This window comes from Archangium lipolyticum (assembly GCF_024623785.1).
Taxonomy (GTDB): Bacteria; Myxococcota; Myxococcia; order Myxococcales; family Myxococcaceae; genus Archangium; species Archangium lipolyticum.
In genome coordinates, this window is record NZ_JANKBZ010000001.1 from 288,357 (window position 1) to 403,699 (window position 115,343).

At 70.0% G+C, this 115,343-nt stretch carries 67 protein-coding genes (1 of these 67 only partly in view); 35 read left to right on the forward strand and 32 right to left on the reverse strand.

Annotated features, from left to right (window positions below):
* The 7 genes in view from NR810_RS01020 to NR810_RS52555 are tightly spaced (at most 35 nt apart) and all read left to right on the forward strand, a layout consistent with a single transcriptional unit that may run on beyond the window.
* Positions 1–1,847 carry the 3' end of a hypothetical protein gene (locus tag NR810_RS01020; protein ID WP_257446368.1) on the forward strand. 2,848 nt of this gene lie to the left of the window's left edge, so the window shows 1,847 of its 4,695 coding nt (coding positions 2,849–4,695); the start codon falls outside the window, past its left edge; it ends in the stop codon at positions 1,845–1,847.
* An 8-nt stretch (positions 1,848–1,855) separates the two neighbouring features.
* Positions 1,856–3,751 (forward strand): hypothetical protein, encoded by a 1,896-nt coding sequence (locus NR810_RS01025; RefSeq protein WP_257446371.1) that lies wholly within the window; start codon positions 1,856–1,858, stop codon positions 3,749–3,751.
* Between the two features lie 35 nt (positions 3,752–3,786).
* Positions 3,787–5,739, forward strand: a complete 1,953-nt coding sequence (locus NR810_RS01030) for an ATP-binding protein (protein ID WP_257446373.1) — start codon at positions 3,787–3,789, stop codon at positions 5,737–5,739.
* 18 nt (positions 5,740–5,757) lie between these two features.
* Positions 5,758–7,536 (forward strand): Kelch repeat-containing protein, encoded by a 1,779-nt coding sequence (locus NR810_RS01035; protein ID WP_257446378.1) that lies wholly within the window; start codon positions 5,758–5,760, stop codon positions 7,534–7,536.
* A 30-nt stretch (positions 7,537–7,566) separates the two neighbouring features.
* Positions 7,567–14,655: a hypothetical protein gene (locus NR810_RS01040; RefSeq protein ID WP_257446380.1), complete on the forward strand. Its 7,089-nt coding sequence runs from the start codon at positions 7,567–7,569 to the stop codon at positions 14,653–14,655.
* Positions 14,652–15,635: a hypothetical protein gene (locus NR810_RS01045; protein WP_257446381.1), complete on the forward strand. Its 984-nt coding sequence runs from the start codon at positions 14,652–14,654 to the stop codon at positions 15,633–15,635. Before NR810_RS01040 ends, NR810_RS01045 begins: the two co-directional genes overlap by 4 nt.
* Positions 15,632–17,170: an SUMF1/EgtB/PvdO family nonheme iron enzyme gene (locus tag NR810_RS52555; protein WP_257446400.1), complete on the forward strand. Its 1,539-nt coding sequence runs from the start codon at positions 15,632–15,634 to the stop codon at positions 17,168–17,170. The genes NR810_RS01045 and NR810_RS52555 overlap by 4 nt, the downstream gene beginning before the upstream one ends.
* Here NR810_RS52555 and NR810_RS01055 read toward each other — a convergent pair.
* The gene (locus tag NR810_RS01055) at positions 17,160–18,080 is read right to left on the reverse strand and encodes a LysR family transcriptional regulator (protein WP_257446403.1); all 921 of its coding nucleotides are present in this window, start codon (positions 18,078–18,080) and stop codon (positions 17,160–17,162) included. The two genes, NR810_RS52555 and NR810_RS01055, sit on opposite strands and share 11 nt — an antisense overlap.
* Before the next feature lie 78 nt (positions 18,081–18,158).
* Between NR810_RS01055 and NR810_RS01060 the strand changes: the two genes are divergently transcribed.
* The 6 genes from NR810_RS01060 to grxC all read left to right on the forward strand — a co-directional run bounded on the left by NR810_RS01060 (position 18,159) and on the right by grxC (position 23,706).
* Positions 18,159–19,403 (forward strand): acyl-CoA dehydrogenase family protein, encoded by a 1,245-nt coding sequence (locus NR810_RS01060; RefSeq protein WP_257446405.1) that lies wholly within the window; start codon positions 18,159–18,161, stop codon positions 19,401–19,403.
* Positions 19,400–20,224: an SDR family oxidoreductase gene (locus tag NR810_RS01065; RefSeq protein ID WP_257446408.1), complete on the forward strand. Its 825-nt coding sequence runs from the start codon at positions 19,400–19,402 to the stop codon at positions 20,222–20,224. Before NR810_RS01060 ends, NR810_RS01065 begins: the two co-directional genes overlap by 4 nt.
* Positions 20,225–20,237: 13 nt before the next feature.
* Positions 20,238–21,311 (forward strand): phosphotransferase family protein, encoded by a 1,074-nt coding sequence (locus NR810_RS01070; protein WP_257446411.1) that lies wholly within the window; start codon positions 20,238–20,240, stop codon positions 21,309–21,311.
* On the forward strand, positions 21,311–22,003 hold the full coding sequence (locus NR810_RS01075) for a histidine phosphatase family protein (RefSeq protein ID WP_257446414.1): 693 nt from the start codon (positions 21,311–21,313) through the stop codon (positions 22,001–22,003). Before NR810_RS01070 ends, NR810_RS01075 begins: the two co-directional genes overlap by 1 nt.
* A gap of 293 nt (positions 22,004–22,296) precedes the next feature.
* On the forward strand, positions 22,297–23,307 hold the full coding sequence (locus NR810_RS01080) for a DUF481 domain-containing protein (protein ID WP_257446416.1): 1,011 nt from the start codon (positions 22,297–22,299) through the stop codon (positions 23,305–23,307).
* A 117-nt stretch (positions 23,308–23,424) separates the two neighbouring features.
* Positions 23,425–23,706, forward strand: coding sequence for a glutaredoxin 3 (gene grxC / locus NR810_RS01085; RefSeq protein ID WP_257446418.1), 282 nt, complete (start codon positions 23,425–23,427; stop codon positions 23,704–23,706).
* Positions 23,707–23,708: 2 nt separating this feature from the next.
* Here the strand turns inward: grxC and NR810_RS01090 are convergent, their stop codons facing one another.
* The 9 genes from NR810_RS01090 to NR810_RS01130 form a co-directional block, all read right to left on the reverse strand.
* A complete protein-coding gene (locus NR810_RS01090; protein WP_257446421.1) occupies positions 23,709–24,671 on the reverse strand; it encodes an SDR family NAD(P)-dependent oxidoreductase in 963 nt (320 codons plus the stop codon).
* 94 nt (positions 24,672–24,765) lie between these two features.
* Positions 24,766–26,127, reverse strand: coding sequence for a protoporphyrinogen/coproporphyrinogen oxidase (locus tag NR810_RS01095; protein WP_257446424.1), 1,362 nt, complete (start codon positions 26,125–26,127; stop codon positions 24,766–24,768).
* Positions 26,124–26,849, reverse strand: a complete 726-nt coding sequence (locus NR810_RS01100; RefSeq protein WP_257446427.1) for a glycosyltransferase family 2 protein — start codon at positions 26,847–26,849, stop codon at positions 26,124–26,126. Before NR810_RS01100 ends, NR810_RS01095 begins: the two co-directional genes overlap by 4 nt.
* Entirely contained in the window at positions 26,846–27,436 is a 591-nt protein-coding gene (locus tag NR810_RS51960) for a hypothetical protein (RefSeq protein WP_306817759.1), read from the reverse strand. The genes NR810_RS01100 and NR810_RS51960 overlap by 4 nt, the downstream gene beginning before the upstream one ends.
* 7 nt (positions 27,437–27,443) lie before the next feature.
* Positions 27,444–28,034 carry an FMN-binding protein gene (locus tag NR810_RS01110; RefSeq protein ID WP_257446430.1) on the reverse strand — a complete coding sequence of 197 codons (591 nt, stop codon included), beginning with the start codon at positions 28,032–28,034 and terminating at the stop codon, positions 27,444–27,446.
* Positions 28,031–28,552, reverse strand: a complete 522-nt coding sequence (locus NR810_RS01115; protein ID WP_257446432.1) for a hypothetical protein — start codon at positions 28,550–28,552, stop codon at positions 28,031–28,033. The genes NR810_RS01110 and NR810_RS01115 overlap by 4 nt, the downstream gene beginning before the upstream one ends.
* A 14-nt stretch (positions 28,553–28,566) precedes the next feature.
* The gene (locus NR810_RS01120; RefSeq protein WP_257446434.1) at positions 28,567–29,958 is read right to left on the reverse strand and encodes a hypothetical protein; all 1,392 of its coding nucleotides are present in this window, start codon (positions 29,956–29,958) and stop codon (positions 28,567–28,569) included.
* An 86-nt stretch (positions 29,959–30,044) separates the two neighbouring features.
* Positions 30,045–30,743 carry a cupredoxin domain-containing protein gene (locus tag NR810_RS01125; RefSeq protein WP_257446437.1) on the reverse strand — a complete coding sequence of 233 codons (699 nt, stop codon included), beginning with the start codon at positions 30,741–30,743 and terminating at the stop codon, positions 30,045–30,047.
* Positions 30,743–32,230, reverse strand: a complete 1,488-nt coding sequence (locus tag NR810_RS01130) for a hypothetical protein (protein WP_257446439.1) — start codon at positions 32,228–32,230, stop codon at positions 30,743–30,745. The genes NR810_RS01125 and NR810_RS01130 overlap by 1 nt, the downstream gene beginning before the upstream one ends.
* 158 nt (positions 32,231–32,388) lie before the next feature.
* Between NR810_RS01130 and NR810_RS01135 the strand changes: the two genes are divergently transcribed.
* From NR810_RS01135 to NR810_RS01145, 3 genes are all read left to right on the forward strand, one after another.
* Positions 32,389–33,402 carry an FAD:protein FMN transferase gene (locus tag NR810_RS01135; RefSeq protein ID WP_257446441.1) on the forward strand — a complete coding sequence of 338 codons (1,014 nt, stop codon included), beginning with the start codon at positions 32,389–32,391 and terminating at the stop codon, positions 33,400–33,402.
* Between the two features lie 147 nt (positions 33,403–33,549).
* Positions 33,550–35,094, forward strand: coding sequence for a hypothetical protein (locus tag NR810_RS01140; protein ID WP_257446444.1), 1,545 nt, complete (start codon positions 33,550–33,552; stop codon positions 35,092–35,094).
* A gap of 15 nt (positions 35,095–35,109) precedes the next feature.
* Positions 35,110–36,081: a HEAT repeat domain-containing protein gene (locus NR810_RS01145; RefSeq protein WP_257446447.1), complete on the forward strand. Its 972-nt coding sequence runs from the start codon at positions 35,110–35,112 to the stop codon at positions 36,079–36,081.
* A gap of 17 nt (positions 36,082–36,098) precedes the next feature.
* Here NR810_RS01145 and NR810_RS01150 read toward each other — a convergent pair whose 3' ends face one another.
* The 3 genes from NR810_RS01150 to NR810_RS01160 form a co-directional block, all read right to left on the reverse strand.
* On the reverse strand, positions 36,099–37,610 hold the full coding sequence (locus tag NR810_RS01150) for a Y-family DNA polymerase (protein WP_257446449.1): 1,512 nt from the start codon (positions 37,608–37,610) through the stop codon (positions 36,099–36,101).
* 21 nt (positions 37,611–37,631) lie between these two features.
* Positions 37,632–38,486, reverse strand: coding sequence for an ImuA family protein (locus NR810_RS01155; RefSeq protein WP_257446452.1), 855 nt, complete (start codon positions 38,484–38,486; stop codon positions 37,632–37,634).
* Between the two features lie 204 nt (positions 38,487–38,690).
* Positions 38,691–39,875, reverse strand: a complete 1,185-nt coding sequence (locus tag NR810_RS01160) for a vWA domain-containing protein (RefSeq protein ID WP_407653753.1) — start codon at positions 39,873–39,875, stop codon at positions 38,691–38,693.
* 288 nt (positions 39,876–40,163) lie between these two features.
* Between NR810_RS01160 and lon the strand changes: the two genes are divergently transcribed.
* Together lon and NR810_RS01170 are read left to right on the forward strand one after the other, a co-directional pair.
* The gene (lon, locus tag NR810_RS01165; protein WP_257446458.1) at positions 40,164–42,641 is read left to right on the forward strand and encodes an endopeptidase La; all 2,478 of its coding nucleotides are present in this window, start codon (positions 40,164–40,166) and stop codon (positions 42,639–42,641) included.
* A gap of 107 nt (positions 42,642–42,748) precedes the next feature.
* On the forward strand, positions 42,749–43,702 hold the full coding sequence (locus NR810_RS01170; protein WP_257446459.1) for an N-acetylmuramoyl-L-alanine amidase family protein: 954 nt from the start codon (positions 42,749–42,751) through the stop codon (positions 43,700–43,702).
* Here the strand turns inward: NR810_RS01170 and NR810_RS01175 are convergent.
* Both NR810_RS01175 and NR810_RS01180 read right to left on the reverse strand, forming a co-directional pair.
* Positions 43,658–65,446, reverse strand: a complete 21,789-nt coding sequence (locus tag NR810_RS01175; protein WP_257446460.1) for a non-ribosomal peptide synthase/polyketide synthase — start codon at positions 65,444–65,446, stop codon at positions 43,658–43,660. The genes NR810_RS01170 and NR810_RS01175 overlap by 45 nt on opposite strands.
* Complete coding sequence (locus tag NR810_RS01180; RefSeq protein ID WP_257446461.1) at positions 65,439–70,784, reverse strand: non-ribosomal peptide synthetase; 5,346 nt, start codon at positions 70,782–70,784, stop codon at positions 65,439–65,441. The genes NR810_RS01175 and NR810_RS01180 overlap by 8 nt, the downstream gene beginning before the upstream one ends.
* A 234-nt stretch (positions 70,785–71,018) precedes the next feature.
* On the opposite strand from NR810_RS01180, the gene NR810_RS01185 reads away from it, so the two are divergent.
* Positions 71,019–71,999 (forward strand): aldo/keto reductase, encoded by a 981-nt coding sequence (locus tag NR810_RS01185; RefSeq protein WP_257446463.1) that lies wholly within the window; start codon positions 71,019–71,021, stop codon positions 71,997–71,999.
* 9 nt (positions 72,000–72,008) lie between these two features.
* On the opposite strand, the gene NR810_RS01190 is transcribed toward NR810_RS01185, so the two are convergent.
* Both NR810_RS01190 and NR810_RS01195 read right to left on the reverse strand, forming a co-directional pair.
* Complete coding sequence (locus NR810_RS01190; protein WP_257446465.1) at positions 72,009–72,980, reverse strand: FHA domain-containing protein; 972 nt, start codon at positions 72,978–72,980, stop codon at positions 72,009–72,011.
* Positions 72,968–74,299, reverse strand: coding sequence for a S1C family serine protease (locus NR810_RS01195; RefSeq protein WP_257446466.1), 1,332 nt, complete (start codon positions 74,297–74,299; stop codon positions 72,968–72,970). Before NR810_RS01195 ends, NR810_RS01190 begins: the two co-directional genes overlap by 13 nt.
* 245 nt (positions 74,300–74,544) lie before the next feature.
* Between NR810_RS01195 and NR810_RS01200 the strand changes: the two genes are divergently transcribed.
* The 6 genes from NR810_RS01200 (at position 74,545) to NR810_RS01225 (ending at position 82,165) form a co-directional block, all read left to right on the forward strand.
* Positions 74,545–75,042: a tetratricopeptide repeat protein gene (locus NR810_RS01200; protein WP_257446467.1), complete on the forward strand. Its 498-nt coding sequence runs from the start codon at positions 74,545–74,547 to the stop codon at positions 75,040–75,042.
* 98 nt (positions 75,043–75,140) lie between these two features.
* Entirely contained in the window at positions 75,141–76,979 is a 1,839-nt protein-coding gene (locus NR810_RS01205; protein WP_257446468.1) for a serine/threonine-protein kinase, read from the forward strand.
* 35 nt (positions 76,980–77,014) lie between these two features.
* A complete protein-coding gene (locus tag NR810_RS01210) occupies positions 77,015–77,944 on the forward strand; it encodes a hypothetical protein (RefSeq protein ID WP_306817760.1) in 930 nt (309 codons plus the stop codon).
* Positions 77,945–77,956: 12 nt separating this feature from the next.
* Positions 77,957–79,864, forward strand: a complete 1,908-nt coding sequence (locus NR810_RS01215; RefSeq protein WP_257446470.1) for a sigma 54-interacting transcriptional regulator — start codon at positions 77,957–77,959, stop codon at positions 79,862–79,864.
* A 100-nt stretch (positions 79,865–79,964) separates the two neighbouring features.
* Positions 79,965–80,555 (forward strand): hypothetical protein, encoded by a 591-nt coding sequence (locus tag NR810_RS01220; RefSeq protein ID WP_257446471.1) that lies wholly within the window; start codon positions 79,965–79,967, stop codon positions 80,553–80,555.
* Complete coding sequence (locus NR810_RS01225; protein WP_257446472.1) at positions 80,552–82,165, forward strand: carboxypeptidase-like regulatory domain-containing protein; 1,614 nt, start codon at positions 80,552–80,554, stop codon at positions 82,163–82,165. Before NR810_RS01220 ends, NR810_RS01225 begins: the two co-directional genes overlap by 4 nt.
* A 2-nt stretch (positions 82,166–82,167) precedes the next feature.
* Here the strand turns inward: NR810_RS01225 and map are convergent, their stop codons facing one another.
* Positions 82,168–82,944 (reverse strand): type I methionyl aminopeptidase, encoded by a 777-nt coding sequence (gene map, locus NR810_RS01230; protein ID WP_326522481.1) that lies wholly within the window; start codon positions 82,942–82,944, stop codon positions 82,168–82,170.
* Between the two features lie 144 nt (positions 82,945–83,088).
* Between map and argC the strand changes: the two genes are divergently transcribed.
* Genes argC through argF form a run of 5 tightly spaced genes read left to right on the forward strand, consistent with a single transcriptional unit; the run spans position 83,089 to position 89,076 of the window.
* A complete protein-coding gene (gene argC, locus NR810_RS01235; RefSeq protein WP_257446474.1) occupies positions 83,089–84,150 on the forward strand; it encodes an N-acetyl-gamma-glutamyl-phosphate reductase in 1,062 nt (353 codons plus the stop codon).
* Positions 84,147–86,222 (forward strand): bifunctional glutamate N-acetyltransferase/amino-acid acetyltransferase ArgJ, encoded by a 2,076-nt coding sequence (gene argJ / locus NR810_RS52560; RefSeq protein ID WP_257446475.1) that lies wholly within the window; start codon positions 84,147–84,149, stop codon positions 86,220–86,222. The genes argC and argJ overlap by 4 nt, the downstream gene beginning before the upstream one ends.
* A gap of 24 nt (positions 86,223–86,246) precedes the next feature.
* A complete protein-coding gene (locus NR810_RS52565) occupies positions 86,247–86,732 on the forward strand; it encodes an arginine repressor (RefSeq protein WP_257446477.1) in 486 nt (161 codons plus the stop codon).
* Positions 86,729–88,174 carry an argininosuccinate lyase gene (gene argH, locus NR810_RS01250; RefSeq protein ID WP_257446479.1) on the forward strand — a complete coding sequence of 482 codons (1,446 nt, stop codon included), beginning with the start codon at positions 86,729–86,731 and terminating at the stop codon, positions 88,172–88,174. Before NR810_RS52565 ends, argH begins: the two co-directional genes overlap by 4 nt.
* Positions 88,171–89,076 (forward strand): ornithine carbamoyltransferase, encoded by a 906-nt coding sequence (gene argF / locus NR810_RS01255; RefSeq protein ID WP_257446481.1) that lies wholly within the window; start codon positions 88,171–88,173, stop codon positions 89,074–89,076. Before argH ends, argF begins: the two co-directional genes overlap by 4 nt.
* Positions 89,077–89,189: 113 nt before the next feature.
* Here argF and dacB read toward each other — a convergent pair whose 3' ends face one another.
* Complete coding sequence (gene dacB, locus NR810_RS01260) at positions 89,190–90,698, reverse strand: D-alanyl-D-alanine carboxypeptidase/D-alanyl-D-alanine endopeptidase (protein WP_257446482.1); 1,509 nt, start codon at positions 90,696–90,698, stop codon at positions 89,190–89,192.
* A gap of 106 nt (positions 90,699–90,804) precedes the next feature.
* Between dacB and NR810_RS01265 the strand changes: the two genes are divergently transcribed.
* Positions 90,805–91,473 carry a hypothetical protein gene (locus NR810_RS01265; RefSeq protein WP_257446485.1) on the forward strand — a complete coding sequence of 223 codons (669 nt, stop codon included), beginning with the start codon at positions 90,805–90,807 and terminating at the stop codon, positions 91,471–91,473.
* A gap of 75 nt (positions 91,474–91,548) precedes the next feature.
* Here NR810_RS01265 and carB read toward each other — a convergent pair whose 3' ends face one another.
* Positions 91,549–94,779, reverse strand: a complete 3,231-nt coding sequence (carB, locus tag NR810_RS01270) for a carbamoyl-phosphate synthase large subunit (RefSeq protein WP_257446496.1) — start codon at positions 94,777–94,779, stop codon at positions 91,549–91,551.
* A gap of 154 nt (positions 94,780–94,933) precedes the next feature.
* Here carB and NR810_RS01275 point away from each other — a divergent pair, with 154 nt between their 5' ends.
* Positions 94,934–95,659, forward strand: coding sequence for a hypothetical protein (locus tag NR810_RS01275; RefSeq protein WP_257446499.1), 726 nt, complete (start codon positions 94,934–94,936; stop codon positions 95,657–95,659).
* Between the two features lie 69 nt (positions 95,660–95,728).
* Here the strand turns inward: NR810_RS01275 and NR810_RS01280 are convergent, their stop codons facing one another.
* From NR810_RS01280 to ileS, 8 genes are all read right to left on the reverse strand, one after another.
* Entirely contained in the window at positions 95,729–96,919 is a 1,191-nt protein-coding gene (locus NR810_RS01280; RefSeq protein ID WP_257446502.1) for a pyridoxal phosphate-dependent aminotransferase, read from the reverse strand.
* 73 nt (positions 96,920–96,992) lie between these two features.
* Positions 96,993–97,475, reverse strand: a complete 483-nt coding sequence (gene coaD / locus NR810_RS01285; RefSeq protein ID WP_257446505.1) for a pantetheine-phosphate adenylyltransferase — start codon at positions 97,473–97,475, stop codon at positions 96,993–96,995.
* Between the two features lie 33 nt (positions 97,476–97,508).
* A complete protein-coding gene (rsmD, locus tag NR810_RS01290; protein WP_257446507.1) occupies positions 97,509–98,066 on the reverse strand; it encodes a 16S rRNA (guanine(966)-N(2))-methyltransferase RsmD in 558 nt (185 codons plus the stop codon).
* Positions 98,067–99,104: a hypothetical protein gene (locus tag NR810_RS01295; RefSeq protein ID WP_257446510.1), complete on the reverse strand. Its 1,038-nt coding sequence runs from the start codon at positions 99,102–99,104 to the stop codon at positions 98,067–98,069.
* Between the two features lie 82 nt (positions 99,105–99,186).
* Positions 99,187–100,518, reverse strand: a complete 1,332-nt coding sequence (locus tag NR810_RS01300; RefSeq protein WP_257446513.1) for an ammonium transporter — start codon at positions 100,516–100,518, stop codon at positions 99,187–99,189.
* Between the two features lie 353 nt (positions 100,519–100,871).
* Positions 100,872–102,137, reverse strand: coding sequence for a right-handed parallel beta-helix repeat-containing protein (locus NR810_RS01305; protein WP_257446516.1), 1,266 nt, complete (start codon positions 102,135–102,137; stop codon positions 100,872–100,874).
* A gap of 431 nt (positions 102,138–102,568) precedes the next feature.
* Positions 102,569–103,348, reverse strand: coding sequence for a ceramidase (locus NR810_RS01310; protein WP_257446518.1), 780 nt, complete (start codon positions 103,346–103,348; stop codon positions 102,569–102,571).
* Between the two features lie 14 nt (positions 103,349–103,362).
* A complete protein-coding gene (gene ileS, locus NR810_RS01315) occupies positions 103,363–107,103 on the reverse strand; it encodes an isoleucine--tRNA ligase (RefSeq protein ID WP_257446520.1) in 3,741 nt (1,246 codons plus the stop codon).
* Positions 107,104–107,492: 389 nt separating this feature from the next.
* On the opposite strand from ileS, the gene NR810_RS01320 reads away from it, so the two are divergent.
* Both NR810_RS01320 and NR810_RS01325 read left to right on the forward strand, forming a co-directional pair.
* Complete coding sequence (locus tag NR810_RS01320; RefSeq protein WP_257446523.1) at positions 107,493–107,834, forward strand: hypothetical protein; 342 nt, start codon at positions 107,493–107,495, stop codon at positions 107,832–107,834.
* A gap of 49 nt (positions 107,835–107,883) precedes the next feature.
* Positions 107,884–108,279, forward strand: a complete 396-nt coding sequence (locus NR810_RS01325) for a hypothetical protein (protein WP_257446526.1) — start codon at positions 107,884–107,886, stop codon at positions 108,277–108,279.
* Positions 108,280–108,367: 88 nt separating this feature from the next.
* Here NR810_RS01325 and NR810_RS01330 read toward each other — a convergent pair whose 3' ends face one another.
* The 4 genes from NR810_RS01330 to NR810_RS01345 all read right to left on the reverse strand — a co-directional run bounded on the left by NR810_RS01330 (position 108,368) and on the right by NR810_RS01345 (position 113,341).
* Entirely contained in the window at positions 108,368–108,595 is a 228-nt protein-coding gene (locus NR810_RS01330) for a phospholipase D-like domain-containing protein (protein WP_257446527.1), read from the reverse strand.
* Positions 108,596–108,646: 51 nt separating this feature from the next.
* Positions 108,647–111,982 carry a CHAT domain-containing protein gene (locus tag NR810_RS01335; protein WP_257446529.1) on the reverse strand — a complete coding sequence of 1,112 codons (3,336 nt, stop codon included), beginning with the start codon at positions 111,980–111,982 and terminating at the stop codon, positions 108,647–108,649.
* 111 nt (positions 111,983–112,093) lie between these two features.
* Positions 112,094–112,228: a hypothetical protein gene (locus NR810_RS01340; protein WP_257446532.1), complete on the reverse strand. Its 135-nt coding sequence runs from the start codon at positions 112,226–112,228 to the stop codon at positions 112,094–112,096.
* Between the two features lie 126 nt (positions 112,229–112,354).
* A complete protein-coding gene (locus NR810_RS01345) occupies positions 112,355–113,341 on the reverse strand; it encodes an aldo/keto reductase (protein ID WP_257446535.1) in 987 nt (328 codons plus the stop codon).
* 172 nt (positions 113,342–113,513) lie between these two features.
* On the opposite strand from NR810_RS01345, the gene NR810_RS01350 reads away from it, so the two are divergent.
* Positions 113,514–115,238: an N-acetylmuramidase domain-containing protein gene (locus tag NR810_RS01350; protein WP_257446537.1), complete on the forward strand. Its 1,725-nt coding sequence runs from the start codon at positions 113,514–113,516 to the stop codon at positions 115,236–115,238.
* The last annotated feature ends 105 nt before the right edge of the window (positions 115,239–115,343 follow it).

Below are 115,343 nucleotides of genomic sequence, written 5' to 3' on the forward strand. Positions count from 1 at the left end.
TGGTGGACAGCCCGCTGGTGGCTCGGACCACCCTCGACAGCTACCTCACGCAGTTCCACCCGCGCTCGAACCTGGCGCTCATCCGCTTGTCGGACGCCATGGAGGCGTTGGAACAGGCCACCACCCTCCGGCGGGAGCTGATCGCGGGGCTCATCCAACTGGTGCGGAGGACCGTGAAGGAGAAGGAGTTCGGGCTCGACGTGACAGGCCTGCTCGTGACGGGGATCACGAAGATCAACTTCAACAAATACCCGAGGATGGCCAAGCTCCTCATCGGCTGGCGCTGGTGGCCCAACTCGAGATTCACCGACACGAAGGTGGTCGAGCGCGAGAACATCCGCATCAGCGATCTGGTGTACAGCCAGTCCTCGCTCACGGATCTCCTGCGCCGGCTCGACGAGGAGCCGGAGAACATCCGGCGTGCGCTCACCTCCTCGCGGTTGAGGTGGACGGAGTTCGACTACTTCTCCACCTCGGTCCGGCACATGGAGGACACGCTCACCCTGCTCAGGGCCGTGAGGCGCCGCATCGACCAGCGCATGGGCTCCGTGAACAACTACAAGACGACGCTCGGCCAGATCGAGCGCGTGTGGTCCGAGCTCGACACGCGCCTCAAGGCCGTGGACAGCGAGGTGGCCGAGGGCCGCCAGGACGTCACCGTCGCGCGCGCCCTGCGCGACGAGGAAGAGGTGCGCGTCAACACCATCAACCAGCGCCGCCAGCAGGTGTACGAGCAGCACGTCCCCTTCCTCGTCTTCCAGCGCCCGCGCGAGCGCGAGCTCACCCGCGAGGCTCCCTCCCGCCTGCTCGACACGGGCATCGTCGAGAACATCCTCCCCGAGGTGCTCGCCAGCACCGCGGCCGCGCCTCCGGAGCTGCTCGCCTACGTCGAGCTCGTCCGCGACTCGCCCCTCAAGTGGTTCGCCCTCTCCGCCCAGCTGCTGCGCGGACTCGACCGCATCGAGCTCATCCACCGCACCTTCGTCCGGGCGCAGGTGCGCGCCGTCCAGCGGCTCCCCATCTCGCTGCCCCTCGTCTCCGTCCGCACCTCCACGAGCCTCGTCCAGGGGCTCTCCCGGCTGCTGTCGGCCCGCGAGGACCTCATCGCCCGCCAGCGGAGCACTTTCGTCTACTACCAGCCTCCCGTCGTCGAGACCCGGACCTGGCTCGAGCTGCAGCAGACGGCCCGCGCACAGCTGTCCCTGGGTGACCTCATGGACACGGCGCACGGCCGCTCGGACGTGAGCCGCAACGCGGCGACGGAGCTGGAGCACATCTCCAAGGTGGCCACCGGCCTCTACCAGCGCTTCGGCGAGGTGCTGCCCGTCATCCGCCTGGAGTGGGCCGAGCAGATGAGCCAGTACGACACCCCCGTCAACCTCCGCGACCTCTCGCGGCTGCCGCTCTGGGAGAAGCTCGAGGTCACCGACCGGAGGGAGATGCAGATGCTGGTGGACTGGCTCTTCCAGCGCGTGGTGCCCACCGAGTCCGAGGCCGTGGCGCTCATGAACGACCTGGTGCGCGTGTGCCTGCTGCTGGCCAGCCATGCGCCCGTGAACGAGCTGCTCTCCGGCCACGTGACCAAACCCACCGTGGCCAGGGTGGGTGGCACCATCGAGCTGGCCGTGGACCCGGCGCGCGTGCGCATCGGCATGCAGGTGGTGATCCGCTCCGGAGACCACACGGTGCAGGCGGTGGTGGAGGACCTGGCGTCCAACGTGGTGCGCGCGCGCGTGCTGTCGGCCTCGTCGGAGACGGTGCACCTTCAGGAGAAGGCCTCGGCGCGCTTCGCCGATCCCGCCCGCGGTGCCAGCGCCCTCATTCCCCTCATGGGCTACAACGGGTAGGGGGAACGATGAGGCGCGTGGGCACCGTCCGTCTGGCGGCCAGGAGCGACGCCCTCGTGCGCCGTGGCGCCCTGCTGCTCGAGGATGCCCTGCGCACCGCCTCGTTCCCCGACGCCGGACCCGGCCGGGTGCTCCTCATCCGCTCTCTCCGGGTCGGTGTCATCCACGGCCACCTGCCACCGGCGAGCCTCGCGCTCAGCCTGGAGCAGCGGGTGCGCGAGCTGGCCATATCCGCCGTGTATGCCGGAGAGGACTCGGCCGTGCACCGTGACGCCGTCTTCTTCCGGGATGACGCGGAGCCCCCCGTCGCGCTCGCGCGGCGCCTGGTGCGCGGAGCGCCCGTGACGGGTTGGTTCTGGCCCCTCGCCGTGCCGGGCTTCCACCCCGCCCAGCCCCGGGACGAGGCCCTGCGCCTGGTGCTCGCCACCGCGCTCCGGACGAGCGCCGGACCCGCTGCCGTGGTGCGGCTCGTCGAGGCCCTGCACGCGGAAGGTGGCCTCGACATGCTGCTCGGTGCCCTGCGGTGGGACGAGGGCCCCGTGCTCCTCCAGTCCCTCGGAGGCTCACCGCCGGGCCCGGCTCTTCCGCCCGAGATGCCGGCGCCTGGAGAAACGGCGGAGGTGCTTCCCTCCGCTCCGCTGCGTGCCTCGGTCGCCCGGTGGGTGGAGACGTGGGGTGTCGGGGACGCGCGCTCGGTCTGGCTCACGGCCGTGGTGCTCGTGATCGATCGATGGGGGCGCCTCGCGGATGTCCGGCTGGTCGAACGGGCGGCACGCCTCGCCACCGGGCTCGTGTCCGGACCGGCCAGGACGGCACGGGGGCGGGACGGACACGAAGCACCGCCCTCCCCACCCGTGGCGCGCAGTGGATCCACCGAGGCGCGCCCTTCCGAGGGGAACGGGCACGAGGGCGGCGTCCCCTCCCCGGCCGGCAGCGGGAAACCTCCCAGGGCCGATGCTCCTGGATCGGACTCCGGGTCCGCTCCCACCACCCCACGACACGGGCCGGAGTCCGCTCCCATCCCCTCGGAGCCTCCGGCCAGCTCCGCGCTCGTGGCTCACGAACGCCCCGTCCCGGAGGCGCCGGGAATGGACGCGGGCTCGCCGGAAAACACCCGCTCCGCCCTTCCGGCCATCGCCGCGGAACCGCCCTCCACCGGGCGCGGCTCGCACGAGACGGAGGCTCCCTCCAGGCCCGAGACGGAACCGTACGCACCGTGGCCGGAGTTCCCTCGTCCCACGGCGGCCGGTGGGCTGCTCTTCCTGGTGCCCGTTCTCGAACGGCTCGGGATCTCCACGCTTCTCGAGGAGCACCCGTCCCTGATCGATCTCGACCTGCCGGACCGGCTCCTCTCGTTCATCGCCGAGCGGCTCGGCGTCCCCGCGACGGACCCCTCGCGCGTGATTCTCGAGACCCGCCTCCGAGGTCCGAGACCCGCGCACTGCCCCTTCGCCCTTCCCGAGCGCCTGCGCGCACAGGTGGCCAGGAGCGGAGATGCCCCCCTGGCCTTCCACGAGGGAGAACCCACGAAGCGCGCCGTGCTCACCGACGCAACGGGGAGACTCCCGCTCGCCGTCACCTACGGTGTGGAACCCGGAGGAACGCCCCCTCCGCCGGGGCGCACGCTCGCGCCCGCGCTGCGCGGGGAGGACGACCTCGGGCTGCTGCTCCAGGGCCTGCGGACAGCGGCACGGCGGTGGTGCCGCCGCTACGCACGGCTCGGGCTCCACGAGCTCGTGTGCCGCCCCGGGCGCATCACGGCGACGCGCACCCATGTCGATGTCCTGTTCGACATCCAGCAGGCCGACATCCGCGTGCGAAGCGCGGGGCTCGACATCGATCCTGGCTGGGTCCCATGGCTCGGCCGGGTGGTGAGATTCCATTACCTGCATGGGGAGTCGTGAGGGCACGGATGACTTTCGAAGGCCGGAGAACTCCCATGGGCACCCTTTTCCCGACGCCCCTCACCCTCGGCCACCTGGCCCTGGCGGCACTGGCGCGGCAGATCGCCGCCGCCGATGACACCCACCTCGAGACCCAGGTCCTGCGCCAGACCAAGGCCCTGGTGGAGGCCCAGCACTCCGACTGGCTCGCGGGCGCACGGGCCCGCATGGAGGAGCCCGCCCCCGTGGACGTGCCCCTCGTGCGGCTCGGCCGGGAGCTGGGCCTCACCCTCCTGGAGCAGCTCGCCGTGGCGCTCGCCGCGGCCGTGGAGGAGGAGCAGCTGGTGGGCCGCGTCCTCGCCTACATCCAGTCCCCCACCGGCACCTCCCGTCCCATGTTGGGCCTCATCGCCTCGGCCCTCGCCGAGGCGGCTCCCCCGGGCATCACCCCCCTGCACGCCCTCTCCAATGGCGCCGCCTTCCAGAGCCGGCTCCTCTCCCGGCTCGGCACGGAGGAACCCCTCGCCGAGCAGTCCTTCGCGCTCCCCCTGCCCCTCTACCTCGCCCTCCGGGGCCAGGATGGTGCGTGGCCCGGGACGACGCTCGGGCTCGGCGCCTACCCCGAGGTCCCCCTGCCGGCCTCCGTCCTCGAGCAGGTGCGCCGCCACGCGGACACCCTCGCCACCCAGCCGCGGAGCGCGCTGCTGCTGCGCGGCGCCTCGCCGGCCGAGACCCGCACCGTGGCGTCCGCGCTGGCCGCCGCCCTGGGCCGCCGCCCTCTCTTCATCGAGACCGACCGGCTCGACGCGCTCGGCCCCTATCTCCAACTGCGCTCGCTGCTGCCCGTGTTCTGCTTCGACCTGGCCCCTGGCGAGCGCAAGCTGGTGCCGCTGCTGCCCTTCTACGACGGCCCCGTCCTGCTCACCTGCGGACCGGAGGGTAACCTCGAATGGCCCACGGGCAGCATGCTCCCCTGGTCCCTGCCCATGCCCGGACGGGACGAGCGCCGTGCGCTCTGGGAGACGTCGCTGGGTGATGCCGCGCTGGCCGAGCACCTCGCCAGCGCCCACCGCCACCGTGCCGGGAGGATCGCCCACCTGGGCCGCATGGCGCGGCGCCACGCCGCCGTGCGGGGCCTGTCCAGACCCGAGGAGCGGGATCTGCTGGACGCGGCGTGGTCGGACGAGGGAGGCGGGCTGGGCGCGCTGGCCCAGGCCCTGCCCGAGCGCATCAGCGACCAGGCCCTGGTGGCCCCTCCCGCCATCTCCGCCGAGCTCGAGGCGCTGCTGCTGCGCTGCCGCTCGCGGGACGGGCTGGCCGAGGGGCTCGGCGCCTCCGCCACGACGCGCTACCGCACCGGGGTGACGGCGCTGCTGGTGGGCCCCTCCGGCACGGGCAAGACGCTGGCGGCGGGCTGGCTCGCCACGCGGCTGGGCATGCCGCTGTACCGGGTGGACCTGGCCAGCGTGACGAGCAAGTACATCGGCGAGACGGAGAAGAACCTCGCCCAGCTCTTCGCACGCGCCGAGCACGCCGAGGTAATGCTCCTGTTCGACGAGGCGGACTCGCTCTTCGGCCGGCGCACGGACATCCGGGACTCCAACGACCGCTTCGCCAACGCGCAGACCAACTACCTGCTCCAGCGCATCGAGTCCTTCGATGGGGTGGCGCTCCTGACGAGCAACAGCAAGGGCCGGTTCGATCCGGCCTTCATGCGCCGGCTGGACGCGATCATCGAGTTCCCCATGCCGGGGCCGGAGGAGCGGCGCGCGCTCTGGCTGTCACACCTGGGCGAGGGGCACCAGGTGGCACCCAAGGACCTGAACCGGCTGGCCGCCATGGCGGAGCTGAGCGGCGGGCACATCCGCAACGCCGTGCTGCTCGCGGCGGTGCTGGCACGCGGGGAGGGACGGCCCATCGAATACGCCGATCTCTTGAGGGGCTTCGCGAGCGAATACAGGAAGCTGGGGCGGCACGTTCCAACGGAGCTGCGCCCGGGCGGCAACTGAAGACGAGAGGGACGACGGATGTCAGAGATCCTGCAGGATGCCGGCGGTACCACCACGAGGCCGCCCGCCATCATCGAGGGCGAGCGCGCCCATGCCCATGTGATTCCCGCCACGGATGACGGCTCGAGCGGCCCGATCGAGGTGGGCTTCCCCGTCAACTTCTTCGGGAAGTTCTACACGCACCTCTTCATCAACACGAACGGCAACGTCACCTTCGGGGAGCCCCTGTACAAGTACATGCCCGCCGGGCTGGAGGTGAAGTCCGGGCTGCCACCCATCATCGCTCCCTTCCTGGCGGACGTGGATACGCGAGCCAAGGATTCGGGGCGCATCGGGTACGGCACCGTGATGTTCGAGGGCCGCGTGGCCCTCTGCGTGAACTGGCTCTCCGTCGGCTACCACCGGGAGCGTACCGACAAGCTCAACAGCTTCCAGCTCCTGTTGGTGGACCGGGGTGACGCGGGGCTGGGCGATTTCGACATCGTCATGAACTACGACCGCCTGGAGTGGGAGTCCGGAAGCTCCACCCGAGGGACGGGAGGCCTGGGAGGGCGGACCGCGGCGGCGGGCCTCTCGGCGGGAACGGGCGATGAGCATACCTTCTTCGAGTTCCCCGGCTCCCACACCCCCGGCGCGCTGCTCGACACCCATGCGGATGGACTGTCCAACACGAGCACGAACAGCGCCGTCGAGGGACGCCACATCTTCCGGATGCGCAGGGGGAAACTCAACGTCCCGACGAAGCTGCGCGATGGCGCCCATCTCATGCCCCGCGCCGTGCGGCTGACGGATGGCCGGGTACTCGCCCTGGGCGAGTTCAATCGGGTAGCGGACGTGTTCGACCCTCGCAGTGACACCTGGACGTCCACGAAGCCCACCAACGCCAATCGCCGCCGGCATACGGCCACGTTGTTGCCGGATGGCCGTGTCCTGGTGACGGGCGGCGAGGACCAACCCAAGACCGCGGAGCTGTACAACCCGAAAGACAACGACTGGACGGCCATCGCCGACATGAGCGTGGGCCGCGTCGGGCACACGGCCACGTTGCTGGAGAGTGGAAAGGTCCTGGTGATCGGTGGCCAGGAGACCCAGAGCGACTCCTCCAAGAGGCACGCCTCCGCCGAGCTGTTCGATCCGAAGTCCGGGACCTGGACGGTCATCGCGAATGCCATGAACAGCCCCAGGAGCTGGCATACGGCCACCCTGCTGCCAGATGGGAACGTGCTGGTCACCGGTGGCGAGAACATCGACACCACCACCCATCAGACCTTCAACCTGGCCTCGGTCGAGCTGTACGACGCGAAGCTCGGGACCTGGACGCTCGTCGGCGACATGAGCACCGCCCGGCGCGCGCACACCGCCACGCTGCTGAAGTCGGGACAGGTGCTGGTCGTCGGCGGCAAGAACGCCACCTCCACCGCCTCGTACGGCTCGGCCGAGCTGTACGACCGCGAGAACAAGGTCTGGACGGCCACGGGCGGCATGGAGCTCCAGCGCTGCAACCACACCGCCACCCTGCTGGATTCCGGCCACGTGCTCGTCACCGGCGGCTACCACGCGGGCGGCGACCTGGGAGGCATCCGCAACGCGGTCGAGCTGTACGACCCCGTCACCCGGAAATGGAGCACCACCGTCCCCATGGGCGCGGATCGCGAGTTCCACGACGTGGCCCTGCTGACGGATGGCCGGTTGTTGATCGTGGGTGGTTCGAGCAACATCGGAAAGGGAACGTACGAGCTCTACTACCACCCGCTCATCAGGAGGCAGGAACCGCATCGTGGGGGATGCTGTTCGTAGAGCCACCGCACACCAGAAGGCGTACGAGCCATGTCACGGACGTTCGAACCGAGGAAGCGGAAGGCCGAGCCCGAGGAGCTCCAGGAGCGCCTCCAGCATCGTGCCGAAGCCGCCCAGCAGGAGGTGGCTTCGACGTCCGAGACCGGAACGGTGGGACCCACCAGCTCGCTGCCGCTCTTCCTGGGTGGCCAGCCGCGGGAGTCCTCCGTCCCGCTCTTCCTCGGCGGTGGGCCCCGGGAGTCCTCCGTCCCGCTCTTCCTGCGTGGCTCCGTTTCCACGCCCACCCCACCGGCTCCCGTTCCGCTCGAGGAACAAGCACCCTCGGAGGAACAGGAACCCTCGGAGGAACAGGCACCTTCGGAGGAATTGGAGCTCGAATCGGACGAGGCGCTCACCCCAGCCCCCGAGGCGCTCCCGCCACAGGCGGCAACGGGAGCGGACCTCGCCGCGCCGGAGGTCTCCACGGGCGAATCCCTCGAACCGGGCCCCGTGGTCTCCGGGACGGAGGGCCTCGCACAGGAGGGTGCGCCTTCCGGTGCCGTGGCCGGGGTGGAGAGCGAGCCCGCCGCCGAACCCGAAGCGGTGACGGACGAAGGCATGGGGACCGGGCTCACGATGGCCCAGGACTCGCCGCCACCCGAGCCGGAACGGGCCCTCGCACAGTTCCGGACCCAGGTGAGCCGGCGCGTGGAGGCCATTCCCAACCCCCACGTCAGCGGTGGACCGGGCATGGCGCGGGTCCAGCGCGAGGGAGAGCAGAGCGTCGATCGGGTGCACGTGGTGCGTGTGCGCGTGCCCGCGTCGGCCCAGCAGCAGGTGCCGCAACTCCCCACGGGCGTGCCCGCCATTCCGGCGGCGACCCCGGAGGAGCCCGTCCCCCACGCCACCTTCCTGGTCGAGCAGGCCTCGAACCGGACCCTGTCGAACCAGACACTCCCCGCGCTCCAGCTCAGCCCGCGCGGGAACATGCCCCGCCTCGGCCAGCGCCCTCTCTCCGCCGAGAGGCTCGAGCAGGTCCGGGGTGCCCTCGACGCGGGGCCTCCGGTGAGCGACCCGCGGGACGAGGCGCGCATGCAACTGCTCTCGATCCGCGAGGGGCTCCTGCAGCGGCAGGAAGTGGCGCCACAAGCCGGCCCTCCCATCATCCTCCAGCAACCGGCGCCGCCCCAGCCGGAGCCCCTGGCCGGACAGGCGCGCACCCAGGCCATCGAGGTGTTCGCCAGCCTGATGGCGGACGTGCCCACGACGGCGCGCGACATGCTCCGCGACGTCCGGTTGGCGCTCATGGGGGGAGAGCCGCCCCAGGGGCAGGAGTCGCTCGGCGAGGCCGAGATGCTTCCCGAGCTCGAGCAGAGCCTCGGCGCGCAGCTTGGCACGATCGCCACCGAGGCGGGCGTGGCGGGCCGGCAGCTCGACGAGGCCGTCCTCCTGCGGCGTGAGCAGCTCGCGGCGCAGGCCCAGCAAGCGTCATCGGACGTGAACCAGTGCGTGGCCGATCAGACCCAGTCCCTCTCTTCCGCGGGTCAGGAGCTGTCCAGCACCGTCGCCACCGAGCGGCAACGCCTCGACGCACAGGCCGACGCGGTCCAGGCGAGCCTCGCGGGTGGCACCCCCGAGGATCTCGTCCGGGTGAAGCGCGATCGCCTCCTGTCCAACGTCAACCGCATGGCCGCCCGGCAGAGCGCTCGCTACCGCCAGGCCCGGGAGACGCGCGAGGCGGAGCTCGCCCCCCGGGAGTCCGAATACACCGGCGCGTACGAGGCCGTCACCCAGCGTGACGTCTTCCAACTGCGGGAGGCGCCTCCCGCCGACCAGACCCCCGAGCAGCTCCAGGCCCTCATCCAGACCAGCGAGGACTGGGGCCGCGAGCGCCGTGACGAGGTGGTGCGCACCTTCGGTGACTTCCGCACGGCCATCCAGCGCGAGTCCCAGTCGTTCACCGAGGGCCTCGACCAGGCCGCCGAACAGGCCCGGGAGGAGATCCGCGATTGGGCCGCCACCCAGACGGGGGAGACCCGCGGCTTCTTCACGCGCCTGTTCGAGCGCTGGACGGACTGGTCCGAGCAGGCTCGCGCCAACGCCCAGGCCTGGGAGGAGCTGCGCAACCAGGAGACCGCCGCGCTCGTCGGCGAGCAGCTCGACCTGCTCACGCGGCTGCAGGATGCCGAGGCGCACGGGATTTCAGAGCAGCAGGTACTCGAGGCCAACCGCCTGACGCGGGAGCAGGAGGCCGTCGTCCGGGCCTTCTTCCACCGGGACCGGAGCCGTCCCGTCGATCCCATCGCCATCGTCGCGGCCGCGGTCCGCGCGCGGCTGCTCGCCAGCCGCCGCAGTGAGCTGGAGCAGCGGCTCCGGGCCCTCGTCCTCGAGAGGTGCTCGGTCGACCAGCTCGAGACGATCGGCAACCAGCGCGGGCCGCTCAACCCGAGCCGCGTTCGCGAGCGTGGCAACGCCATCAACCGGGCGCTCCACGGCGGCATCTTCGGCATGAACGAGACCGAGGCGGCCATGGAGCAGCTCGGCGGTCTCAACGAGTTCCAGGCGCTCGCGCTGCGCAAGTACTACAAGGATACATTCGGCGACGAGCTCGACGACGATCTGCGCTCGGAGCTCCACGAGGGGGAGTTCGACCGGGCACAGGCGCTGCTGTCCGGCCGGCAGGAGGAGGCGCTCGCGGCGCAGCTCTTCTCCGCCACACAGGAGCAGTTCCTGGGCACGAGCCTCGGCACGGACGAGGCCGCCATCTTCCGGGCCCTGCGCGGGCTCACGCGCGAGCAGCGGGACGCGGTGGAGCGCATCTATCGTGAGCGCTACCACCAGGATCTGCGCACGGACGTGCTCGAGGATCTGGGCGACTGGACCACCTCGACGACCCACGACACGGAACGGGCCACGGCGCTCTTCGAGCTCAACGTCGCCCGCGCCGACGCCATCGCGCTCGACCAGGCGCTGTACTTCGGCGGCTCGAGCCGGCGCCAGGACGCGGAGGCCGTCTACCAGCAGATCTCCCAGGACGTGCAGCAGCAGGCCCAGCGCGAGGGGTGGACCACCGCGCGGATGCAGGAGGAGATGTCGCGCCGGACCCGGGAGGTCACGCGGGAGTACGACGCCCGCTACGCGAACGAGCCCGTGCTCGTCCCGCAGCCCGACGGCAGCTACCAGCAGGTGCCGCGCGGCTCCCTCCAGCAGAGCATCGAGCGCACCACCTTCGGCGGCGAGCGCGATCTGCTCGTGGCCCTCTCGGAGGCCAACCAGTCCGCGGCCGACGCCGCTCGCATCCGCATCGAGCGCGAGTCGCTGTTCCAATCCAGCGATACGCAGATCAACAGCACGATCGAGTCCCAGTACACCCGGGCACTCGAGGACACCCGCCGGGATCTCGAGGCGGAGAGACGGGCCCTGCAGGATCCCTCGGCGGCTTCGCGGGACCGCGGCGCGGTGTCGCCCGAGGTGGCGGCGCTGGCCCGGCGGCGCGAGGATCTCCAGCGCGACCTGCGCGCACGCGCCGCCAGCGCACGGCCGCCCTGGGACGAGAACACCTACTTCCGCGAGCAGCAGCTCGTGGAACAGCAGATTGAAGGGGAGATCACCGAGCTCGCCCGCCGCCGCGCCAGCGGGTACATGACGGCGATGACCGCCGGGTACCAGCAACGGTACGGCGAGACGGTCGAACAGGTGGTTCGCGAGAACGTCCAGAACCAGATCCTCGGGTTCGGCGGCGACCGGCGCGACGAGGCCCTGACGCGGTTGCGGCAGGGCGGCTACCTGGACGCCTACCAGCAGTTCGACTTCGCCGAGCGCGCCGGAGAGGGCGATCGCATCCTGCAATCGCTCCAGAACCTGCCTCCGGACGAGCTGCAACGTGTGCGGGAGCGCTGGGAGGCGAACCATCGCGGGCGGAGCTTCGACGAGGCCGCGCTCTCGGCCGCCAGCGGCGAGCACTCGGTGGACGTGCAGGTGGCGCTGCGGGGACGGCCCCAGACCCTGGACGAGCTCGTTGCGCAGGAGTCCATGCGCGTCCAGCTGCAGCGCGACTCCGGCGTGCTCACCGGGTGGGTGGCCGATCCCGAGCGCGCGACGATGGAGCACCGCCTCCAGCAGCTGCGCGAGCAGCGCGAGCGGCTGAGGGATCCACGGTTGCGCGAGGATCCGGACCGGATGCTCGCCGCCATCGGCGAGACGCGTGTGCACGCGGAGGTCGTCCAGCAGGCGGCGCAGGATCATCGGGAGGCCGTGGCGTCCGTCACGGAGTCCATCGCGAACGCCGCGTCCATCGCCGTGGCGGTCGTCGTCGGGGCGGTGGGCGCCATCTTCACGGGAGGAGCGTCGGCGGCGGTGGCGCTGGCCATCATCGCCTCGCTGGCCTCCACGGCCACCTCCATGGGGACGCGGGCCCTCTTCATGGGGCGGGCCTACGGCCGCCAGCAGATGTACACGGACATGGCGGTCGGCGTCGTCGACGCGGTGGTGGCGGCGCTCACGGCCGGGATGGGCAACCGGTTGCTGGGCATCCGCCAGGTCGCCACCAGCGTGGCCGAGCGGCAGGTGGCGCAGCAGGCCCAGCGCCAGATCCTCGCCCGGATGCGCGACTTCACGGTCCGGCAGATGTCGCGGCTGGGGGATGTGGGGCGTCTCACCCGGTCGGTGCACGCCATCGAGTTCCTCGAGCGGATGGCCGCGCAGGAGGCGAGCTGGTACAGCCGCCTGGCCGCCCACGCCATCTCGCAGACCGTCGAGAACGTGGTACAGGCGGTTCCCAGCGCGGTGGTGGGCAGCGCGCTCGAGAGCCGCAACTGGGAGGGCGGCAACCCGCTCCTCAACATCCTGGGCTCCAGCGGAGAGCAGGTCCTCCACGGCGCGGTCATGGGGCTCGCCATGAGCGGGGCACACGCCTCGGCGGGCCACGTGTGGGGCTTCATCCGCGGGCCGAGGCTGGGCGTCGACACCCACCCGATGCCACCCGAGCGGCTCACCGGCGAACAGCGGCAGGCGCACCTGCGCGAATACCTGGAGATGCACCCGGGCCGCACCGAGGCGGACTTCGACGCCACCGTCGCGCGCGAGCACGCCCAGGCCCTGGCCGACTACGAGCAGGCGCGCACCTACCGCGAGAGCGTACAGGGCGAGGTATCCGACAGCCTGCGCGCCGGGGGGCACCCGGACGTCTCGGATGTCCCCGTCACGGTGCTCGGGCCCATCGAGTTCCAGCGGCTACGCGCCTCGGGTGACGCGACGATGTCGCCGGACGGGCACGCGGCCATCGTGGTGCGCGACGGGCAGGCGCACGTCGTCATGCGGGCGGGCGCCGACCCCGCCTCCGTCCGGGAGCTGGTCTCGCATCTGGCCGAGCGGGTGGAGCCCGGCACGCACGGAAGGACGAAGAACCCCGCCGAGGCGCTGCCGCGCGACCTGCGCAACCGCGTCCCCATCGAGGTGAACCCCAAGCTCACGGGAGAGACCGTCCAGGTCCACTACATCGAGCACGATGGGCTCATCGTCGGCACGTGGATCGAGATCGGACCGAACGCGCGCGCCATCGACATCGAGATGCACGCCGACACGGCCCGGGCGATGCGCCGGCTGCAGGGCGCGAGCGGGCGCGTCCTGCGGCTCAAGGACCGGCTCGGCACCTGGTTCGGCCTTCACGGAGAGAAAGCGGGCCCCGGCACGACGGCGTTCGAGGCCCGGCTCGAGGTGGAGAAGCTCCCGCGCATCATCCAGGAACGGGCGGCCGCGCTCCAACGGGCGGGCGGCATCGACACCCCCGAGGGCCAGCACATCGCCATCGAGATGGCCATGCTGCAGGACCAGCTCACCCATTTCGAGCAGGTGGTCCGGTCCATGGAGCTCGAGCCCGGCGTCGGCTACGTCGCGGCCAAGAAGCCCGTTCCCGCCGACTATCCGTCCGAGGAAGGCCAGCACTGGTTCTGGAGGCGCTCGAATGGCGAGTGGCATCCGGTCCAACGCGCTGACGCTCCGAAACCGGGTGAGCACCAGAGATGGACGCGGGTCGAGGTCGAAGTGGACGGACAGAAGCGGCATGAAGTCCGGTTGCTCGACGAGCGGCAACCCTTCGGCTACCCCCCGCTCGATTGGGACAAGTGGCGCTACAGCCGCCGTGCGGATGGCTCGGTCACCATCGAGCGGGCACCCGGATACAGCGGTGAACAAGGAGTCAAGCTCAGGCTGGATCCCTTGGAGAAACCGGAGGGGGACATCCGGTGGGGCTTGCGGCAGGAGACGGTCGAGCGCCGGACGTTGGCCGATCGCCAGAAAGCGGCGGCCCAGCGCGACGCGGCGAACCCGACCGTTCGCAAGGGCTTCCAGCCGCTGGAAGACGTCATCAACGAAGGCGTTCTCGGACCAGACGGCAAGCCACGTCAGTTCTCGGATGGCGAAGCGGGCCAGCTCCGGGACTGGGTCACGGTGATGAACCGGATGGGCCTCTCCAAGGAGCAGGTGAAGAGCATCCTCGACGACCTGGCCCCCGGTTATACCGATTCCGCCTACGGCAACTTCGTACGCCGGATGCGCCGCGAGATGCTCCAGTTCGTGCGCCAGCAGGACAACCCGATGGCTGTGCTGCGGGAGTTCGTGGTTCATGAGCGGGACGCGACCGGGAATGTCACCCGGGCGCGGCTGGTCCCCGACAGCTCGACGGCGGGAACACTCTTCCGCGAATACCGCGAGGCCCTGATGGGCCTGGGTGCCGACCCGGTCACGGGCGAGCCACGGCCTTCGACGATTCCCGGCCTCCAGGCCATCAAGGAGTCCGCGGTGCTCCCGGACGGCACGCAGGCCGACGGTGTCGTGCTCATCTCCAGAAACCAGCGAGGAGGTCCTTCCGGAGGCCCGGACTCGAAGTACCTGGTGGAGGACAAGGCGGGCCGCCATCCCTACGATCCCCAGCAGGCTCTTGCCTACTCGAATAAGGTGGTCAACGGCACCATCTCGACGAAGTCAGGCACCTACCAGGGTCTCATCTACGTCTTCGAGAACCATGAAGCCGCGCAGAGCGCCCTCAACCACATGACCGAAAACAAGATCAGCGACCGCATCTTCATCGCGTACTTCGATGGTGAAGGGAACTTCACCTGGCTGGATAGGAGCATGGAATGATTCCAGACGGCCTCATGTTGCACGCGTCGCTGGAACGGGAACGCATGGCGGACGTGGTCGAGACCTGCCTCGCGGCAATCGCCGACGCCGGCGCCGGTCCCATTGTCGCCTGGGCGAGCCCGCAGAGCGCCGCACGGCAGACAATGGAGGAGTGGCCAGCGGCCCTGACGCGGATGCGCTCGCAGCAGCCGCAGAGCGTGCGGGTCGTGCTCTCGGGGGAGAAGCGGGAGGCGATGATCTACAATAATGAGTCTCCCTGGGGCGTGAAGATCGACTTCAACGTGGGAAGTAGCAGGGCTTCCGAATTCGGGGGCCGTCTGGCCGCGCTCGCGGACATCGCCCACCAGCTCTTGCGCCGAGGCGGCATCAAGACGCTCTCGGTGCGCAGGCAGGGAGGTGGCGCGGAGTGTCTCCCTGAAGTCCCCATCGCCAAGACTGATCGCCACGTCGTGGTGACCACGGAGCGCGAGGTCGCCGCCGAGTATGAGGATCCCCAGGCGTTCTGGGCCGCCTGGGACAGACGCGAACAGGTGGGGGAGCAGGTGCTGCTGTTCAGGGCCATGAACGCCTCCGACAACGTCTCCTACCTGCGCGCTGTGCTGGAACACCAGGCCACGATGGCTCGCGCCGCCAGGCCCCAGCGCACGCGCTACTTCTCGCCGCGCATCCGGCCCGAGGAGCGCCCCCTCTACTCCGCGGGGGAGCCACGCCTGCTGCCCGTCGGCTACGAGGCCACGTCACGCACGGTGGAGTACTCGTGCCTGGTGGAGCCGGACGAGCACATCCACCTCTGGGAAATCAACGCGCTCAGCGATCAGATCCAGGACAAGAAGCTGGCCGACGGCCGGCAGATCGACACGGTGCGCGTCGTCTTCTTCGACAAGCAGATGGCGATGCGCGAGAAGAGACCGCTGCTGGACGTGGGAGCGCGAGTCTTCTTCCAGAAGGACGCCACCCAGACGGAAGAGGTCCTGGAGTGACGCTCCACTGGCCCGCGGAGCGAAGCCCTCGAGCGGCCGTGGTCGTCCTCGCTCCCGAGGCGCGGTTGGCGGCACTCGAGGCACTGCTCGCATCCGAGGGCTGGACGCGAGAGCCCGACCGCGCCGCGATGAACGCGGGACAGTCCGAGCCGGTGTTCGTGAGCTGGTCTCTGCCCGAGCGTGATGGCGAGATCGACTACACCTTCGAACCCGAGACGGGGGTCCGGTTCCTGGAGGTGCGTGGCCCCGACGCGCTGGCTCACGCCGATGCACTCGGGCGCAACCTGCCGGCCGTCACCCGCTCCGGCGTGGAGCGGTTGCTCCGGGCCACGGCGCCTGACGAGGTGCGCCAGGGCCTCAGGATGGCGGGCCTCCTACGCGACGGCAGCCTGGCGCGGGGAGTGCTCGCTCAGCTCGAACATGCCGACCCCTCGGTGCGCGAGCTCGCGCGGGAGATCCTCGAGCACGCGCTCACGGAGATGGCCCCCGCGCGCGGAGGAATGGACGACGCCCTGGCGCTCTTCCTCGCCACGCCGGACCCTCGCACCCGCAGACAGATACTGCGCTGGCTCGGGAAGGACCACCCGGCGTTGACGGCCAGGATCGAACAGGTACTCGAAGCCGCGCTCGAGGATCCAGACTGGGAGGTGCGCGCCACGGCGTTGCTCCTCACCGGCCGCTACGGTGCCCGCCGTCTTGCGGGCGGCGTGCGGAGCTGCAGGCTCTCCAACGAGGGAGGGCTCGGGCCCACGCGCCACGATGCTCCCCTGTTCGAGACGGCGCGCCGGGCGGTGCTGCACCTCCTCGCGGGCCAACCTCTGCCGTCCGAGTCCGCGGTGACGTTGCCCGCTCAACGCGAGCAGCTCCAGGTGGCCCGCTGCATCCTCGGGAACCCGGTCGCTCGAGACCATGTGTTCCTGCTCTTCCAGGCCCTCACCGAGCCTTTGCCACCAACGCCCGCCGGTCCGCCGCCGCCCCCCCTGCCCCGGACCCTCCTGGCCACGCCAGAGGGCTACCGGTTCGAGCCGCTGGCGCTGCCCCTGGCATGGGTTCCTCCCCTCCCCCACTGGCTGGGCGACGAACAGCCCGGCATGGCCGTCCCGAATCCCATCCGGCGCGTCACTCCCCCGGCGGGCTTCCTGATCACGGCGACATGGTTTTCGCCTCCGCAACAGGAGGGGCCGTTCCACCTCACCTTCGAGCAGGCGGAAACCTGGGCCGCCACGCTGAGCCAGAGGTTCGGCGTGCGCTTCCGGTTGCCGACCGCCGATGAGTGGGAGATGGCGGCGCGCGGTCCGGACGGGCGCCTGTTCCCCTGGGGAAACGGGATGGAGTCATCGCCCGGAGCCACGTCCCCCTGGGGATGCGGAGACCTCTTCCGTTTCGGGGGTGAATGGACCCGCGCGGTGACGGAAGCGGGTGGGCCCGTGGTCTGCGGGAGCTCCCGCCGGGGTTGTGCATGGCGCGCCCAGGTGGAACCGACCCGGACGGGCGTGGGCGTTCGCTTCGTCGTCGAGCGCTCCGTCAGCCTCTGAGCAGCCCTCTCGCAAGGGCCAGGAACTCCGAGCGCAGCCACTGGTTGCGTGGCTCACCATCCACCTGTCGGTGCCAGTAGAGGTGGATTTCCACCGGAGGGAGTATCACTGGCATCGGCAGGAGCCGGATGCCAAGGGTGGCGCTGAGCGCCTCCGCCTGGCGCCGTGGAATCGTGAGGAGCAGGTCCGAGTCAGCGACGACGCGGCACGCCGCCTCGTAGTGCTGGCAGCGCAAGGCGATCTCGCGCTGGTAACCCAGACGGCTGAGCACCAGATCCTCGAGGGTCAGGCCCGTGCGCCGTGAGGACACGGTGACGTGCCGGGCGGCCAGATAGGCCGATACATCCAGCTTCCTCCGCCGCGCGCTCACCACGCAGAAGGTGTCTCGCAGCAGCGGCGTGTGGTGCAGGTCGGCGCCGGTCGACTGCGCCACGTCGATGGCCAGGTCCAGTCTCCCCGACGCCAGATCCCTCTCCAGCCCGGCCCGGTCGAGCCGTACGCTCGCGATCCGGACCTGCGGGGCGCTCTCGCGCAGGCGCGTGACGAGCTGCGGCAGGAGCGACGGTTCGAGCACATCGTTCATCGCGACGGTGACCTGGACGACATCGCGCCGGGCGTCGAAGTGACGGGTGCGATGCACGGCCTGCTGGAGCAGGGCGAGCGCCTCCAGGATCCCAGGTGCCAGGCGCTCGGCGAGCGGGGTGGGCACCACACCGCGCCCCTGGCGGACGAAGAGCGGATCGTCCAGTTGCTCGCGCAGGCGCGCCAGGGCGTGGCTCACCGCCGACTGGCTGAGGAACAGGATCTCCGCGGCCCGCGTGAGGTTCCGCTCCCGGTAGATGACGTCGAACACCCGGAAGAGGTTGAGGTCGAGCTGGGCCAGCCACCCCGATTCATGAGCCTCGTTCATGGCAACACATGACCAACATTCACTGGCTTCATCAAGGCCCTCGACCGCAGGATCGCCGCCGTACCGAAGGGGCCCCTCATGAACTTCGAGCCGAGTGACCGTTCCAAGCAGTACCGCGAGCGCGTGCAGCGCTTCATCCGCGACCACATCCAGCCGGTGGAGGCGCAGTATTGGGCGCAGGTCCGCGCGGCGGACCATGGCGGCGACTGGCGGCGCTGGAAGGTGCCCTCCCTCATGGAGGAGCTCAAGGCGCGTGCCCGGGCGGAAGGCCTGTGGAACCTGTTCCTTCCCGACCCGAAGCTCGGCGCCGGCCTCAGCACCCTGGAGTACGCGCCCATCGCCGAGGAGATGGGGCGCAGCTTCATGGCGCCGGAGGTCTTCAACTGCAACGCCCCGGACACCGGCAACATGGAGGTGCTCTGGAAGTATGGCTCCGAGGAGCAGAAGGCCCGCTGGCTCACGCCGCTGCTCGCCGGGGAGATCCGCTCCGTCTTCTGCATGACCGAGCCCGATGTGGCCTCCTCGGACGCCACCAACATGCAGGCCACCGTCGTCGTCGAGGGCGATCAGGTGGTGCTCAACGGGAAGAAGTGGTGGTCGAGCGGCCTCGGCAACCCCCGGGCCCGGATCGCCATCTTCATGGCCCGTACACCCGATTCGGCGGCGGACCGCCACCACCAGCACTCGATGGTGCTGGTGCCTCTGGACGCTCCCGGTGTCGAGATCCAGCGCATGCTCCCGGTGTACGGCGACTACGACGCGCCCCACGGCCACGGCGAGGTGCACTTCCACGACGTGCGGGTACCTCTCGCCAACGTCATCGGGGGCCCCGGCATGGGCTTCGAGATCGCCCAGGGACGTCTCGGCCCCGGCCGCATCCACCACTGCATGCGCTGCATCGGCGCCGCGGAGCAGGCGCTCGATCTGATGATCGACCGCGGCATGAAGCGCACCGCCTTCGGCAAGCCCCTGCTCAACCTCGGCGGCAACCGCGAGCGCGTCGCCGAGGCCCGCATCGCGATCGACCAGGCCCGCCTGCTCACCCTCTACGCCGCCTGGAAGCTGGACGAGCTGGGCGCCCTGGGCGCGATGAACGAGATCTCCGCCATCAAGGTCGTCGCCCCCAACGTGCTCCAGAAAGTCGTGGATGACGCCATCCAGATCCACGGCGGGGCCGGAGTGTCCCAGGACACGCCGCTCTCGGGCTTCTTCGCCCAGGCGCGCAGTCTGCGGCTGGCGGACGGACCGGACGAGGTGCACAAGGGCGTCATCGCCCGCATCGAGCTCGCCCGGCGCGGGTTCTCCAGGAGCCGCGAGTCATGAGCACCCGGCGCATCTTCATCACCGGCGGCGCCAGCGGGCTCGGGCGCGCCATCGCCCTGCGCTTCGCCCGGGCGGGCTGGCGGGTCTGCGTCGCCGACGTCAACGACGCGCGCGGGGCGGAGACCGTGGCGGCCCTCACGGTCCTCACCTCCCACGCCCACTATCTCCGCTGTGATGTGACGCGCGAGGAGGATCTGCGCGCGGCCTCCGAGTGGCTCGCCGCGAACTGGGGCGGCGTCGACGTGGTGGTCAACAACGCGGGCGTCGCCCAGGCCGGCGCGATCGAGGATGTCGAGCTCTCCGACTGGCAATGGATCCTCGACATCAACCTCCTGGGTGTCGTGCGCGGCTGCAAGGTCTTCACGCCGATGTTCAAGCGTCAGGGCCACGGGCACTTCGTCAACGTGGCCTCCATGGCCGGCCTGCTCGATGTGCCGAAGATGAGCAGCTACAACGCGTCCAAGGCCGCCGTCGTCTCGCTGTCCGAGACGCTCCAGAACGAGCTCGCCGATGACCACATCGGTGTCAGCGTCGTCTGCCCCTCCTTCTTCAAGACCAACCTCGCCGAGTCCATGCGCACCTCCGACCCCGGGCTGCGCAAGGCCATGGGCAAGCTGCTCGATCGCTCGCCCATCACCGCGGACGACATCGCCGGCCAGGTCTTCCAGGCGGTCGAGAAGCGCGGTTTCTACGTCCTCCCCCACCGGGAGGGCCGTCAGGCCTGGCTGATGAAGCGGCTCCTGCCGCGCGGGCTCTATGCCTCGTTCATGCAGAAGCGCACCCGCAGGATGCGCGGCCACGTCGAGGCCCCGCGGACCTGAGCGACGAGGACCCATGTCATCCACCATTCCCCTCGACGAGGCCAGGGCCGTCCGCACGGGCGAGGAGCTCGATGTTCCCGCCGTGGACGCCTGGCTCAAGACCCAGGTGCCGGCGCTGGAAGGCACTCCCAAGGTCACCCAGTACGCGGGCGGCGCCTCCAACTGGACCTACCGCCTCGAGTACGCCAACCGCGACCTCATCCTGCGCCGCCCTCCCGCCGGCACCAAGGCGAAGTCGGCGCACGACATGGCTCGCGAGTTCACGGTGCAGAAGGCACTCAAGCCCTCCTACCCCACCGTGCCCACCATGGTCGGGCTCTGTCAGGACCCCGCCGTCATCGGCGCCGAGTTCTACGTGATGGAGCGCATCCCCGGCCTCATCCCCCGCTCGCGCCTGCCCCCCGGGTTGCGCCTGGACGCGGCCCAGACCCGGCGGCTGTGCCTCAACGTCATCGACAAGCTCATCGAGCTGCACCGGGTGGATTACAAGGCCGTGGGGCTCGAGTCGCTCGGCAAGGGAACCGGCTACCCCCGGCGGCAGATCGAGGGCTGGTCGGACCGTTATGAGAAGGCGCGCACCTGGAATGTCCCCAGCTTCCGGTACGTGCGCGACTGGCTCGAGGCCAACACCCCCGACGACATCGCCACCTGCGTCATCCACAACGACTGGCGCTTCGACAACGTGGTGCTCGACCCGGAGGGCCCCACCGAGGTCATCGGCGTGCTCGACTGGGAGATGGCCACCCTGGGCGACCCGCTGATGGACCTCGGCAACACCCTCGCCTACTGGGTGCACGCGGACGACAACTTCTTGATGCGCATGACCCGCCGTCAACCCACCCACCTGCCCGGCATGCTCCGGCGCGAGGAGGTCGTCGCCTACTACCTCGAGCGCACCGGGTTGAAGCCCGCGAGCTGGACCTTCTACGAGGTCTACGGCCTGTTCCGCCTCGCCGTCATCGCCCAGCAGATCTACTACCGCTACCACCACAAGCAGACGCGCAACCCCGCCTTCAAGAACTTCTGGATCCTCGTCAACTCCTTCGACTGGCGCTGCCGGAGCATCATCAAGAAGGGGGGCCGCTGATGGGTGCCGTGTACCTCGTCCGCCATGGACAGGCCTCCTTCGGCGCGGCGGACTACGACGCGCTCTCGGACGCAGGGCTCGAACAGGCACGGGTGCTCGGCGAGGCGCTGCGCACGCGCGTTCCCGAGGTCGACGCCGTCTTCACCGGCACGCTGAAGCGCCACGCGCAGACGGCGGAGGGGTGCCTCTCCTCGATGGGCCTCTCCCTCGTCCCCCAGCGGCTGGCCGGGTTCGATGAGTTCGACCACGAGGAGATCATCGCCCGCTTCGAGCCCCGCTTCGCCGACCACGCCCGGATGGTGGAGGCGATCAGCACGGCGCCGGATCCCCGCCGGGCCTTCCAGGAGATGTTCACGCAGGCCGTCGCGCGCTGGACCGCGGGAGGACACGACGCCGAGTACACGGAGCCCTGGTCCTCCTTCCAGGCGCGCTGCCTGGGGGCCCTCGAGGAGCTCACCCGGCGGCTCGGGTCCAGCAAGACCGCGATCGTCTTCACCTCCGGCGGGCCCATCACCGCCATCTGCCGGGAGTTGCTGCAGATCCCCGTGAGCCACGCGTTCCGCCTCAACTGGACGCTCGCCAACTGCGGCATCACCAAGGTCATCTACAGCGAGCGGGGCCGCTACCTCTCCACGCTCAACGAGCACGGCCACTTCGAGGGCTCGCGGCGCGCGCTCATCACCTACCGGTAGCCAGCTCCGGGCTCCCGGCACGCGCGCGGCGACATGTCGGAGCACCCGGCTGACACGTCGGCCCGAGTGTCAGCGGGGACCCCGCCTGTCAGCACCCGTCCGAACACCTCTCTTCTCGCGGGGTTCCGCATGGTACGGGGTTGGTCCGGCCCGTGCATGACGAGGCTTCAGTGATGGAAACAGGACATTGCGCCCGGGGCATCCCTGGTAGAAGACTCCGCGTCCTACCAGCGGCCTCGCGAGTGCCGTTCCTGCCTGGCCGCTGAAGTCAATCTCCACCTCATGAGTACGCCGTGATTCCCGTTCACACCCTCCTCTCCGCTTTCCTGACGTTCCAGGCCCCCGCCGCCGCGCAGCCTTCCACCCCGGCCCAGGCCCCCTCTTCCGAGCAGGCCGCCAGCGCCGCCGAGCGCGCCGCGTCCTCCGCCGAGCGCGCCGCCGCCGCCGCCGAGCGTTCCGCCGAGGCCAACGCCCGCATGGCGGAAGCCATCAAGCTGCTGGCCGAAGGCATCGCGCGGACGGCGCCCGACGCCGAGCAGTCCGCCGGCCCCGAGACGTCCGCCGACAAGAAGGAAGAGGCGAAGAAGGACGTCTGGGACGTCACCGTGGGCCTGGGCCTCATCTTCATCACCGGCAATGCCTCCACCGTCACCTTCAACGGCCTGGCCACGGCGGAGCGCAAGACGGAGCACTGGATCTACTCCGTCAAGGCCACGGGCGTTTACGGTGAGAGCCGTCCCCCCGGAGTGGCCGGAGAGGTGGCGCCGGAGTCGCTGGTGAATGCGCTCGGCGCGGCCCTGCAGCTCCGCGGAGACCGCCGCTTCACCCAGAAGGTCAGTGGCTACCTGCTGGCCAGCGGGGACACGGACCATGTGAAGAGCGTCGAGTTCCGCGGTGCCGGCGAGGCCGGTGTCGGCATCATCTGGTGGGACGAGAAGCGGAAGGATGGCGGCGAGGCCTTCCTGCGCACGGACCTGGCCTTCCGCTACGCCCGCGAAATGCGCTTCCAGTACTACCCCACGCGCATGGATGTGCCCGACGTGTCCCTCGGCGGCCCCCGCTTCGGCGCGGCCTTCCGCTACGGCATCACCAAGGACGTCGCCTTCATGGAGGAGCTCAGCGTGCTGCCCAGCCTCATCGAGGGCTCGCGCCTGCTGGTCAACAACCAGACGCAGCTCAACGTGAAGCTCACCAAGGCGCTGGCGATCAACACCACCTTCCTGCTCCAGTACGACAGCGAGCCGGCCGAGGGGAAGGTTCCCACCGACACCTCGCTCTCGGTGAGCCTCGCGGTGACCTTCTAGTCTTCACGGCTGGACGTGACGCCCGCCTGGCTCGTGAGCATGCGAGCGTCCCCGCTTCCCACGCGCCCCCCTCGCGCGTGACTAGCTTGGGCGGAGGTGCGAGGAGGCACCTCCCCCATGAGTCTCGTGACGCTCTATACGAAGACGTACTGCGCCCACTCCAAACGCGCCAAGGAGCTCCTGTCCGAGAAGGGAGTGAACTTCGAGGACATCGACGTGACCGAGGACGAGGCCCGCTTCTCCGAGATGGTGGAGCGCACGGGCGGCGGCACCTCGGTGCCGCAGATCTTCATCGCCGGGCGGCACATCGGCGGCTGCTCCGAGCTGATGGAGCTCGACGAGCGCGGCGAGCTGGATGCGCTCCTGGGCACCGGGGACGTCGTCTCCCATCCCTCCTGAGCTCAGCCCTCGCCACCCCGGTACCACGCCACCAGCTTCGTGAGCCCCTGCTCCAGCGTCACCGAGGGACGGAAGCCCGTCTCGCGCTCCAGGGCCGTCACGTCCGCGCACGTCACCTCCAGTTCCTCCGGCTGCGCGGGCCTCAACTCCACCCAGGCCTTCGTTCCCAGCCGCTCCTCCAGCAGGTCCACGAAGCGCGCCATCGTCACCGGCGCGCCCCGGCCCACGTTCAACATCCGGTACGGCGGCGCTCCCGAGGGCGGCTTGTCGAGCACCCGCACCAGCGCCTCCACCACGTCGCCCACGTACGTGAAGTCGCGCTGCATCTTCCCCTCGCCGTTCAGCACGATCGACCGGCCCTCCAGCATCGCCCGGAGGAACAGCATCGGCGCCATGTCCGGCCGGCCCCAGGGGCCATACACCGAGAACAGCCGCAGCCCCGTCACCGGCATCCCGTACTGGTGGCTGTAGACGTGCGCCATCAGCTCGTTGGCCCGCTTCGTCGCCGCGTAGAGGCTCAGCGGGCGATCCGCCAGCGCCTGCTCGGAGAAGGGCACCGGCGTTCCCATCCCGTACACCGAGCTCGACGAGGCGAACACCACGTGTCCCACCCTCGCCTGCCTGCACCGCTCCAGCACCTGCAGGAAGCCCGTGACGTTCGTCTCCGTGTAGTCGTGCGCCTCGGCCGCCGTCGCGCGCACCCCCACCCGCGCCGCCAGATGCACCACCCGCTCCGGCTTCGCTTCCTCGAACAGCTCCCGGCACGACTTCTCGTCGCGGATGTCCATCCGGTGGAAACCGAACCTCGGCGCCGCCCTCAGCCTCGACAGCCTCGTCGCCTTCAGCGTCACGTCACCCGACGCGTCCAGGTTGTCCAACCCGATGACCGTGTCGCCTCGCGCGAGCAGCCGCTCACATACGTGGTACCCGATGAAGCCCGCTGCGCCCGTGACGAGCACCTTCATGACATCCACTCCATTGCTTCCAGGGTGACGGGAGTGCTGAGGGGAGACCCTCACCCCGACCCTCTCCCAGAGGGAGAGGGGACATACCACCGAGTCAGTCCTCGATCCGCGTTTCGAGAAAGGGTTTCTGCCGGCTCCGCCAGACTCGGGAACTCGCACCTTCCACGAGCAATCTCCCTACCTCCAAACCCGCCGCGCACGCGTGGTGTACGTTGTCGTGGACGAACAGAGCACCGCGACCCAATGGGTAGAGCCCGTCCACCTCACTCAATGCATTCAACGCACGCGCCCGTGCTTCGGCGAAGCCCTTGCGGTACAGCGGATAGGCCGTCGCCATGCGCCGCACCTGGGCCCCGAGGATGTCCACCCCCGCCAGCCCTGTCCGCGCCAGCGCCGGACGCACCCGCTCCGTGAGCTCCTCCGGTGACGCACGCCAGATGGCGTCTCCCACCGCGCACGGCAGATCGAAGCCCACCACCGTCCGCCCCGCCGGACCCGCTCCACCCAGGAAGTTCCGCGCCTCGAAGAGCCGGTTCGCCGGCAGGTGCTCGTCCGCGAAGTAGTGCACGTCCTGCGTCGTGCCCCGCTCCCTCGCGAGCACCAGGTACAGCAGCGTCAGGGAACGGTAGTCGAGCCCCTCGGCCGCATCCGCCCTTCCCGTCCAACCGCACAGCAACGGCAGCGGCGCCGTCGCCACCACCGACTCCGCCGGCAGCTCCCTCCCCCCCACGAGCACGGCCCGCACCCGCCCTCGCTCCACCACCAGCCCCTCGGCCGCCACCCCACAGCGCACCTCGCCACCCGCACGGCGCACGCCCTCCGCCAGTCCCTCCGCCAGCGCGCCGAAGCCGCCCTCCGGGTAGAAGTAGCGCCGCCCCGCGAACGAGCCTCCCCGCCCGAGCGCCGCGCGCACCACTCCCAGCGGGCCTCCCTTCTGCACCCGCGCCTGGCCGAGCGAGGCGTCCAGCTCCTCCGGCCGCAGTCCCCACACCTTTCTCGCCGCGGGCTCGTACAGCACTCGCGCCGCGTGCCGGCCCAGCCGCCGCGCCGCCTCCGCCCCGAAGTGGTTCCCCTCCGGAGGACGCAGCCGCGCCACCACCGCCGACAGCCCGTGCCTCGCCACCTCGGCGAGTCCCAGTCCTCTCGCGATTCCCAGCAGCGACAGCGGATAGGGCAGCCTCCGCCCATCCACGTGCACCATGCCGCTGCGTGCCCTCACCTGGAGCGCGCCGCCCAGGGCCGCCCGGTAGAGCGCCAGCACCTCCGGCCCCGCCGCCTGGTGCAACCGGTGCGGGCCGTAGTCCACCTTGAAGCCCGCCACGTCGAACGAGCCCGAGAGTCCTCCCACCCGCTCGGACGCCTCGAGCACCACCACCCGCCTGCCAGCCTGGACGAGCGCGTGCGCCGCGGCCAGCCCCGAGGGCCCCGCGCCAATCACCACCGTCGCCGCGCTCACCCCGTGCCTCCCACGGCTGGCAGCTCCAACGCCGCGAGTGCTCCCGGCGCCCGGCCCTCGCGCAGCCAGCCGATGCCTCGCGCCACCGTACGGCCCATGAGCCAGGTGTCCCGCACCGGCCTCCACTTCGAGCGGCCCACGCGCGCGTGGTACGCGATCGGCAGGAAGACGATGGGATCTCCCGCCGCCGCCAGCGCCAACGTCAGCGTCGTGGTGAGCGAGAAGCGATCCGGCAACACCGGCGCGAGGGACAGCAGATCCGCCGTGCGCAGCACCCGCAGGCCCGAATTCAAATCCGGCGCCTCGAAGCCGCCCAGCCACCGCACCGCGCCCCGGAAGAGCGCCTTCACCGCCGAGCGCGCGAAGGGCTCGGCGGCCCCGAGCTTCGGCCGGGCGCCGATCGCCTGCCGCGCGCCACTCCGCACCGCCGCCACCAGCTCCGGCAACGCCGCCTCCGGGTACGTGCCGTCCGCGTCGAGCAGCGCCAGCAGCGGGCCCCGGGCCTGGGCGGCCCCGGCCTTGATCGCCGCGCCGTAGCCCACGCCCGTCAGGGTCAGCACCCGCGCCCCGGCCTCACGCGCCACCTCGCCCGTGCCGTCCCGCGAGCCATCGTCCACCACGAGGATCTCGTGCGCCTCCCCCGCCAGCGACTCGCCCACCCTTCGCACCACTCCAGCGATGGCGCGTACCTCGTCGCGAGCGGGGATGACGACGCTGATCATCCCGTCGCCGTCTCCGGAGTTTGCACTGGCCGCCACATCTCCCACAGCGGCCACACCAGCATCGGCAACCACCCCACCGCCGCCCCCACCACCGACACCGGCATCAGCCAGCCCCACTGGGGCCCCACGAAGCGCACCAGCAACGGCGCCAGCAGGTGCACGAACGTCGCCACCGAGGCCACCGTGATGGTGCCCACCTTCAGCCGCGTGGACAGCGCCGTCAGCATGAACAGGTGGCCCACGATGAGCAGCACCACCGGCACCGTGAACAGGTGGAAGTGGAACGTCTCCATCACCTGCCTCGCGGGCTTCTCCAGCCGCATGGGCGCGGCCGCCACCGTCTCCTCGGGCAGCTCCAGCGCCGGGCCTCCCTCCGCTTCCACCGCCGCGGGAGCGGGCGCGGCGGCCGTGGCTCCACCCCGGTAGTACTCGACCGTGCCCTGCCCGGACAGGTTTCCGAACGAGTCCGCGTACAGCCACGCCGAGGACACGAAGCCCAGCACCAGGAACAGCAGGAACCCGGTGTAGAGGACGCGGGCCTCCAGCGAGAGGCGGGTGATGGGAAACGGACGGGCGAACTGGCGCACGAGCGGGCTATCCCTTCGACACAGCGCCGGGCTTCTTGAGGATGAGCTCGTCCAACAGGATGAGCGCGCGGCGCACGCCCACCGCCATCGACCTCGACGAGATGGTCGCCCCCGTCACCACGTCGATGTCCTCCCCCGCCCGCACCGCGTCCTTCGCCGTCTTCCCCTGGAACTGGCGCCGGAAGCGCGCGTCGGTGATCTCCTCACCGTACTTCTCCCGGTACACCATCACCTCGTGCCGCTCGACCACGCCCTCGGGCGACAGCTTCACCGCGAAGGTGATCTGCTCGTGCTGCCCGAGCTCCTCGTCAATGATCGCGTAGCCGTCCACGTGCTCCCCCGTGGTGGCCACGAAGATGACGTACTCGGGCTTCGCCGGCTTGTACCCGAGCCGCCCCTGCAACGCGGCCAGCTCGGCCGGGCCCGGCTTCACCTTGCGGAAGGAGACCCGCTGGCTCTTGGGGAAGAACTCCTTGAGCACCTGCGGCGTGGTGAAGTACGTGGCCGCTGCCTCCGCGGGCAGCGATGCCCCCATCCACAACCACACCGCCAGCGCCAACGAGAAGTGCTTCACGGGCCATCCCCTTACCACGCTCATGGCAACTCCCGAACCGCTTGGACGACGGCCTGCCTGACATGCGAGCGCCAATCCGTCCGCGCGCGATAGAGATTCTCCGTGGTGGCACCCCGGCGCTCACCGTTCGACAGCACCTGGCCATCCGGTCCCACCATCATCGACTCCAGCTCCACCTCGGCCCGGCCGAGCGGCTGCAGCGCGGACAGGTCCAACCGGGTCAGCACCAGCACCACCGCCGCCTCCGCTTTGTACTGGCGCGCCAGCCCCGCGGCCTGCTCCACCGTGGGCGCGGGCCCCAGCAGCGACTCCGCCGCCACCACCTCGTAGCCGCGCGAGCGCAGGGCCTCGGCCCCCTCGCGCGCCACGACGTCGCGCGGCTCCTCTCCGCCAAACACGTCTCCGACGACCCCTCGTGGCGCTGGCTTCGACACCGCCGATGCGCCCACCACGACGACGCGCGATGGAGCCCCCGCGGGCCGTTTGGGCGTGGCACAGGCGGCGGTGAACAGCACGACGGTGGCGAGAAAGAAGGCGCGCATCGGTTCCCCGGCTTTCAAAAGAGGTAGGCCACGCTGGCCATGAAGTTCCAGTGGCCCTCGCTCCAGAAGTCGCGGGACCACGCATGCGGCATCTGTCCATCTCCGCCGCTCTTCTCCCAGAAGAAGCTCGTCTTGAGAACGTAGGGCGGCAGCGGCCGGAAGTTCAGGCCGAGCGTCAGCCGCGACACATCTCCCGCGGTGACGAACTCCGTGTCGGTGTCCTTCTCCTCGTAGCGGAGCGAGGCGGTGAAGTGGCCGTCGTGCCACTCGTCCGGGAGCAGCCGGAAGAAGGGCTCGATGCGGAAGCGGTAGTTGGCCTGCCCGTAGAAACCGAACATCCCCGTCGGCACCCGGTCCCGGGTGTTGGCCGTCGAGCCATCCGGGAAGCCCTGCACATAGCCGGGATCGATGAACGCGCGCACCACCTCGCCCGTGAGATCCCACGCGCCCAGACGCCAGAAGACATCCGCATTGACCATGTTCACCCGGCGGCCCTCGAGGTCATACGCCCCCGTGTAGCCGGACAGGCCCGCCTCCAGCCCCAGGAAGGGCGAGACGGAGACGCGGCCGGTGACGGCCTTGTCGTCGTTGTTGTCCTCCAGGTGGCTGCCGCGCGCCGCTCGGAAGCCCTGGCCATCGAGGATCTTCGCGTCGAGGCCGTTGACCGCGTACACCTCGTAGGACAGCCGCCAGTCCCGCCCCAGATCGAAGCCTCCGAGGAAGCCCGCGCCGGACTCGAACCAGGTGGTGGGCACCACCGTGGTGTATGCGATGGGCCGCTCGGGCAGTTCCTGCGCCGGCGCGTCGTGCCGCAGGTTGTACGCGCCTACGGGCATGAGGATGACGCCGGCCCGGAAGGTGAGCCAGTCCGTCAGCATCAGGTCCACCACGGAGAACTCGAGCAGCACCTCGCCCGCGCCCAGGACGCCATCGCGCTTGAGCGGACTGCCCGCGAACTCGAACTCGATCTCCGTCGCCGTGGAGATGCGCTCGGAGATGTGGCTGTAGACGAAGAGTACGTACCGGTGGTTGCGGAACGTGCTCTTGCCCTGCTCCGGCACGATGAAGTCGTGCTCGGCGTAGCCGCCCAGCGTCGTCCGGTCGAGGATGGCCGCCGCCCGCTGCGTCAGCGTGGTGGTCGGCTGGAGCCGCTGGTTGAAGGTCTCCTGGGCCGACTCGCCGGGTGTCTCGGCATTGGGCGCCGGGGGCGTCGTGCCCGTGGCGGCTGGATCCTCCAGGCCCTCCAGATCCAGGCGCGGGCCCTCCTCCTGCTTCGGTTGCTCCTCCTGGGGTACTCGGGGAGCGTCCGACGCTGGCTTCTCGGGCGTGGAGCCCTCGTCTTGCGCCAGACCGGTCAGGGGCGCGAGCAGCAGGGACAGGAGGATGAGGGGGAGGCGGCGCGGCACGGTGGCTCCGGAAGTCACGCGGAGGAAGAGAGCGAGGCCAGAGGCGCGTCGAGCCCTGGCCGGAGGATGGGTTTCTGGACGCGGGCTCACTGGCCGGTCTCGGAGCTCACGCAGCGGCCGCGCAGACACGTCCTGCCCGTGGCGCAGTGGATGTCCTTCTCGCAGCACACGCCCAGGCAGGTGCAGCACACGGTGCCCTCGGGCTGGGTGCCGGCCAGGCACTCGGCGGACGCGACACAGTTGGGTGGATCCACGCACACCACCGCCTTGGGCGCATTCGACTCGCCGACGTACGTGACCGTGCCGTAGTAGGAGTCCACCACCTTGCGGCCCGGCTCGCCCATGTTGGTGTCGAAGTACTCGTAGGCTCCCGGCGTGGGGAACGCGTAGCGCCAGTAGGAGTACGTCTCCTTGCCCTCGGTGCGGACGTTGTAGGGCTTCACCAGGTTGGGGCTGAAGAGCGCCGCGGGCGCCGACAGCGACGTGACGTTGGTGGGCACCTCGGGCTGGTAGTTGCGGAACTCGACGACCTGCCCCGGCAGGATGGACAGGCCTCCCGCCGGCTGGATGTCCATGGGCTCTCCCGTTGCCGTGCGCAGGGTGTACTGCTGCCCGATGCACGCGGGCGCGATGGCGCGGTAGAGGCCGGCGGTGATGCGGTTGAGGGACACGGAGACGCGAGGGTTTCCCTTCGCCGACTCCTGAACGGGCCGGAAGTCCTCGGGGACGGGGCCCTTGCAGGCGGCGAGGCAGAGCGCGAAGGCGAGGATGAGACGAGCGCGCATCAGAGGACTTTCTGCGGACGGACCGGCGGCGCGGGCCGGTAGTGGAAGAGGATGATGTCGTGAGCGTGCGAGCGCACGCGCCGGTCGCACGCGAAGCGCGAGACGGGCTCCAGGTGGGCCGCGAGCGCCTCGACTCCGGGAGCGGTGGAGGTGACGTAGACGTCCGCACCCGCCGCGGCCACGCGCTCCACCTCGCGGCGCAGCTGCTCGCCCGTGGCCGGACGGCCGGCGCGGTAGTGGGGCACGTAGTGCTCGAAGAGCCGCGCCTCCTCGCCGGTGAAGAGCAGCGTGCCGGATGGAGGCAGCGTGCGGGACACGTGCGACACCAGGCGCGCGGCGGGAGAGGGCTCGCGGCCCTGCTCGAGTGCCACCGGCAGCATCACCCCCAGGGTGGCCACGGTCAGCGCCCCGGCCAGGGGGAGGAGCACCCGGGGAGGACTCGTGCGCGCGAGCACCGCCACGCCCACCGCCACCAGCAATGCCAGCGACAGCACCACGGGCAGGGCGTGACGTGCCTTGAGCAGGTTCTGCCCGAGGAACATCCACGCGCCATAGGGGACGCCGAACGCCAGGGCCAGCAGCGTCACGCGTCGCTCGGTGACGGACAGGCTCCCCAGCAGCGCCGCGCGGGCGAGCGCCACGAGCGCCCCAGCCAGTCCCAGTGCCAGGAGGAAACGAGCGGTCAGCAGGATGGCGGAGTCACCACCCATGCCGGGCCAGGGCAGCCCGAGGCCCGCGGCCACGATGTCGAACCCGAAGTTCTCCAGGCGCCAGCCGAGCTCCGGGCGAACGGCCACGGTACCGCCCCACTCGCCCGTGTGGCCGCGCAGGAAACCCGAGCCGATGCGCAGGAGATCCGCCGGGCCGGTGAGAGCAACCATCGGGAGGAGCCAGGCTCCCACGCCGAGCCCGCTGCCCAGAAACGCCGCCAGCCGCCGTCCGCGAGGCACCACCAGGGCGAGTCCGAGCAACGCCGGGAGGAACGAGGGCCGGGCCCCGAGCGCCAGGCCAGTCATCACGCCCGCGAGCACTGCCGCCCGAGGCGAGGAGTCACCTACCAGCACGGCACAGGCCGCGAGCACCAGAAGCGCGAGCCCCACCCCATCCGAGCCGGGCGTAGCACCGAAAAGGACCGGGAGGGGAAGCAGCGCCAGCAGGGCCGAGGCCGCCAGGGCCCCGGTCACTCCGAGGTACGGCCGCAGGACGAGACCCAGGGCACCGATGGCCACCGCCCCGAGCACGACGCCAGGCAGGGCCAGTGCCACTACCTCTTGTGCACCGGCGGCCGAGGCCAGCCGGGCCATGGCCACGTACACGGGGTAGCCGGGAAAATGAGGGGCCTGCGCCGCCAGGTCGAAGCCGTGAAGAGAGCGAGCGAAGTTCACCGCGTCGAGGTCCGGCAGGAGCCGGGGCAACGCGAGCACTCGCGCCGCCACTCCGGCCCCTGTCAGCAATGCCAGGGCCACGGCGAAGACACGAGGTGTCATGGACCCCTGCACCACCGCATCCGGTGCACCCCTCGATAAATGAATGAAATTGAGATTCATTCTCAATAATCGCACATTTGAATACTATGGCCTGGGACAGGCGGTCAACGAGAGGACCCCTGGCACCAGTAGGCGCTCTCATGGGACAGAGGGAGGCCATGATGCTGAGTGCCCTGCTGGTGGTTCTGGCCGCCGCACCCGCGCCGAGGGTCCGCACCGAGACGCGCCCGATGATGGGGACGACGGTGACAGTGACGCTGGTGGGAGGCACGGCGGAGAAGGCGCGCGAGGGTTTCGACGCGGCGTTCTCGGCCTTCGAACGCGTCAACCAGGTGATGAACGAGTGGCGCCCGGACAGCGAGCTGTCGGCGGTGAACCGCAAGGCGGGAGACGGGGAGTTCGTGACGGTTCCCGAGGATCTGTGCGCGGCGCTGCGGCACGGAGTGCAGGGATCGGAGCAAACGGGCGGGCTGTTCGATCCCACGTGGGCAGCGCTGCGGGGGATGTGGCGCTTCGGGACGGACCTGACCCCCGCCCTACCGGACCCGGCCGAGCTGAAGAAGCGATGCGAGCTCATCTCGTACAAGGACCTGGAGTTCGCACCGGTGGGGGACGGAGGCGATACAGGGTGCGCGGTGCGGCTGAAGCGCGCGGGGATGCAGCTCGGGCTGGGAGGGCTGGCGAAGGGCTGGGGCGTGGACCAGGCGGTGAAGAAGCTACGAGGGCTCGGGTTCAACGACTTCTTCGTGCAGGCCGGGGGTGACTTCTACGCGGCGGGGAAGAAGGCGGGCCGGCCGTGGAAGGTGGGCATCCGGGATCCGCGTGGAGAGCGGGACAGCGTCTTCGCGGTGCTCGAGGTCTCCGACGCGGCGTTCTCGACGAGCGGCGACTACGAGAACTTCTTCGTCCTGGATGGGAAGCGCTACCACCACATCATCGATCCACGGACGTGCTACCCGGCGAACGCCTCGCGTTCAGCGACGATCCTCGCGCCGAACGCGGTGGATGCGGAGGTGCTGACGAAGTCCGTGTTCATCCTCGGAGGCCAGGAGGGACTGGCGCTCGCGGAGAAGTTCGGCGCCTCCGCCGTGGTGGTGACGGCGGAAAACCAGGTATTGGTGTCGCCCAGGCTGGAGAAGAAACTGAAACAACCAAGGCCCATGACACCGTGAGCCAATTATCAATCCATCCCAAAACTGAATCAAAGCCAGCTCATGCGCAACTACATCTTTATCGACGAAAATCGTCTCGGCGACCGAGTAGAACCAAAGACACGGCGAAACCCATTTGCCCGATAGTCCCTCGATTGAGGGTCGGGCATGCTACCGGACATGAGGAGCACCACTTCACTGCTGCGCATGGCCCTGGCCTTGAGCTTCGCCCTTGCCGCCGCGTGTGTCACCTCGCGAGCGCAGATTCCGGTAGACGGTGGTCAGCAACAAGCACAGGCTCCGTCACACATCTCCCATCGCTCGGAAGCTTCCCAGAGCGTGCCCCATTGGGCGAGCGCACTTCCCACCGCTGACCATCAGGCGCGGGCAACAACGGGTGGACTCATCTGGGCCGATCCCCTGCCCGTGCTCATCCACATTCTACCCGGTGGTCGATTACGGCTCGCATTGCCTGCGTTGGCGCCCCACCCCGATTCGGAGAAGCTGAGCCTGAACGAGGTACGTCCACTACGTGTGGCCTTCGATTCCTTCCAACCACGTATTGGTCCCCGACTGAGACTGATGATGGAGTCCTCAGGAGCGATCGGAGCGGGCCCAGTGCCCACCGCCCCTTGGGAACTACGGTTACGCGAGGACTTCCTCTCCCAGTTCGGCCCGTCGCTCCTCCCCATACCCGAGTCCCTGGAGACGAGCCGCCTCTATCTCGCGCTCAAGCTTTCTACCCGTTACATGGACGACGGCATCCGCGAGGCCGCCCAAGAACTCTTCAGCGCCCCGGCCTTCCTGGCCAGCGTCTCACTCTCGGTGCTGGTGTACTTCGCCGCCTGGCTGGCCCCGGAGCCCCTCTTCTCCAAAGCATTCGCCGCCGCTCTCACCGTGCGCCTGTCGTTGCTGGTTGGGGTGGTGGAGTTGAGCCGTCTGGCCATGGCGTGCTTGCGCCTGTACCAGGAGGCCGAAGCAGCCAATACGCCCCAGGAACTGGAGGCAGCATCCGAGCGCTTCGGCAAGTCGCTGGGCGGCACGCTCCTACGGGTGCTGGTGGTGGTGGCCAGTCTCGGAGTTCCCCAGGTGCTCCCCAAAGTGCCGGAGGGCGGCGTCTGGACCCTGCTGAGCCCCCTGCGCCATGCACCCGCAGGTGGTCCGGCCCTCCAGTCCGTTGCCACGACCCAGATCGTGGCTGACGGGACCCTGGTCGTCACCGGGGTGGCCGCGGGCACCTCCGCCACGGCGCTTTGCGGTGAGCTCGCCACCTGCGCGATCATGGATGGTGCAGGTGGCACCTCTGGCGGCGGCCCGAAGCTCTCCACCCGCTATGGCAAGCCCCACACCCGGCAGAACCCGCCACATAACGAAGCCATCGAGCAGGAATTGGCCAGACGCGAGGCTGCTGGACACACCGGTCTGAGGAAGAACAAGCCGCAGTTGAATGCCGAGGGCAAACCACTTGACGACCCGGCACTGGCAGGGGGTGTTCGCTTCCGCAAACCGGATGTCTCCTCGGTCCGGCCCGATGGGGTGCGGCACAACACCAACTACGTTTCGAATTCTCGGGACATGCAGCGTGAGTTGGATGCCTTCGAGGCCATGCTGCGGGCTGACAGGTCGGCCATCCACGAATTGTATCTGCTCGATGGAACCCTGGTTCGCCGCTACGTACCTCCAGGTGTCAGCTTCCCTTTGACGAACAGGTAGGAGATGACCCGCGCGATGGACATGAAGCAGTTGCGAGACGAACTGGTAGACGCATGCGCCTGGGGAGAGGAGGAGCGAGCGCGCGCACTGGTTTCAAGAATTGGTGAGCAGCCCCGTCGGGCAAGGACCTTGCTGGATTCCATGCTGAAGGACCCTGATGCTCGAGTACGTCAGGCAGCAGCCTTCGGTCTGGGTGTGCTTGGCGGAGCGGCCAGTGCCAGGCGCCTGGAGCAGCAACTCGCCATCGAGGAGGCCCGGAGTGATTACGACGGAGAGTCCGTGGTAGAGGCCATCGTCAGCGCACTGGGTCGTATCGAGGAGACGAGCGTACGAGCCCCCCTGGTGCGCAGGCTGGAGAGATTGGCCGAGGATACGCCAGAGCCTGGGGATGTGTTTCCGGTGGTGCACGCTCTTTGGAAGCGACGCCACCCGGAGCTGTTGCCTGTCGTTCGGCGGAGCCTGGAGAAGTTGATCCCGGCTCGCTACAAGAGCCTGCAGGGCCTGCTCGTGCTCCTGGAGAAGACGCCTGAAGAGCTTCGCACCTGGGCTATCGACCCTTCCATTCCCGTGGAGCACAAGACGGGCGTCATCAACGTGCTCGAAGAGGAACTGCCAGCAGAACAGCTCTCGACCCTCCCCTCGTTCATCTCCGCCGCCCGCACCTTGCTCGCAAACGCGGCAGGCCAGCGGGATGAACGAGATCCGGTCGCGTACTACTGCGAGTGCCTCGCGTCACTGCTGTTGCGGCACAAAGAGCAGGTCCTGCCCGCCCTCCCCGAGGAGACTCGTTCCGAGCTGCGCGATCTGGCTCGGAAGCTGATTGTCGTCACCGCTCCCAACAGTTCCCTCCGAGCCGCAGTGCTGCTCCAGCTCATCGGCCAGCCGGAGGATGCAGCCCTCATCGAGGCACACCGTCCGGCGGAGCCGACTCTGGCCAAGGTTTTCGATGATGCCGTACGAGCGCTGCGCCACCCTCGGAAGGAATGACGCCTCGTTCTCCAACCTCAGTCGAACAGGCCCTGTAGATAGAAGCGGCCGTCCCTCGCGTCCCTGAACACCCACGCCGGGCCCAGCCCCTCGAAGTGCACACGGTAGTAGTCCCGGCTGTACGGCCTCGCGTCCCACCAGTCCCCGCTCAGCCTCTCCGGTCCCACCAGCGCCATCACCCGGCGTCTCCGTCCTCCGAGCCTCGCCGCCAGCAGCTCCCCCGCCGCCGTCATCTCCACGTCGATCGTCGTTGGCTTCGTCAGCACCCGCGAGGGCCGCTCCCGCAGCACCTCCGGCACCGGCTCCGCTTCCTCCACCGACTGGAGCAGCTCGCCCTCCAGGCCTCGCCGCATGGGCGGCGGCCGGAACGTCTGGGTCCCATACGCGTCTTCGGGCCGGTGCGTGTCCTCCAGCGACGCCATGAAGAGCGAGTCCTCGCCCAGCGCCGTCGCCAGACGAGAGAGCACCACCTCCAGTGCCGCGTCACCCTCGGGCGCGTCCCCCAGTGACAGTTGCTGGCCCCGGTCCTCGCAGTCCTCCTCCACCCGGAGGATCAGCCCCGCCACCGGGCCCTCGAGCCTCACGTCCGACAGCCGGTGTCTCGTCAGATCCAACAGCATCTTCGACTGCGCCGTCGGCCTCGCCAGTGTGAGCGGCACCACCGCCTGCCCCGAGGGGTCCAGCTTCAACGTGAGGTTCAGCCGCACCGCCGCCCGCCTCCGGCCCCCCAACCGCCCGCACAGCCGATCCAGCACCGTCTTGAGCGCGAACTGCAGCGGCTCCAGCGACTCGGCCGGCCACTCCAGCGTCAGCCGCTCCTCCAGCACTTCCTCCAGCACCTCCGCGATGAACGGCGTCTCATCCCCGCCCCGGCATCGCGTGTGCGCCCTCATGCCCGCCGCGCCTCCTCGCGCCGTCACCGCTCCCACCGGCAACGCCGCCACCTCCCCCAACGTCGTCAGCCCGAGCGCCGCGAATGCCGTCTGCTCCGGTCCCTCCAGCGCTCCCAGCGGCAGCGGGGCCAGCGCCCGCGCTCCCTCCCCTTCCGCCACCACGTCCATCCGCTTCGCCCCGTGCCTCGCCAGCGTCCTCGCCGTGAACTTCTCCGAGGCCACCACCACCCTCCCCCTCCACCCGTGCTCCGAGCACTGCGCCAGTACCTTCGCGCACAGCCCCTCCTCCCCGTTCGTCAGGTTCGCCGCCCCCGCGTCGAACCACAGCCCGTCCGGCTCCGACACCTGGAAGCCCGGCGCCAGCCCCATCAGCATTTCGCCAATGCCCACCAGCGCCCGCCTCTCCTCCTCGGGCCGGTAGGGGAAGTGTTTCAGCGACGGCTCCAGCGCGTTCGCCGCCGTCAGCGTCATCCCCGCCTTCACCCCCGCCTTCAGCGCGCTCGTGGACGCGCACGCCACCCGCTGCTGCCCTCGCACCTCCTCCACCAGCACGAACGGCTTGCCCGAAAGCTCCGGCAGCTCGATCACCTTGCGCTGCACCGGAAAGCGCGGAAAGTGCAGATACCCCAGCCTCATGTCCGTTCCCCTCCCCTCGCCTCAGTGCATCGCCGAGCCCGCTTCCAGGCTCGACCGCAGCGACGGCATCGGCACGTCACGTCCCGGCCGCTGCCCCATGATTCCCCGGTGGCCCTCGCGCGGCGTCTCCTCCCTCGGGAGCTCCGGCACCGTCACGTCCTCCGCCGACAGCAGCTCCGCTCCCCACGGGGACTCGTCGTCCCTCAGCTCCGGATAGAGCGCCTTCCACGGCACCAGCGTCCTCGCCCCGATTCCCCCCTGCCGGCTCCGCACCACCTCCACCGACAGGCCCGCGTCACCTCGTGACTCCGTCCGCAGCCTCATCATCCCGTCCCCGGGCGCCTCCGGCGCCGTCAGCAGCACCAGCAGGCTCCCCCCTCGCACCGCCGCGTCCATCAGCCGCTTGCCCTCCGCTGGCGACAGCCGCACTCCTCCCTCGCCCCTCCCCGCCGGGCCCCGCGTCAGATCCAGCACCACGCACGCGAACGCCCCGCTCCTCACCAGCTGCACCGCCGACCACGCCAGTTGTTCCACCGTCTTCGGCCGCACGATCAGCAGCCGGGTGGGATCCACCCCCGCCGCCACCGCCGCCGGCGGGTAGAGCTCCCCCGGGCCATCCACGTACGCGCATAGGCGCCCTTCCCGGTGCGCCGATGCCACAGCCCTCAGCGCCAGGCTCGTCCTCCCCGACGCCGCCTCCCCCCATAGCTCCACCACCTGCCCCAACGGCAGCCCTCCCCCAGGTAGCAGCCCGTCGAAGGCCTCCACCCCCGTCCGCAGCGTCGCCAGGTACTGTCTCGGCGCCGCCTGCAACCGGCGGATCTGCTCCCTCAGGGCCTCCACCGTCACCGACACCTTCTCGGCCGTCGCACTCATCACGTCCCTCGTCCCACACTGAACCTGAAACTCGGTTCAGTATGACGAGCGGGCTGACATGCGCCAGGAAATGTCGCTCGGTGATCAGCCGGGCCGACAGTTTGGACAGGTGGGATTGTGGGTGCGCAGGGGGGATACATACCCTCACCCCGGCCCTCTCCCAGAGGGAGAGGGGGTTGACTCCAGTTCAACAGGGAGAGGGGGTTAGTTCGCGCAGAGGAGTTTGACCTCCAGCTTCTGGTCCGTCGGTGTTCTCGGGCACGAGGATTGGAAGTACAGGCGCGCTGCCCGCCCCTCCTCCGACGGCGTGTAGGTCAGGTCTCCCCCCGCCACGCTACACGTCTGGATCTCCCCGTTCTCCCTCGTCACCTGCACCTGCGCCAGTCTCCCGTCCGGCAGGTTTACGACCTCGATGCTCTGCGACGTCCTCGCCAGCGTCGCGATCGACACCAGCGTCTCCCGGAAGCTCGCACGGCAGATGGAATCCAGGTTCTTCAGCCCCGTGTCGAACAGCGACGCCATCTCCCTCTGCCGGTACCCAGGTCCATACGACGTCGGGCAATCCACGTTCCTCACGAACGTCCCCTGCGCCGTCCTGTCCAGCACCAGCTCCGCCCTCTTGTCCGTCAGCGCCACCGGGCCAATCGTCGCCCAGAGCACCTCACGCGTAGCGCCCTTCCCGTCCTCCAGGTTCCGGAAGATCCGGGCGTACTCCGCCACCGGCGTCAGCCGATCCGCCTGCTCGCTGCACAGGTCCCTCGACGTGTCCTCCGTCAACATCACCGGCGGCGGGCGCTCCGTCGAGCTGCAGTCCTCCTCGTCCGAGACCACCACCACCAGCAGCCGGGCCTCGTCCCTCAGGAAGCCCGCGTTGCCCCCCTCCCCGATCGCCAGCGTGCTCAGCGGCGGCGTCACCGCCAGCCTCACCGCTTCCAGGGGAGACTCCTGGCCGCTCCCTCGCGTCCCCTGCCGGATCAGCCGGCGGAACTTCGCCAGCAGCTCAGGGTCGTTCTGCTCGATGAACCGCTCGGCGGTCGGCCGGCCCTGATCGTCCGGCACGGGCTGCAACCGGCCAGATTGGTCGGGATAAAACGTGTTCTGCTCGCGGTTGGCGAAGAAGGTACGTTGGTACACCGACGTGGTGATGACCCCGACCCGGAAGTCCTGCTCCACCCCGTTGCCCTTCCTCAGCTCGTCCAGGAAGGCCGGTAGCTCGGTCGCGATGGCCGCCTGCTCCTCGGCCATGGACCCCGAGTTGTCGATGACGAAGAGGATGTCCGTCTTCTGGGCCGAAACCACGGGGGCCTCCGCCTGGCACCGGCCCGGCAACGTGGAACCGGGCTCGTCCACCGGAGAGGTGCATGCCGCTCCCCACAGGGCGACGGCCATCAGCGCGATCGAACGGAAGGGATGCTTCAAGGGTGTATCTCCTGGAAAACGCGGCCTGATGTAGCACGCACCGCGTCGCGACAAAGATGGACCGCCAACATGCCCCACCCCCAGGGCCTGTGCGAGCAACCGTCCGGCACCCGACGGCCTTCAGGAAAAACGAAGGCCGCGTTTGCCATGTCCTTTTTGGTTGCTACGTTGAGTCAACTCCCACAGAAGATCGACAACAGAGTTGTTTGACCGGCACGGAAGCCGTCCGGCCGAGCTGGAAACCGAGGCATCGACTACATGTCCGACGAGAAGAAGAAGGGTTCCGCCGCAACTGCAATGCCGGCGGCCATGGCCCCCCCGGGGATGATCAACAAGGAGGACATCCCCCAGGTCCTCCCCATTCTCCCCCTGCGCAATTCCGTTTTCTTTCCGGGCGGCGTCCTTCCGCTCGCGGTGGGGCGGCAGAAGACGATCGCCCTCATCAAGGACGCGGTGCGTGACGACCAGGTCATCGGCGTCGTCACCCAGCGCCGCGCCGAGGAGGAGGACCCCGGTGCCTCCGACCTGTACACCATGGGCACCGTCGCCCGGATCGTGAAGCTCCTGAAGATGGGCGAGGACAACTACTCGCTCGTCGTCCAGGGTCTGGCCCGCTTCCGCGTGCTCGACCTGGTCCAGGAGGCCCCCTACCTCAAGGCCCGCGTGGACGCCGTGGAGGACAAGACCTCCGCGGAGAACGTCGAGGTCGAGGCCCTGGGCATCAACCTCAAGAAGCTGGCGCGCGAGGTCATCGAGCTGATGCCCGAGCTGCCCGCCGCCGCCACCGAGCTGGTCGAGTCCATCACCCACCCGGGTCACCTGGCCGACCTCATCGCCGCCAACGTCGACGTGCCCATCGAGGAGAAGCAGGCCGTCCTCGAGACCGTGGACCTCAAGGCGCGCATGAAGCTCGTGCTCGAGCTGCTCAACCGCAAGCGCGAGATCCTCAAGCTCTCCAACAAGATCGACTCCGCCGTGAAGGGCGAGATGTCGAAGACCCAGCGCGAGTACTACCTGCGCCAGCAGCTCAAGGCGATCAAGGAAGAGCTCGGCGAGATGGGCGAGGAGGAGGAGGAGCTCGACGAGCTGCAGGAGCGCCTGAAGAAGGCCGGCCTGCCTCCCGACGTGGAGAAGGTCGCCAACAAGGAGCTCAACCGCCTCAAGACGATTCCGGCGGCCTCCAGCGAGTACACCGTCGCGCGCACCTACCTCGATTGGATCGCCGACCTGCCCTGGGCCAAGCTCAGCGAGGACAACCTCGACATCGAGAACGCCCGGCAGACGCTGGACAAGGACCACTACGGCATCAAGAAGGTCAAGAAGCGCATCCTCGAGTACCTGGCGGTGCGCAAGCTCAAGAACGACATGCGCGGGCCCATCCTCTGCCTGGTGGGGCCTCCGGGTGTCGGTAAGACCTCGCTCGGTCAGAGCATCGCCAAGGCCGTGGGCCGCAAGTTCGTGCGCCTGTCCCTCGGTGGTGTCCGTGACGAGGCGGAGATCCGTGGCCACCGGCGTACCTACGTCGGCGCGCTCCCGGGCCGGTTCATCCAGAGCATGAAGAAGGCCGGGACCAAGAACCCGGTCATGATGCTCGATGAGATCGACAAGCTCGGCGCGGACTTCCGCGGCGACCCGAGCGCCGCCCTGCTCGAGGTGCTGGACCCCGAGCAGAACAACACCTTCAGCGACCACTACCTGGACGTGCCGTTCGATCTGTCCAAGGTGCTCTTCATCGCCACGGCCAACCAGCTGGATCCCATCCCTGGCCCGCTCCGTGACCGCATGGAGATCATCGAGCTGTCGGGCTACACCTTCGAGGAGAAGCAGAGCATCGCCCGCATCCACCTGGTGCCCAAGCAGCTCAAGGAGCACGGGTTGAGCCCGGACCACATCACCATCACCGACGAGGCGCTGCTGACGCTGACCGTCTCGTACACGCGTGAGGCCGGTGTGCGTAACCTGGAGCGCCGCATCGCGGACATCTGCCGCGCGGTGGCGGTCGAGGTGGCCGGCGGGAAGACCGACAAGCAGAACATCGACGGAAACCGGGTCAAGGAGATCCTCGGGCCCGAGACGTTCTACTCCGAGGTCGCCGAGCGCACGGAGGTTCCGGGCGTGGCCACGGGTCTGGCCTGGACCGCGGCCGGTGGTGATCTGCTCTTCATCGAGGCCACCAAGATGGCGGGCAAGGGCGGCATGACGCTCACCGGCCAGCTCGGCGACGTGATGAAGGAGAGCGCCACGGCGGCCCTGAGCTACCTGCGCAGCAAGGCGGAGGCGCTGGGCATCAATCCGAACTTCCTCGAGAAGACGGACCTGCACCTGCACTTCCCCGCGGGCTCCATCCCCAAGGATGGTCCCTCGGCCGGCGTGACGATCCTCACGGCCCTCACCAGCCTGCTCACCGGCATCCGCGTGCGCGGCGATACGGCGATGACCGGCGAGGCCACCCTGCGTGGCCTGGTGCTGCCCGTGGGCGGCATCAAGGAGAAGGTGCTGGCGGCTCACCGCGCGGGCATCAAGCGCGTCATCCTGCCCGAGCGCTGCCGCAAGGACCTGCAGGACGTGCCGGACCAGGCGAAGAACGACATCGAGTTCATCTTCGCCACCCGCATGGACGAGGTGCTCGACGCGGCGATGGAGACCTCGCCGTTCAAGACCCCGGTGGTTCCGCCGGAGGGTGGGGAGAAGAGCGTTCCTCCCCAGACCGAGCCCGCCCCCGAGGTCCGCGCCTAGTCGCGGGCTGAGTCAGGGTTGAAGTCGAACGGGCAGGTTCCCACTCGGGAGCCTGCCCGTTGTCTTTTCCGGGGAACGTCCGCCCGCCGGCCGGGGTCCGAGGGGACATGTCGAAAGTCCCCGCGTGGCCGCTGCTGCTCGCCCTGGGCCTGTCCTCCGCTGGCTGCGGGGAGCAGGCCCGGGCCGCGTCCATCCCGCCCGAGCCCCTCCCCGCCCCCGCTGCCGTGTCCTCCCCCGTCACGCCCACCGTGGCGTCTCCGCCCTCGTGGCCCGCCGCGGACGCCCCGCTCACGGTGGCGCGGGTGGCGTTCCCCCCAGCCTTCGGACGCAAACGCATCTACCTGGACGCCGGGCACGGCGCGCCGGGGAACGAGGGGAACTCGTCCGTCACCTGCGAGCCCGAGGAGTCCTTCACGCTCCGGGTCGCGCAGGATCTGGCCCGGCGGCTCGAGGCCACCGGGCATTTCAAGGTGAAGCTCAGCCGGAAACCGGGACAGCGGCCCCGCTACCCGCACAGGCTCGCGGAGGCCGAGCGCTGGCGGGCGGACCTCTTCGTCAGCCTGCACTCGGATGCCCGGGGCGAGGCGAGCTGGTGGATGGGTGCTCCAGAACAGTGGTGCCTGCGGAACGACGCGGCGCCGGGGTACAGCGTGCTGTACGCGGACGATACCTCCGAGCCCCTGCTGTCCCAGCGGCTCACCCTCGCCCGGGCCCTCGCCCGGCGCATGGGGGAGGCCGGGTTCTTCCCCTACGGCGGAGAGGACTATGTCGGCCTGTACGATTCCGATCCCGTGCAGCCGGGAACCTTCGTGAGCCGGCACCAGCCGGGACAGCGCATCTTCGTGCTGCGCAAGCCACGCATGCCCTCGGTCATCATCGAGACGCACCACGCCCTGGACCTCCAGGAGGTGGCCCGCTGGAACGAGGAGCGCACGCTGGAGGCCTTCGCCGCGGCCGTGGCGCAGGGGCTGGTGGACTCGCTGGCGCCTCCCGCGAGTCCACCCAGGCCCCAGGTCTCAAGCCGTGCCGTTCTCCCCGCTCCCCGACGCTCCGTCCCCTGACTCCTCCACGCTCCTGAACCAGCGCTCGAACCGCTCCGCCAGTGCCCCGACATGGGGCGCTCGCAGCAGGCCGTGGTGATCGCCGGGCACCTCCTCGACAGTGAGCCCCGAGGACACGAGGCGCCCCCAGCCGTGAGTGGCGTCCACCCTCGCCTCCCTCCGCGCATCACCCGCCTTGAGCAGGACCACCCGTCCCTCGTAGGGCTCGGGTTGGTACCGCGTCACCGCGCCCAGGTTGGCCCGGGCGACCTCCAGCAGCACGCGCAGTTCCTCCAACCCCGTCCCCGGAGGCAACAGGCCCGCCTCGCGCACTCGCGTCCAGAGGGTCTGGAGCTGCTGCTCGGACGTCAGGCCCTCCAGGGCGTCGGGCGTGAGGAACGGCTCGCGCCCGGCACTCCGGGCCAGGTCCGCGGCGAAGCCGGCCAGGAGCTCGGCGGGCTCCGGCTCCCGAGCGGGCGCCCCGCTCGGAGCGAAGCTGTCGAGCAGGACCAGCAGGGCCACCTCCTGCCCCTGGCGCCGCAGCTCCCGCGCCATCTCGAAGGCCACCGCTCCGCCCAGCGACCAGCCTCCGAGGAGATAGGGCCCCTCGGGCTGGATGGAGCGCACCTGCTCCACGTACCGGCGGGCCATCTCCTCCACGCTCGCAAGCGGCGCCTCCCTCCCGTCCAGCCCCGTCGCCTGTAGGGCGTGGAAGGGCCGTCCAGGGCCGAGGTGCCGCGCGACCTCCGCGTAGCAGAGCACGTTGCCGCCCACCGGATGCACCCAGAAGGTCGGCGTGCGCGTGCCCCCGGGTTGGAGCGTGACGAGGTTGCCCCCGGCCGGAGCCAGGGCACCCGCGCGCAGCCGGGCGGCCAGCGCCTCGATGGTGGGTCCCTCGAAGAGCGCCGCCAGTGGGATGACGTGCCCCAACCGCTCCCGGAGCCGTGCCACCAGCCTCACGGCCAGCAGCGACTGTCCGCCCAGCTCGAAGAAGGAGTCCGTCACGCCCACGGAGGTGACGCCGAGCACCTCCTCCCAGACGCGCGCCAGCTCCCGCTCGAGCTCATCCCTCGGCGGCACCGAGGCCCGGCCACGAGCACCCGTCTCCTCCGGCGCGGGCAGCGCACGCCCGTCCACCTTGCCACTCGCCGTGAGCGGCAGGGACTCCAGGTAGATGCACGCCGAGGGCACCATCGCCTCCGACAGACGCTGGCGCAACCGCGCGCGGAGACCCAGCTCCTCGCGCGGCGTGGACTCGCCGGGCACCACGTACGCCACCAGCCGCGTCTCTCCCGAGGGGCTCCGCCAGACCGTCACGTGCGCCTGTCTCGCGCCCGCCAGCTCCCGCAGCGCCGCTTCCACCTCCCCTGGCTCCACCCGGACGCCGTTCACCTTCACCTGCGCGTCCACACGACCCACGAAGTCGAGCCGCCCATCCGCCCGCCAGCGCACCACGTCTCCCGTCCGGTACAGCCTCGCCCCCGGCTCGCCCGAGAGCGGATCCGGCACGAAGCGCTCCGCTGTCAGCTCCGGCCTCCCCACGTAGCCCCGCGCCAGCCCTGGTCCTCCGACGTACAGCTCCCCGGCCAGGCCCGGCGGCACCGGCCTCATCGCCTCGTCCAGCACGTACGCCCGGACGTTCGGCAGCGGCCTCCCGATCGGCGGCCGGACCTCGCCCGCCACGCACTCCTCCCACGTGGCACACACCGTCACCTCCGTCGGCCCGTACCCGTTGAGGAAGCGCCGGCCCCGGCTCCACCTCTCCACCAGCTCCGCCGGGCACGCCTCACCCACCGAGAACACCACCCGCAGGTGCTCCAACCCCTCCTCCGACAGCAGCGCCAGCACCGACGGCGGCAGCGTGGCCACCGACACCCGGCCCTCCACCAGCGCTCGCCGCAGCTCGTCTCCCAGCGGCACCGCCCCTCCCGGAGGCACGTACAGCGTCCCTCCGGTCCCCAACGCCAGCAGGTACTCCCAGAGCGACGAGTCGAAGCCCAACGAGGCGAACTGCAGCACCCGCGTGTCTCCGCCCAACCCGAGCGACCTCGCCTTGCCCCGGATGAGATCGCTCGCGCCCTCGTGCGTCACCACCACGCCCTTCGGCATCCCCGTGCTCCCCGAGGTGTAGAGGACCCAGGCCGCGTTCCCCGGATGGACTCCGCTCTCCAGCGGGCCCGTATCCCCGGCCTCCAGTTCCTCCCAACGCACCACCCGGACGCTCCCGGACAGCCGGCACCGCTCCTCCAGGCCCCGCCGCGTCACCACCACCCGCACGTCCGCGTCCTCCGCCATCCACGCCAGGCGCTCCGGCGGCTGCGTCGCCTCCAGCGGTACGTACACGCCCCCCGCGAGCTGCACGCCCCAGAAGGCCACCACCGCCTCCACGCTCTTCTCCAGCAGCACGCCCACCCGTACTTCCGGGCCCACCCCCTCGCGCCTCAGCCGGTGTCCGAGCCGCCTCGCCCGCTCCCACAGCTCGCGGTAGCTCAGCCGCTGTCCACTCCCCTCCACCGCTCCCGCTTCCGGCATCCGTGCCGCCTGAAGCTCCAGCAGCTGCCCCAGCGTGGCCTCCGGCGCCTCCACTCGCGGACCTCGGGCCCAGTCCTCCAGCACCCGCGCCCGCTCCTCTCCCACCAGCAGCTCCGCCTCCGCCACCCGTCGATCCGGTGCCTCCACCACCGCCGCCAGCAACACCTCCAGGTGTCTCGCCAGGCGCTCGATCGTCGCGGGCTCGAAGAGCGCCGCGTCGTAGGAGAACACGCCCCGCAGTCCCTCCCGCGTCTGGACGAAGCTCAGGGTCAGATCGAGCTTCGCCTCCGCTCCCTCCTGCGCAACCGTGGACAGCTTCAGCTCCGGCAGCGACACCTCGCGGGCCGGGAGGTTCTGCAGCACGAACATCACCTGGAACAGCGGCGAGTGCCTCATCTCCCGCACCGGCCTCAGCTCCTCCACCAGCTTCTCGAACGGCACGTCCTGGTGCGCGTATGCCCCCAGCGCTATCTCCCGCACCCTCGCCAACAGCTCCCGGAACGTCGGCGCTCCGCCCACGTCCGTCCTCAACGCCAGCGTGTTGACGAAGAAGCCGATCAGCCCCTCCACCTCCGCCCTCGTACGGCCCGCCACCGGTGTGCCCACCACGATGTCCTGCTGCCCGCTCCAACGCGCCAACAGCGCCTGGAACCCCGTCAGCAACACCATGAACAGGCTGCTTCCCTCTCGCTGCCCCAGGGATTCCAGCGCCTCGCTCAGCTCGCGGGACAGCGCCACCGGGACCCGGCCGGCCTTCGCGCTTCTCGTGCTCGGGCGCGGCCTGTCCAGGGGCAGGCTCAACACGGGCGGGCTGCCCGCCAGCTTCTGGCGCCAGTACGCCAGCTGCTCCTCCAGCACCTCTCCCTTCAGCCACTCCCGCTGCCAACGCGCGTAGTCCGTGTACTGCAACGGCAGCTCCGGCAGCGGGCTCGGTTCGCCTCTCGTCATCGCTCCGTACAGCGCCGCCAGCTCCCGGAAGAGCAGCCCCGCCGACCAGCCGTCGAAGACGATGTGATGCACCGTCAACAACAGCACGTGCTCCGTCTCTCCCAGCCGCAGCAGCTTCGCCCGCAGCAGCGGCCCCCGGGAGAGCACGAACGGCCGGCTCGACTCCTCGGACGCGAGCCGCTCCACTTCCTCGCTCCGCCGCCCGGCGTCCAGTGCCGACAGGTCCACCGGCGCCAGCGGCAGCCGCAACGACCCGGCGATGCGCAGCACCGGCTCGCCCGCCTGGCTCTCGAAGCTGGCCCGGAGGATCTCATGCCGGCGCACCACCTCCTCCAGGCTTCGCTCCAGCGCCGCCGTGTCGAGCCGGCCCTCCAGCCGCAGCGCGTAGGGGATGTTGTAGGCCGTGCTCCCCGGCTGCAGTTGCTCCAGGAACCACAGCCGCTGCTGCGCGAAGCTGAGCGGTAGCACCTCCTCCTTCGGGCCCGACCTGAGCGCGGGCTCCGCCTTCACCTTCCGGGCCGCCACGACGCGCATGGTCAGCGCGCCGAGCGTCGGAGCCTCGAAGAGGGCGCGCAGTGGCACCTCCACCCCGAGCACCTTGCGCACCCGCGACACCAGCTGCGTGGCCAGCAGCGAGTGCCCGCCCAGCTCGAAGAAGCTGTCGTGCATCCCCACCCGCTCCACTCGCAGCAGCTCGCGCCACAGCCTCGCCAGCTCGAGTGCCACCGCGCCCTCGGGCTCCACGTACCCGGGCCTCACTGGCACCGACGTCAGCAGAGGAGGCACCGGGCGCGCCGGAGCGGCTCCTTCTCCCAGGAAGCGCACGAGCGGCGCGTCCGGCTCCTTCGCCACCGCGCCCAGCAACTCCTCCAGCTCCCTGGCCCAACGCTCCACCGTGCCCGCCTCGAACAGGCACGCGTTGTAGCTGAACGCTCCTCTCAGCCCTCCCTCCCACTCCTCCAACGCCAGGGAGAGATCGAACTTCGAGCTGCCGCCAGCAGGCTCCAAGCCGCTGAGCGTCAGACCCGGCAGCTCCAGCCTTGCCTTGGGCGTGTTCTGCAACGAGAACATCACCTGGAACAGCGGCGTGTACCGCATGTCCCGTACCGGCCTCAGCTCCTCCACCAGCTTCTCGAACGGCACGTCCTGGTGCGCGTACGCGCCCAGGGCTACCTCACGCACCCTCGCCAGCAACTCCCGGAACGTCGGTGCTCCGCTTACGTCCGTCCTCAGCGCCAACGTGTTGACGAAGAGGCCGATCAGCCCCTCCACCTCCGCCCTCGTGCGGCCCGCCACCGGCGTGCCCACCACGATGTCCTGCTGCCCGCTCCAGCGCCTCAACAGCGCTTGGAAACTCGCCAGCAGCACCATGAACAGGCTGCTCCCCTCTCTCTGTCCCAGCGCCTGGAGCGGCTCCACCAGCGCCTTCGGAAGGGAGAGCATCCGCGTGCCCACCTGGAACACCGGCACCTCGGGCCTCGGCTTGTCCAGGGGCAGGTTCAGCACGGGCGGACTGCCCACCAGCTTCTGGCGCCAGTACGCCAGCTGCTCCTCCAGCACCTCTCCCTTCAGCCACTCCCGCTGCCAACGCGCGTAGTCCGCGTACTGCAACGGCAGCTCCGGCAACGGGCTCGGCTCTCCTCTCCGCATGGCCGCGTACAGCGCCGCCAGCTCCTTCACGAAGATGCCCGTGGACCAGCCATCCGTGACGATGTGGTGCATCGTCAGCAGCAGCACGTGCTCCGCCCCTCCCAGCCGCAGCAGCGTGGTCCTCAGCAACGGCCCCTCCGCGAGTACGAAGGGCTTCTGGGCTTCCCTCTGTGCACGCCGAAGCACCTCGGCCTCTCGCTCCTCCTCCGCGAGTCCCGAGAGCTCCACCCTCTCCAACGACACCGGCATCCGCGCCACCACATGCGCCACCGGCTCGCCGTCCTTCTCCCCGAACGTCGTCCGCAGCCCTTCGTGGCGCTGCACGAGCGCCTCCAGCGCCCTCTCCAGTGACTGGACGTCCAACTCCCCCGTCAGCCTCACCGCGTAGGGAATGTTGTAGGCCGCGCTCCCCGGTTGCAGCCGATCCAGGAACCACAACCGCTGCTGGGCGAAGCTGAGCACCGGTTCCTCTCCCGGTCTCGCCACCAGCGGCGGCGGCGCCCCTGCCCCCTTGGCGAGCCTCGGCAACTGCTCCACCCGGCGGGCGAGTGCCTCCAGCGTGGGGTTCTCGAAGAGGGCTCGCAGAGGCACCTCCACCCCGAACACCTTGCGCACCCGCGACACCAGCTGCGTGGCCAGCAGCGAGTGCCCGCCCAGCTCGAAGAAGCTGTCCTGCATTCCCACCCGCTCCACTCGCAGCAGCTCGCGCCACAGCCTCGCCAGCTCGAGTGCCACCGCGCCCTCGGGCTCCACGTACCCGGGCCTCACTGGCACCGACGTCAGCAGAGGAGGCACCGGGCGCGCCGGAGCGGCTCCTTCTCCCAGGAAGCGCACGAGCGGCGCGTCCGGCTCCTTCGCCACCGCGCCCAGCAACTCCTCCAGCTCCCTGGCCCAACGCTCCACCGTGCCCGCCTCGAACAGGCACGCGTTGTAGCTGAACGCTCCTCTCAGCCCTCCCTCCCACTCCTCCAACGCCAGGGAGAGATCGAACTTCGAGCTGCCACCGGCCGGCTCCAGGCCGCTGAGCGTCAGGCCCGGCAACTCCAGCCGTGCCTTGGGCGTGTTCTGCAACGAGAACATCACCTGGAACAGCGGCGTGTACCGCATGTCCCGCACCGGCCTCAGCTCCTCCACCAGCTTCTCGAACGGCACGTCCTGGTGCGCATACGCGCCCAGCGCCACTCCCCTCACTCTGGCCACCAGTTCCCGGAACGTCGGCGCCTCGCCCACGTCCGTCCTCAGCACCAGCGTGTTGACGAAGAGGCCGATCAGCCCTTCCACCTCCGCCCTCGTGCGGCCCGCCACCGGCGTGCCCACCACGATGTCCTGCTGCCCGCTCCAGCGCGCCAGCAGCGCCTGGAATCCCGCCAGCAGCACCATGAACAGGCTGCTCCCCTCTCTCTGTCCCAGCGCCTGGAGCGGCTCCACCAGCGCCTTCGGCAGGGAGAGCATCCGTGTACCCGCCTGGAACACCGGCACCTCGGGCCGCGGCTTGTCCAGGGGCAGGTTCAGCACGGGCGGGCTACCCGCCAGCTTCTGGCGCCAGTACGCCAGCTGCTCCTCCAGCACCTCTCCCTTCAGCCACTCCCGCTGCCAGCGCGCGTAGTCCGCGTACTGCAACGGCAGCTCCGGCAGCGGGCTCGGCTCTCCCCTCCGCATGGCCGCGTACAGCGCCGCCAGCTCCTTCACGAAGATGCCCGTGGACCAGCCATCCGTGACGATGTGGTGCATCGTCAGCAGCAGCACGTGCTCCGCCCCTCCCAGCCGCAGCAGCGTGGTCCTCAGCAACGGCCCCTCCGCGAGTACGAAGGGCTTCTGGGCTTCCCTCTGTGCACGCCGAAGCACCTCGGCCTCTCGCTCCTCCTCCGCGAGTCCCGAGAGCTCCACCCTCTCCAATGACATCGGCATCCGCGCTGCCACACGCGCCACGGGCTCGCCGTCCTTCTCCCCGAACGTCGTCCGCAGCCCCTCGTGGCGCTGCACGAGCGCCTCCAGCGCCCTCTCCAGTGACTGGACGTCCAACTCCCCCGTCAGCCTCACCGCGTAGGGAATGTTGTAGGCCGCGCTCCCCGGTTGCAGCCGATCCAGGAACCACAACCGCTGCTGGGCGAAGCTGAGCACCGGCTCCTCTCCCGGTCTCGCCACCAGCGGCGGTGGTGCCCCAACCCCCGTGAGGAGCCTCGGCGACTCCTCCACCCGGCGGGCGAGTGCCTCCAGCGTGGGAGACTCGAAGACCGCGCGCAGCGGCAGCTCCACCTTGAAGCCGCCACGCACACGCGACACGAGCTGCGTGGCCAGCAGCGAGTGCCCACCCAGCTCGAAGAAGGAGTCCGTCACCCCCACGCGCTCCACGCCCAGCGTCTTCACCCAGAGCTCCGCGAGCCGCCGCTCCGTGTCCGTACGCGGCGCCACGAAGCCCACGCTCCTCGAGGACACTCCCGGCAGCGGAAGCGCCTTGCGATCCACCTTGCCACTCGGGGTGAGCGGGAAGGCGGACAGCTCGACGATCGCCGCGGGCACCATCGACTCGGGCAGGCGCGTCTTGAGCGCGGCCCTCAACCCGGCCGTGTCCACCGGCGCCGCCGTCACCACGTACGCCACCAGCCGCTGATCTCCCGGTCCGTACTCGCGCACCGCCGCCACAGCGTCACGCACGGAGGGCTGCTCGCGCAGCGCCGCTTCCACCTCACCCAGCTCGATGCGGTGGCCTCGCAGCTTCACCTGGAAGTCCACGCGCCCGAGGAACTCCACCGTCCCGTCCGCCAGCCACCGGGCCCGGTCTCCCGTCCGGTACAGCCTCGCGCCAGGATCGCCACCGAACGCATCCGGCACGAAGCGCTCGGCCGTCGCGTCCGGACGCCCGAGGTACCCACGCGCCAGTCCCGCTCCTCCGATGTACAGCTCTCCCGCGACCCCCACCCCCACCGGCTGCCCGTGCCTGTCCAGTACGTACAGCCGCACGTTCTCGATCGGCCGGCCAAGCACCGGGCGCTCGTACTCCGGAGTGATGGGGCACACCGTCGCGTCCACCGTGCACTCGGTGGGGCCGTACACGTTGAAGGCTCGCACGACACGCGAGGCCCCCAGGCGCCGCCACAACGTCTCCGAGATGGCCTCGCCGCCAATCAGCAGGGTGATCGGGCGCGTGGCCTCCTCCAGCCAGCCCGTCTCCAGCAGCAGTTGCAGCTGCGAAGGCGTGCAGTCGAAGACGTCCACCCGCTGCCGATCCAGGTACTCGCGCAGGGAGTCACCGTCGAAACGCACGGACTCTGGCGTCACGTCCAGCGTGTGCCCTCGCAGCAACTGGAAGAGCTGCTTCACCGAGGTGTCGAAGGACACCGAGCCGTTGACGCTCACCCGCCGCCCGGTCCCCAGTGGCGCGTACACCGCCTGGTGCAACGCCTCGACGAGGTTGGCCACCGCCCGCTGCCGCACCATCACCGCCTTGGGCCGGCCCGTGCTGCCCGAGGTGTAGATGGCGTACGCCAGGTGCTCCGGTCCCGCACCGCCCGGCACCGGCGTCTCCGGCTCCCCGCGCAGTGCCTCCACCTCGGCATCCAGCCGCAGCAGTTGCGTCCCGGGCCCCACCAGCCCCTCGGCCGCACCTCCCGCCGTCACCACCACCCCCGCCCCCGAGTCCTCCAACATGTAGCGCAACCGCTCGGACGGATACGCCGGATCCAACGGCACGTACGCGCCACCGGCCTTCAGGATGCCCCACTGGCCCACCACCAGCTCCAGCGAGCGCTCCACGCACAGGCCCACCCGCACGTCCGGGCCCACGCCCATCCGCCTCAGCCGGTGCGCCACCTGGTTGGCCCGCGCGTCCAGCTCGCGGAAGGTGAGCCACTGCGTCCCCATCACCACCGCCACGGCCTCCGGCGTGCGCGCCACCCGCGCCTCGAACAGCGCCGCGAGTCCCTCCCCCTCCCCACGCTCCACCGCCGTCGCGTTCCACTCGCGCAGCACCCGCTGGCGCTCCGTCCCGTCCAGCGGCGACAGCTCCGCCACCGGGCGCTCGGACTCCTCCACCATCCGCATCAGCAACACCCGGAGGTGCCCCAGCATCCGCTCCGCGTCCGCCGCGTCGATGCGCCGCGCGTCGTGGAACAGGTGCAGGCCCAGCCCGTGGTGGGCGTCGGCCACCAGCACCAGCGGATAGCTGTCCAGCTCATGCGTGCGCACGTCGCGCACCTCGAGCCCCGAGCCCTCCCCCATCACTCCTTCCATGGGGTAGTTCTCCACCACCACCAGCGTCTCGAAGAGCGGCGTCCCGGACGGCACCTCGCTCCAGCGCTGCACCTCCGGCAGGGGGCTGTGCTCGTGCTGCCGCGTCTCCAGCAGCCAGTCCTGCAGCTTCAGGAGCCACTCGCCCACCGTCACCCCGCGCTGGATGCGTGCCCGCACCGGCAGCGTGTTGATGAACAACCCGACGATCTCCTCCACGCCCGGCAGCGACGCCGGACGGCCGGAGACGGTGTTGCCGAAGACCACGTCGTCCTCGCCGGCATGGTGGCGCAGCAGCAACGCCCACGCCCCCATGACACACGTGCCCAGCGTCACCTTCTTCCGGCGCGCGAGCCCCTGGAGCGCGGCGACCTCCTCGGGCGACAGCAGGGCCCGCCGCTGCTGGCGATCGGGCACACCCCCGGGGATGGGGCCTCGATCCACTCCCACTCGCGTGGGCGACGTGAAGCCCGCCAGCGACCTGCGCCAGAACTCCCGGGCGGGTCCCAGGTCCTGACGCTTCAACCACGCGATGAAGTCCCGATACGGGCGCGCCTCGGGCCAGTGACGCGTGAGGCCGAGCGTCAACGCCTCGTACCGGGCGAACACCTCACGCACCACCAGCGGCAGGGACCAGCCATCCATCAACAGGTGCGAGAAGCTGAGGACGAACCGCCAGGCCCGCTCACCCGTCCGCAACAGCGTGAGCCGCATCAGGGGCGCGCGCTCCAGCTCGAGGCCGATCCGCCGATCCGCTTCGATCCACGCGGCCAGCCGCGCCTCCCGCTCCGGGAGCGGTACCTCGCGCCAGTCCTCCGAGCGCACCGGGAGCGCCGCGTCGCGCGATACCAGTTGCAGCGGCTCCTCCAGGCCCTCCCAGAAGAAGGCCGTGCGCAGGATGGCATGGTGGGCCACCGTCTCCTGCCACGCGCGGGTCACCGCGGTGACGTCCAGCGGGCCGTGCACCTCCCAGGAGAGCTGGTTGAGGTACATGTCCGGGCTGGCGGCGTGCAGCACGTGGAAGAGCAAGCCCTGCTGCAACGGGGACAGCGGGTACAGGTCCTCGATGCTCCGGCGCCCCACCCGCTCCACCAGCGAGTCCAGCGCCTCCTGGGTGATCGCCGCCAGCGGGAAGTCGGACGGCGTGTAGCCACCCGCCTTCGAGGACTGGCAGTGCGCGATCAGCTCGCGCAGGCGCTCCAGGAAGTCCGCCGCGAGCCGCTCGATGGTCTCCCGGCGGTGGAGTGCCTCCCCGTACGTCCACGTCATCTGGAGCTGGCCGCCCACCACCGCGCCCATCACGTCGAGCAGGTACGGCCGGCGGTTCCCCGGGCCACGCTGGAGCCCCATGCCCTCGGGCGCGAGCGAGAGCATCCCGCTCCCGGCCAGCGCACCGTCCACCTGTCCGAGGTAGTTGAAGCTCAGCTCCGCGGCGGGCAGTGCCGCCAGCCCGGAGTCCTCGCGCAGGTGGCGCAGCAGCCCGTAGCCCATGCCCTTGGAGGGCACGGCGCGCAGCTGCTCCTTCACGGCCCGCAGCGCCTCGCCGGGGCCTCCCGCGTTCCGCAGGTCCACCAGCGCCGGGTAGTACGTGGTGAACCAGCCCATCGTGCGCGAGACGTCCAGGTCCGCGAGCAGCTCCTCGCGCCCGTGGCCCTCCACGTCCACCAGCACCAGCGGGTTGCCGGCCCAGTGTCCCACCGTCCGCGCGAGCGCCGTGAGCAGCGCGTCGTTGATTCGCGTGTGGTACGCGCGCGGCACGTCCTGCAACAGCGCTCGCGTCTCCTCGACGGAGAGGCTCGCGGTCACGTTCCGGGCCAGGCCCTCGGTGTTCCCGCCTCCCGGCAGCTCCACCGGCAGGCGCGTCACACGCGACCAGGGACGCTCCAGCCACCAGGAGCGTTCGGACTCCAGCTCCTTCGAGAGCGCGTACTCGGAGAGGCCCCGGGCCCACGCCTGCAAGGAGGTGGTCTTCGGCGGCAGGCCCGCCGGAGCACCGGCCGCGAGCCGCTGGTACGCCGTCAGCAGGTCCTCCAGGAGGATGCGCCAGGAGACGCCATCCACCACCAGGTGGTGCAGCACGAGCAGCAGCCGCCCGGACCGCCCCGCCCCGAGGTCGAACAGCACCGCCCGCAGCAGAGAGCCCTCCTCCAGCCGCAGCGAGCCCTGCACCTCCGAGGCCCGCCGCTCCAGCTCCGCGGCCTGCTCGCCCGCCGGTACGCCCGACAGGTCCACGCGCTCCAGCCGCACGGGCTCGCCCGGGGCCGCGCACGCCTGCCGCCAGCCGTCCTCCCCTCGAGCGAAGCGCAGACGCAGCGCATCGTGGTGCTCCACCACGTGCCCCAGCGCGCGCTCCAACACCGCCGCGTCCAGGGCCGTGCGCACCTCCAGGAAGAGCGACATGTTCCAGTGGTGCGGCTCCGCGGGCGCCTGGGCGAAGAACCAGCGCTGGATGGGCGTGAGCGCCACCGGGCCCGTCACCGGTCCCTGCTCGGCCCTCACCGCCAACCGCGTGTTCGCCACCGCCGCGAGCCGGGCCACCGTGGGATTCTGGAAGATCTGGCGCGGCGACAGCTCGATGCCCGCCCGGCCCGCCCGTGTGACGATCTGGATGCTGAGGATGGAGTCCCCGCCCAGCTCGAAGAAGTTGTCCTCCACGCCCACGCGCTCCACGCCGAGCACCTCGCACCAGATGCGCGCGAGCTGCTCCTCCCGCTCGTCACGGGGCGCCACGTACGCCGTGCTCCGGGCGGCCGCCTGGGCCTCCGGGGCCGGCAGCGCGCCCAGGTCCACCTTGCCGGTGCGCGTGCGCGGCAGGGCCTCCCGCTCCACGAAGGCGGACGGCACCATGTACTCGGGCAGCCGCTCGCGGAGGAAGGCGCTCAGGGCCTCCGCCCCGGGGGCTGGAAGCTGGTGGGGCACGACGTAACCGACGAGCCGCTTGCCGCCCCGCCCGTCCTCGTGCGCGGCCACCGCCACCTCGCGCAGCCCGGGGTGGGCGGCGAGCGCCGCTTCCACCTCGCCCGTCTCGATGCGGAAGCCCCGCACCTTCACCTGTCCGTCCTGGCGCCCGAGGAACTCGAGCACTCCGTTCCGCAGCCAGCGCACGCGGTCGCCCGTGCGGTACAGCCGCGCGCCCGGGGCCGTGTCGAACGGATCGGCCAGGAAGCGTTCGGAGGTCAGCTCGGGCCTGCCGAGGTAGCCACGCGCCACGCCCGCTCCGCCGATGAACAGCTCGCCCGGGACTCCCACGGGGACGGGCTGGAGACGCTCGTCCAGCACGTACACCCGGGCGCCAGGAATGGCGCGGCCGATCGGCACCGGTCCCGTCTCCGACGCGGAGACGCGATGCACCGTGCTCCAGATGGTGGCCTCGGTGGGGCCGTACTCGTTGAAGAGCGGCGTGTGAGGCAGCGCCTCGTGGTGGGCGCGGACCAGTTCCTTCTGAGGTGCCTCGCCACCAACGGAGACGGCGCGCAGGCTGGAGAGCCCACCGGCCGGCGCCGCCGCGAGGATCTGCGCGTAGAGCACCGGCACGCAGATGAGGTGCGTGACGCCGTACTTCGAGAGAGAGGCGGCCAACGCCTTCGGATCATCCAGCACTCCGGTGTCCGGGAAGCGCAGCGTGCCGCCGTGGAGCAGCGTCCAGAACAGGCCGGCGAGCGAGGCGTCGAAGGTGAACGGCGACAGCGAGAGGCTGACGCCCGGTGCCCCATACACCTCGAAGCGGGCGCGCGTGGCGTGCACGAGCTGGCGATGCTCCACCACCACGCCCTTGGGCTTGCCCGTGGAGCCGGAGGTGAAGAGGACGTACGCCGCGTGATGGGGCTCCGGACGAGGCGCGGGAGACACATCGGGCTCGGACGCCACGGCCTCCAGCAGGAGCTCCCGGTCGAGCATCACCCGGGCGCCCGCGTCCTCCATCAGGAACCGCAACCGCTCCCGAGGGTGCGAAGGATCCAACGGGAGCCAGGCGCCTCCCGCCGCGAGCGTGCCCAGGATGGCGGACACCATGTCCGTGGAGCGCTCCAGCGCGAGCGCCACCACGTGCTCGGAGCCCACGCCACGCCGACGCAGCCACGAGGCGATGCGCGAGGCCCGCGCGGACAGCTCGCGGTACGAGAGCACCTCCCCGGCGGCGGCCACGGCGGGCGCGTCGGGAGTCCGAGCCACCTGGGCCTCGAAGAGCTCCAGCACGGTGGCGGAGTCCCGGGGCGCGGTGGACGGATTCCACTCGACCAGGAGCCGCTGACGCTCGGCCTCGGACAGGAGCGCCAGCGCGGAGAGCCGCCGCTCCGGTACCTCGGCGATGCCCTCCAGCAGGCGCACGAAGTGCTCGCCCATGCGGGCGATGGTCTCCGCATCGAAGAGATCGGTGTTGTACTCGAGCCCGGCCCAGAGCCCGTCCGCCGTCTCGCGCAGCTCCAGCGCGAGATCCAACTTGGCGGCGCCCGCGTGGGCGTCCATGCCGCTCAGGGTGAGGCCCGCGAGCTGCACGGTGGGCATGGGGACGTTGTGGAGCACCAGCAGCGTCTGGAAGATGGGCGAGTGGCCCAGGTCACGCGAGACGTGCAGCGCGTCGACGAGCTTCTCGAAGGGCGCCTCCTGGTGGGCGAAGGCCTCCAGGGCGGTGCGGCGGACGCGGCCGAGCAGCTCCACGAAGGACGGATCCCCGGACAGTCCGGCACGCAGGGGCAGCGAGTTGATGAAGCACCCGACGAGGGGCTCCAGCTCGGGCCGGCTGCGGCCCGCCACCGCGGTGCCCACGGCGAAGTCCTCCTGGCCACTGTAGCGGAACAGGAGCACCTGGTAGGCGGCCATGAGCGCCATGAAGGGTGTGGCCCCCTCGCGCTTCGCGAGCGCGCCCAGCGCATCGGCCAGGCGCCGGGGGATGGTGAAGCAGTGCTGCGCGCCCCGGTAGCCCTGCACCGCCGGCCGGGGCCTGTCCGTGGGGAGCCGCAGCACCGGGACCTCGGCCAGCGTCTGCTTCCACCAGGACAGCTCCGACTCCAGCGCGGGGCCCCTCATCCACTGGTGCTGCCAGGCGGCGTAGTCCGCGTACTGCACGGTCAGCTCGGGCAGCGGAGACGCGGCGCCCGTGACATAGGCCGCGTAGAGGATCGCCAGCTCCTTCATCATCACGCCCGCGGACCAGCCGTCGGACACGATGTGGTGCGGGGTGACGAGCAGCACGTGCTCCGTGTCCTCGACCTGGAGCAGCGCCGCGCGCATCAGCGGACCGGCCGCGAGATCGAACGGCCGCCGGGCCTCCTCGCGGGCCCACCGGGCGATCTCCGCGCCGCGGTCTCCCGACGCTTCCAGCCGCGCCCGCTCCAGGGGCACGGACATGGACGGGGCGATGCGCTGCACGGGGCCGGAGTCCTCCAGGGCGAAGGTGGTCCGGAGCACCTCGTGGCGGCGCACCACCTCGTTGAGGGCCCGTTCCAGCGCGGAGGTGTCCAGGCGCCCGCTGAGGCGCAGCGCGGACGGGTTGTTGTAGGCCACGTTCCCGGGCTCGAGCTGGTCCAGGTACCACAGCCGCTGCTGGGCGAAGCTGAGGGGCAGCGGCCGATCGCGCGGCACGCGGGTGATGGCGGGCGGGCCCTCGGGGCGGCGAGGCGATTCCGCACGCGGAGCCTGGGCAGCGGGGGCCGCCGGCCGGCGGGCCGGAGCGCTCCCCGTCGAGAGGAGCTCCACCGAGCCATCCGCGCGGAGCCGGGCGCGCCGTCCCGTGGTGAGCAGCCGTGCTCCCGCCTCGGAGGGATGGGGCACGAGCCGGCTGCGCGTGGCCTCCGGAGCCATCCAGAAGCCTCGCGGGACTCCTCCGCCCCCGAGGGCGAGCTCACCGGCCACGCCCACGGGCACGGGCTGTCCCCGCGAGTCCAGCACGTGGAGCCGCACGTGCGAGGGAAGCGCGGCGAGCACCTGGAGCTGCGCGCTCTGATCCGGACGAACCGGCAGCCACGTCCCGGGCCCGAGCGTCTCCTCGCGGCGCACCACCTCCACGCCGGCCGCGCGAGCGAGCGAGACGGCCAGCTCCGGCGCACCGCCCGCGATGAAGAGCCGGCGCACCGGGCGAAGGGCCTCGGCCACACCGGGCATGCCCGCGAGCGCGCGGGCCAGGGTGGGCGTGCAGTGCAGGTGCGTGACGCCCGCCTCGCGGACGAGCGCGAGCAGCGCCCGCGCGTCCGGGCCACTCTCGTGCAACACGGTGGGCGCGCTTCCCGTGTCCTCCGGTTGCGAGCGCCGCCGCAGCGTGTCCAGGTGCTGGAGGCTGACCAGCGTCGCCTCGGTGCCGATGCCGAAGTCCACGAGGCAGGCCACCTCGTCGATGTCCAACCGCTTCACGCGCTCGACCATGGGAGCGCTGGACTCGGGCGTGCCGAAGAGGCCACCGTCCTCCATGTAGCGCTCGAGCCCGTGCTCCACCAGCGCCTCCATGTCCCGGGGCGTCAGGGTGCGCGGGTCCACCTTCAGCCCCTGGCTGGCGGCGAAGCCACTGAGGATGTCCACCGAGCTGCGGAAATACTTGAGGAGCGGCTCGCGCACGGTGCGGCGCGCCTCGGCCGCATCCGAGCCGAGGAAGGCGTGCATCATCAGGCTCACGTGTCCGCGGCCCGCGTGGCCATGCTGCCGCCACGTCTCGCGGTAGAGCGCCACCTTCTCGGCCAGCGAGTCCAGCTGCTGGCCCATCAGGTTGGTGAGCACGTTGGCGCCCATCTCTCCCGCAAGCCGGAAGGTGTCGGGGCTGCCCGCGGCCGTCAGCCAGAAGGGCAGCTCGGCCTGCACGGGACGCGGGCGGATGGTGAGCTCCACCTCCTTGCCCTCGCCGTTGCGGCGGCGCACCGTTCCACCCCGCCACAGGTGCCGCACCAGCTCGATGCCCTCGTGGAGGACCGCCTTGCGGCGCGCGTAGTTGTCGGGTGCGAAGACGAAGTCGTTGGCGTGCCACCCCGAGGCGAACGACACCCCCACCCGTCCGCCGGAGAGGTTGTCGATCATCGCCCATTCCTCGGCGACCTGGATGGGATCGTGCAGGGGGAGCACCACGCTGCCCGCGCGGATGCCGATCTGCTCGGTGATCGTCGCGATGCCCGCGCCGGTGATGGCGGGGCTCGGATAGAGGCCACCGAAGGAGTGGAAGTGACGCTCGGGCGTCCAGATGGCCGAGAAGCCGTGCGCGTCGGCGAAGCGCGCCCCATCCAGCAGGAGCTGGTACTTGCGCCGGCCGAGCCCGTCCTCGTCATTGGCGAAGTACGAGAGGCCGAAGGCCAGCGGGCGGCGAGCCGGGGTGCCCTGCCCCACCGCGATGAAGCGCGCGTGACCGGTCTCGGGAGCCAGGAGGACGCGCAGGCCGCGGCTCAGGGCCCAGAGCACCTCCAGGCCGCTGCCGTGAGCACCGGGCTCCTCGGCCCAGAGCCAGGCACCGCCCGGAGTGGCCCCGTGGCCCTCGTCGAGCGCGCGGAACAGGTGGGCCACCGTGCCCTGGGTGTGAATGGCCTGGAGCGGCGCGCCCGTGGAGCCGGCCAGCGGCTCGAGGCACACCATGGACTCGACATCGGGGGCCGAACGGCGCGCCACCGGAGACGGGAGCGTCCCCTCGGGCAGCGCATCCACGTGCAGCATCCGGGAAGCGTCGAGCGCCAGGCTCGTCCGCAGCCGCGAGTGCGTGAGCAGCAGCGGCGGAGGAGAGCCCTCGGGCGAGAACGAGGCCAGTTCGCGGAGCCGGGCCGGCGGCAGGAGCACCCAGGCCGCTCCGGCCTCCAGCACGGCCCAGAGGGCCACGAGGCGCTCGGGCGAGGGCTCCAGGCACACGGCCACGAGCTGCTCCGCGCCCACGCCCTTCTGGCTCAGCAGGCTGGCGAGGTGCCGGGCACGCTCACGCAGCTCGCGCCAGGACAGACCGCGCTCCCCGGCGGAGACGGCGAGGGCCTCCGGGGCCTGAGAGGCCTGGGCCTCCAGCGAGGCCAGGACCGGAATGACCTCGGCACGAGGAGCGTCCACCCGGATGACGGCGAGCTGGCTCCGCTCGGCCGCGGTCAGCAGGGACAGCTCGGAGAGGCGCTGGCCGGGGTTGGCGAGAGCGGACTCGAGGAGCGCCTGGAGGTGGTGGAGCAGCCGATCGACGGTGGGCGGCTCGAACAGCTCGGCGGCGTACTCCAGGTGGCCCTCGTAACCGTGCGGGCCCTCGTTCATGAAGATGGAGAGATGCGAGAGCGTGGCGCCGAACTGGGCGGGTGCGTCCGGCACCTCCACGAGCTCCAGGCGGAGCGCGGGCAGCTCCATGCTCGACGCGAAACCGGCGTGGAGGACGAACACCGCGTCGAACAGCCGGGCGCGCTCGGGGTCCTTGCCGGGCTCGAGCTCGCGCACGAGGTGCTCATAGGGCACGTCCGGATTCGCGTAGGCGCCGAGCGTGGTGTCTCGCACGCGGGAGAGCAGCTCGAGGAAGGTGGGATCGCCGGACAGGTCCGTGCGCAGCGGGACGGCGTGGGCCACGTAGCCGATCAGCGGCTCCAGCTCGCCCCGGGTGCGGTTGCCGATGGGGGTGCCCACCACGATGTCGTCCTGGCCGGCGTAGCGGGCCAGCAGCGCCTTGTATGCGGCCAGGAGGATCATGAAGTCGGTGAAGCCCTCGCGCTGGCCGAGCGCGTGGATGGCATCGGTGAGCGCGCGGGAGAAGCCGAAGGGCCGGCGCGTCCCGAGGAGCTCGCGGACGGCCTCGCGCGGACGGTCCATGGGCAGCGCCAGCGGGGCGGGCGGCTGGGCCATGCGCTCGCGCCAGTAGGACTCCTGCTCCGAGAAGGCGCCGGCCGCCAGCACGCGACGCTGCCACGCCGCGTAGTCCATGTACTGCACGGACAGGGCCGGAAGCGGCGAGGGTCTGCCCTGGAGGAACGCCGCGTAGAGCACCGACAGCTCGCGGACGAGGGCCACCATGGACAGGGTGTCCGAGACGACGTGGTGCAGGGTGACGAGCAGCAGGTGCGCGTCCGCGTCGATGCGGACGAGGCTCGCGCGGATGACGGGGCCACGCTCCAGCGAGAACGGCCGGGCGGCCTCTTCGCGGGCGAGCCGCATCGCCTCGGCTTCGCGCTGCTCGCGGGAGCCCTCCAGCACGGTGACGGCGAGCGACGGCTTCAGCTCGGGGGTGACGCGGAGCACGGTCCGGCCATCCACGGTGGCGTAGGTGGTGCGGAGGGCCTCGTGGCGGCGGATGACCTCACCGAGGCTCCGCTCCAGCACGGCCACGTCCAGCGAGCCCGTCAGCCGAAGGGCCACGGGCATGTAGAGCGCCGGGTTGCCGGGGACGAAGCGCTCCAGCGCGCACACCCGCTCCTGCACGAAGGAGAGCGGCAGCACACCCTCGCGCGGAATGGGGACGAGGGGCGGCACCGGGGCGCGCCCCGCGCCGGGAGCCAGCTCCTTCAGCCGGGCCTCGATCCGCGAGGCGACTCCCGCCACCGTCGGGGCCTCGAACAGGTCGCTCAACGGAAGCTGCACGGGGAACGTCTCGCGCAGGCGCGTGAGCATCTGCGCGGCCATCAGCGAGTTGCCGCCCAGCTCCAGGAAGTTGTCGTTGATGCCGAAGTCCGCGATGCCGAGCCGCTCGCGCCAGATCTCCATCACCTGGCGCTCGATGTCGTTGCGCGGACCGGGAGCGCCCTCCCCCGCCACGGCCGGAACCGGTTTGGGAACGGGAGCAGGCGCGGGAGCCTCCTGCCGGGGTGCCTCCTGCTCCAACCACCGGGACTCGAGCACGAAGCGCTGACGCTCGAAGGGATAGGTGGGCAGGGGGACGCGCAGGCGCCGCTCATGCGCGTAGAACCGGTCCCAGCGGATCTCCAGGCCAGCCCGCCACAGTGCGCCGACGGACTCCAGGAGCGCGCCATGATCGGACGCGGACACGCCCGCGCGAGGCAGCGACGGCACGGCCAGGGAGCCCTCCACGCCACGCAGGCGCAGGCGGGCGAGCGCGGTGAGCGCCTGATCCGGGCCCACCTCCAGGAGCACGAGGCCCCCATCACGCAGCAGGGAGTCCAGACCCTCGGCGAAGCGGACGGGTTGGCGCATCTGCCGGACCCAGTACGAGGGATCGGTCACCTCCTCGGGGCGGATCCACGTGCCCGTGAGGCTGGAGACGTAGGGCCGCGTCGGAGCGGAGAGACGCAGCCCCGCGACGACGCGCTGGAGCTCCGGCATCACCGGCTCCACGTCGGCCGAGTGGAAGGCCTGACGCGCGGGGAGCCGCAGCACGCCCACGTCCCGGCGCACCAGCTCCTGCTCGAGCCGCTCCACCTCGGAGACTGGGCCGGAGACGACACACCGGGAGGCGCCGTTGATGGCGGCGAGCGAGAGCCCACCGGTGAGCAGCGGGCGCAGGTCCGCCTCGGAGCAGCCCACGGCGGTCATGGCGCCCGGAGGCATGGAGGCCATCAGCCGGCCCCGGGCCACGGCGAGCGTCAGCGCGTCCTCCAGGGACAGCACGCCCGCGAGGCACGCGACGACGTACTCGCCATAGCTGTGCCCGAGCATCGCGTGGGGCTCGATGCCCCAGTCCATCCAGAGGCGAGCCAGCGCGTACTCCACGGTGAACAGCGCGGGCAGCGCGAAGCGGGGGTCCGCCAGGGCCTCACGGGCGGCGGCCTCCTGGCCGGGCGCGGGGTACAGCAGCGGGCGCAGGTCCCTGCCCAACCGGGGAGCGAGCAGCATGAAGCACGCGTCGGCGTGCTCACGGAAGACGGGCTCGGAGACGTACAGCTCGCGGGCCATGCCCACGGACTGCGCGCCCTGGCCGGGGAACAGGAAGGCCACGCGCTGCTCGCGGGCGGCCTCCAGGCTGGCGAGGCTGCGGATCGCGGGAGGCGCCTTCAACCGGGCGAGCAGCCCGGCCGTATCCGCGGCAACGAGAGCCCGCCGGTGCTCGAAGGACTTGCGGCCCACGGCGCGGGTGAAGGCCAGGTCGGCCAGGTCCACCTCGGGCCGGGCCTCCAGGTGGGCGGCGAGCTCGCGCGTCATCGCCTCCAGCGCCTCGGGGCTGCGGGCGGAGAGCGTGACGAGCTGGTGGGGCCGAACGCTCGGCTGGCTCTCGACGATCGGGGCCTCGCCGAGGATGGCGTGCGCGTTGGTGCCGCCGATGCCGAAGGAGCTGACGGCCGCGAGCCGCGGCGTCTCCCCGCGCTTCCACTCGCGGCGTCCGGTGACGACGAAGAAGGGGCTGCTCTCCAGGGCGAGCGCGGGGTTGGGCCGCTCGAAGTGGAGGCTCGGAGGCAGCTCCTCGTTGTGCAGCGCCAGCGTGGCCTTGAGCAACCCGGCGATGCCCGCGGCGGTGTCCAGGTGGCCGATGTTCGTCTTCACCGAGCCGATGCCGCAGAAGCCCCGGGCGTCCGTGTCGCGGCGGTAGGCGCGGGTGAGCGCGGCGACCTCTATCGGATCCCCGAGCGGCGTGCCGGTGCCGTGCGCCTCCACGTAGCCGATGTCCCCGGCCTGGACGCCGGCATAGGCGAGGGCCTCGGAGATGACGTCGGACTGGCCCTCGACGCTGGGGGCGGTGTAGCCGACCTTGAGGTGGCCGTCGTTGTTGATGGCCGAGCCCTTGATGACGGCGTAGACGTGATCGCCATCGCGCAATGCATCCGCGAGCGGCTTGAGGACGACGACGCCCACGCCGTTGCCGCTCACGGTGCCCCGGGCGCGCGCGTCGAAGGCGCGGCAGTGCCCGTCGGGGGAGAAGATCATCCCCTCCTGGTAGAGGTAGCCGGTGCGCTGGGGGAGCGAGACCTTCACCGCGCCGGCCAGGGCGATGTCGGACTGGCGCATCAGCAGGCTCTGGCAGGCCATGTGGACGGAGACGAGGCCCGTGGAGCACGCGGTGTAGACGGCGAGGCTCTCGCCGCGCAGCCGCAGCTTGAAGGAGACCTTGGTGGCCGCGTTCTCGCCGGAGGTGCCGAGCGCCTCGAAGAGGGCGGCCGGCTCCTTCTTCACGTGCCCCAGGAGGGACAGCATGTGCCCGGACTGGCCCACGCCCGCGTAGAGGGAGATCTTCCCCGCGAAGCGCTCGGGGTCGTACGCCGCGTCCTCGAGCGCGGCCCAGGCACATTCGAGGAACACCCGCTGCTGCGGATCCATCCACAGCGCCTCGCGTGGGGCGATGTCGAAGAACCCGTTGTCGAAGAGCTCCGCGCCCTCGAGCACGCCGCCGGCGCGCACGAAGTCCGGGTGCCCGCGCAGCGCCTCGGGGACGAGCGGAGACGGCTCCAGCTCGTCCGGGCGGAAGCGGGAGATGGACTCGACGCCCTCTCTCAGGTTGCTCCAGAAGGCGTGCATGTCACCGGCGCCAGGGAAGCGCCCCGCCATGCCGATGATCGCGATGTCGTTCCCGGTGCCCTCATCCATCTGCGGCTCAGCCATTGCCTCGGGTTCCTCTCGGGTTGCGGCGCTGGAGAGCCTGACGGCGGGCCTCGGCGCGATCCTGGTGTTGGGTGTTGCCTGCCTGGGGGGCGGCGGGGGCCTGACCCAGACGCTTCGCGAGCGCCTGGACCGTGGGGTGTTCGAAGAAGTGTGTGATGGGCACGTCCTGCTTCAGCTCCTCGCGAAGCAGGGCGCAGGCCCGGACCACCGTGAGCGAGCTGCCCCCGAGGTCATCGAAGAAGTGATCGTGCAGGCCCACCGGCTCGCGGCCGAGCGCCTGCTCCCAGGTGCGGGCGATGGTCACCTCCAGCGGGGCGCGAGGCGCGACGAAGGAGGCATCGCGCTCGGGCGGCTGGGGAGGCGGGAGGGCGCGCACGTCCACCTTGCCCGTGGGCGACAGGGGCAGGGACTCGAGCAGGACGAAGGAGGCGGGCACCATGTGCTCCGGCAGCCGCTGGCGCAGGCGGGTGCGGGCCTCGCGGGCATCTCGCGGCGTGGCCTCGCCGGGCACCACGTACGCCACCAGCCGCGTCTCGCCCGCCGCCTTCCAGGGACGCACGAGCGCCTGTCGCGCGCCGAGCACCTCCAGCAGCGCGGACTCCACCTCGCCGGGCTCCACGCGCATGCCGCGCAACTTCACCTGGGCATCCGCGCGGCCGAGGAAGTCCAGCGAGCCATCCACCCGCCAGCGCACCACGTCGCCGGTGCGGTACAGCCGGGCGCCGGGCTCGCGGGCGAAGGGGTGTGGAACGAAGCGCTCCGCCGTCAGCTCCGGCCGGCCCAGGTAGCCGCGCGCCACACCCGGTCCGCCGATGTACAGCTCTCCGGCCACGCCTGGCGGGACCGGCCGCATCGCTCCGTCCAGCACGTACGTCTGGACGTTGGCCAGCGGCCTGCCGATGGGAGGAGCCCCCTGCCCCGGCGTGCACTCCGTCCACGTGGCGCACACGGTGATCTCCGTGGGGCCGTAGGCGTTGAAGAAGCGGCGTCCGGGCGCCCAGCGATCCACCAGCTCCGCGGGGCAGGCCTCGGCGCCGGAGACCATCACCCGCAGGTGCGCCAGGCCGCCCTCGGACAGGGAACCCAGCACGGAGGGGGTCATCGTGACCGCCGCCACGCGGTGCTCCTCCAACAGGCGCTTGAGGCCCTCGCCCACCAGCACCTCGCCCGCGGGAGGAACGACCACCGACGTGCCCTGGGATGCCGCCAGCAGGTAGTCCCAGACGGAGATGTCGAAGCCGAGCGGCGAGAGCTGAAGCACCCGCTCCCCTTCCGCGACACCGAGCCGGCGCAGGGCCACGGCCAGGTTGAGGGCGCCCCGGTGCGTCACCTCGACGCCCTTGGGCCGTCCGGTGCTTCCGGACGTATAGATGATGTATGCGGCGTTCTCGCTCCGGGCCTCGCTCACGGGCGGACCCGCGTCCTCCCCGCCCGGCTCCTCCATCCGCACCAACCGGACGCCCTCCGGCAGGCGGCACCGCTCCTCCAGGCCCGCGCGCGTCACCACCGCCAGGGGCCGGGCGTCCTCCACGAGCCACTCCAGCCGCTCGCGAGGCTGCGCCAGCTCCAGCGGCACGTACACGCCGCCCGCGAGCTGGATGCCCCAGAAGGCGACCACCGCCTCCACGCTCTTCTCCAGGAGCATGCCCACGCGCACCTCGGGCCCCACTCCTTCGCGCCGCAGCCGGTGCGCGAGCCTCCGGGCCCGCGCCTCCAGCTCGCGGTAGCTCAGCCGCTCGGAGCCACACACCACCGCCTCCGCCTCGGGCCGTGCCTCCACCCGCCGCGCCAGCAGCTGCGCGAGGTTCCCGGGCTCCTCGGCATCCCGAGGCCCCTCGCTCCAGGGGCCCAGCACCGTGGCGCGCTCCTCCTCGCCCAGCAGCTCCAGCGCCTCCACGGGCCGCTCCGGCTCCCGTACCAGACTCTCCAGCAGCGACGTGAAGTGCCGCGCCATGCGCGAGGCCGTGGAGGCCTCGAAGAGGTCCGTGCAGTACTCCAGCGAGGCGCCCAGCCCCTCCCCCACCTCGGCCATCGTCAGGGACAGCTCGAAGGCCGAGCCCCGTTGCGCGAGCGGAAGGGACTTGAGCTCCAGCGCGCCGAGGCGCATGCGCGCGCCCTTCTCTCCCAGCGCGAAGGCGGCGAGCGAGCCGCCCGTGTCGGGCAGGTGGGCGCGCTGCAGGACGAACATCGACTGGAAGACGGGCGAGCGCCCCGGCTCGCGCGCGGGCTGGAGCTGCTCGACGAGCCGGGCGAAAGGCATGTCCTGGTGCTCGAGCGCCTCCAGGACCGTCTGACGCACCTGGGAGAGCAGCTCCAGGAAGGTGAGCCCCGGAGGCAGGCTGGCGCGCAGGGCCACGGGGTTGACGAGGTAGCCCACGAGCCGGGACAGCTCCGGGCGCGAGCGGCCGGCGGTGGGCGAGCCGACGACGAGCTCCTCCTGTCCGGTGTAGCGGCGCAGGAAGGAGAGGTAGGCGGCCAGCAGTACCATATAAGGAGTGGCGCCGTGCTCACGAGCAAGCGCTTTCACGCGCGACGTGGTCTCCGGCCCCACCTGGAACGCGAGCGAGGCGCCCCGGAAGGACTGGAGCCGGGGCCGGGGGTGATCCGTCGGCAGCGCCAGCACGGGCAGCTCGCCACCGAGGCGGGAGCGCCAGAAGGAGCGCAGCGCCTCGCCCCTCGGGCCCGCGAGCCGGGCCGACAGGGCCCGCGTGGCCGCCGAGGGGCTCAGGGGAATGGCGGGCAGCACGGCCGGGGCGCCACCCGTCTCCGCCGAGTAGAGCGCGCCCAGCTCCTCCACCATCAAGCCCAGGGACCAGAAGTCGGTGATGAGGTGGTGCAGCGCGAGCAGCAGCACGTGCTCGTCGGGGCCTCGGGAGAGGAGCAGGACGCGCATCAGCGGGCCCTTCATCAAGTCGAAGGGCCGGTGTGCCTCGGCATCGAGCCGCGAGCCCACCTGGGCCTCGCTCCAGCCGGAGGCCTCCTCCACGAGCAGCACGGGGCCGGTGGACGCCACGAATCGCTGTACGGGGATGCCCTGCTCCTCGGGGAACACGGCGCGCAGGGACGGATGCCGCGCCACGAGCGCCTGGAAGGCGCGCTCCAGCGCCGCGACATCGAGGCGGGAGTGGATCCGCACCGCGCGCACCACGTGGTACGCGGTGCTCTCCGGGGCCATGCGTTGCAGGAACCACAGCGCGCGCTGGCCGTCCGAGAGCGGCTGGGGTCCCGAGGTCTCCTCCGGCGCGAGCGGAACCTCGGCCTCCGGAGAGGGACGCTCCGCGATGCGCGCGGCCAGCTCGCGGAGACTCGGCCCTTGCAAGAGACAGGTGATCGGCAGCCGCACCCCGAGCGCCGTCTCGATGCCGCCCTGCACTTCCATGGAGCGCAGCGAGTCGAGCCCGTACCGGGTGAGCGGCACATCCAGCTCCAGCTCACGGGACGAGACCCCGAGCATCCGGGACACGCGAGAGGAGAGCCACGGCAGCAGCGCCTCCGGACCGGAGCCGGCGGGAGGAACGGGCACCTCGGCCTCGGCCGGGCCCACGGGCGCCACACCGGAGACCGGAGTCCCCTCGCGCCAGGAGCCCACCACCTCCAGGGAGCCGTCGAGGAACGCGGCGCGGCAGGCGTGGCGCTGGATCTTCCCGCTCGAGGTCTTCGGGATGCTCCCGGGCCCGAGCAGCACCACGGCATGCGCGCCGAGCTCGTGCTGCTCGGCCACCGACTGGCGGATGCGGGCGATGGCCTCGCGAGCGCGCTCCTCGGGGTCCGCGCCGGAGCGGTCGGCGAACTCGTGGACGACGACCAGTTGCTCCTCCCCGTTCACGTCCACGGAGAAGGCGGCGCCGCAACCGGGACGCAGCCCGGGGTCGCACCGCTCCACGGTGAGCTCGATGTCCTGCGGGTAGTGGTTGCGCCCGCGGATGATGAGGAGATCCTTCCGCCGCCCGGTGACGAACAGCTCGCCGCCGTCGAGCACACCGAGGTCTCCTGTGCGCAGGAACGGCCCCTCGCCGGAGCCCGCCAGACGGGCCTGGAAGGTGCGCTCGGTCTCCTCGGGCCGCTCCCAATAACCCCGGGCCACGCTGGCGCCGCGGACCCAGATCTCCCCGATGCGGCCGGGCGCGCACGGCGCACGCGTCTCGGGATCGACGATGCGGACCTCCTGCTCCGCCAGGGACTGGCCGCAGCTGATCATCGTCACGCCCTCGGCGCCCTCACCTGGAGCCCGCGCCTCCGCGCGCAGCAGCGCCTCGCGCTCGAAGCGGCGCGCCACGGGCGGCTCGGCCCGGCGCCCTCCGCTGACGATGAGCGTCCCCTCGGCGAGCCCGTAGCACGGATAGAAGGCCTCGCGCCGGAAGCCAGCGGGAGCGAACGCCTCGGCGAAACGATCCAGCGTCTCCTGGCGGATGGGCTCGGCGCCGCAGAAGGCCACCTCCCAGCTGCGCAGGTCCAACGCGGCGCGCTCCTCGGGGGTGGTCTTCCGGACGCACAGCTCGTAGGCGAAGTTGGGGCCGCCGCTGACGCTGCCCCGGTGCCGGGAGATCGCCTCCAACCAGCGCAGGGGGCGCTGGAGGAAGAAGAGCGGCGACATGAGGACGGTGGGGATGTCGCGGTAGAGGGGCTGGAGGATGCCGCCGATGAGGCCCATGTCGTGGTACGGCGGCAGCCAGATGACGCCCACGGGTTGGGGAGGGGCATCGAACCCGAGGGCGATGAGCCCCGAGTTGTGCAGCAGGTTGCGGTGGCTGAGCATCACGCCCTTGGGCGTGCCGGTGGAGCCGGAGGTGTACTGGAGGAAGGCCAGGCCATCGGAGGACAGGCTCGGAGCGGACCAGGCGTTGGCGGCGCCGGGCTCGAGCGAGTCCGTGGCGATCCATCGCAGGGCACGGAGATCGGGAGCGTCCTCGGTGAGGAACCCGACCATGTCCAGCACGGCGGAGGTGGTCAGCGCGGCGGTGGCGCGGCAGTCGGCGACCAGGGATTGGAGCCGGGGCAGCGTGCGGCCCAGGCGGGCCGGATCGGGCGGATACGCGGGGACGGCGATCACCCCGGCGTAGAGACAGCCGAGAAAACCGAGCACGTACTCGCGGCCCGGAGGATAGAGCAGGAGTGCCCGCTCTCCGGGGGCGAGGTAGCGCCGCAGGGAGGCGGCGACGGCGCGCGCGCCCTCGTCCAGCTCGCGGTAGGAGACATGGGTCTCACCGTCCTCATCGAGGAAGGTGAAGACACGTGCCTCGGGCTGGTTCCGGACTCGCTCGCGGAGCACGTCCACGAAGGTGACGCCATCGGGCAGGGAAATGGCGTGAGCGGGAGTGTCTCGCGTCGGCAGATACATTCTTCCTCTCGACAGGGAGTCGGAGGGGGTGAATGGCTCGCCGGGGACTCACACGGCCATGAGGGCCGAGCAGTCGAGACGAAACGCATCGAGCCCCCTTTGGCGCGCGCGACATTTAACGTTCTCTTTTTCTATTTCCAAGCCTCATGACTTGACGCGCGATGCCTTCACTGCGAGTGGACGCGACGTGCACTTCAATGAAGCGCATTCCCATCTCTCAAGGAGTGATGACGAATGAAGTACGTCAATCTGGGTCATACGGGCCTGAAGGTTTCCCGTATCTGTCTGGGATGCATGAGCTACGGCACCTCGAAGTGGCGCCCGTGGGTGCTGGACGAAGAGGCCTCGCAACCCTTCTTCCGCCGGGCGGTGGAGGCGGGCATCAACTTCTTCGACACCGCGGATATGTATTCATTGGGGGTCAGTGAGGAGGTCACCGGCCGAGCCCTGCGCAAGTATGCGCGGATGGAGGAGGTGGTCCTCGCCACCAAGGTCTACAACCCGATGGGTGACGGGCCCAACATGCGCGGGCTCTCTCGCAAGCACATCGTGCAGGGGTGTGAGGCCAGTCTGAAGCGTCTGGGGGTGGAGACGATCGATCTGTACCAGCTCCACCGGATGGATCCGGACACGCCGCTGGAGGAGACGCTGGGCGCGTTGGATCAGCTCGTGCGGCAGGGGAAGGTCCGCTACATCGGCGCGAGCTCGTCGTCGGCGTGGAAGTTCGCCAAGGCGCTGAGCATCTCCGAGCGCAACGGCTGGGCGCGCTTCGTGTCGATGCAGAACCACTACAACCTCGTCTACCGCGAGGAGGAGCGCGAGATGATGCCCCTGTGCCAGGAGGAGGGCATCGGCGTCATCCCCTGGTCGCCGCTGGCGCGCGGGCTGCTGGCGGGCACGCGCAAGTCGCTGGATGACAAGCAGTCGACGACGCGCTCGGGCTCGGACGCGTTCGCGAACTCGCTCTACGACAACCCTCGGGACTGGGACGTGGTGGAGGCGGTGAAGAAGGTGGCCTCCGAGCGGGGCAACAAGCCCGCCGAGGTGTCCCTGGCGTGGCTGTTGTCGAAGCCCGCGGTGGTGGCGCCCATCATCGGCGCCACGAAGCTGGATCACCTGGAGGACGCGCTGCGCTCGCTGGACGTGAAGCTCACGCCGGCCGAGGTGAAGGCGCTGGAGGCGCCCTACGTGCCGCACGAGGTCCGCGGGCACTGAGCGCGGGGTTCAGGGCGCCTCCTTCGCGAGCTCATCCACCTCCTTCTGGAGCTCCTGGGTGCTGTCGAAGAAGGCGTCCACGGGCTTCGCGGACGCCGCGCGGAAGGAGGGGGGCAGCAGCGTGTGATCGAAGTCCAGGCTGGACGAGAAGTCCTCGTCGCCCAGCAGCGAGTCCAGCTGCGTCAGGAAGCCGAAGCACACCAGGATGAGCGCCAGCAGGGTGGCGAGCCGCTTCGGCTCCGCGCGGGACACGTAGCGCACGTGCCAGAAGAACACGCAGCCCATCCACCCCAGGTAGCCCAGCAGGTACAGCCAGCGCACCCAGGTCCCCAGGGCCAGGCTGTACACCACCGCCCCGAGCAGCAGCGGAATGGCCAGCGCCCCCAGCAGCCCGAGGCTCGCGATGGTGCCGTGCGCCCCGAAGTGGAACTGCCGGCGCGCCACCTTGCTGGCGACGGACCAGATGCCCGCCCAGAAGAAGGCCACGACCACCGGCACCAGCACCGCCAGCGTCATCGAGCCCCAGTCCGTCTTCTGGTAGCTGGACAGGTACTCCTGGAGGAGGAAGGCCGCGACGGTCAGGGCCAGCATCGCGGGGAAGGCGAAGGGCCGCTCGAAGACGCGGCCCCGGGGTGCGGCCGGGATGGCGGTGACGCGCGTGTCCTCCACCTTGTGCGCGCGGCTCCGGAAGCGCAGCACCGTGTCCCCCACGGCCACCCGCGCGTCGTCCGCGAGCACCAGCTCCGCCAGCTGCGCCCACGGCTCCACCCGGAACGTGCCATTGCGGCTGCCCACGTCCCGCACCACCAGCTTGCCGTCCTCGGTGCGCTCGATGCGCAGGTGCGAGGCGGACACCTTCGGGTCGTCCAGGACGACGTCGTTGGCGTAGCCGCGCCCCACCGTCACCGGGAAGCGCTCCAGGCGGTGCCGCGCGTGCACCGCGTCTCCTTCCAGCACCTCCAGGAAGATCACTTCGTCCACGCGAGCGCCTCCAGGTAGCGGCGCGCGATGGCGCGTGCGTTGTCCGCGGAGAACCCGGCCAGGTCCAGGCACGTCTGGACTCCCGAGGTGCTCGCGTTGACCGTGGCCGCCCGGAGCGCCAGGTCATACAGGCCGGGGAACTTCTTGTAGGCGCGCAGGCACAGGGCCGTGCGCACGGGGATGCCGCCCACCTTCACGAACTCCACCTTGCAGCGGAAGTTCGTCACGTCCTCCCGGGTGGCGTCCACGCCGCCCGCGTCGTTGCCGAAGGTGTCCGCGTAGAGCGACGCGAAGCGCAGGGGGCCGAGCGTGTCGCTCGCCACGGCGGCATGGTCATACGCCACCACGCCCGTGCGGTGGTCCGAGCTCAGGTAGATATCCTCCTCGGAGGAGCACTGGTAGCGGGTGATGGTGTACGGGTTCTCGGGGTTGTGCGGGGTGTCGCCCCAGCACTTGAGGAACGGCAGCCAGCGGCCGGGCACGCGGTAGTCGCCGAGCTGCTGCGTCGGCAGGGGCTCGGCCAGCAGGCGCTCGGTGATGCGCTGCTGGTTGTCCAGCAACTGCGAGCCCACCACGGCCAGCAGCGCGGAGGGGCTGCTCTCCTTCACCTGACGCGCCCGCTCCAGCAGCGCGCGGGCATGTGCCACCGGCACCAGGAAGCCGAGCTGGTTGCCCAGCGTGGCCACGTTGACGCCCACCACCCTGCCCTCGCCCGTCACCGTGGGGCCGCCACTCATGCCGGGGTTGATGGCGCCGCTGAAATGCACCTTGTCGTAGAGGGCGTCCTGCACCAGGCCGTTGTAGGTGCCCTCGACGATGGTGGTGCCCAGGTCATGCGGGTTGCCCATGGCGTACAGCCGGGTGCCCTGCGGAGGCTCCTTCGTCGACAGCTCGAACCAGTCCTTCACCGGCCCGGTCTGCTGGATGACGGCCAGGTCGTGCACCACGTCCACGTCCACCAGCCGCACCGGGATGGCCGACGCGTCATTCCCATCGCGCACCAGCTCGGCGGTGTAGTCCTCCGGGTGGTGAACGATGCTGGAGACGACGTGGTAGTTGGTGACGGCGTGCCCCTCGGCGCTCACGAAGAAGGCCGAGCCGATGGAGGACTTGGTGCCGCTGCGCCGCTCGATGATGCGCACCTGGGCCACGCGGCCCTTGAGCCGCTCGAAGAGCTCATGGGTGGCCGGAGGCAGCGTGGCCACGGGCAGAGGAGGAACGACGGCCGGAGCGCCCGCGTCCGGTGCGCCCTCGGGAACGTCGTCCTGAGCCGGGACCGGGGCCTGCGCCAGCGCGGCGAGGAGGAGGATCGTCAACATAGCGGGCGCACAGTAGCGGAACGACCGCCCGTTGCCCGCCCGACCTGCCCCACCCGCGGCCGTGTCCCCTGTGCACCTCCCGGAGCGGAGCGGGCGGACCGCTACCACGCTTTTTTGACGCCGGGGACGGAATTTTGAAGGCAGTGGCGAAAAATTTGCGTAGCAGGCAGGCAACAGAGCCGGCAAAATGAGAGAACCCTCGGCCCCGTGACATCCCTGCCCCGTACGGTAACCTTGCGCCCGAGATGAACCCCGAAGCCCGCGCCGAAATGGTCGCCCATGCCGAACGCGCCCTGCGTCGCGGAGAGCTGAGTGAGGCGTTGAGCCTCTACGAGCGGCTCTGCCGATCTTTCCCAGGCGATGAGAGTCTGGCGCACAAGCTGACCAACGTGCGCGAGATGCTCCTGCCCGAGGAGCTCGAGGCCCTGCGGTCCCTTCGTGTCGAGCGGCCCAGTGTCCGGCAGGAGCGGGTTCCCCTGGGTCCTTCCTCACCCGTGGCCGAGGGCGAGCGCCTCTTCGCCCTGGGGGATTACGCCGCCGCCGCGGCCGCCTACCGCCGGGCCCTTCAGGAGCGGCCCGACAGCGAGCTCATCCGTGAGCGGCTCGAGGAGCTGTACAGGCTCGCACGCACACTCCCCGTGCGGCCCTCTCCCACGGACAAGAAGTTGCCCCGGCAGGTGGAGCCGTTGTTGCTCGCCCTGCTGGACCGGGTGGCCGCGCGCCGTCGCCTCAAGCGCGATTGACGCGTTGCACCCCTTGGGGCCGGCTCCTAGAATCCGACCCCGACTTCGTTGTCATACCCGCGATCCACTCCCTGACAACCGCGTCTCATCTGGGACCCATGACGCTCATCGGCCGCAACATCGGGCGGTACCGCATCCTCGAGGAGCTGGGCTCCGGGGGCATGAGTGTCGTGTACAAGGGGCTCGACACGACGCTGGACCGCGAGGTGGCGGTCAAGGTGCTGCACCCGCACCTGGCGATGAAGAGCGAGTCGCGCCGGCGCTTCGCCCGCGAGGCCAAGGCGGTGGCGCGGCTGCACCACCCCAACATCCTCGAGGTGTTCGACTTCTCGGCCGAGGGCGCGCAGGACGCCTTCCTCGTCACCGAGTACGTGCGGGGCCGCACCCTCAAGGAGTACGTGGACGAGCTGGGCCGGCCGGAGCTGCCGGAGCTGGCGGCCATGATGCTCCATGAGATCGCCGCCGCGCTGGCGCACGCACACGAGGCGGGCGTCATCCACCGCGATCTCAAGCCCGAGAACGTGATGGTGCGCGAGGATGGGCTCCTCAAGCTGATGGACTTCGGCATCGCCAAGCTGCTCGACACCGAGGAGCGGATGACCGTCACTGGCGCGCTGGTGGGCTCGCCGGCGCACATGGCCCCGGAAATCATCGAGGGCCACGAGATCGGTCCCGAGGCCGACATCTTCTCCCTGGGCACCATCCTCTACGCCCTCATCGTCGGGAAGCTGCCCTTCGCGGCGCCCAACGCCACCGCGACGCTCAAGCGCATCCTCGACGGGGCGTATGAGGATCCACGCCAGCGGGTGCCCACGCTCTCGGACGAGCTGGCGGAGATCTGCGCCCGGTGCCTGGAGAGGGATCCCTCCCGGCGCTACCCGAACGCGGGCAAGCTGCGCGACGCGCTGGGGGACTACCTGGCGGGGCTCGGCTTCGCGCGCGTGGGCGAGGAGCTCGCCTCCTTCTTCGCGGATCCGCCCTCGTACCAGAAGCTGATGCGCCCGCGGATCATCGCCACGCTGCTCGAGCGCGGGGAGCGGATGCTCGCGGAGAAGCGCACGCCCCGGGCGCTCGCCTGCCTCAACCAGGTGCTGGCGCTGGATGCCTCCAACACGCGCGCGCATGCGCTGCTCGCGGGGCTGGCGCGGGAGCGGCGCCTGAAGAAGTGGCGTGCCCGGGGGCTGAAGGTGGGCGCGGGCCTGCTGGTGGTCTCGGTGCTCGGCCTGGGCGTCCACCTGCTCCGCCAGCGCGCCCCGGACGCGCGGCCGGTCGGCGTCGAGGTCGTGCCCGCCTCGGTGGTGCGGCCCACCCCGAAACCCGGGCCCGCCACGCACCCCGGGGCGGAGAAGGCGCCAGCCACCACGCTGGCTCCTCCCCCTCCTCCTCTGGCCACCGTGGAGTCCGCACCTCTGCGCAAGCCCCAGGCGCGCGCCGAGCCTCCTCGGACCGAGCCTCCTCGTGCCGAGCCCGTCCGCCTCGCGCCGGTGCCCGCGTCCATCCTGGTGCGGCCCTACGGCTACATCCGCGTGGACGATGGAGAGCGCAGCGAGCACCCCCTCGCGCAGCACGCGGTGGAGCTATCGCCCGGCCCGCACACCGTGACCATCAGCTGCGACTACTGCGAGGACGCCCAGGAGACGATCGAGGTGCGGCCCGAGGCGGAGAACGTCTTCCGCCTGCGCGCGCAGCTCAAGCCCTCGCGGCTGATCTTCGCGTACGAGCCCGCGGACGCGCAGGTGCGTGTGGGCTCCGAGGTGCGCACCGTGCGCGAGACGCAGGAGCATCCCTTCGACATCCACTCGCCGAGGGGGCCGGCGAGCTTCCAGCACCGCGTGGAGTACGAGGTGAGCCACAACGGGTACCTCACCGAGAAACGCGTAGCGCTGATCGAGCCCGGGAAGTCCACCACGCTGCGCGGGTCCCTCGTCGCCGAATGAGCCGCTGCCTCGCCCTTCTTCTCGTCTTGGGGCTGTTGGCCTCCGGAACCGTGCTCGCCGCCGACGAGCCGGTGGATCCGGAGGTGAACGCCCTGCGTGCCAGCTACGAGTACGGCCGCTATGCCGAAGTGCTGGACCGGGCGGGCAGCCGCATCGATCGGGGCCGCCTGTCGGACAAGGATCTGGCGGAGCTGCACAAGCTGGCCGGGCTGAGCGCCTTCCACCTCAACCGGAGCGAGGACTCCTCGCGCCACTTCCGCGCGCTGCTGCGGTTGGAGCCGGACTTCAACCTGGATCCCTTCTCGGTGCCGCCGCCGGCGGTGGCCTGGCTGGACGGCATCCGCGAGCAGATGTCGGCGGAGCTGGAGCTGGTGCGCCAGGAGCGGCGGCTGCGGGTGGAGCGTGAGCGCGCGGAGAACGAGCGCCGCGAGCGCGAGCGCGTGGCCACCGAGGAGCAGCGCCGCCGGGTGGAGGAGCTGTCGCGGCAGGTGATGGTGCGCGAGGTGGAGAAACGCAGCTACCTGGTGAACTTCGTGCCCTTCGGGGCGGGCCAGTTCCAGCAGGGCCGCACTGGCATGGGCACGCTGTTCGCGGCCGCCGAGGGCGCGCTCGCCATCACCAGCATCCTCTCCTTCTTCGCCTATGACTCGCTCATCGAGACGAGGAAGGTGACCGTGGACGACATCCACGGGCCCAAGGATCTCACCGTGAGCTACATCCCCACCGCGCGCAAGCCGCAGGCCACGCTCTGGAAGAGACTCAAGTGGGGCACCGCCGGTGGCTTCTACGCGGTCTACGCGGCGGGCGTGGTCGATGCGCTCGTGAACCACCAGGACCAGGTGGTGGTCCAGACACACCTCGAGACCCCGCCCTCCACCCCGCCGCGGTCGACCCCGCCCGCGGCGAATCTGCACCTCTACCCCACGCCCGGCGGAGCCGGCGTCGGCTTCACCCTCGCATTCTAGGAACACGTCGACATGGCCAGCCTCACCGTCCGTACCCCCGATGGAAAGGTCCGCACGGTCCCCCTCCACAAGCGCATCACCAGCATCGGCCGCTCGGCCGACAATGACGTGCAGGTGGAGGACCCGTCCGTGCCGGACAGCGCCCTGCACCTGCTCTTCGATGGAACGCGCTACCAGCTCGGCAGCCTGGGCGCGAGCTTCCAGGTCAACGGCAAGAAGCGGGACAACCACGTGCTCGCCACCGCCGACATCATCCGGGTGGGGGGCACCGAGCTCGTCTTCGCCCGCGAGGACGCCGCGCCCCCCCGGCCCTCCCTGGTGCCCACACCGGCCCTCACCGTCACCCATGAGACCGAACGGACGACGGATCCGGACTCGCATACCCGGGACATGCCCGGCGTGGTGGGCCGCGAGCTGGTGCTGCTGCGCCGGCTCACCGCCTTCAGCGAGCGGCTGCTCGGCAGCTCCAGCCGGGACGATCTGCTGGAGAGCCTGCTGGACGAGGCCATCGAGGTGACGCGGGCGGACAAGGGCTTCCTCATCCTCCGGGAGAACGGCGAGCTGCGCGTGAAGGTGGCGCGCAACCTCACGCGGGAGAACCTGATCGACGCGGTGGAGCGCGTGTCCGACTCCATCGTCGAGAAGGTGGCGCGCACCCGCAAGCCGCTCATCATCAGCGACGCGCTGGACGACCCCGAGTTCAAGGCCAGCAAGTCCGTGGTGAACCTCCAGCTCCTGTCCGTCATGTGCGTGCCGATGGTGCGCGGTGACGAGCTGTTCGGCGTGCTCTACGTGGGCAATGACCGGTTGGTGAACCGGTTCGAGCCCAAGAGCCTGGACATGCTCACCATCTTCGCGGCGCAGGCGCTGCTGCTCATCCACAACGCGCTGCTGGTGAATGATCTCAAGCTGGACAACACCGAGCTGCGCAAGCGCCTGGACGACACCCGCTACGGAGAGATCGTCGGGGCCTGCCAGGGCATGCTCGACGTGTACAAGCGCATCGACAAGATCGCCCCCACGGACATCTCCGTCCTCATCACCGGCGAGACGGGTACGGGCAAGGAGCTCATCGCCCGGGAGATCCACCGGCACTCCCCGCGGACCAAGGGACCCTTCGTCACCATCAACTGCGGAGCCATCCCCGAGAACCTGCTGGAGAGCGAGCTGTTCGGCCACGTGCGCGGCGCCTTCACCGGCGCGGTGAACACGAAGGCGGGCAAGTTCCAGGCGGCCATCGGCGGCACGCTCTTCCTGGACGAGATCGGCGAGATGCCGCTCCAGCTCCAGGTGAAGCTGCTGCGCGCGCTCCAGGAGAAGGTCGTCTACAAGGTGGGCGACCACCGGGGCGAGCCGGTGGACATCCGCGTGGTGGCGGCCACCAACCGGGTGCTCGAGGACGAGGTGCGCAAGGGCACCTTCCGCGAGGATCTGTACTACCGCCTCAACGTGGTGACGTTGAAGCTGCCGCCCCTGCGCGAGCGCGGCGAGGATCTCTTCGTCCTCGGCAAGTACTTCCTGCAGAAGTACGCCAAGGAGTTCGGCGCGAAGACCAAGAGCTTCTCCCCCTCGGCCACGGTCGCCATGAAGAAGTACAGCTGGCCGGGCAACATCCGCGAGTTGGAGAACCGCATCAAGAAGGCGGTGGTGCTCGCGGAGAAGCCGCTGCTCGGCCCGGACGACCTGGATCTCAAGCCGGAGAACCTGGACCCCGTGCTGCCGCTGTCCGACGCGCGCGAGCGCTGGCAGAAGCAGTACATCCAGGAGGTCTACGAGCGGAACAACCGCAACAAGACCAAGACGGCCAAGGATCTGGGCGTGGATCCGCGCACCATCTTCCGCCACTTCGAGAAGCTGGAGGCAGAGAAGGCCGGCATGCCCCTGCCTCCCGATGAGGGCGGCGACGACGAGCTGCTGTAGTCCCGGGAACAGAACCGGCCCCCGGGGACGCCGTGACAGGGCTGTCGCGGTTCCCCGGGCTTGCCCCCTGTGGCACCCTTTTCAACCCCCCATTCCGACGATGAATTTCTCTCTGCGCCAGCTGGCCGGTGAATTGCTACCACGCCCCTCCATGAAGTGGTTGGGACTCGGAGTGGCCGTGTGGACCTTGGGGGGATGCCTCATCCCCCAGGACGAGAACTACCTCAACGAGTTCCCCATCCAGCGCAACCGTCCCCCCCGCATCGTGGAGAGCCAGGTGGAACCGGTCGAGCGCATCGTCCGCAGCTACGGCTCCGACGCGTGTGAGATGACGTTCTCCGTCATCGTCGAGGATCCCGACACCGCCAACAGGCTCTCCGTGTACTGGTTCGTGGACTACGATCCCAGCCAGCCCCGGCAGGCCGACGCCGTGTCCCGGGTGGAGCCCCGGGACAACAAGATCGCGCGCGAGGATCGCGCCTACTTCCAGGTGAGCTTCAATTCGGGGGAGCTCAACCGCCTGAACCTGCCGGGCGATCACGTCGTCGAGGCGATCGTCTCCGACACCTCCCTGGTGGGACGGGATCCCGAGCTCAAGCCCATCTCGCTCTCGGATGGAAGCACCTTCAACGACGCCGGTTACACCGCCACGTACGTGTGGTTCGTGAAGACCGGAAATGGTTGCCGATGATCCGCCCTACCCTGCTGAGGATGATGTGGATGGCCCTCGCCACGGCCGGTTGCGGCGCGAGCGATGACATCTATCCCTACGAGATCAGCTGCCGCGCCGACAGCGATTGCCAGGGCGATGAGGTGTGCTTCATCGACGGCTGTGGAGACCCCGGCAGGAACATCGTCGTGGAGGTGGTCCCCAACCCCAAGGGAGGGTTGTACGCCCAGGACTTCCCGGTGAACGAGCTGCGCAGCCAGCAGAACCTCGAGCTGTTCGATCCGGCCATGCTCCAGGGCCAGGTGCGGGTGGCGAGCACGGAGGCCCCCAGCGGCTACTCGGCCCCCGTCACCCTGCGCCTGACGGGCGAGAGCCTGCTCATCCCGGGCCTGGTGCGCCGCCACGAGAGCACCCTCACCCCGAGCGATGGCCTCTACATGCTGCCGGTGGGCTCGGGGCGCTACAACGTGACCCTGATCCCCACGGATCCCGTGCTGCCGCCCCTGTCCAACACCCGTGACGTGCAGCCGGGCCGCGCGGTGACGCTGGACTTCGTCCTGCCGGCCCTCGCGGACCTGGTGCGGCTCTCCGGGAAGGTGGTACGGCCGAACCAGCTGCCGCTGGGCGCGCTGATGGAAGCCCAGGCGTTGGACGATGAGCTGCGCCCGCTCTCGCAGCGGGTGCAGGTGGACGCCTCGGGGAATTTCTCCCTGTCGCTGCCACCCTCGGCGCTGCTGCTCCCCACGGTCGTCGTGCAGGTGATGCCCACCTCGGCGGAGGCGCTGGTGCCGCAGAAGCAGTTCACCGTGAATCCGCGCCAGGCGCTCCTCGGTTCGCTGTCCCTGGGGGACTACGGCGACCCGGTGACGTACCAGGGCCGGGTGCTGGACCAGGACGGGAAACCGGTGCCGCAGGCCACGGTGTACCTGCAGGGCAAGGTGGGCGGTGGAGGGCAGTACCGCAGCCGGAAGGTGCTCACCGACGAGAGAGGCGACTTCACGCTGTCCACCCTGCCGAGCTCCCCCGAGTCGGCGATGACGCTCTCCGTCATCCCGCCGTCGGGCTCGCCCGCGGGATTCACCGTCAGGTCAGTCTCCGTGCCGCGCAATGTCACGACGCGGGGGCCGGACGTGGTGTGCGGAGACCGGATGAAGGTCCGCGGCACCCTGCGCATGCCGAGCGGCTCGTTGTGGGCCGCGGGCGTACGGGTGGTGGCCGAGCCGATCGACGCGGTGCCCGGCTGGCCCGCGCCCTCGTTCAGCGTCGAGGCCGCGCGCCCCACGGATGACATGGGCCGCTTCGAGATCGCGCTGGATCCGGGGCAGTACCGCTTCGACTTCATCCCCACCGATGATCTTCCCCGGGTCAGCCGCATCGTGTCGGTGCGCCCCGGGGACGGTATCCTGTCGGATGGCTCGATGGAGCTCGCCCCCTTCACGCTCTCCAACGGCCGCCGCATCACCGGGCTCGTCAGCTTCGGCGGCGAGAAGCGGAACCTGCCGACCGTGCCCTACGCGTCCGTCCGCTTCTTCCGCGTGGTGAACGTGGAGGGCAAGCCCTCCGCCCTGCTGCTCACGCAGACGCTGACGGACCAGAACGGCACCTACTCCACCACCGTGCCCACGCGCTGACGTCAGCGCCGGGTGAGCACCATCGGCCCCTGGGCGGTGATGGCCACCGAGTGCTCGACGTGCGCGGCGAGCCGGCCGTCCGCCGAGACGGCCGTCCACTCGTCGTCGAGCACCTCGATGTCCTCGCTGCCCGCGGTGACCATCGGCTCGATCGCCAGGACCATGCCGCGCTTGAGCCGGAGCCCCTGGCCCCGCTGGCCGACGTTGGGGACGGCGGGCATCTCGTGCATGAAGCGCCCGATGCCGTGCCCGCTGAAGCTCGTCACCACCGAGAAGCCGTGCTTCTCCACGTGGCTCTGCACGGCATGGCCGATGTCCTCCAGGCGGTTGCCGTGCACGCAGACGGCGATGGCGCGCTCCAGGGACTCGCGCGTCACCTGGATCAACCGGCGCGCCTCCTCGCTGATGTTCCCCACCGGGATGGTCCGGGCCGAGTCGGCGCAGAAGCCATTCTTGTAGCAGGCGAAGTCGATGCCGATGATGTCCCCTTCCTCGAGGATGACGCTCTTGCTGGGGATGCCGTGGACCACCACCTCGTTCACCGAGGTGCAGATGACCGCGGGGTACGGAGGCATCCCGTGAGGCGCATACCCCAGGAACGCCGAAGTGGCCCCGGCCTTGGTCATCACCTCGTTGGCGATCTCGTTGAGCTCCCAGGTGGACACACCCGGGCGGCAGGCGGCTTCGACGGCATCCAGCACGTCGGCGACGATCAAACCCGTCCGCCGCATCTTCGCGATGTCCTCGGCGCTCTTCAGGGTAATGGACAAGGGGCTCACCCGCGGACGACGGTGGAAATTCCCAGATAGGGCACCGCCTGTGCACCGTCAAGGGAGCGGCGGGACCGGCCCCCGGGCCCCGTTGGCGGGAATATGCATTTGCCGCTTGCTTGTATGCAGAGTAACGAATATTCATGCACGCCCATGCATAAGACGGTGATCGGCATCATTGGCGCGTCCGGCTACTCCGGCGTCGAGGCGACCCACATCCTGGCGGCCCACGAGAAGGTGGAGCTGCGGCTGGTGACCAGCGACAGGTGGCAGGGGGAGGCCGTGGGCCGCCGTCTGGGCATCATGGGGCCACTGGGGCAGCTGCGGTATGCGCCGCTGGACAAGAGCGTGGAGCTGGCGCGCGAGTGCGAGGTCGTCTTCCTGGCTACGCCGGCCGAGTCCTCGCTGCACCTGGTGCCCCAGCTGCTGGCGGCGGGCGTGCGGGTCATCGATCTGTCGGGGGCCTTCCGGCTCCAGGACACGGCCACCTACCCGGCCTTCTACAACTTCACGCACTCGTCACCGGAGCTGCTGGGGCAGGCGGTGTATGGGCTGCCGGAGCTATTCCGCGAGCGGATTCCGGGCGCGCGGCTGGTGTCCAACCCGGGCTGTTATGCGACGGCGTGCGCGCTGTCGGTGGCGCCGCTGCTGCGGGCCGGGCTGCTGGACGAGGGCTCGGTCATCTTCGACGCCGCCTCGGGCACGACGGGCGCCGGGCGCAAGGGCTCGGAGGACATGAGCTTCAGCGAGGTGGACGAGGACTTCCGCGCCTACCGCGTGCTGCGCCACCAGCACACGCCGGAGATCGCCCAGACGCTCGCCCTCACGGCCGGCCGGAAGGTGCCCCTGACGTTCACCGCGCACCTGCTGCCGCTCAAGCGGGGCATCCTCGTGACCGCCTACGCGCGCCTGCGCCCGGGAGCCACCGCCGCCGAGGCCCGCGCCGCGCTGGAGCAGGCCTATGCCTCCACTCCTTTCGTGACGGTGGAGTCCTCGCCGGACGCGGTGGGCCTGAAGGCCGTGGTGGGCACCAACCGCTGCGTGGTGGGCCTGGCCGCGGACAACACGGGGTTCGACCCGGGCCGCGTGGTGGTGACGGCCGCCATCGACAACCTGGTGAAGGGGGCGGCCGGACAGGCCGTCCAGAACCTCAACCTCATGATGGGGTGGGACGAGACCCAAGGCCTCTCCACCCTGCGGGGTTTCAATCCGTGAAGGTGCCGCTCGGCTTCTCCTTCTCCGGCACGCATGCCGGCCTCAAGCCCCAGCGCAAGGACGTGGCGCTCGTCTACAGCGACACGCCCTGCTCCGCCGCGGGCTGCTTCACCGCCAACAAGGCCAGGGCCGCACCGGTCCAGGACGCCGAGCCCCGCCTGCCCGCCACGGGCATCCAGGCCGTACTCATCAACTCCGGTAACGCCAACGCCCTCACCGGCCCCTCGGGCCTGGAGGACGTGCGCACCCTGCTGGCGGAGACGGCCCGGGTCCTCTCCGTGCCCGCTTCCGCCGTGCTGTCCGCCTCCACGGGGGTGATCGGCCACCCGCTGCCCGTGAACAAGGTGCTGGCGGTGCTCGGGCCGCTCAAGGGCGCCCTGCGCGCCGAGCCCGATGCGGCCGCCGAGGCCATCATGACCACCGACACGCGCCCCAAGCAGGCGTGGCGCGAGGTGCGCATTGGCGGGCGGGACGTGACGGTGTCCGCCATCTTCAAGGGCTCGGGGATGATGCACCCGTCGCTGGCGACGGTGATCGCCGTCATCACCACCGACTGCGCCATCCAGCCTGGAGCGCTCGCGGGTGCCCTGCGCGAGGCGGTGTCCTCCACCTTCAACAGCCTGACGGTGGATGGGGACATGAGCCCCAACGACACCGTGTACGCGCTGGCCAATGGCCGCGCCGGCAACCCGGCCATTACGGCTCCGGGGCCGGAGCTGGACGCCTTCACCGCCACGTTGTCGGACCTGTGCCTGGAGATGGCGCGGGAGATTGCCTCGGATGGCGAGGGCGCCACCAAGCTGCTCGAGGTGAAGGTCTCGGGAGCGCCCACCGGGGCCATCGCGCAGGATCTGGCGAGGTCCGTGGCCGGCTCCACGCTGGTGAAGGCCGCGGTCTTCGGGGCGGATCCCAACTGGGGCCGCGTGCTGGCGACCGTGGGAGCGCGCGCCGGCACGCAGGGCTACGAGGTGGATCCCTACTCGGCCCGGGTCCGCATCCAGGGCATCACCGTCTACCAGGGCCAGCCCCAGCCGCACGATCCCGGGCAGCTCAAGGCGCGCATGCGCGAGCCCGAGGTGCACATCGAGGTGGAGCTCACCAGCGGCGAGGGCTCGTCGGTGGCCTGGGGGTGCGATCTCTCGTACGACTACGTGAAGATCAACGCGGACTACACCTCGCTCATCATCCCGAGACCGGATGGAGGCGTGGGCAAGGACGATCGGCTGGCCAACTACAGCCCCGCGTTCAAGACGACGCTGCTGGTCGAGGCGCTCTCGTACATCTCGCGCTTCAAGGGCAGGCGCTGCGTCATCCGCTTTGGCGGCGCGGCCATGGTGAAGGAGAACCTCAAGCAGTCCTTCTGCCGGGACATCGAGCTGCTGCGCTCGGCGGGCCTGCAACCCATCATCGTGCACGGCGGCGGGCCGGAGCTCACCCGCACGCTGGACAAGCTCGGACTGCGGCAGGAGGGCGAGCTCATCACCGACGACTCGGGCCTCAAGGTGGTGGAGATGGTGATCTCCGGCTCGGTGAACTCGGAGCTGGTCACCCTGCTCAACAAGCTGGGAGACCGGGCGGTGGGCCTGTCCGGCAAGGACGGGGCGCTGCTGCGGGCGCGGCGGATTCCGGGTGACGACGGACGCGCCAAGGAGCACGTGGGCGAGGTGACGCGCGTCAACCACGAGTTCCTGGAGATGCTCCTGGGGCAGGGCTACGTGCCGGTCATCTCCCCCATGGGGTTGGGCGAGGACGGGCAGACGTACGATCTGGGCTCGGACGCGGTGGCCTCGGAGCTGGCCAGTGCCCTCAAGGCGCACAAGCTCGTCTACCTGCACGATGCGCCGGGCATCCTCCGGGGCGAGGAGCTGTTCTCGGAGCTCACCTCGGCGCAGCTGGAGGCGCACCTGCTGGCCGGGGCGTTCTCCGGGAGCATGCAGACGCGCTCGAGGATGGCGCTGAAGGCGCTGAGCGCTGGCGTGGAGCGCGTGCACATCATCGACGGGCGGGTGCCGCACAGCTTGATCGCCGAGCTCTTCACCGACAAGGGCGTGGGAACGCTCGTCACCCGTTGAGCAGATGGCGAGAGGGCCTCGAACGTGAGTCCGACCCGGAACAATGGAGACAAGGCAGCGCGCCAGGACGCCATCCGCCGCGTCATCCGCACGCACGCGGTGGCGACGCAGGAGGAGCTGGGGCAGTTGCTGGCGCGCGAGGGCTTCGACGTCACACAGGCCACGCTGTCGAGGGACCTGGCGCAACTGGGGGCCATGAGGGTGTCGAGGCCCGAGGGCGGCACGGTCTACGGACTGGGCGAGGCGCCTCCCCCATCGGGCGAGGCGCGGCTGCTGGAGCTGGGGGAGATGATCCTCACGGTGGAAGACAACGAGATGTTGGTGGTGGTGCGTACGCGACCGGGCTCGGCGCCCCCGGTGGCGGCGGCCATCGATCATGCCCGGCTGGCCGAGAGCCTGGGGACGATCGCCGGAGATGACACCATCTTCGTCGCCCCGGCCCGTGGGAAGTCGGCCCGTACGCTGTCCAGGAAGTTGAAGGCGCTCTTCGGAAAGGAAGAAACCCCGTGACGATTGCCAAGACGGCCGCCTCCGGCGGATCCGGCCTCCACCCGGAGGTGCTGGCATTCACCAGCTCGCTGTCGCTCGACAAGGCCCTCCTGCAGGAGGATCTGGTGGGAAGCCTCGCGCACCTCACCATGCTGTCGCGCACGCGCATCATCCCCTCGGAGGACGCGAAGGCCATCCGCGAGCAGCTGGTGACCATCTGGAAGGCCGCGCAGGCCGGCACGCTCGTCCTCGCGGACGAGGAGGACGTGCACATGGCCGTGGAGGCGGAGATCACCCGCGTCCTCGGGGAGCGAGCGGGCCTGCTGCACACGGCGCGCTCGCGCAACGACCAGGTGGCGTTGGACCTGCGCCTGCACGTGCGGGAGAAGGTGGCCGAGGCGCTCGGGGTGGTGGCGAAGCTGCTGGAGAGCCTGGCGGCGCGGGCGGAGGCGGAGCGCGGGACGATTCTTCCCTCGTACACGCACCGGCAGAGGGCGCAGCCGATCTCGCTGGCGTACCTGCTGTGCGGGTACGGGGCGATGTTCGCGCGGGATGTGGACGGGCTGGGCTTCGTGCTGGAGCAGGTGTCCTCGCTGCCGCTGGGCGTGGGGGCGATTGGAGGCACGTCACTGCCCATCGACCGCGAGGTGACGCGCGAGCTGCTGCGCTTCCCGCGGATGACGATGAACGGGCTGGACACGGTGGGGGATCGCGACTTCGCGATGGACTTCGCGTACGCGGCGATGCGCTCGCTGCTGCACGCGAGCCGGGTGGCGACGGACTTCTACGACTTCGCCTCGCCGGAGTTCGGCTTCGTGAAGCTGGACGGGGAGATCGCCTGTGGCTCGAGCATGATGCCGCAGAAGCGCAACCCGGACGTGTTCGAGCTGATCCGGGGCAAGTCGGGACGCGCGGTGGGCAACCTGAACAACCTGGCGGTGCTGGTGAAGGGGTTGCCGGGCGGGTACAGCCGGGACCTGCAGGAGGACCGTCAGGTGCTGTTGGAGACGGGGCCGCTGCTGACGAGCGTGCTGTCGATGCTGAACCTGGCGTTGGGGAAGGTGTACTTCGACAAGGAGAGGTGCCTGGCGGCGGTGGAGTCGGACTACACGCAGGCAACGGACGTGGCGGAGGCTCTGGCGATGAAGGGGATTCCCTTCCGGACGGCGTACAAGGCGACGGGGGCGCTGGTGAGGGCGTGCCAGGAGAAGGGGCTGCCGCTGGCGAAGGTGACGCTGGAGCTGGCACAGTCGGTGGATCCGCGTTTCGACGCGGAGGTGTTGAAGAGCGCGGATCCGCGGCGGGCGGTGGAGCGCAAGGCCAACGCTGGGGGAACGGGACCGGCGTCGGTGGAGAAGCAGATAGTCGAGTTGAAGTCCCACGCGGCACGGGCGAGGACGATGGCGGATGCCATTCCCCGGCTCGGGTCCCTCTTCGAGTCCTTGCAGGAGGCAGCACTGTGAAGCGCGATTTCCTCACCCTGGCAGACCGTACCGAGGCCGAGTACCGAGCCCTCTTCGAGCGGGCGCACGCGCTGAAGGCGAGCCGCAAGCGCAAGGAAGTGGTGACGACGCTGGCGGGGCGGCACCTGGTGCTGGTGTTCGAGAAGGCGTCGACGCGGACGCACCTGTCGTTCGAGGCGGCGATGTACCAGCTGGGCGGCACGGTGACGACGATCACCGCGGGCACGAGCCAGATTGGCCGAGGCGAGACGATCGAGGACACGGCGCGAGTGATCTCGAGCTACGCGGACTGCATCATGTTCCGCACGTTCGGGGATGATCGGCTGAACGCGCTGGCGAAGGCCTCGAGCGTGCCGGTGATCAACGGCCTGTCGGAGGGAGGACACCCGGTGCAGGTGCTGACGGACCTGTTCACGGTGGAGGAGCGGCTGGGGAGCGTGAAGGGGAAGACGGTGGCGTTCGTGGGCGACTGCGCGAGCAACATGGGCCGGTCGTTCGTGGAGGCGACGCGCTACTTCGGGTTCGACCTGCGGCTGGGGTGCCCCGAGGGTTACCGCCCGTCGGCGTCCCTGCTGGCCGAGGCGGGAGCGCGAGTGCACGTGACGGCGGACGCGACCGAGGCGGTGAAGGGAGCGGACGTGGTGGTGACGGACGTGTGGACGAGCATGGGCCAGGAGGCGGAGTCGGCGAAGCGCAAGAAGGACCTGCACGAGTACCAGGTCAACGAGGCGCTGATGGCGAAGGCGAAGCCCGGAGCGATCGTGCTGCACTGCCTGCCGGCGCACCGAGGGGAAGAGATCACCGACGGAGTGATCGACGGAGGGCAATCAGCGGTGTGGGACGAAGCGGAGAACCGGATGCACGTCCAGAAGGCGCTACTGGAGCAGCTCATCCTGGGTTGATCACCCTCCCCCACTCACCCCTCTCCCTCTGGGAGAGGGACGGGGTGAGGGTATAAGGAGTCCCGGGTTGCCCACTGGAACCCGGGCCATCTCCGCGAGCCACGCCGGGAGACTCACCGCACGGGCAGGGACACCATGGCCTGGGCGAAGTGTTCGAACACCTGGCTCGCGGTGAGTGCGGGCTGTTCGTCGATATTGCCCAGCATGAGGGCGAAGACGACGCGCGGGTGCTCGGGATCACCGGGCCGCTCGGCGACGCCCACGTAGGCCTTCTGTCCCGAGAGCGTCCCGGTCTTGGCGCGGATGCGCCCCCGGATGCCATCGGTCACGGCGCTGCCCGCGAGCGTGCCATCCACGCCGGCGACGGGCAGACTCTCCAGGAGCGCGTGGGCATACGGCTCCTTGAGGGAGGTGTAGATGACCTCCACCAGGCCTCGAGCGGTGGCCACGTTGTAGCGAGACAGCCCACTCCCATCCGCCGGCCGCAGGAGCCGAGGGGAGATACCCCGGCGCACCAACTCCTGAGCCATGGCGTCGCGAAGCGCGGGGTAGCTCTCGGTGCCCATGCGCTCGCGGGTGAACAGCAGGCCGAGCCGCTCGGCGTAGATGTTGAGCGACTCCTTGTTGGTCACCTTCACCAGCTCGGCGAGCGAGGGGCTGACGAAGTCGAGGAGCGGCTCGCTCGAAGTAGCCGAGGGCACGGCGGCCACGCCGGGAGGAACGGGTGCGCGCCAGATGCCGCGGACGGCCAGCGCCTCCTCCAGGCACGAGGTGAACAGCGCCTGGGGCTCGTCGATGGCGACGCGCATGGAGGCCTTGCGCGGGCACTGCTGCGCGGTCGAGCGCCACACGCAGCGCATGCGCCCGGAGCCCCGCTCGCGCACGCAGCCGAGCCCGGCGCGCTGGGCATTCGGGTCGAGGTACACGACGGTGGGGGGCGCGTTGAAGGCCGGGGAGTAGCGGACGGTGATGGGCCGCCGGGGCTGCGAGGAGCAGTCCTGACCCTCGGGGCGCTCCAGGGACAGGTCCACCACGTTCTCGCGGAAGACGAAGGGCGTGGGGGCGGCGCTGTAGGCATAGGCCGCGTCGTCCCAGGCCCAGCCGGGGCCGAAGAGACCATAGGGGCCCTCATCGGCGTTGCTCACCCGCACCGCGCCGAGCCACTGCCGGATGCCGCGCGCATGGATGGCCTCGGCGAGCTGCTCGCAGGCCATGGTGGTCTCGGGGAAGCGCCACGAGCCCAGGGACGGGTCTCCGGACGCCTCGACCACGAGGTCTCCCAGGTAGAGGTTGCCCAGTTGCGTGCCCTCGAGGCGCACGGGGGTGTGGAAGCGGAAGTCCGGGCCGAACGCGGAGAGCGCCGCGGAGGTGGACACCACCTTCATCGTCGACGCGGGCAGCAGGCGCACGTGCTCGTGGCGCGCGTAGAGGGGCGCGCCCGTCACCGCGTCCACCATGAACACACTGGCCAGGGTGCCCTCGCTCTCGACGGACTCGAAGAGCGCGTTGGCCACCGAGACGAGGGTGGGCGGCGGGGGCGAGGACGGACGCGTCCCGCGGGGAAGACAGGCCGACAGCGCGAGGACGGCGGACAGGAGCGTCGTGAGGGGGAGACGGCGCATGGCCGCAAGGTACCACCGCCCTCTCGCAAGAGGGTCGACGCCGGGAGCCCTCACGGCTAGCTTCCCGCGCGAGTGTCCACTCAGGGGGCAAGAGAGCAGAGGGAGCATGAGGGACTTCTCCGAATACCGTGGGTACGAGGTGTACGGCCTGAGCGTGGTGGGGTTCGTGAAGGGGTTCGCCGCCTTCAGGAGCATCGCGACGACGTTCCTGATGCGGGAGAACATCGGGACGCTGGACCGGGAAGGCACCATCGTCATCGAGCCCCACGGCTGGTATCCGCTGGACGGCTATCTGCGCGCCTTCAACGCCATCGCGCGGGAGACGGGCGAGTCCGTGGTGCGGCAGCTCGGCGTGGGAGTGATGCAGAACGTCCACTGGCCCAAGGAGGCCGACTCCCTGGAGGGCATGGTCCGGCTCATCAACGTCGGCTACCACATGCACCACCGCCGCGATGGCGTGCCGCTCCATGATCCGGTCAAGGGCCTCACGCCCTCGCTCATCGGCAGCTACGAGGGGCGCAAGGTCTCCGACTCGGTCTTCGTCATCGAGTGCGCCAACCCCTACCCTTGTCTCTTCGACCAGGGCCTCGTGCAGGGAGGGCTGCGCCGCCTCGGGGTGAAGCCGGGCTCCGTCACCGTCACCCACGAGGCGTCCCGTCCCTGCCGCGCGAAGGACGGGGAGAGCTGCACGCTGCGGCTTCAGCTCGGGCCCGGCGCCGAGTGGGGCATCCGGTCCAGGGTTTCGACCAGGCCCGGGCCCGGCATCCGGTTCTGAGTTCGGGGCCCGGATACCCTCACCCCGCCCCTCTCCCGGAGGGAGAGGGAGGGGATTGGGCTGGGAGCCACGGAACTACTTCTTCGTTCCGAGGTAGTCCTGGAGCGGACGCACCGTCTGCTCCTTGCGCAGCAGGGCCTCCAGCGCCCCCACCGCCATCCGCGCCGCCTGCACCGTCGTGTAGTACGGCACGCTGTGCATCAGCGACTCGCGGCGGATGGAGAAGCTGTCGGCGATCTCCTGCTTGCCGAAGGTCGTGTTGATGACGAGCACGATCTCCCCGTCCACGATCTTGTCCACGATGTGCGGACGGCCCTCGGTCACCTTGAGCACCTTCTCCGTCTCGAGGCCCTTGGTCTGGAGGTACTGGTGCGTGCCGCCCGTGGTCACCAGCTTGAAGCCCAGGGCCCGCAGCCGCCGCGCCAGGTCCACCACCGCCGGCTTGTCGTCGTTCTTCACCGAGATGAAGACCTTGCCGCTCCTCGGCAGCTTCACGCCCGCCGCCTGCTGGCTCTTGGCGAAGGCCGACGCGTAGTCGTCCGCGATCCCCATCACCTCGCCCGTCGACTTCATCTCCGGTCCGAGGATGACGTCCACCCCGGCGAAGCGCGCGAACGGGAACACGGACTCCTTCACCGCCACGTGCCGGAACTCGGGCTCCTGCGTGGCGCCCAGCTCCGCCAGCGTCTTGCCCACCATGCAGAGTGACGCCAGCTTCGCCAGCGGCATGCCCGTCGCCTTCGAGATGAACGGCACCGTGCGGCTCGCGCGCGGGTTCACCTCCAGCACGTAGATGGCCTTCCCCTGGATGGCGAACTGCACGTTCATCAGGCCCACCACGCCCAGCTCCTTCGCCAGGGCCATGGCCTGATCCTTCATCCGCTCCACGAGGTCCGGCGACAGCGAGTGCGGCGGCAGCGTGCACGCCGCGTCACCCGAGTGCACGCCCGCCTCCTCCACGTGCTCCAGCACTCCGCCCACCAGCACCGCGCCCGTCTTGTCCGCCACCAGGTCCAGATCCACCTCGGTGGCGTCCTTGAGGAAGCGGTCGATCAGCACCGGGTGCTCCGGCGACGCGCTCACCGCCTCGCGCATGTAGCGCTCCAGGCTCTGCTGGTCGTACACCACTTCCATGGCCCGGCCGCCCAGCACGTACGAGGGCCGCACCATCACCGGGTAGCCGATGCGCTCGGCCACGCGGTAGGCCTCCTCGTGGCTGCGCGCCACGCCGTTCTCCGGCTGCTTCAGCCCCAGCTTCTCGATGAGCTGCGCGAAGCGCTCGCGGTCCTCGGCCCGGTCGATGGCGTCCGGCGACGTGCCGAGGATCGGCAGCCCCGCCTTCTCCAGCGGCACGGACAGGCGCAGCGGCGTCTGCCCGCCGAACTGGACGATGGCGCCCACCGGCTTCTCGCGCTGGGACACCTCCAACACGTCCTCGATGGTCAGCGGCTCGAAGTACAGGCGGTCCGACGTGTCGTAGTCGGTGGACACCGTCTCCGGGTTGCAGTTGACCATCACCGTCTCGAAGCCGGCCTCGCGCAGGGCGAAGGCGGCGTGCACGCAGGCGTAGTCGAACTCGATGCCCTGGCCGATGCGGATGGGGCCGCTGCCCAGGATGAGCACCTTCTGGCGCTGGGTGGGCGGCGCCTCGTCCTCCTCCTCGTAGGTGGAGTAGAGGTAGGGCGTGTAGGCCTCGAACTCGGCGGCGCAGGTGTCCACCCGCTTGTACACGGGGCGGATGCCCTTCGCGTGCCGGCGCGCCCGGACCTCGCCCTCGGTGCAGCCCAGCAGCTGCGCCAGATACTTGTCCGAGAACCCGTCCGACTTCGCCGCGCGCAGCACCTCGTCCGGCACCTTGTCCAGCTTGCCGAACTCCTGGATCTGCCGCGCCTCGTGCACCAGCCCCTGGAGGTGGCGCAGGAACCACGGATCGATGGAGGACAGCTCGTGCACCTCCTCCACCGACATGCCCTCGCGCAGAGCCTGCGCCACGTACAGGGGCCGCTCGGGCCGGGGCACGCGCACGTTGTCGCGCAGCACCTTGCGCCGCTCGTCCTTGTCCTCGGGCAGCTCCGGCACCTCCAGGCCCGTGCGGCCCGACTCCATGGAGCGCATGGCCTTGAGGTAGGCCTCGCGGAAGGTGCGGCCGATGGCCATCACCTCGCCCACCGAGCGCATGCTGGTGGTGAGGGTGCGGTTGGCGTGGGGGAACTTCTCGAAGTTGAAGCGGGGGACCTTCACCACCACGTAGTCCAGCGTGGGCTCGAAGGACGCCGGAGTGTCGCGGGTGATGTCGTTGCGCAGCTCGTCCAGCGTGTAGCCGAGCGCCAGCTTGGCGGCCACCTTGGCGATGGGGTAGCCCGTGGCCTTCGAGGCCAGCGCGCTGGAGCGCGACACGCGCGGGTTCATCTCGATGACCACGATGCGGCCGTCGCGCGGGTTGACGCCGAACTGGATGTTGGAGCCACCCGTGTCGACGCCGATCTCCCGGATGATGCGCATCGAGGCCTCGCGCAGCCGCTGGTACTCGCGGTCCGTGAGCGTCTGGGCCGGCGCCACGGTGATGGAGTCACCCGTGTGCACACCCATGGGATCGAAGTTCTCGATGGAGCAGACGATGATGACGTTGTCCGCGGTGTCGCGGACCACTTCCAGCTCGAACTCCTTCCAGCCGAGCACGCTCTCCTCGACGAGGATGGTGGAGGTGGGGCTGGCCTTGAGGCCGGAGCGGCAGATGGCCTCGTACTCCTCGCGGTTGTAGGCGATGCCGCCGCCGGTGCCACCCAGGGTGAAGGAGGGGCGGATGATGGCGGGGAAGCCGATCTCGTCCACCAGCGCGAGGGCCTGCTCCATGGTGGTGGCGTAGCCGCTCTTGGGCAGCGCCACGCCGATGCGCTCCATGGCCTGCTTGAAGAGCAGCCGGTCCTCGGCCTTGTTGATGGCCTCCAGCGAGGCGCCGATGAGACGCACCCCGTACTTCTCCAGGATGCCCTCCTCGGCGAGCGCCTTGGCCAGGTTGAGGGCCGTCTGACCGCCCATGGTGGGCAGGACGGAGTCGGGGCGCTCCTGGGCAATGATGCGCTCGGCCACCTCGACCGTGATGGGCTCGATGTACGTACGGTGAGCGAACTCCGGATCGGTCATGACCGTCGCCGGGTTGCTGTTGAGGAGGACGACTTCGACTCCCTCTTCCCGCAGGGCCTTGATCGCCTGGGTTCCCGAGTAGTCGAACTCGACCGCCTGCCCGATGACGATCGGGCCCGAGCCAATCACAAGAACCTTCCGGATATCGTTTCGCTTGGGCATCGCGGGGGGCCCATACCAACCTTCGCCCCCGCTTGCACGAATCGTGTGAACGGGGTAGCCCCCGGGGTGGGAAACCGAGCCCGCCCGGTGGCTGGGAGGACGGTTCCGGGCGCCGGGCCGTCTGCTAGTCTGCGCCTCGTCTCTCGGAGGTCTCATGCGCCGCTGGTCCCTGGTCCTGCTCCTCTCCACCGCGTCTCCGGCTCTTGGCCAGGAGGCCCAGGAAACCCCGACGGCCCCGGCAGCTCCGGCGGCTCCAGAGCCTTCGGCCCCCCAGGAGACCGAGCCGGCCGCCGCCGCTCCCACTGAATCGGCCCCTGCCCCGGCCGCCGAGAAGCCGGTCCGCCGCCGCCGTGCGAAGCAGGAAGCCCCCCCAGCGGAGGCACCCGCCCCTACGGCCGGGGCTCCGGCGGCCCAGGCTCCAGCGCCGGTGGCCCAACCGCCCCCTCCTGCCGCTCCCCCTGCCCCCGTGGCGGCCCCCTCCCAGGCGCCCAAGCCGGGCAGCACCGAGGAGGAGGTACGTGACGAGGCCCGCTATCTGCTCAGCTCCCTGCTCACGGGGGACGTTCGCGGTGCCGTGCCGATGCTGGCCTTCCCCTTCCAGCTCGAGGAGCGGAAGTTCGAGACGCCCGAGTCGCTCGTGGTGACGTGGGTCAAGCAACTCCGGAACAAGCGGACGGACCTCATCACGCTCTACGACGTCGAGGTCCTGCCCTACGCGGAGTTGGAGAGGAAATACGGCAAGCCCCCCGCGCGGCTGGGAGCCATCGTGCCGCGCGGCGGCGAGGTGTACGCGGCGGTGGCCAACCTCTCGGGGCGCGCGGCGGTCGTCCTGTACCGGCAGACCGAGGACGGGTGGAAGGCGTTCGCCTACACGGATTGAAGCACGAGGGACGGGGTCCTCCCTCGGGAAGACCCTCACCCCCTGCCCTCTCCCAGAGGGAGAGGGAGCTCAGCGCAAGGAGGCCGCCAGCTCGCGGAACCGCTCCAGGCCCTTGTTGAGCTGCTCGCGTGACGTCGCGAAGCTCATGCGGATGTAGCCCTCCGCTCCGAAGGGGGCCCCCGGCACCGCCGCGACCCGGAAGTCGTTCAGGAGGATCTCCGAGAACTGCACCGAGCCCGTCACCGGCGTGCCCTTGTACGAGCGCCCGAAGAGGCCACTCACGTTGGGCAGCACGTAGAAGGCGCCCTCGGGACGCCGGCAGCGCACACCCTCGATCGCGTTCAGCGTGTCCACGACCAGGTCCCTCCGTCCCCGGTACTCCTCCACCATGGGCACGAAGATGTCCTGCGGTCCCCTGAGCGCCGCCACCGCCGCCTTCTGCGCGAAGGACGCCGCGTTCGACGTGGACTGGTCCTGGATCATCTGCATGCCCGAGATGAGCCACTTGGGTCCCGCCACGTACCCCATGCGCCAGCCCGTCATCGAGAAGGCCTTGCTCATCCCGTTGATGACGACCAGCCGCGACACCAGGTCCGGCGCCACGTTGCCGATGTTCAGGAACTGCCCCTGGTAGAGCAGCTTCTCGTAGATGTCGTCGCTCAGGATGAGGCACTCGTGCCCCCGCACCGCCTGGGCGATGCCCTCCAGCGCGGCCTTCGAGAACACCGCCCCCGAGGGATTGCTCGGGCTGTTGAGCACCAGCGCCTTCGTGCGCGGCGAGAGCGCCTTACGGATGGCGTCTGGATCCGGCGCGAAGCCGTCCTCCTCGCGCGTCTCCACGAACACCGGCTTGCCCCCGGCCAGCTGCACCATGTCCGGGTAGCTCACCCAGTACGGCGCGACGATGATGACCTCGTCGCCCTCGTTCAGCAGCGCCTGGAACGCGTTGTACAGGGCCTGCTTGGCGCCCACCGTCACCAGCACCTGCTCCGGCGCGAAGGTGAGGTGGTTGTCCCGCTCCAGCTTCGCGCAGATGGCCTCGCGCAGCTCCTGGATGCCCGACGTGGGCGTGTACTTGGTGAAGCCCTGCCGCAGGGCCTCGATGGCCGCCTGCTTGATGAAGTCCGGCGTGTCGAAGTCAGGCTCGCCCGCCGCGAGACTCACTACGTCCACACCCTGAGCCACCAACGCCTTCGCCTTCGCGTTGAGCGCGAGCGTAGGGGACGGTTTGATCGCCTTGAGCCGATTCGCGAGATTCATGGGAGGCGCCTCCAGACGCACTCCGCGTAAGGTACCACCCGCATTTCACCGCGTCATGGGGGAAGGAGGGCGCTCAGCCCTGCTTGCCGTACTTCGCCCGCAGCACCTTGAGCACGTTGGGCGGTACGAGCCCCTCCACGTTGCCACCGAACGAAGCAACCTCCCGGACGAGCTGCGACGACACGTAGAAGTAGTCCTCGCCCGTCATCATGAAGACGGTCTCGATGCCAGGGGCCAGCTTGCGGTTCATGTTCGCCAGCTGGAACTCGTACTCGAAGTCGGACACCGCCCGCAGGCCGCGCAGGATGACGTTCACCCCGCGCCCGTTCGCGTACTCCACCAGCAGGCCGTGGAAGGCGTCCACCTCCACCCGCGGATCCGGGCACGCCTGGCGGATGAGCTCCTTGCGCTCCTCCTCACTGAAGAGCGGCACCTTCTTCGGGTTGACGGCAACCGCCACGATCACGCGATCGAACATCTGCAACGCGCGCTGGATGATGCTCAGGTGACCGTTGGTGAGCGGATCGAATGAACCCGGGTAGATGGCGGTACGCATGCGGGCGCAGTCTCGACGCACCCCGGCAAGCGGTCAAGGAATGCGGAAGAGACTTACCAGCGTGTCCCCGAACCGCCGCTGATCCACCCGCTCGAAGCCGGCGTGGGACTCGGGGGCCGGCTCGCGCTTGTCGTGCTCGATGACCACCGTCCCCCCGGGAGCCAGCACTCCGGCCCTGACCACTCCCTCCAGCACCGTCTCCACCACCCGCGCCGCGTAGGGCGGGTCCGCGAAGACGAGCTCGAAGCGATCCCCGCGGCGCCCGAGCGTCTCGAGCGCCCGCTCCACCGGCTGCGCGAGGATCTCCACCCGGGAGGTGAACCCCAGGGTGTCCGTGTTCGTCCGGCAGAGCGACAGCGCCTCCCGGTCCGAGTCCACCAACACCGCCTTGGGAGCCCCGCGCGAGACGGACTCGAGGCCCAGCGCCCCCGTCCCCGCGTAGAGATCCAGCACCTTCTGCTGCTCCAACCACTGTCCGAGCACGTTGAAGATCGTCTCCCGCACCCGGTCCGCCGTGGGGCGGATGTGCTTCGACGTCGTCTTGGGGCCCGCCAGCGCCCGGCCCTTCGCCGTACCTGCCACGATGCGCATCTAGTCGCCCCGGTTCTCCGCCAGGAACATCATCGACTTCCACCCCGTCCTCGTCGCGCCCAGCCCCGCCAGCACCTCGGAGGCCTCGGCGAACGTCAGCGCCTCCAGCCGCGCCGCATCCCGGGCCTCCAGAGGCGCGAGCTGCTCGCCCAGCACGCCCAGCAACTCCCCCGCCGTCAGGCCCGCCTTCTCCGCCTTCTCCTCCAGGCTCGTGCGCACCGCCTCCGGGTACGAAGCCAGCGCGATCCGCTCGAAAGGGGCCACACATTCCACCTTCCTCACGCCCGCCGCCACATATGTCGGCAGCGCCCGCACCGAGCGCCGCCCCGCCTCCCCCACCGACACCCCCGCCCCGTGCTGCCGCGTCAGCTCCACCAGGCTCTGGAGGAACTGCACCTCCGGCTCCTCCTCACCCAGGATCGTGGCGGGCACACGGAGGAAGCGCGCTCCCACGCCCCGCTTCCGCAATCCCTCGAGCAGCGCGCGGGCGCCCTCCAGCTCCTCGCCCTCGGCACCCGCGGGCAGTGACACCTCCAGCGCCAGCTCGCGCTCCACCACCGCGCCGGACAGCCTCGGCACCACCTCCACCGCCACCTCCACGGGCAGCCGCGTCACGTCCAGCGACACCAGCGAGAAGCCCGCGTCCACCAGACGGAAGAGTCCCTCCTGCAGCTGCGCCATCGTCTCGGGGCCCACCTTCGACACCCGCACGGGCCCGGCCTGTAGGAAGAGGGGCCGCGCATGACCATCCGCCTCGGCCACCTGCTGCACGGAGGCCATGAAGCGCTCGGCCGCCCCGCGATCCGCCAGGGGATGCGGGCAGAGCAGCCCCAGCACCGCGTCCTCGCCCCGCGCCGCGGCCAGCATGCCCGGCAACATCGGCCGGGTGGGCGCGGGCAGGCACGGCAACGCGGCGGGCACCCCCTCCAGGGCCTTCAGCAGATCACGCGGGTTGAGCACGGGCAGCCGGGAGGCCGTCCCCAGCCGCGCCACCACGCTCGTCGGCCGCAGTGTCAGCACCTTGTCGAGCACATTCATCCGGGGGCCGAGAATCGTCCGCTCCCGAGGGGGCCGCAAGCGGCATGTGGGGGTTCCGTTCAACCCCTCACCTCTGGAGGGCTCACCCCTCCATCGCGGGCTCGGCGCTGAGGGGCGCCTTCTGCTCGGAGGCGCTGGCCTGCGCGGGAGCGGCCTCGCGAGGCGCCGACGCGCCGTGGCCGCCACCCAGCGACATGCCGGTGTGGTAGGCGCGCTCGCCATGGACGTGGGGATCCAGCCCCTCGTACTCGGCCTCGTCATCGACGCGCAGACCCACCACCGCCTGCACCACCTTGAGGAGCACGAAGGTGAGGAGGGAGGAGAAGGCGGCCACGGCCAGGATGCTCAGGGCCTGCTTGCCGAGCAGCGCCCAGTTGCCACCAGCGAGGACCCCATCGGCTCCCGCCGGATTGACGGCCACGGTGGCGAACACACCGGTGAGCAGGGCGCCGAGCGCACCGCCCACGCCATGAACACCCACGACATCCAGCGCATCGTCGTAGCGGAAGTGCTCCTTGAGGAGGACGCCGCCGTAGCAGACCGCGCCGGCCAGCAGGCCGATGGCCAGCGCGCCCATGGGCGCGACGAAGCCGGCGGCCGGGGTGATGCCCACCAGACCCGCGACGAGACCACTGGCGGCACCCAGCGCGGTCACCTTCTTCAGACGGATCAGGTCCACGAGGCCCCACGCCACCGCGCCGGCGGCGGCCGCCAGGTGGGTGTTGGTCGCGGCGACGGCGGCCAGCTCGTTGGCCGCGAGCGCGCTGCCCGCGTTGAAGCCGAACCAGCCGAACCAGAGGAGCCCCGCGCCCAGCAGGGTGAAGGCGAGGTTATGCGGGGGCTGACGGGCGCCCTTGCGGCGGCCCACCACGAGCGCCACCACGAGCGCCGACACACCGCTGGTGAGGTGCACCACGGCGCCACCGGCGAAGTCGAGCGCGCCCAGCTTCAGCAGCCAGCCATCCGCGGCCCACACCCAGTGCGCCACGGGCGCGTACACGAACGTCGCCCACAGCACCGTGAAGAGGAGGAAGGCGGAGAACTTGAGCCGCTCGGCGTACGCCCCGCTGATGAGCGCGGGCGTGATGGCGGCGAAGGTGCCCTGGAACAGGAAGAAGAGGATGTGCGGCAGCGAGCCCTTGGCCTCCGTCCCCACCCCCTTCATGAACAGGTACGTGGCGCCTCCGATGAGGCCTCCCTGGCTCTCCCCGAAGGCGAGCGAGTAGCCCCACAGCGCCCACACCACCGTGACCACCGCCAGAGCGCCAAAGCTGTGCATGAGGGTGGAGAGCACGTTCTTGCCCTGCACCATGCCCCCGTAGAAGAGCGCCAGACCCGGGACCATCAGCATCACCAGCGCACTCGCCACCAACACCCACGCCACATCGGCTCCGACGATTCCGCCTGACATCATCACCTCTCGGTCGATGGGCCTCGTGGGCCCGCCCTGCTCGCGAGCAGTGCAACCGGTGAGCCAACACGCCATCCCCCCCAGGGAACAGGCGCATCCCCTCGAAATCCATGGGGATTTCCAGGTGGGAGCGGCCTGCCCGCCGGCTTCTGTCGATCCTCCCGGCGGCCTACGAATTTGTAGGTTCCCCCTCGCGAACCGACAAATTCGTAGGATTCACGGGGAGTGGGATCGCGAGCCGCGGGAAGGGACGGACACCACGACAGCCACACCGTGAGGACGGCCGCGCCAGCCTCCCTCCTACAATTTTGTCGCTCGCGCTCCTTGGAGCTACGAAATTGTAGGAGGCGTGGGGCTCACTCCAACAAGCCGGAGCCCTGATCCACGCCGATCACCTGCTGCCACACCTCGAGCTTCTCCGGCGAGGAGAGCGTGAGCAGGTCTCCGGGGAAGTCTCCCAGGAAACGCGCGAGGTCTCCGTCGAGCCGAGCCGTCACGGCATCGGCCTTCAGGATGCCATCGGCGGCATAGAGGTTCTCCTCCATGAGGAGCCCCGGGCGGAAGGGCACATCCCCCAACCGGAGCAACAGCCGTTGCGAGCCGCTCCGCACGGTGTTGTTCCTGACGACGAGCCCGGTGATCACCTTGCCATCGGCGGCCAGCATCAGCCCGTAGCTGGCCGTGCCCTCGATGAGGTTGCCCTCCACCCTGGCGGTCCTGGCGCTCTCGATGCGGATGCCCTGCCCATTGCCCTCGGGGACGTTGCGGATCTCCTGGAGGTGATTGTCCAGCACCGACACGTTCTCGGGGGGCGAGCTGCCACCCAGCACGGAGACACCGCGGCCCGAGCGCGAGATGGAATTGCCCTGGACGAGGATGTCACGGGCGAGCTGCTGGACGAGCACCGCCTCACCCGCGGAAGAGCCGCCCGGGCGGATGGCGGTATTGGGGAAACCCCAGAGGACGTTGTCGCGCACGGTGACGCCATGGCACTGCTTGATGTCCACTCCGTTCTCGCCCTCGTCGTGCAGCGTGTTGCCCTCGATGAGCACGAGCTCGGCGGGAGCCGCACCCGCCTGGCATTGGATGGAGTCTCCCGAGTTGTGATGGATGTCGTTGTCCCGGAGGGTGATGTTCCGTGACGGGCCCACCACCACCACGCCATGGGAGTCATCCCCGGACTTGATGAAGTGGTGGATGGTGTTGCTCTGGATGGTGATGTCCCGCGGGCCATCCACGAGCACGCCCGCGCTGGTCGTGCCGCTCTTCAGCTCGCTCCCGGACAGGACGGACTGACTGGCACCGCTGTCGAAGATGACGGCGAACATCGGAGCACCCCCGACGTCGACCTGCAGGTTGTCCAGGTTCCAACGCCCCCGGATGCGGATGACCGCGCTCCGGACCCTGTCTTTCGGGACGAGGGTGGGACGGGACGAGCCCTCTCCGCGCAAGGTGATGGGGGCGACGCCCGAGCCCTTGGACTCGAGAACGAGCTCCTCCGGGTACACCCCCGGGAGCACCCGGATGACCTCTCCCGGGTTCGCGAGCGCCGCCGCCCGGCCGATGGTGCGAAGCGGGGCCTCGAGCGTGCCCTTCGCCCCATCGGACCCCTTCGTGCTCACGTACCAGCTCCGGCCCGTGGGCGTTGGAGGTGGAGGTTGTGCCGGTGGTGGGGGCTGCGCAGGAGGCGGATCCGTCGGCGTGGGCTCCTCCTTGGGAGGCGGTTGCACCGGAGGGGGTGGCTGCCCCGCTTGAGGCGGCGGCTGCTCCTCTGGAGGGAGCGGCTGCTCCGTCCGAGGCGATGGTGGCAACACCCGAGCCCTGGGTAACTCCGGCTCACAGGCGAGCAGGAGCAGACAGGTGAACACTCCGCATGCACCCTTGAGGCTTCTTCCGCCGCGCTCGCCTGGTTTCACCCGGTGCCCTCCCCCTCACAACCCCTACCGCGGCGCCGAAAGTCGCCATGAGGGAGGCAGGCAACAAGGGGGACGCCCTGCGGTGAGGTGGCACACCGGGCGACACGCGCCGCCCCTCACCCGCCAGGTGTCAGGCGTCACACGGTCGGGCCCGTGGAGCTCCGCACGAGAGGAACCACTCCCGCCGCGAGGCGCAGCCGCGGTGCCTGCCCGAGTGTCTTCAACCGGTCATGGGCGATGACCATCAGGAGCGCGTAGAACCCACAGGACACCAGCACATGCCACCACGCGTGGAACTGCGGGTTGGGGACGCCATGCGCGGGGAGCGTCTCGTTGAGCGTGGGGCAGAACTGGATGTCACTCAGCCAGAGGACGATGGCGAGCGCATAGGCGCCGATGCCGAGCTGGAAGACCCGCCTCGCCGCCACGTCCTGACTCCGGCGGTGGATGAGGTAGACGCGCGCGAGCGCGTAGAACTCGAGTGACGCGAAGCTCACCTGGAAGGCGAAGAACTGGAAGCGCCCCCGGGTGAAGGCCGAGAGGTACGTCGAGAGCACCGCGTAGCCGAGCAGCGCGAGGGGGAACCCCAGCCCGAAGCGCCGCTCGGGGCGGTTCTCCACCAGGATGTAGACCATGACGAGGGCGAGGTAGAGCATCGGGAGCTCGTCCAGCATCTGGTACTGGAAGAGGAGCGTCGCGTGGAACGCGATGCTCCCGAGCCCCACCACCGACACCATCGCGAACGCGAGCATGAACCGGCGCTCCAGCACGCGGTGATGGAGCGCGATGCCGAGGACGCCCGCGAGCACCATGGCCAGGCTGGAGACCGAGTTGAACAGCTCGCAGACGTAGTGGAGGTGCTCGTAGTTCGTCTCGCACCAATCCACCGTCGATGTGGCCGGTCCCCAGAAGCCCATGGTGGATGCCTGGGTCAGGCGCGCTCCACGCGAAGGCGTGCGGGCAGGCCGTTGAGGTTGAACTCCTCTTCCTTGCCGGTGAGGCCCTCGGGGCCCACGTGCAGCTCCGAGGCGAGCGTCTCGCGGGAGATGGACTCACGCGCCTCCTCGGTCACCTTGCGCACCCGTGCGTCACCGTCCACCCAGAGGCGGATGCGGTCCGTGTAGCCGAGCGCCATGTCCTTGCGCGCCGCCTGCACGCGGGCGAGCAGCTCGCGCACCAGGCCCTCGTCCACGAGCGCCTCGGTCAGCTCGGTGTGGAGCACCACCACGCCCACGCCCGCGCCCGCGGCGGCGTAGCCGGGGTTGGCCTCCACCAGCACCTCCAGCTCCTCGGAGGGGAACACCATCTGCTCGCCCTCGACGGTGAGCGCTACCCTGCCCTCCCGCGCCAGCTCGCGCTGGAGCGCCCGGCTGTCGGCGGCGTCGAACGCCTTGCGCACCGGGGCCAGCTTGGGACCCAGGCGGCTGCCCATCGCGCGCAGGTTGGGCCGCACCTTGTAGCGCACCACGTCGGCCTCCTGACCGGCCTCCAGGAAGCGCACCTCGTGGACGTTCAGCTCGTCGGCGATGAGGTCCTTGTAGACGGCCACGCGCTCCTGCAGCTCGCGGCGCGAGAGCATCACGTCCGCGTGGGACAGGGGCTGGCGCACCTTGAGCTTGTTGTCCGTGCGGACCTTGAGGCCCAGGGACACCAGCTCGCGCACCGCGCCCATCTCCGTGGAGAGCCCCTCGTCGATGAGGCGCGTGTCCGGCTCGGGGAAGCGGCCCAGGTGGACGCTCTCCGGCTGGGACGTGGGCCAGGGCCGGCGCACCAGGTTGCTCCACATCTCCTCGGCGAAGAAGGGAATGAAGGGGGCCGACAGCGCGGTGATGGTGGTGAGCGCCTCGTACAGGGTGAAGTACGCGTCCAGCTTGTCCTGCTCCAGGCCCGGTCCCCAGAAGCGCTCGCGGCTGCGGCGCAGGTACCAGTTGGAGAGGGCGTCCACCAGCGCCACCAGCCGCTGGGCGGCCTCGTACACCTGATAGGAGTCCAGCGACCGGGTGACGTCGCGCAGGGCGAGCTGCACCTCGGAGAGGATCCACCGGTCAAGCACGGTGCGCTGCTTCGGCTCGCGCCAGCCGGTGCTCTTGCGGATGGCGAGCCAGGGCACCTCGGAGGAATCCGGGTTGCCGCGGGCCGGCGAGAAGCCGTCGATGTTCGCGTAGATGGTGAAGAACGAGTAGACGTTGCGCAGCTTGACCTGGAAGTCCTTCTGCAGGAGCCGCACGTTGCTCAGCGAGTGGCGCGTGTTGGACCAGGTGGGGCTGGCGGCGAAGAAGAACCAGCGGAAGGCGTCCGCGCCCGGGGCCCGGCTGGCCGGGTCCTTGAGCACCACGCGCTCGGTGTGAGCCAGGCGGGGCACCTCCACCGGCATCACGTCCGCGCCGCGCGCCGAGGGGGCCACCCCCAGCGCCTCCAGGTCCTTCTTCGCCAGCAACACCACGCGCCGCTTGAGCTTCTTGTGCACCTTCACCGTGAGGGTGAGGGCCTTGTCCGCCGCGTCCGGACGGAAGAGCTGCACCTTGGAGCCCTCCTGGATGTCCAGGCCCTCGAGGTCCTCGCGGGCGATGAGCGCCTCGCCGGCCACACCGGGGACGCCCGCCGCCTTGTCATCGAGCACGGCGAAGTCCATCCGCACCTCGTCGAGGATGATCTCCGGCGGGGTGTAGTTGCCCTTGGACTTGGACTCCTTCTTGCCCTCCTTGTCGGAGACGTGGCCCAGGACGATGCAGCTCTTGTACGGCATGGGCCAGCCGCGCTCGGGGGTGATGCCCTCACGCCGCTGCGTCTCCTCGTCGAAGACGAGCGTGCTGATCATCAGCAGCGAGTAGAACCAGCCACGGGTCTGGTCGATGGCCTCGGAGATGAAGTCGGCGGGGAAGGCCTGGGCGAACTTCTCGCGCGAGCCGGGCGCGTGGGGGTAGCCCCACTGGGCGAAGGGCATGCAGCCCGAGTCGAACCACACGTCCACGACCTCGGGGACGCGCACGAAGCGGCCGGGGGTGCCGGGCTTCTCGTAGGTGACCTTGTCGATCCACGGCTTGTGGACGATGAGGTGCTCGGCGCTGGTGGCGCCGGGCTTGCGGGCGATGAAGGCCTTGAGCTCGGCCTCCACGGCGGCCAGGTTGCTGCCGGGCTTGTCGCGCAGGGCCTGGAGCGAGGAGATGGCCTCCACCTCGCCGGTCTCCGAGTGCACCCAGAGCGGCAGGGGCGTGCCCCAGTAGCGCTCGCGGGAGAGGGCCCAGTCGACGTTGTTGGCGAGGAAGTCGCCGAAGCGGCCCTCCTTGATGTGCTCGGGGACCCAGTTGACGGCGCGGTTGTTGGCGATGGCCCTGTCCTTCACGGACGTGGTGCGGATGTACCAGGCGGGCCGGGCGAACTGGATGAGCGGGTCGTCATCCGCGCGCCAGCAGAACGGGTACTCGTGGCGATACTGCTCGATGAGGAGCATCCGGCCGCGCTCTTTGAGCTCGCGCTGGATCTCCTTGTCGGCGTCCTTGACGAAGCGGCCGGTGAGCTGGGGGAAGTCCTCGGAGAAGGTGCCGTCCGGGCGGATGGCGCAGAACATCTCCAGGGCCTCGGGCTTCGCGAAGCGGGTGCGCTCGTGGCGGAAGGCCTCGTAGTCGTCCTCGCCGAAGGCCGGGGCGATGTGGACGATGCCCGTGCCGCTGGAGAGGGTGACGAAGTCCGCGCCGATGATGCGCCAGGCGGGCGTGTCCGTGCCCCCGCCCGCGAGCGGCAGCTCCGTGTTGCCCACGCGCTGGAAGTACACGTCATAGGGAGGCGAGTAGCGCAGACCGACCAGCTCGCTTCCCTTGCGCGTCTGGAGGACGGGCAGGTCCTTCTTGAGCTTCTTGGCCAGCTCCTCGCGCAGGGCGGCGGCGACGATGAGCTTGCGGTCACCGGCGTCGACGGTGACGTAGTCCACCGTGGGGTTGACGGCGGCGTACATGTTGGACGGGAGCGTCCAGGGCGTGGTGGTCCAGATGAGGAGCGAGGTATCGGGCGAGTCGCGCAGGGGGAAGGCGACGTAGGCGCTGGGGTCGTCGACGGTGCGGTAGCCCATGCCGACCTCGCCGGAGCTCAGCGCGGTGCCGCCCTGGGGCCACCACCAGACGATCTTGTGCCCCCGGTAGAGCAGGCCCTTGCGGAACAGCTCGGCGAGGGCCCACCAGACGCTCTCCACGTAGCCGCGGTGATAGGTGACGTAGGCGTCGGGGAGGTCGACCCAGAAGCCGATGCGCTCGGTCAGCCGCTCCCACTCGTTGGTGTAGCGGAAGACGGACTCGATGCAGCGCTCGGTGAAGGGCTCCACGCCGTAGCGCTCGATCTCCGCCTTGCCGTGGATGCGCAGCTCCTTCTCGACCTCGACCTCGACGGGGAGGCCGTGGGTGTCCCAGCCGGCCTTGCGGGGGACGCGGTAGCCGCGCATGGTCTTGTAGCGCGGGAACAGGTCCTTGATGACGCGGGTGAGGACGTGGCCGTTGTGGGGCAGACCGTTGGCGGTGGGAGGGCCCTCGTAGAAGACGAAGGCGGGAGCGTCATCCCGGCCCTGGAGCGTCTGCTCGAAGATCCGGCGCTCCTTCCAGAAGGCGAGGATGCGGCGCTCGTCGGCGGGAAAGTCGATCTCGTTGGGGACGGTGGCGAACAGGGGGCCGGTGGACTGGGACATGGCGGCCGAGTGATAGCACCTGCCGTGCCCGGGTGTAGGCCCTTTCGTGACGGCTCTGCCCCCCTCCAGGTGGGCAATGTCGTCCCCGGACGGTGCCGGGTCACCTTCCCGGAGCACCATGGCCAGTGCTGAAACCTACGCGAGAAGGAGGAAAGAGGCCCTGGATGCGCATGAGCTGAAATGAGCCGATCCCCACTGCCCCGAGCTTCGCCTACCGCACACCAGTGGTCTCCATGAGCCCGAGCGCCGTTGACCCGGGTTGAGGCGTCGCCCAAAACTTTCAATCTCGACAAACCGGACAATACCCGGGAAGCACTCTGCCTCCTTCGGACTCGTCCATTCAGCCGAGGTTGAACGGGAGTGCAGGCAGGCAACGCATCGAAGCACTGATGGATGAGGGAATGCACCCAGCAGGTCTAACGCGACTGAGCTACACCAGGTGCATGAGGCGCAAGCCTGAGATCCCATCCATACCGAAGCACTCTGGCAAGCATAAGGAACACTGCACCACGAAGTGCCTCAACGAATTCATGGATTGCGTCAAGAAGATGGAGGAACTGGAGAGGCAGGAGTCACAGAGCAAGAAGCTTCAATTCCCAAGCATCAACGAAGCGCTCGACTGGCTCAAAGAACACACACCCGAGGCGCCGCCCGGAACCCATGTGGTCGTGGCAGGAGTAGGCTTTGTTATCGCGATAATCGGCGGCGCACTGTTTCTTGTTCCCATCTAAGCCAAACGTTGCATCCAAAAAACAGAAACGCAAAAGGCTCGACGCCACCATGCCCTATATTCCAGACTTCGACACAGACGCAATCCTCGGCGCTCTCAACGCCATCAGCCAGAAGCATCCGGAGGGCTCCCCGGAGAGGGACGTAATCGAACTCGCGCAGATCGCATTGGTCTACCCTCGCCACATCCGGAAAGAGGATGACTTCCGCAGGTTCTACAAAGAATTCTTTGATCCCTCATTCAAGCTCAAGGTCTCCCATGAGTTCGCAACGCGAGAAGAGGCAGACAAGTGGCTGGCCAGCGGGAAGGCAGAGGACGCAGAGCGCGTCAAGATCGCTGGCAAGGGTTTCATGGTCGTTCGATTGCCTGGGAGGTTTACGTTCATGAGCGCACCTCTTGAAGACGAAGAGGTGGAGGAAGACGAATCGGGGGAGGATTCAGAGTAGGCAATTCAAGCTTGCGTGCCCTACGCCGCGGACCTGCTCCCACCGGCCTTCGCGGGCTTCTGGGCGGGCAGATTGCCTCCCGCGAGCACTACCTCTGGGTGCTCGTGATGATGTTGATGTTGTTGGCCTGGTAGTTGGCCGAGGGCGTGAAGTTCCAGGAGCCGTCCCAGACCGTCTTCTGGTCGAAGACCACCGACTTCACGTGCATGATCTGCCCGGCTTCCGGGCTGGTGCCCACCCAGACAGAGTCCCCCGCCTGGAGCAGCGTCCGCACGAAGGGCTCCTCCGAGAGCGCACCGTCGTTCTTCTCGTACATGCTGTAGTCCAGCCCGTCACGACCGCGCGATGGCGTCGTGCGCGAGGCGCCTCATGGCGTCGGCGGCTCGGTCGCGATGGGGGCGATGGCCCGCAGGGGGGCATCACTCCCCAGGGCGATGAAGGGGGCCCAGTAGTGTGGATGGGGCCGGGAAGCCCGGAACGAGCGCATGGCCTCGCGCAGGGCGGAGGCCCGGCCCTGACCAGCCAACAGGTTTTGGTAGTAGGCCTCCATCAACAGGCGCGTGGAGTCGTCGTTCACCTTCCACAGGCTCATGACCACCGTCTCGGCCCCGGTCACCACCAGGGCACGGCGCAGACCGTAGACGCCTTGACCCAGGCGGACATCGCCTCGGCCGGTGTCGCAGGCGGAGAGGACCACGAGCTGTGTCCCCCAGAGATCGAGCCCGGCCAGCTCCAGGGCCGTGACGAGGGCGGCTTCGGGCCGGGGGGCGGAAGACGTGGAGGCGTCAGGCGCGGAGGCGCGTGCGCCCGCGAGGGCCAGACCGGAGCGCAGCAGTGGATCCTCCGGACGCGGCGTGAGGGGGCCCTCTCCGAGGACACCGAAGTGGCCCACGGCGCGGGAGCCCGCAGGAGGAGCGGGAGCATCCTCGAGGAAGAAGCCGTGAGTGGCCAGGTGGAGGATGCCCGGGGGTGAAAGGGAGAGCAGCCGATCCTTGGTGGCATCGGGGCCAAGGAAGAGCTGGGCCTGGGGCAACAGGCGCTGGATGTTCTCGGCCTCCTGACGCGTGCCCGGCAGGGGCACCCACGCACTGCTGACGAGGTTCCCACGCGTGGTGGAGAAGAAGCGCTCCAGGGAGTCGGAGGGAGCGGCCCGCGAGGAGATGTTGGCGGGGGTGGAGGACGTGGCACGAGGAGCGGCGGTGAAGTCCGGGTCGGCGAACACGGACACGGAGGACGCGGGAGAGATGTCCTGAGCGCGAGGCAGCAGCTCCCTGCCGGAGGTGAGGTAGACGAAGTCGAAGGAGTCCAGGAGGAATCCACGGCCATCGTGGAGAGCGTCGAAGGGGACGAGACCCAGCTGTCCGTCGGGAGACAGGAAGAGGCGGCGGGTGGTGCCCAGCAGGGGCCGCAGGGGCTTGAAGGCGAGGTGGTAGAGCGACTCGGCCTCGGCTTGGAAGGTGGCATCGCGGTTGGCCAGGGCATTGCGCAGACGCGAGGCGGCGAGGTCGATGGGCCCGGCCGCTCCGAGGTCCACGGCGCGGGTCGAGCCATCGGGCAGGAGCACCAACGCCAGGTAGCGCAGCTGCTCGGGGGCCGCTGGATGAGTCGTACCGGGTCTGGGGACAAGCTCTCTCCCCCTGTAGGCGATGAACTCGACGAGGGCGCCGTCCCTGGGAAGGGAGGCGGCGACCCGATCGACGATCTCGGCGGGGGTTGGCAGGGTGGTGAGCGCGCGCAGGGGCGCGGAACGTCTGGCCAGGTCCGCTTCGAGCGCGTCCCCCTCGCCGGCCAGCGTCTTGAGCCGCTGTTGGTAGGCTTCCGGAGAGAGCGTCCCGATGCCCGAGAGCGAGAGGTCCGCCAGCTGGGTGCGCAGGCCGCGCAACCGCTCGAAGGTTTCACGGTCCCCCGCCCCCAGGCGGCGGTAGAGGGTACGAGAGATGTTGGCCGTCTCCTCGACGGAGCGGCCCTTGAGCAGGAGCACGGCACCGAGGGCCAGACGCCGCACACGAGCGTCCTTCGGGTGCTCACGCAGCAAGGAGTAGAGAGCCTGCTCATCCGCGCGCAGATAGTGGAGGAAGCTGGCCAGGCGCGACTCGGAGAAGTCGAGCGCCTCCCGGCGCAGGCGCAGCTCGGAAATGGAGAAGGCCCGTGTGTAGAGAGGCAGGGCGTCGGCGAGGCGATGCTGGGTCAGGCGGAGTTGAGCCAGGCCGCTGAGAGCCAGGGCGACATCGGGGTGGTCCTTGCCCAGGGTTTCCTCCCAGATGGAGAGTGCGCGCTGATAGAGGGTCGTGGCCCGGCCGTGGAGCCCCTGCGCCATGGCCAGGTTGGCGAGACTGAGCAGCGCGCTCGCGAGAAAGGGGTGTTTCTTGCCGTAGGCGGCCTGCCAGATGGTGAGTGCGCGCTGGTTGAGGGACTCGGCCCGGGCATACGACCCCTGGCTCTCGTAGAGGATGGCGAGGTTCACGAGCGCCCGGGCGACGTCGGGGTGGTTCTCGCCGAGCGCCTTCTCCCAGATGCCCAGTGCACGTTGCAACAAGGGCTCGGTCTGGCCGTGCGACCCCTGGCGCCAGTAGAGGATGGCGAGGTTGTTGAGCGCCATGGCAACGGCGGGGTGGCCCTTTCCGAGGACTTCTTCCTGGATGGCCAGTGCGCGGTTCAGCAAGGGCTCGGCCCGGCCGTACAATCCCTGGTTCTCGTAGAGATTGGCGAGGTTGTAGAGCGTCTGGGCGACATCGGGATGGCCCTTGCCGAGGACCTCTTCCCGGATGGCCAGCGCGCGTTGCAGCAACGGCTCGGCCTGGCTGTACAACCCCTGGTACGCGTAGACGGTGGCGAGGTTGTTGAGCACCTGGGCGACCGCGGGATGCTTCTTGCCGAAGGCTGCCTCCAGGATGGCGAGCGCGCGCTGGTAGAGAGGCTCGGCCCGGTCGTACGACCCCTGATCCATGGAGAGGGTGGCGAGGTTGTTGAGCGTATTGCCGATGGCGGGATCGTTGCCAGGAGCGGCCTCCTGGATGGTGAGCGCGCGTTGCAGCAATGACTCAGCCTGACCATACGACCCCTGCTGCGCATGGAGCGCGGCCAGACTGCTGAGCGCCTGGGCGACCTCGGGGTGGTTCTTGCCGAGAGCCTCCTCCCGGATGGCCAGCACGCGTTGCAGCAACGGCTCGGCCTGGCCGAACAATCCTTGTTTGAAATAGAGGACGGCGAGGCTGTTGAGCGTCAGGGCGACCTCGGGGTGGTTCTTGCCGAGGACCTCCTCCCGGATGGACAGCGCGCGCTGCAGCAACGGCTCGGCCTGACCGTACAGCCCCTGCTCATCGTAGAGGACGGCGAGACCGTTGAGCGTTCGGGCGACGTCGGGGTGGCTCTTGCCAAGGCCCGCCTCCTGGATGGAGAGCGCGCGTTGAAACAAGGGCTCGGCCTGGGCGAACGCTCCTTGCCGCGAGTAGAGAGTCCCCATCAGGGCCAGACAGCTGGCGACATCGGGATGCGAGTCTCCGAGCACAGCCTGTCTGAGCGCGAGCGCACGCTCGGCCCGGGGAAGAGCCTCGGCGTATCCACCTGACTTCCTGAGGGTTATCGCCTCGTCGAAGGCGGCCTGAGCCTCCGCGAGCCGTGCATCCGGCTTCTCTTCACTGGCCTCCCCTCCTGCCGCACAGCAGAGGGCAACCACCAACATCCACCCGAAAACCCGACGCATCTCTCCCCCCTCGAAGCCTGTTTCAAGATCAGCGGGAGAGCCGACTGTAGCAGACGCGCGCGGCGGCCAGGGCACGAAACAAGAGTCGGAAGATTTCCGGCTCACCTCTTCCTACTCGGGATCCTCCTTCCATTCCTCATCTGTTTCCAATTCTTCCGGGAGAGGCGCCACCATGAGCCTCAGCTTTCCTGACACTTCAACGGCCATGAAGCCCTTACCAGCGATCTTCACGCGCTCGGAGTCCATGCCTCCCTCTCTTTCGTTCCCTCTGCTTGATTCTCGATGAAGGGATTCAGAACGAGGAGCATTTCTTTCAAATCGAGATCTGGATTGGATGCCATATACGTGCTGGACATGATGGAATGCAATGTCTCACCAACGCTCATGCACCAACGACCGGATGCGCCGGTCGTACACCGAGCGCACCGTCGCCAGGGTCTGTTCGGATAGAGGTGGCAGCTCCGCCGCGGCGGCATTGGACTCGGCCTGGGCCGGGTTCCTGGCTCCGGGGATGACGCAGCTCACCGCCTCCTGCATCAGGATCCACCGCAAGGCGAACTGCGCCATGCTCGCACCGTCAGGCACCAGGGAACGCAGCTCCTCGACCGCCTCCAGGCCAACCTCATACGGCACTCCGGAGAAGGTCTCTCCCACGTCGAAGGCCTCGCCTTGACGATTGTAATTGCGGTGGTCGTCGGCGGCGAAGCGGGTGTCCCGGCGCAACTTCCCCGTCAACAGTCCGCTCGCGAGCGGCACGCGGGCAATCACCGCCACGTCACGCGCCACCGTCTCGGCGAACAACGCCTCGGCCGGCTTCTGCCGGAAGATGTTGAAGATGATCTGGATGCTCGTCAGGTTGGCATGGTCCAGCGCCCGCCGGGCCTCCTCCACCGTCTCCACGCTGACGCCCCAGTGGCGCAGCTTGCCCTGGCGCACCAGATCATCGAGTGCGGCGAACGTCGTGTCCTGGCTGTAGACCGCGCTCGGTGGACAGTGAAGTTGCAGCAGGTCGATCCGGTCCGTGCCGAGATTGCGCAACGAGCGTTCGACGAAGCCCGTCAGGTGGGTGGCGTCATACCCCTCGGCAACGTGGGGGTTCAGGCGGCGTCCCGCCTTGGTGGCGATGTAGACGCGCTCGCGGCCATGGGCCTTCACCGCCCGAGCCACCAACTGCTCGCTACGCCCATCTCCGTAGACATCCGCCGTGTCGATAAAGTTGATGCCGCGATCGAGCGCCGCGCGGACCGTCGCCAGCGCCTCGTCCTCGGTCACCGTGCCCCAATCCGCGCCCAGCTGCCAGGCCCCCAGCGCTATCTGCGAAACCTGCCAGCCGGTACGGCCGAAACGGCGGTAGTGCATCGTCACCCTCCTTGTCAACGGCTCTCGAGCCCACCTCGGGTCGGTGCGGGCACGGATCTAGAACGACGAACCTCGCGGGACCAGCAGCGGGTCAGGACGTCGTTCACCAGGAAGCACCGCCTTGCCCGATCCACCCCCCTCACGTGTCCCATGGAAAAAGAGGCGACGACCCATGGGACATCCAGACGTGACCCGGTTCACCGGAGCAGCCACTCCCCTCACCGCTCAGGGCATCCAGGCCTGCGCCGACAAGCTCTCCGTCCACCCCGCCGAGCTCTGGGCCGTGCTCCAGATCGAGACCCGGGGCTGTGGCTTCTTCGCGGACCGCCGGCCCGCCATCCTCTTCGAGCGCCACGTCTTCAGCCGCAGGACGAAGGGCCGCTACGACGCGCAGGCCCCCGACATCAGCAACCCCCAGGCAGGGGGCTATCGCTGGGGAGCCTCGGAGTACGAGCGGCTCGATCGGGCCCTGGCGCTCGACGAGCAGGCCGCGCTCGAGAGCGCCTCGTGGGGTCTCGGCCAGGTGATGGGGTACCACGCCACAGACCTGGGCTACGGCTCCGTCGAGCAGCTCGTCAGCCGCATGATGGCCTCCGAGGACGAGCAGCTCGCGGCCATGGTGGCGTTCATCCAGCACAATGGTCTGGACCGGGCCCTGCGCGATCATGACTGGGCCGCGTTCGCCCGCGGCTACAACGGCTCGGGCTACGCGAAGAACCAGTACGACAAGAAGCTGGCGGCGGCCTATCAGCACCTGTCCACCCACCCCTTGCCGGACTTGAGCGTGCGCGAGGGTCAGCTCCTACTCTCGTTCCTGGGCTTCGATCCGGGCACCGTGGACGGCGTCTTCGGAGCGCACACGAAGGCGGCCCTGAACCGGTTCCAGAGCCAGCATCAACTGCCCCCCACCTCGGGCTTCGACCCGGCCACCCTCGAGCTGCTGCGGCAGCAGCTCGCCGGCCCGCCGCGGAGCACGGCGCTTCCCCCCCGGCAGGACTCCGTGGTCCCCGCACCGGCCCCGGCGCCGACCCTCGCGCTGGCCACGCGCCCCCCCGCGCCGGTGGTGAGAAGCGCCGAGACCGCGACGCTGGCACCCGCCGCCGAGCCCGCTCCGACAGAGGTGCTCACGGAGGTGACCGTCTCACCGCTCCCCGCGCGGCTGTCCGAGCAACTCGGCCAGCGGCTCGCCCAGCCGCTCAGCAAGGACGTCCAGAAGGAGCTCGCCAGCCTTTTGACGCTGCGCGACAAGGCCGCACAGATCCTCGGCCCCACGGCCGTCCACTCCATCGATCTGGGCCTCACGGCGCTGCTGTCGGAACAGCCCAACCTCGCGTTCGTGCGGGGCATCCGCCTGCGCGTCACCTCCGCGCTCGCGGACCAGGTCTACCCGCTGCGCCCGCTCCCCCTGCTGCGATCGGACTCGCCCGCCACCCAGGTGGTGCTCGGGCTGGGGCTGCTGCTGCTCGTCTCCCACGGAGCAGCCGCCTTCGTGCACCAGGTGCTGACCAGCGAGAGCACCCTGCTCTTCGGCCTCCCCGTCCGCATGCTGTTGCTGGTGGGCCTGTGCGGCGCCATGGGCAGCGTGGTGAGCATCCTCATGCGGCTCGCGGAGCTCGAGAAGCAGCGGGGGGCCAGCCGCACCTCCATGGTGATGTTGGGGTTCTTCAAGCCGGTGATCGGCATGTACAGCGCGATCTTCTGCTTCACCCTGATGAAATCAGGGCTGCTGCCCCTCAAGCCGGCGAATCCGGAATCGGAGCTGTACCTCTCCATGGCGGTGTGCTTCCTGGTCGGTTTCAGCGAGCGGCTCGCGAAGGACATGTTCGCCCGCGCGGAGGAGAGCCTCGTCGCGGCGGCCGGCGGAGAGCGGTCCGCGCCCTCTCCGTCTCGTGGATGACATTCTGGCGCCCAGCATGCCTTCAAAATTCCAGAAGCAACGGGATTCCCGCCGTGTCATTGTCTCCCTGATGACGAGGAGGTCCGGGAAAGACCTCCTGCATCA

Coding starts and splice junctions, on each gene's coding strand:
- NR810_RS01025 (WP_257446371.1), top strand. CDS start 1,856: ATGAGGCGCGTGGGCACCGTCCGTCTGGCGGCCAGGAGCGACGCCCTC.
- NR810_RS01030 (WP_257446373.1), top strand. CDS start 3,787: ATGGGCACCCTTTTCCCGACGCCCCTCACCCTCGGCCACCTGGCCCTG.
- NR810_RS01035 (WP_257446378.1), top strand. CDS start 5,758: ATGTCAGAGATCCTGCAGGATGCCGGCGGTACCACCACGAGGCCGCCC.
- NR810_RS01040 (WP_257446380.1), top strand. CDS start 7,567: ATGTCACGGACGTTCGAACCGAGGAAGCGGAAGGCCGAGCCCGAGGAG.
- NR810_RS01045 (WP_257446381.1), top strand. CDS start 14,652: ATGATTCCAGACGGCCTCATGTTGCACGCGTCGCTGGAACGGGAACGC.
- NR810_RS01055 (WP_257446403.1), bottom strand. CDS start 18,080: ATGAACGAGGCTCATGAATCGGGGTGGCTGGCCCAGCTCGACCTCAAC.
- NR810_RS01060 (WP_257446405.1), top strand. CDS start 18,159: ATGAACTTCGAGCCGAGTGACCGTTCCAAGCAGTACCGCGAGCGCGTG.
- NR810_RS01065 (WP_257446408.1), top strand. CDS start 19,400: ATGAGCACCCGGCGCATCTTCATCACCGGCGGCGCCAGCGGGCTCGGG.
- NR810_RS01070 (WP_257446411.1), top strand. CDS start 20,238: ATGTCATCCACCATTCCCCTCGACGAGGCCAGGGCCGTCCGCACGGGC.
- NR810_RS01075 (WP_257446414.1), top strand. CDS start 21,311: ATGGGTGCCGTGTACCTCGTCCGCCATGGACAGGCCTCCTTCGGCGCG.
- grxC (WP_257446418.1), top strand. CDS start 23,425: ATGAGTCTCGTGACGCTCTATACGAAGACGTACTGCGCCCACTCCAAA.
- NR810_RS01090 (WP_257446421.1), bottom strand. CDS start 24,671: ATGAAGGTGCTCGTCACGGGCGCAGCGGGCTTCATCGGGTACCACGTA.
- NR810_RS01100 (WP_257446427.1), bottom strand. CDS start 26,849: ATGATCAGCGTCGTCATCCCCGCTCGCGACGAGGTACGCGCCATCGCT.
- NR810_RS01110 (WP_257446430.1), bottom strand. CDS start 28,034: ATGAGCGTGGTAAGGGGATGGCCCGTGAAGCACTTCTCGTTGGCGCTG.
- NR810_RS01115 (WP_257446432.1), bottom strand. CDS start 28,552: ATGCGCGCCTTCTTTCTCGCCACCGTCGTGCTGTTCACCGCCGCCTGT.
- NR810_RS01125 (WP_257446437.1), bottom strand. CDS start 30,743: ATGCGCGCTCGTCTCATCCTCGCCTTCGCGCTCTGCCTCGCCGCCTGC.
- NR810_RS01130 (WP_257446439.1), bottom strand. CDS start 32,230: ATGACACCTCGTGTCTTCGCCGTGGCCCTGGCATTGCTGACAGGGGCC.
- NR810_RS01135 (WP_257446441.1), top strand. CDS start 32,389: ATGATGCTGAGTGCCCTGCTGGTGGTTCTGGCCGCCGCACCCGCGCCG.
- NR810_RS01140 (WP_257446444.1), top strand. CDS start 33,550: ATGCTACCGGACATGAGGAGCACCACTTCACTGCTGCGCATGGCCCTG.
- NR810_RS01145 (WP_257446447.1), top strand. CDS start 35,110: ATGGACATGAAGCAGTTGCGAGACGAACTGGTAGACGCATGCGCCTGG.
- NR810_RS01150 (WP_257446449.1), bottom strand. CDS start 37,610: ATGAGGCTGGGGTATCTGCACTTTCCGCGCTTTCCGGTGCAGCGCAAG.
- NR810_RS01155 (WP_257446452.1), bottom strand. CDS start 38,486: ATGAGTGCGACGGCCGAGAAGGTGTCGGTGACGGTGGAGGCCCTGAGG.
- NR810_RS01160 (WP_407653753.1), bottom strand. CDS start 39,875: ATGGCCGTCGCCCTGTGGGGAGCGGCATGCACCTCTCCGGTGGACGAG.
- lon (WP_257446458.1), top strand. CDS start 40,164: ATGTCCGACGAGAAGAAGAAGGGTTCCGCCGCAACTGCAATGCCGGCG.
- NR810_RS01170 (WP_257446459.1), top strand. CDS start 42,749: ATGTCGAAAGTCCCCGCGTGGCCGCTGCTGCTCGCCCTGGGCCTGTCC.
- NR810_RS01175 (WP_257446460.1), bottom strand. CDS start 65,446: ATGGCTGAGCCGCAGATGGATGAGGGCACCGGGAACGACATCGCGATC.
- NR810_RS01180 (WP_257446461.1), bottom strand. CDS start 70,784: ATGTATCTGCCGACGCGAGACACTCCCGCTCACGCCATTTCCCTGCCC.
- NR810_RS01185 (WP_257446463.1), top strand. CDS start 71,019: ATGAAGTACGTCAATCTGGGTCATACGGGCCTGAAGGTTTCCCGTATC.
- NR810_RS01195 (WP_257446466.1), bottom strand. CDS start 74,299: ATGTTGACGATCCTCCTCCTCGCCGCGCTGGCGCAGGCCCCGGTCCCG.
- NR810_RS01200 (WP_257446467.1), top strand. CDS start 74,545: ATGAACCCCGAAGCCCGCGCCGAAATGGTCGCCCATGCCGAACGCGCC.
- NR810_RS01205 (WP_257446468.1), top strand. CDS start 75,141: ATGACGCTCATCGGCCGCAACATCGGGCGGTACCGCATCCTCGAGGAG.
- NR810_RS01215 (WP_257446470.1), top strand. CDS start 77,957: ATGGCCAGCCTCACCGTCCGTACCCCCGATGGAAAGGTCCGCACGGTC.
- NR810_RS01220 (WP_257446471.1), top strand. CDS start 79,965: ATGAATTTCTCTCTGCGCCAGCTGGCCGGTGAATTGCTACCACGCCCC.
- NR810_RS01225 (WP_257446472.1), top strand. CDS start 80,552: ATGATCCGCCCTACCCTGCTGAGGATGATGTGGATGGCCCTCGCCACG.
- argC (WP_257446474.1), top strand. CDS start 83,089: ATGCATAAGACGGTGATCGGCATCATTGGCGCGTCCGGCTACTCCGGC.
- dacB (WP_257446482.1), bottom strand. CDS start 90,698: ATGCGCCGTCTCCCCCTCACGACGCTCCTGTCCGCCGTCCTCGCGCTG.
- NR810_RS01265 (WP_257446485.1), top strand. CDS start 90,805: ATGAGGGACTTCTCCGAATACCGTGGGTACGAGGTGTACGGCCTGAGC.
- carB (WP_257446496.1), bottom strand. CDS start 94,779: ATGCCCAAGCGAAACGATATCCGGAAGGTTCTTGTGATTGGCTCGGGC.
- NR810_RS01275 (WP_257446499.1), top strand. CDS start 94,934: ATGCGCCGCTGGTCCCTGGTCCTGCTCCTCTCCACCGCGTCTCCGGCT.
- NR810_RS01280 (WP_257446502.1), bottom strand. CDS start 96,919: ATGAATCTCGCGAATCGGCTCAAGGCGATCAAACCGTCCCCTACGCTC.
- coaD (WP_257446505.1), bottom strand. CDS start 97,475: ATGCGTACCGCCATCTACCCGGGTTCATTCGATCCGCTCACCAACGGT.
- rsmD (WP_257446507.1), bottom strand. CDS start 98,066: ATGCGCATCGTGGCAGGTACGGCGAAGGGCCGGGCGCTGGCGGGCCCC.
- NR810_RS01295 (WP_257446510.1), bottom strand. CDS start 99,104: ATGAATGTGCTCGACAAGGTGCTGACACTGCGGCCGACGAGCGTGGTG.
- NR810_RS01300 (WP_257446513.1), bottom strand. CDS start 100,518: ATGATGTCAGGCGGAATCGTCGGAGCCGATGTGGCGTGGGTGTTGGTG.
- NR810_RS01310 (WP_257446518.1), bottom strand. CDS start 103,348: ATGGGCTTCTGGGGACCGGCCACATCGACGGTGGATTGGTGCGAGACG.
- ileS (WP_257446520.1), bottom strand. CDS start 107,103: ATGTCCCAGTCCACCGGCCCCCTGTTCGCCACCGTCCCCAACGAGATC.
- NR810_RS01320 (WP_257446523.1), top strand. CDS start 107,493: ATGGATGAGGGAATGCACCCAGCAGGTCTAACGCGACTGAGCTACACC.
- NR810_RS01325 (WP_257446526.1), top strand. CDS start 107,884: ATGCCCTATATTCCAGACTTCGACACAGACGCAATCCTCGGCGCTCTC.
- NR810_RS01330 (WP_257446527.1), bottom strand. CDS start 108,595: ATGTACGAGAAGAACGACGGTGCGCTCTCGGAGGAGCCCTTCGTGCGG.
- NR810_RS01335 (WP_257446529.1), bottom strand. CDS start 111,982: ATGCGTCGGGTTTTCGGGTGGATGTTGGTGGTTGCCCTCTGCTGTGCG.
- NR810_RS01340 (WP_257446532.1), bottom strand. CDS start 112,228: ATGGACTCCGAGCGCGTGAAGATCGCTGGTAAGGGCTTCATGGCCGTT.
- NR810_RS01345 (WP_257446535.1), bottom strand. CDS start 113,341: ATGCACTACCGCCGTTTCGGCCGTACCGGCTGGCAGGTTTCGCAGATA.
- NR810_RS01350 (WP_257446537.1), top strand. CDS start 113,514: ATGGGACATCCAGACGTGACCCGGTTCACCGGAGCAGCCACTCCCCTC.